The sequence below is a fragment of the Ensifer sp. ENS11 genome, assembly GCF_014851895.1.
GTDB lineage: Bacteria > Pseudomonadota > Alphaproteobacteria > Rhizobiales > Rhizobiaceae > Ensifer > Ensifer canadensis.
Genome location: NZ_JACVAN010000004.1, coordinates 224027 through 338781 on the forward strand (window position 1 = coordinate 224027; position 114755 = coordinate 338781).

Below are 114755 nucleotides of genomic sequence, written 5' to 3' on the forward strand. Positions count from 1 at the left end.
GTCGTCGATCACCGCGTCGATGCGGCCGTTGACGATGTCGAGCTTGTACTCTTCAGCGGTCGGATAGAGCTTGATGTCCGCTTCCTTCATATGCGCTTCGGCATAGTTGGAGTGGGTGGTCGAGCCCTGAGCACCAAGCGACTTGCCGGCAAGTGCTGCCTCGGTTGCTTCGGTGATCGGCGAATCCTTCGGCACCACGATCGCCGGCGGCGTGTTGTAGTACTTGTTGGTGAAGTCGACCTTTTCCTTGCGCTCGGCAGTGATCGACATGGAGGCGATGATTGCATCGAACTTCTTGGCGATTAGTGCCGGAATGATGCCGTCCCAGTCCTGCGTCACGAACGTGCATTCGACCTTCATCTCGACGCAGAGGGCCTTGGCGATGTCGACGTCGAAGCCGGTCAGCGTGCCGTCTGATTCGAGATTGTTGAAGGGCGGGTAGGCGCCTTCCGTGCCGATAACGACCTTTTCGCCATCTGCCATGGCAGAGCCAGCCATGAGCACGAAAACGGCAGCCGATGCGGCGGCTGCCAGCCGTCTGGAAATACGCATGATAGTCCTCTCTGTTGGCCGACATCCGGTTTCTTGTTCTTCACGGATGCCTATCTTGACCGGGGCGCTTGCCACCGGTTGAGGCGATATTCGTACTGTTTTCCCGCAAAAATCAACTGGAAAGCGACAACGCTCGCCGGGAAAAGAATTTCGACCGGAGATTGCACTGGCGATGATCCAAGCGAACATGAACGGTGCGTTCAGGGGCGGTTAATCTTGCTTTGGTTAGCCCTATTACGGGAACCGATCTGAGGTGCGGGCGTTGGGTTGGCGGCTCGTTTGGCCGGCAACACAAAAAAGCCGGAAGCTTGGATCAAGGCCCTTGAGAATTCACGCCTACCCCCTGTTGCCGAACTGGCTGTCCGGTGGGTAACAGTGGCAGGTAAGGGACCTCCCAGGACGAGGAAGGAAGACTATGTCGATTCGATCCAGACTATTCGCAACCGTGGCGCTACCGGTGCTCTCGGTGTCGCTTGCGGTGCAACCAGCCCTTGCCGACAGCCTGATGAAGCCGTTCGAAGTGGCGCAGGAAGGAAGCGGGCAGCCATCGGAAGAAGAGCTTCTGCTGCAGCAGCGCCAGGCGGAAGAGCAGCAGCGCGCAGCGGAAGAACAACAGCGGGCCGCTGAGGAGCAGCAGCGTGCGGCGGAAGCCGAAGCGCAGCGCCAGCAACAGGAACAGCAGGCCGCCGAACAGCAGAAGGCCGCCGAAGAGGAGGCTGCCCGCCAGGCGGCCGAGCAGCAGCGCGCTGCCGAGGAAGAGGCCGCACGCCAGGCCGCCGAGCAGGAGAAGGCTGCCGAAGCGCAGCGAGCTGCGGAAGAGGAAGCCGCGCGGAAACAGCAGGAACAGCAAGCGGCTGAGCAGCAGAAGGCGGCTGAAGAAGAAGCCGCACGCCAGGCCGCCGAGCAGGAAAAGGCTGCCGAAGCCCAGAAGGCTGCCGAAGAGGAGGCGGCCCGTCAGGCGGCAGAACAACAGAAGGCCGCCGAACAGCAGAAGGCGGCCGAAGACGAAGCTGCGCGCCAGGCTGCCGAACAGGAAAAGGCCGCCGAAGCCCAGAAGGCCGCCGACGAGCAGAAGGCTGCCGAAGGCGAAGCCCAGCAGAAGGCCGCGGACGAGCAGAAGGCTGCGGACGAAGCCGCCCGCCAGGCGGCCGAGCAGCAGAAGGCCGCCGAGGAAGAAGCCAAGCGCCAGGCCGATGAAGCCAAGAAGGCCCAGCAGGGCGAGTGCGTCGTGCCGGAAGGCCAGGATGCATCCACCGCTTGCCCGCCGGCTGGTGGCGAAGCGACGACCGGTCAGCCGCCGGCGACCGAAGGCCAGAACGCCGGTGAACAGCCGCCTGCAACCGACGGGCAGAATGCCGGCGAAGCCGTAGCACCCGCCGTCGAGCCTCAAACCGAGCCGCAGACAGGCGAGGGACAGCCGGCTCCGGGCACCGAGCAGCCGGCGACGGCTGAGCAGCAGCCTCAGGTCCAGCCAGTACCGGAGGTGGTCGACACCCGCACCGAGGAAGAAAAGCAGAAGATCGCCGAAGATCCCGCGGCGTCAGACGAAACTGTCGTTCTGCCGGTTGAAAACGGCGCTGCCGTTCTCGACAGCGACAAGGACGCCGACAATGCCGGCGGCAACAAGTCGCGCGAAGACCGACAGAAGCAGCGCGAAGAACTGCGTGCGCAGGAAGAAGCCGCTCCGGCGCCGACCGATGACGCCTCTTCGCAGGCGCAGATACCGGCAGAGATTCAGGCTGACTTGCCTCAGAAGATCGAAGCGAACCTGAACGAGAAGGGCACGCGCGTCGAGGAAGTGCCGGTATTCGCCGTTCCCGAGACGACCAACATCGTCAACAACACCATTGTCAACAACACGGTGATCAACAACAACACGACCGTCAACAACGTGACGAACAACGTCACCAATGTGGAGGTGGTGCAGGAGATTGACAACCGCGTCATCCTCGGCGTTGGCGACCAGATCTTCGTTCGCGGCGACGATCGTCCACGCCTTCGCCGCGATGCGGAAGAGACCTTCTACGACGAGCTGCCGCGTGGCCGCACCCGCGAAACCATCGTTCGTCCCGGCGGCTACCGGATCGTCACGGTCTACAACCGCTATGGCGACATCCTGCAGCGCTCGCGTGTCGACCGTGATGGCAACGAGTACCTGATGATCTACGCGCCTGAGCGCGACGAAGGTCCGCGTCCGGCGATCATCGACGTCGGCTACGAGCTGCCGCCGATGCGCCTGCGCATCCCGGTTCGCGAATACATCGCCGATGTTTCCGAAGATCCGGACCGTGACTACTACGACTTCCTGGCCGAACCGCCGGTGGAGCGCGTAGAGCGCGTCTATACGATCGACGAAGTGCGGCACTCCGCGCGTCTGCGCGACAAGGTTCGCCGCATCGACCTCGACACCATCACCTTCCCGACGGGCAGTGCCGAAGTGTCGATGTCGCAGGCAAAGACCATGCGCAGCGTTGCCGCCGCCATGGAGAAGGTGCTGGCCAAGGATCCGGGTGAAACCTTCTTCATCGAAGGTCATACCGACGCTGTCGGCTCCGACCGCTCGAACCTGGTGCTTTCCGACCAGCGCGCCGAATCGGTCGCCTCGCTTCTGACCGAGGTCTACGGCATTCCTGCCGAAAACCTGGTGACGCAGGGCTATGGCGAGCGCTTCCTCAAGGTTCGCACCGAGGTCGCCGAGCAGCAGAACCGCCGCGTTACCATTCGCCGCGTGACGCCGCTGGTTCGCCCGGTCGCCCAGCGCTGATCAAAGCGCGGGCACAGTCGCCCGCGCAAATCTTCGGAAACCCGCCCGTCACAGGGCGGGTTTCTGCCGTTTCCATTCTTCTTCTTCATTCCGGATTGCCATGAAAACCGCTGCTCTTCTCATTGCCTCCCTTGCCCTGTTTGCCCAGTCCGCCACTGCGGCGCCGGCACTCGTCGAACCGGACCTGCGGCTTCCGAGCAATCCTTTGGGCAGGGACCAACCTCCGCGCGTGGCGTTGACGCTTGACGCCTGCAGCGGCGCAACCGACATGCGCATCCTCGGAACCCTGATCGAGAACCGCATTCCGGCGACGATCTTTGTGACGGCGCGCTGGTTGAAGCGCAACGGGCTGGTGGTCGAGATGATGAAGGCGCACCCGGACCTGTTCGAGATCGAGGATCATGGCGCCATGCATGTGCCGCCGATCGACATCAAGGTCTCTGTCTATGGGTTGGCTGCGGCAGGCTCGAGCGCTGCCGTTGCGGCCGAGGTCGACGGTGGCGCGGCCGCAATCAAGGCGCATGGCCTTGCCGCACCACGCTGGTTCCGCGGCGCGACGGCGAAATACACCCACACCTCGATGAGCCAGATCCGCGAAATGGGCTACCGCATCGCCGGCTATTCCGTAAATGGCGACGGCGGGTCGCTGCTCGGGGCGGCCATGGCAGAGAAGCGCATCCGCAACGCCCGGGACGGCGACGTCATCATCGCCCATATCAACCAGCCGACGCACGCCGCCGGCGCCGGCGTCGCTCGCGGTATTCTCGACTTAAAGGCAAAGGGCTACAGCTTCGTCCGCCTCAACGATATTCCCGATGAAATGACAGTCGGCGCCACCAACTGACTCTGTTCGACCGCGTGTCGTGACTTCGCGCGGGTAAGCCCTGCGTTTCGCTTGCTCAGCAATGACATGACGGCGTTAACGAGCGCCGCTGTTGCTTTGCAAGCCGGTCACGCGCTCGACAAAATCGGCAATCGTATTCGTGTCGTCGAGATCGAACACGGGCAGATCCGTGTCCGTAACCGGGTGATCGGCGGCAATGGCGCAGATATGCGGATCGGTCGGAGCCAGAGGTTCGCGGTTGGCCGATTCCAGCCGACGGGACTCGATCTTCGGGATCGGCTCGCGCTTGTAGCCTTCGACCAGAACCAGATCGCACGGGGCGAGCCGGGCGATGATTTCCTCGAAACTCGGTTCCGGCCCGCCGCGCAGTTCATGCATGATCGCGAAGCGCGTGCCTGACACGATCGTGACTTCGTGGGCGCCTGCCTCCCGGTGGCGGTAGCTGTCGGCGCCCACCTTGTCGATGTCGAAGTCATGATGAGCGTGCTTGACGGTCGAGACGACGAAGCCGCGCCGTGTCAGTTCGCTGACAAGCCGGACCATAAGCCCGGTCTTGCCGGAATTCTTCCAGCCGGCGATGCCGAAGATTTTCGTCGCAGTCATGCGCTGTTCTCCCCGAGAATGCGAAGCCATTCCTCTGCCCGCAGCAGATCGTCTGGTGTGTTGACGTTGAAGAAGGGGTCGAACAATCCACTGGCTGTGGTGGTCATCGGAAAATCGACCGTGACCGATGGATGGCGCTCGATGAAGGCGCGCACGCGGCGTTTTGGGTCGGTTGTGATCCAGTGTTCTAGGTCATCGGCGAGCGCGACCGGCCATAGGGCAAAAAGCGGATGCAGGGCGTCATCGGATAACGCAACGGCAATCTGCTCGCGCTGCGTCATCGCATCGGTCAGGCGTTGGGCGAGGTCGTGCGGGAAGAAGGGCGTATCGGTGGGCACGACGAGGACATGCGTTGCTGCCGGCGTGATGGCGGCCGTGTGGCGCATGGCGGTCAATACACCGGCGAGTGGGCCAAGAAAGCCGGGCACGGTATCGGCGATGACAGGATGCCCCACGATCGTCTTCTGCTCGGCTGCGCCGTTGAGGTTGATGGCGATGCTTGCGACCTGTGGCCGGAGCCTGTCGATAATCCGCGATAGCATCGTCTTTCCGCCGAGGCTCAATCCGGACTTCGGATGACCCATCCGGCGTGAAAGCCCGCCGGCAAGGATCACGGCCGGCCACGGTGGGTGTCTCGCATCTGGTGTCTTGACTGTTGGCATCGGGCTTTCGTTGTTCCTATTCGAGCGGTCCGGTCAGCGAGCTTTGGGCTATCGGCTTCTTGCCGCGCCGGCTCTCGCGATAGAAGGTGTAGAGGCCGGAACCGATGATCACGGCAACACCAAGCAGCATCCATGCATCCGGCTTCTCCGAGAAGAAGAAAATGCCGATCGTGATCGCAAACAGCAGGCTGGTGTAGCGAAAGGGCGCGATAACGGAGATATCGCCACCGCGCATGGCAAGCACGATCGTCTGGTATCCGACCATCAGAAGCAGGCTTGCGGCAGCGATGTGGGTCAGCGTGGTCGAGGACATCGACTGCCATCCGCCAAGCGGTACGATCATTGCGGCACCGACCAGGGTCGTCACGAGCGCCGTCGTCACCGTGATGTAGAGCGAGGGGATGTCGTGGTCGATGCGGCGGGTGCAAAGATCGCGCGTGGCTGTGCAGAAGACACAGGCAACGACCGTGAGTGCGGCCGGTGTAAAACCTTCCGGCCCCGGGCGAAGGACGATCAGCACGCCGATGAAGCCGACGAAGATGGCGGTCCAGCGCCGCCAGCCGACCGGCTCGCCGAGGAATACGGCGGCGCCGAGCGTCACGGCCAGCGGCAGCGCCTGCATGATCGCGGATGCATTGGCGAGCGGAATCTGTCCGAGCGCCGAGATGTAGGTGATGGACGCCAGCGCCTCCATGATGATGCGCAGGATGATGACCGGCTTCATCATGGTGCGAAGCGGACGAAATGCCCGGAAATGCCGGGCGATGACGATCACCATCAAGGTGGTCAGCAGCCCGCGCACGAACAGGATTTGGCCGACATTCATCGCCCCGGTCACCGATTTCACCAAGGCGTCGTTGCAGGAGAAGGCGACCATCGCCAGGCACATGAAGACGATGCCGCGGAAATTGCTGGAGGATTGCATGCGGGCTGTCCTGCGGCGCCGGATCGGGCGGAAACCTGACGGCGGATGGGAAGGCGAATCCGTTGCCGGATCTCGCATACCGTTTAAGCATCGGCCGCCATTTTGTGCAAACACCAACCCGCCGACGGCGGATTTTTCTTCCAGCGCAAGTAGAATTTTCGGGCAATGGCGAGATCAACCCGGACGAAGACTGTCCGCCGTGCAGAAAATGCGTTCTCCCGAACCGGTTTCTATTCGCGGAATCTTAAGTTTCACTGCCTATCGTCATCGATGATTCCGCTTCCAATCGCATGACGCGATCGGTGGATGGCGTGCGCCGGAACCTTGGCGGCGCGTCATTCCAGAGATGTCGGTCGGGGCCTGGGAGGTGCTTCCGCCGATATTTCACCCGTGCTTCCAGCAAGAAGAAGCCACCGCGCGGACATGTCTCACATAAGAATAATCTGGGGTCCGCAATGTCTTTCATCGATCGTCTATTACAGCGACTGCGAATCGTCACGAAGGTTCTGCTCTTCGTGGTTCCTCTGGTGGCTCTGATCGCGGGTATCGGCCTCATCGGCTTCTTCACGGCGCGAACGCTGAACGGCCACATGACCGTGACGCGCGAAACCATCAACAATCTCTCGGATTTCCAGGCGCTGCGCAGCGCGCTCCAGAGTTTTGCCGATGCGCCGAGCGAAGAAACGCGAGGGGCGCTCAGCGCCCAGATCGACGAACAGGAAAGCGGCGTCCGTTCGCTTGACGGCTTACTGACGCGCGAGGCTGACAAGTCAGAGATCGCCTCCGTGCTGTCGCTCGGTGAAGCCATGCGCGCCCAGACCGAAAAGCTCTGGTCGATCAAGGTCGAACAGGATCAGGTGACGGCTTCGCTCGAGGCGGCGCTGACAGACATGACGACGCAGGGCAACAGCGCCTACAAACAGATCGACATCATCCGCAAGGAATCGGGTGAGAAGGAAGCGTTTGCCAAGGCGCTGCTGTTCGATGCCGCCGCCTATCAGGGGATCGCCGAGCGGATCAAGAAATTCCGCCTACCGGTGACGATGGCGGCGAACGCCGACGCCAAGATCGATCAGGCGGGCAAGTTGCTGCCGCACCTCATCAAGCAGATCGAGGACGCCGAGACGATCGCTTCCGAAAAGGTTCAAAAGCCGATTGCCGAGCTGAAGGATTTGGCGCTGAAGGTCCAGGCGATCCTTGCCGGCGCTGAAGACAGCGAGACCAAGAAGAACGCGTTGGTGCCGATCCTCAGCAAGTTCTCGAAATACGAGGCCGACTTCGCCAAGGAAGCGGCCAAGAACTCCGACACAGCCGCCAAGCGTTTCGTCGGCATGGACAGCGAGATCTCGCAGTTGAAGACGCTGATCGCGCTGATGGGCGATACCTTCAAGGGGCTAGACAGCACGCGGCTGCATATCAGCGAGCTACACCGCAAGCTCGACGCGGAAGGCCGCGATCTGGTGCTGGCCGATATTCAGGCCGTTCGTGACAGCGCGGCGAAACTGTCGGAGCTTGGTGGCAAGAATGCCGCGCTGCGTGACCTGCCGGCCAAGCTCAAGCCGTCGCTCGACAACATCGACAAGGGCACGGCCGCGCTGATCGACGTCGGCGGGCGCTGGCAGGAAGCCAAGACCGCGGCCTCGACACTGGTTGCCGGTGCGAGTGCGACGCTGGAAAGCTTCGTCAGCAGCGCCCAGGAAGCCGGCAAGGTCGACAGCCAGCGTTCGGCTGACATGTCGATCGTGGCGATGGTGGCCGGAACGCTGCTTGCAATCGTCGGCGGCCTGATGCTGGTCGAGACCCTGCGCGGCCCGTTGAAGCGCGTGACCGAGACGATGACCCGGCTTGCCAACGGCGATCTCGACGTGGCGATCGAAGGCCGCAACCGCGGCGACGAGATCGGCGACATGGTGCGTTCTGTAGCGGTGTTCCGCGACAACGCGGTCGAAAACGTCCGGTTGGGACGCGAGGCGGAGGCCGCCCGTACGTTATCGGCGGAAGACGAAGCCCGCCGCGCCGAAGAGCGTGCCAGGATCGAGGCCGAACAGATGCAGGCGCTTAACGCGCTTTCTGACGTGCTGGCGGAGCTTGCCGCCGGCAATCTCGAAGAAGGCATGGCGGAAGACCTGCCGGCCGACTACGTGATCATGGCGCGCACCTACAACAACGCTGTCGAGGCACTGCGCGCCACGCTCAGCGATGTGCGTATGGTGACCGGCGAGATCACCGGCGGCACCAGCAATCTCTCGGCCTCGGCCGACGATCTGGCGCGGCGGACGGAGCAGCAGGCGGCCGCGCTCGAGGAAAGCTCGCGCGCCTTGCGCCAGCTGACAGAGATCGTTCGCTCGACGGCCGAAAGCGCCCGCAAGACCACTGTCTCGGTCGACGAGACCAATTCCTACGCCAAGCATTCTGGCCAGGTCGTCGCCAAGGCGATCGACGCCATGGCGGAGATCAACCGCTCGTCCGAGAAGATCAGCACGATCATCAGCGTCATCGACGAGATCGCCTTCCAGACCAACCTTCTGGCGCTCAATGCCGGCGTCGAGGCGGCGCGGGCGGGCGAGGCGGGTCGCGGCTTTGCCGTGGTCGCGCAGGAGGTACGGGAGCTCGCCCAGCGTTGTGCTGGTGCTGCGCGTGAGATTAAGGGGTTGATTTCCGACAGTTCGGCGCAGGTCAGAAGCGGCGTGGCGCTGGTGAAGGAAACCGGCGACGCGCTTGCAGTGATCAACGACCACATCGGCACCATCCATCAGCTCGTCAGCAACATCGAGGCCGCCGCCGCCGACCAATATACGGGGCTCAACGAGGTCAACTCGGCGGTGCACGAGGTCGAGCTGCTCACCCAGCAGAATGCGGCCATGGTGGAGGAAAACACCGCCGAGATCCACGGCCTGCGCCGGCAGGTCGAGGCGCTCAACGAAAAGATCGAGCGTTTCAAGACCGGTACCTCGACGGTCGCGAGCCAGGCCTATGGCCGTGGCTATGGATCGAACTACGCGGCTTGAGCGAGCCGGCGGGCGGCATCTGCCGGCTGCCCCTCACCCTAATCCTCTCCCCGCAGACGGGGAGAGGGCACGTGCCACGCGACAGGTTTTCGACTGCTTCGGCTCGTTTACGGCGCCATTCCCAACATGTCGATCGCGCATCCTTGCCCGACTCACTTCGTAGCGGTTGACCTTTGTCCGGCCCGCCGCGCAGGCTCAAGGCTCAAGGGAGGCGAGAGCGCTGCCACGCGTGCTCTTCTCCCCGCTGGCGGGGAGAAGAGGGCGGATCAGCCGCCGGTGACGCTCATGTGGCGGGCAACGGCCGGGCGGTTGTGCTCACGATCGATGATGAAGTCGTGGCCCTTCGGCTTGCGGCCGATTGCCTCGTCGATCACCTGGCCGAGATACACGTCGTCGTCCGAGGCCCGCAGTGCTGTGCGCAGGTCGGCGGCGTCATTCTGGCCGAGGCACATGTAAAGCGTGCCGGTGCAGGTCAGCCGGACGCGATTGCAGCTTTCGCAGAAATTATGGGTCATCGGCGTGATGAGGCCGAGCCGGCCGCCGGTTTCGGCGACCTCGACATAACGGGCCGGTCCGCCGGTCTTGTAGGCGATGTCGGACAGCGTGAACTGCTGCTCAAGCTGCCGGCGCATTTCCGACAGCGGCATGTAGTGATCGGTGCGATCTTCCTCGATCTCGCCCATCGGCATGGTTTCGATCAATGTCAGGTCCATGTCGCGACCGTGCGCCCAGCGCATCAGGTCGGGGATCTCGGCGTCGTTGAAGCCTTTCAGCGCAACGGCATTGATCTTGACCTTGATGCCGGCGGCTTGGGCCGCGTCGATGCCTTCGATGACCTTGCCGAGATCGCCCCAGCGGGTGATCTGGTGGAATTTCGCGGGATCGAGCGTGTCGAGCGAGACGTTGATGCGGCGCACGCCGCAATCGGCCAGTTCCGCGGCGTGTTTCGCAAGTTGCGAACCGTTGGTCGTCAGCGTCAGCTCATCAAGGCGCCCGGCCTCGATCTCGCGGCCGAGTTCGCGCACCAGAAACATGATGTTCTTGCGTACCAGCGGTTCGCCGCCGGTCAACCGCAGCTTGCGCACACCCTTGGCGATAAAGGCGGAACAGAGCCGGTGAAGTTCTTCCAGCGTCAGAAGATCCTTCTTCGGCAGGAAGGTCATGTGTTCCGCCATGCAATAGGTGCAGCGGAAATCGCAACGATCGGTAACGGACACGCGCAGATAGGTGATCGCCCGGCCGAACGGATCGATCATCGGGGCGGTTCTGTCCTCAAGCGGCCTTGCGCCGGCTTTCACTATCGCTGCTGTGTTCAAATGTCTTTCTCCCAGCCCCTTCAATGTCGCCAGCAAACGTGGTCGCGTCAAGGCGCATCCTGTCGCAAAGTGTTGATTGGAAAAGCCGGGTAATTCTCCACGGGCGATTCTTCAGTTAAGCGTGAGCTTGAAAACAGGAGCAGACATCATGAGCGAAATCTGGCCGACGGAACTGCGTGTATCGAAAGATCGCCACCGCCTCGTCGTCGCCTTCAATGACGGCGCAACCTTCGACCTTTCGGCGGAGATGATGCGGGTGCTTTCGCCGTCTGCCGAGGTGCAGGGGCATGGACCGGGTCAGCGGGTGACCGTGCCGGGCAAGCGCAACGTCCAGATCATCTCGGTGCAGCCGACCGGAAACTACGCCGTGCGGATCGGCTTCGACGATTTTCACGATACCGGCATCTTTACCTGGACCTATCTCCGCGAGCTGGGCGAGAAGGGCGAGGAGCTTTTTGCGGCTTACGAGCAGGAACTCGCCGACAAGGGCATGTCGCGCGACAAGACCGAAAAGCCACGCTGAACCATCTGAAAAGGAGAGGGTCTATTGGCCGAAGCATCTGATGCGAATGACCTGATGCAGGTGGTCGTGCTGTTGACCGCCGGTGTCGTTGCCGTGCCGCTGTTCAAGCGCATCGGGCTCGGGTCGGTGCTCGGCTATCTCATTGCTGGATTGGTGATCGGCCCGTTCGGCCTGCGCTTCTTCACCGAGCCGCAGGCGATCCTCCATGTGGCCGAACTCGGCGTCGTGATGTTCCTGTTCATCATCGGGCTGGAAATGCAGCCGTCGAAGCTCTGGAGCATGCGCAAGGATATCTTTGGCCTTGGCGCGGCACAGGTGCTCGCCTGCATTGCCGGCCTGACCGGTGTCGGGTTAGAGCTCGGCTTTGCGCCCATTCCCTCCTTCATCGCCGGCACCGGCTTCGTGCTGACCTCGACGGCGATCGTCATGCAGATGCTGCAGGAGCGAAACGAGATTTCGACGCTGAAGGGCCAGCGCATGATCGCGATCCTCCTGTTCGAGGATCTGGCAATCGTGCCGCTGCTGGTGCTCGTGACCCTGCTTGGCAGCAGCGGGGCTGCGAGCGAGCCGTCGGAGCGCTGGATGGCGATCGGCATTGCTTTTGCAGCGCTTGTGGCGCTGGTGATCGCCGGTCGTTACCTGTTGAACCCGCTGTTCCGGCTGTTGGCAGCCGCGGGCGCACGCGAGGTGATGACCGCAGCGGCGCTGCTTGTGGTCCTCGGTTCGGCGCTGGCGATGCAGCAGAGCGGCCTGTCGATGGCGATGGGTGCCTTCCTTGCCGGCGTGCTGCTTTCTGAGTCTGCATTCCGCCACCAGCTCGAAGCCGATATCGAGCCGTTTCGCGGCATCCTGCTCGGCCTGTTCTTCCTTGGTGCCGGCATGGCGATCGACCTGTCGGTGATCGCCGCCAACTGGCAGGTCGTTGTGATTTCCGTGCTCGCCTATATGGCGCTGAAGGGCGTGCTGATCTATGCGGTCGCGCGGCTGCTGCGTGCCTGCCACAGCGAAAGTCTGGAGCGGGCGGTGCTGATGGCGCAGGGCGGCGAATTCGCCTTCGTGCTCTATGCCGCCGCCGTCTCGGCCGGCATCATCGATGCCGAAGCCAATGCGACGCTAACGGCGACGATCATCCTGTCGATGATGCTGACCCCGATCGCGATCTTCATCCATGGCCGTCTCGCCAAACCCGAGCCGCCGAAGACTGACGATCTGGAAGTGCCTGAGAATGTCGAAGGCACGGTGCTGATGATCGGCTTCGGCCGTTTCGGCCAGATCGTCAGCCAGCCGTTGCTGGCGCGCGGTTACAAGCTCTCGCTGATCGACAAGGATGCGGACTTCGTGCGCGACGCTTCGAACTTCGGCTTCCGGGTCTTTTACGGCGATGGATCCCGCAGCGATATCCTGCACGCGGCAGGCGCAGCCACCGCAAGGGCAATCCTCATCTGCGTCGACGACAAGGCGGCGGCGATCAAGATCGCCCACACCGCCAAGGAGGAGTTTCCGCTGGTGCCCGTGCTGGCGCGCGCGTTCGACCGCGGTCATGCCATCGACCTCCTGCACGCCGGGGTGGACTTCGAGATCCGCGAGACGTTCGAATCGGCGCTCGCTTTTGGCACTGAAGTGCTGAATGTTCTGGGCGAGGATGCTGAAACAGCTGCGGATGTGATCGAAGAGTTCCGCGACCTCGACAAGGAGCGCTTTGCGCTCGAAACCATCGGCGGCATCTATGCCGGGCGACAGCTGATCCGAGGCAACGCGCAGCCGTCCGACATTATCGCCTCGCGAACCGCGCGCGAGCGGGCGGAAGCGGAAGCCCGCGAGGCACAGGAAGGCTCAGCCAGCTAAAGACTGGCTCGTGCCCGGTCCGGCAGTCAGGCGAGTTCGTTCTCGTCCCTGAGCAGAACGGCGATGAGCCGCTCCATGGATTGTGCCACGACCATGCAGTCCTCGAGCGGTGCGCCCTCCATCGACTTTTCGATGAGGCCGGTCTGAACCTCCATGGCCTCTTCCGTCAGCGTGCGCCCGGTGGGTGTCAGCGACAGCCGAAGCACGCGCTTGTCCTTGTCGTCGCCGCGGCGCTCGATCAGCCCGCGTTTTTCCAGCTGCGGCAGCAGCATGCTCATGTTGGACCGCCCCACCAGCAGCTTGCGGGCAAGCTCCTGCTGCGAGATCCCGTCAAAGCGATAGAGGTTGATCAGGATGTCGAGATGAGGCGGCTTGATGTCGAGATGCGCGAGCGAGCGCGTCATCGTCTGCTGCATCAACTGACAGGCGCGCGCGACTGCAATCCAGCTACGAAAACGCGGGTGGTCCCAGGGGAAATGATGCTGTTCGTTCATCACTTGCTTTTTGTTCATCGTTGTACAATAATGTTCAGCATTGAACATATCAAGAGATTCTCACTATGGCATCCTTTGCGATCAAGGTCATCCGCCATGCGCTTGCCGGCGTGTCGGTCATTTCTCCCGAGGCCGCCGGCCGGCTCGCCTTCAAACTGTTCAGTGTTACGCCCGGCCGCAAGCCGAAGAGCGCCAAGGAACGCGCGGCCCTTGCCGCTGCCGTCCCGGTGATCGCCAAGGGCGAGCCGGTGACGCTTTCCTATGCCGGCGGGTGGGTCCTAGCACGGCATTTCGCGAGCCCGCGCAATGCCGCCAACGCCAAGCGCGTGCTGCTGGTTCACGGCTGGGGATCGCGCAGCGATTATCTCGCCACCATGATCGAAGGGCTGGTTGCCAGCGGAGCCGAGGTGGTAACACTTGACTGGCCCGGGCATGGCGCCTCGCCGGGGCGGACGCTGACGATGCCGGCCGCCGTCAGGGCGATCGATGCCGCCTGGCGGCATTTCGGGGGCTTTGACGTCAGCGTCGGCCATTCCTTCGGAGGCGCCAGCCTTGCCTGTGCGGCCGGTGGTCTCGTTTGCGACGTGCCTAGTCATGTCGCAAAAAAGCTTGTCCTGATCGGTGCACCGAGCGAGATGACCTGGCTTTTCAAGGGCTTCGGAAAAGTTCTTCGCCTTTCACCCAAAACCCAGGGCGCCTTCGAAGGCGTCGTCGAACGCCTGTCCGGCCGCCGGCTGGAGGATTTCGATGCGGCCAGGATCCTTGAGGTGCGGGCCGTTCCGACATTGATCATCCATGCGGAAGATGACAAGGAGGTTTCGGCCGACCATGCGCGCCGCTATGCGGCGGCCGGACCCAATGTCGAGCTTCACTGGGCGAATGGCTACGGCCATCGCCGCATCGTATCGGCAAGCCCGGTGATCGACAGGATCAATGCTTTCGTCCATGCCGAGGATCGAAAGGCTGCTGCCTGACCGAAGGCTGGTCGCGCATCCGCGTTCTCGCGTCCGATACGGCTTCGGAAGATTTCGCTGATGCCGTCATATGCCCGTCATGCTATCCGTCGAAAGGATCACTTCGACCGCGGTGTTACCGTCTTTCGCGAGGCGAGCGCCGCTGCTGATATTGAGTTGGCTGCATGAAGCCGGATAACGGTTTGGGCATCATGCATTTGCGGGAGGACGGCATGTCGATCATCACCTCGGTCGAGGAATTGAACGCGCTTTACGGCGGCGTCAGCGAGGCATCGGTGGCAAAGGTCACCAAAGTGCTGACCGCAGAGTACCGGCAGATGATCGAGGCATCTCCCTTTGCCGCACTTGCGACCGTAGGTCCCGAAGGGCTCGACTGTTCTCCGCGCGGCGACGACGAATGCGTTGTCCGGGTCGCCGACGACAAGACGGTTCTGATGCCCGACTGGCGCGGCAACAACCGCGTCGATTCGCTCGCCAACATCGTGCGCGACCCGCGCGTGGCGCTGATGTTCCTGGTGCCTGGATCCAACACCACCATGCGCATCAACGGCACCGCCGTCGTCAGCATCGATCCGGCGCTGACTGACTCCTTCGAGATCGATGGCAGGAACCCGCGCAGCGTCCTCGTCGTCACCATCGGCGAGGTCTATTTCCAGTGCGCCCGCGCCTTGATGCGATCGCAGATCTGGAATCCTGAGCGCTTCATCGATCCCGCGACGCTTCCGACGCCCGGTGCGTTGCTGAAGGCCGCCAAGGCCGATTTCGATCGGGATACCTATGACCGCGAATGGCCGGAGCGCGCAGCCCAGACCATGTGGTAGGCTGAACGGCCGAGCGGGTTTGCGAACGACCGCGGAGCCGACGCAAGCCAGAGATGGAAACGTGATGCGACGTGGATCTATAAGCGCGTGTCTTGGTGCCGCCGTTCTGCTTGTCTCGGCCTGTGTCAGCAGAGGCTTGGCGGCCGAGCCGACGCTCAGCGAAAAGCTCGAACTGCTCGCCAGGGCCTATCCGGAGGCGGTCGCCGAGGTCGGCCAAGACACGCTGACCCTGCGCGATGGCGGCCCGGCGCTGCCGATCGATGATGGCAGGCAGAAGAGCCACGCCGAAAAGCTCGCATCCGGCGATATCGAGGACAGTCTTTCGCAGATCTATCCGCTTGGTCCCTGTGCCAAGCCGCCGGGTGTGGATTTCGATCCGGGCCGCATCCGCAGCGAAGCCTTGATGAAACGTCTTTATGGGGGCAGTGCTGCGGGCGTCAGGCGCGATCTTGTCGTGGTTGACTGGTTCGGCGAGCGCCTGAGCGTCACCAGCAGGCACGGTGTGGCCAAGGCGTTGCAGGCGGTCGGGCGCGAGCTTGCCTCACGACCAAAGCTGAAGCGGTATCTCGTGCCCAGTGCCGGGACCTTCAACTGGCGCAACATTGCCGGCGCGCACACGCTCTCGGTGCACAGTTTTGGCGCGGCGATCGATCTCAACACCGGCTTTGCCGACTACTGGCGCTGGGCGGGCGGAGGCAAGAGCGGCGCGGCGCCCTACCGCAACCGCTATCCGCTGGAGATCGTCGAGGTCTTCGAGAAGCATGGTTTCATCTGGGGCGGCCGCTGGTATCATTTCGACACCATGCATTTCGAGTACCGGCCGGAACTGATCGCCATTGCAAGACAGGCGGGTGCCTCCGCCTGTCGATAGGCTGAGTGTGGACGCCTTGCCTTGACTGGTCGGTCAGTCGCGAACGACCACAGTCGTGCCGAGCTGGACATTGGCATAAAGGTGCTCGACATCCTCGTTGGCCATGCGGATGCAGCCTGATGACATCGCCTTGCCGATCGACAGCGGCTGGTTGGTCCCGTGAATGCGGTAGATCGTCGAGCCGAGATACATGGCGCGGGCACCGAGCGGATTGTCGATGCCGCCCTCCATGCTGGCGGGCAGCACCTTGCCCTTCTTGGCTTCACGAACGCGCATGTCCTCGGGCGGCACCCAGGTGGGCCATTCGGCCTTGCGGCTCACGGTGTTGGTTCCGGTCCACAGAAACCCCTTCCGCCCAACGCTGACGGCGTATTTGACTGCGATGCCGCGGCCGACGACGTGGTAGAGGCGACGCTCGGAATTGTCGATGATGATGGTGCCGGGAGCGGCGGTCTCAGGGAAGGCGACGAGTTCTCGCGCGATCGGTGACTGGCTGATGTCGCCGCGCTTGGCCTTATAGCTGGCGCCGCCTTGCGACAGGACCTGAAGCCAACCGGTCTTGGCGGCGTTGCTGTCGAGGGAGGCGACGGTGATCTGACCCTGTGCCTTTTCGCCGGCGATTGCGGCTGATCCTGTCATCAAGACGATCGCGGTGACGGCTGCAAAAATGCGCTTCATGTCGGTTCTCCCCCTCGGATTGTGGGAACCGATCGTGCTTTCCGTAGCCGTTGGTCCCTGTTGCAACTGTTCTAGCGATTGCAATCAGGCCTGGCTGTTTCCAAGGGAACGAGAGTGCTGACATGAAAATGGCGCCCGATGGACGCCATTTTCATGAAGGGTATCTCGGACGTTGCTAACGTCGGTAGATCAGCCAGTTGCGGCCGGATTCCTTGCGCATGCCGTCTTCGAACAGCATCGTCTTGTTGCGGCCGGCATTCTTGGCGGAATAGAGCGCGATATCCGCCTTGTTGTAGAGATCGACGGCATCCTCCGCGGCGGTCGCCATGCAGACGCCGACCGACAGGGTGATCGGGCCATAATTGACGCCGGTCTTGGAATTTCTAAAGGGCGTGCCGGCCAGTACGGTGCGAATGCGATCGGCGACCTGCAGGCATTCTTCCTGGCTGCTGTCTTTGAGTATGACCGCGAACTCCTCTCCGCCGGTGCGGGCGACAAAGGCGTCGCGGCGGACATTGGCGCGGATGACGCTGCCGACCGTCGCCAGGATCTTGTCGCCGACCGGATGGCCGAACGTGTCGTTCACCTTCTTGAAGTGGTCGATATCGGCAACCAGCAGGCCGGTGAAGTTCTTCTCATGATCGTTGTTGTAGACGGCGGCGAGATTGTCGTCGAAGGCACGGCGGTTGGCGAGCCGCGTCAGCGAATCCGTATTGGCGATCCGCTTGTATTCGTCGAGTTCCTGGCGGATGACCTCCATCTCGAAGGACTTCTGCACCACGGTCTGCACGCGCTCCTTGCCCTGGCTCATCGTGTCGGCGGTCGCCTCGGTGAGGATACCGATGGCGTGGCGCAGGATGTCGGCGCTGGACGCGCTCTTGCTCGTTATGTTGACATAGGCTTCGTCGAGAACCTTGTTGTAAGTCTCGAGCGCATATTGCTCGTCCTTCAACAGGTTGACCAGTTCGGTCAGCTTGGCCGCAAGGCTGGTGTGGGCGCGCTCGATACCGGTCGAGCGATGGATATGGCTGAAATATTGTGCGCCGATCGCGTCGAGTTCCTCCTGGGTCGCGCGGCTGCCGAGAGCTGCGAGTTCCTTGGACAATTGCGGATTCGAACCGAGGTAGGCTTCGTAATAAAGCTCGTAATTGCGCGGTATCGGCGACACGCCCATCATGCGCATCGCATGAGTTACTTGTGCTGCGATATCCGGAGCTTGCGTTTTTCCAGAGGTGGCCGTTTGCATTCGCAAACCCCCAATATTACTCATTGCTTACAGGTACTGATTTTTAGGGGCAAATGATTTGCGAAGTCTTAATGATTGCTTCTGCGAATGAAGACAATTCGACTTAACGCAGACAATGCAATGTCCCGTCGATCCGGGCGAGGGCCGAGCCGCGACGCGGATTAAGGCGCCGCGGCAGGGGTATACGGATCAGGCCGGGCTGATCATCGTTTCCGGACGCACGATGGCGTCGAACTCTTCGTTGGTGACGTAACCGCCGCCGACGGCTTCTTCGCGCAGTGTCGTGCCGTTCTTGTGGGCGGTCTTAGCGATCTTGGCCGCGTTGTCGTAGCCGATCTTCGGCGCCAGCGCCGTCACCAGCATCAGCGAGCGGTCGAGCGCTGCCTTGATGTTGTCTTCGCGGGCCTCGATGCCGACGACGCAGTTGTCGGTGAAGGAGATCGCGGCATCGGCGAGCAACTGTACCGACTGCAGGAAGTTATAGGCCATCAGCGGGTTGAAGACGTTGAGCTCGAAATGGCCCTGGCTGCCGGCAAAGGTCAGTGCGGCGTTGTTGCCGAACACCTGGACGCAGACCTGTGTGAGCGCTTCGCACTGGGTCGGGTTGACCTTGCCCGGCATGATCGACGAACCCGGTTCGTTTTCCGGCAGCGAGAGCTCGCCGAGGCCCGAGCGCGGGCCGGAGCCGAGGAAGCGAATGTCGTTGGCAATCTTGAAGAGGGCAGCTGCTGCGGCGTTGATAGCGCCGTGGCTGAAGACCATCGAATCGTGGGCGGCAAGCGCTTCGAACTTGTTCGGTGCCGTGGTGAAGGCAATGCCGGTGATCTTGGCGATTTCTTCCGCGACCTTCTCGGCAAAGCCGATGGGTGCATTGAGGCCGGTACCCACGGCGGTACCGCCCTGCGCGAGCTCGCAAAGGCCGGGCAGGGTCAACTCGATGCGCTTGATCGAGGACGCGACCTGGGCGGCATAACCGGAGAATTCCTGGCCGAGCGTCAGCGGGGTTGCGTCCTGGGTGTGGGTGCGGCCGATCTTGATGATGTGATCGAACGCCTTGACCTTGGCTTCGAGCGCCTCGTGCAGGTGCTTTAGCGCCGGCAGCAGATCATGGATCACCCGCTCCGCGCAGGCGATGTGCATCGCCGTCGGATAGGTATCGTTGGACGATTGGCTCATGTTGACGTGGTCGTTCGGATGCACCGGCGTCTTCGAGCCCATGACGCCGCCGAGCATTTCGATTGCGCGGTTCGAGATGACCTCGTTGGCGTTCATGTTCGACTGGGTGCCGGAGCCTGTTTGCCAGACAACCAACGGGAAGTGGTCATTGAGCTTGCCGTCGATGACTTCCTGCGAGGCCTTGACGATGGCATCGGCAATGGTTGCATCCAGGCGACCGAGCGCCATGTTGGTGCGGGCCGCGGCCTGCTTGACGATGCCGAGCGCGCTGACGATTGCGACCGGCTGTTTTTCCCAGCCGATCTTGAAGTTGCCGAGGGAACGCTCGGCCTGGGCGCCCCAATAGCGGTCGTTTGCCACTTGGATGGGGCCGAACGTATCTGTTTCCGTGCGCGTCGATGTCATCGTGATCCCTGCCTTCGTCATGCGGTTCATGAAGTCTGGGCGAGGGGACGCGGTCGCAACCGGCTGTCCCTTCCCCAAGGTGCCGGGCCTCTCTCTGCCCCGGCTGGCAAGGCTTGTAAAGAGGTGGCCCCGGAGCTGGCAATGCTACAATCGTTTGAAAGGCGGGCGTGCGACAAAGAGCGGCCTTTGCAGTCGTGCAGCGGCTGATTCGCGTGCGCGCGGCGAACCCGGATTCCTTGTGGCGTTTCAGTCACATTCGTTGCCTTCCTTTAAGGCTCGCATTGCTCGCCTTGCCGTGCGGGCCGGGTGGCAACGACACTAATGTCGATGCAAATCAAATTTTTACGCCCCCTCGAACGTCCTGGAAATCAAGCGGTTTTTTTACCACGCAGAGGTGTTTTCATGCACGTTCGGGGAGGCGCGTTTCCTTTTCATTCACCATCCTTTTCTATAAGTTTTAGAGCACGAGGGCGTGGCGAGAATCTGGCTAAAGCCGAGTTCGGCGACAACGCGATACGGGGACGTAGTTTCACATGAGAATTTTCAAGACGGCAGCGATCGTAGCGCTCATGAGCAGCTGTTCGATTGCAACCTTCGATGTGCGGCCGGCTGCGGCCATCACGTTGATGGACCTTATCCGCGGCGGCAGACAGAAGACGCCGAAGCAGGAGATGCAGTCCGGCCAGCCGCTGCCCGGTGTCGGTTCCATGGGGCAGCCGCAGCAGAGGACGGTCTCCACGCCGCTGCCGAAGGTGACCGGCCCTCGCTATTATACCTACAAGGCGGAACCTCTGCGCCGGGTCGATACCGGTAGGCTGCTCGATCCGGTCGTCACCGGTTCTGTGCGCAACGAAGCGCTGCCGCCAATGCTGCGTGCGGCGCTCACCGATGCCCGTCAATTCATGCCTGACGTTGAGGTTCGCACGACCTCGAATGTGGCAAAAGCCATCGAGACCCATTACGGCTCGCGTTCTGATTTCGTCTGGATCGACGGCACCGGTGTCAACGCGCGCGCAAAGGGGGCGATTGCCGTTCTTGCCGATGCAGCAAAGGTCGGTCTCGATCCGCAGGATTATGCCGTTCAGGTGCCTGCTGATGAATTCGACCGCGGCGATATGATCGCGCGCGAAAAGGAACTTGTTCAGTTCGAAATCGCGCTGTCGGCGGCAACGCTTTCCTATGTCGAGGACACGGTGCGTGGCCGCATCGATCCCAACAAGATCTCCGGCTATCACGATTTCAAGCGCAAGACCGTCGATCTCTCAGCCTTCCTCGATAGGATGTCGGCAAGCTCCGATGTTGCCACGCTGCTCAACGATCAGAACCCGAAGAGCGAACAATTCGCTGCATTGTCGGTTGAACTCGAGCGCCTTCGTGCAGAGAAGAGCGTGGAACAGCGTGTCGAGATCGCGCCGGGCACGCTCCTGAAGCCGGGCCAAAGCAATCCGGAACTTGCCAACATCGTCGCCGGGATCCGCATCAAGGGTTCCGAGACGCTGAAGTCGGATCACGCCGCAGTGCTCGCGGCCTATCAAGGAACCCCTGAGTACACGCCTGAGCTGGTTCTGCTCGTCGAAGCGTTCCAGAAGGAGAATGGCCTGAAGGCCGATGGCGTCGTCGGTCAGGCGTCGCTGCGACTCCTGACCGGTGGCGACACCGTGGCAAGCAAGATCAACAAGCTCGAAGTCGCGATGGAACAGGCGCGCTGGCTTCCCGATGGGCTCGGCAACCGCTACGTCTTCATCAACCAGCCGGCCTTTACCGCGTCCTATAGCGACAATGGCGCCGAGCAGTTTTCGATGCGCGTCGTCGTCGGTTCAAAGGCGAACCAGACCTATTTCTTCCAGGATGAGATTCAGACCGTCGAGGTCAATCCATACTGGGGCGTGCCGCAGTCGATCATCATCAACGAGATGCTGCCGAAGCTGCGCAACGACCCTGGTTATCTCGATCGGATGGGCTATCAGGTTGAGATAGGCGGGCGCTCAGTGCCGTCGTCTTCCGTCAACTGGACCGGATCGACCGCCTCGGTTGCCGTGCGCCAGCCGCCGAGCAGCGACAACGCGCTTGGCGAACTGAAGATCCTGTTCCCGAATGCGCATGCCATCTACATGCACGACACGCCGTCGAAGAGCTTCTTCAAGCGTGACCAGCGCGCACTCAGCCACGGTTGCGTGCGGCTCGCCGATCCGCGCCGGATGGCAGCGGCCGTGCTTGGCACCAGCGTCGAGGATGTCGGCAAGGAAATCGGCGGCGGCAGCAACAAGGCGTTGCAGGTGCCGCAGAAGGTTCCTGTTTACGTCGCCTATTTTACCGCCTGGCCGAACAAGGACGGTGTCATCGAGTATTTCGACGACGTGTATGAGCGCGACATGTACGTGAACCGCGCCCTCGACGCCACCCGCGACGCTCGCCGGGCCGAGGGGTAAGTCCCAATTAGGCGATGGCGCCACTCGCACTGGCACCGTGTTCGACGACAGAATTTCAGACCCCGTGGAGCTTCTCCATGGGGTTTTTCGTTTAGGTGGTGGTGACGCGAGAGGAACGCAGCGTGTTTTTGCGATGCGAGAAGCGGCGCGACGCAGGAACCTGCTACGTGCGCGCTGCCAATGACGATTGATCTTAGTGGGCTCTATCCTCGATCAGATGCGGATCAAAACCTCAGGCGCAGCGCCCGCGCGCTTACTTGCCGTTGAAAAGCCCTGTCACCAGCGCCGGCGTCAACTCGTCGAAGTGGCGGATGATCACTGTCGGCTCCAGGCTTTCGATCGGCACGTCGGAATAGCCGAACGGCACGGCGATCGACGGGATCGCGGCGTTTCGGGCGACCAGAATATCGTTGAGGCTGTCACCGATCATCACCGAGTGCGCGGCACTGCCGCCGGCATTGGCGATCGTGCGCAGCAGGTGGTCGGCATTCGGCTTGCGGATTTCGAACGTGTCGCCACCGGAAACCGCCGCGAAGCGATCGATGAGGCCTAGGCGCTCGAGCAGCCGGTTTGCCAGCATCTCCGGCTTGTTGGTGCAGACTGCGAGCTTGAAGCCCGCCGCCGACAGCCGGTCGAGTGCGTTGAGCATGCCCGGGTAAGGCAGGGAATCACCCGGCATCGAGCCATGATAGAAGTCGACGAACTCCTTCATCTGCCAGGCCAACGCTTCTTCATCGAGCGGCTTGTTGCGAAGCGCAAAAGTCCGCTCGATCATCGCGCGGGCACCGTGGCCAACGAGATGGGTGAGGTCGCGGTAGGTGACCGGCTCGACGCCGGCCTGGGTCACCGCATGGTTGAGGCTCGCCACCAGATCCGGCGCCGTATCGACAAGGGTTCCGTCGAGATCAAAGACGACAATGGGGGAAGACAAGAGGTGAACCTCGCGTAGCCGGAAAGAGTTGTCGTTCGGGTAGGCGAAGTTGCAAGAGAATGCAATGGCAAGTGTGTGTGGGAAGGGACCAGGAATCCGGGCCGGGCCCCTGATTTTGGCTTTTGTTTGCAGCTTTGGGCGTGTAAGTGTCTCAGCGGAAAACGGATGGAGAAGGTGGGTAACCGCATCCACATCCGGTGGGTAAAAAGGGAGCGACTGGCGTATGGACGCCCGCCAAATGAAAATCAAAGCCGCGGCAGCGGCGCTCGAACATGTCGAAGACGGCATGCGTCTCGGCATTGGGACGGGATCGACTGCCGAGGAGTTCGTTCGGCTCCTGGCCGAGAAGGTCGCTGCGGGCTTCCGCATCGAAGGCGTTCCGACCTCCGAGCGTACTGCGCGGCTGTGCCTGGAGCTTGGCGTGCAGTTGAAGTCGCTGGACGAACTTCCGGAACTGGACCTGACGATCGATGGTGCCGACGAAGTCGATGGTCAGTTGCGACTGATTAAGGGCGGCGGCGGCGCATTGCTGCGCGAGAAGATCGTCGCGGCCGCTTCCAAGCGCATGATTGTCATCGCCGATGAATCGAAAGTCGTCGATGTTCTCGGCGCATTCAAGCTGCCGATCGAGGTCAATCCCTTCGGCCAGGTGGCAACGCGCATCGCCATCGAAAAGGTGGCCTCGCGTCTCGGTCTTTCCGGTGACATCTCCGTGCGCAACTCAGGCGACGGCCCCTTCAAGACGGACGGTGGACACCTCATTCTTGATGCATCTTTTGGCCGTATTCCTGATGCAGATGCGCTCGCGGGAGAGCTGAATGCCATTCCGGGCGTGGTCGAGCATGGACTTTTCATAGGCATCGCGTCGCTGGCAATTATTGCCGGACCGGAAGAGGCACGCATTCTGACCGCATCTTGAGCCGGTTCCCGTCGCTCCCTGGGGAGCAGGGGCCGGTGAAGAAAACAGGTTACCACACATGCGGGCCTGGCGGCGGCAATCGCCCCGGCAGCATGCGACAAACACAGGAGCATGGATAAAAATGAACAAACTCGCAGGTCTTGTCCGCACTTTCGCAGCCACCGCGGTTCTCCTTTCTGCATCCATTCCGGTTCAGGCTCAGGACGTGTCCGACGCCCAGATCAAGGCCGCGCGTGCGACCATCGCTGCACTCGGCGTGACCAACAACTTCGACAACATTCTGCCGAACCTCGCCGAGCGTCTGAAGAATACTCTGATCCAGGCTTCGCCGAACTTCCAGGAGCTGATCACCGCGACCGTCGACGAAAAGGCTTTGACCCTGGCAGCGCGTCGCGCCGATCTCGAAAACGAAGCCGCGACGATCTACGCCAAGACCTTTACGCTTGAAGAGCTGAACGCCATTACCGAGTTCTACAAGTCGACGGCCGGCAAGAAGCTTCTGAACGACGGCCCGATTGCTTCGCGCGAATTGTTGAAGGCGGCAGACATCTGGGCAGCCGGCGTGTCGCGCGACCTCAACACCGAAGCCACGAAGTCGCTCGACGCCAAGGTCGGCACTTCGGCTCCGCCACGTATTGAAGGCACCGTTGAGACACCGCCCGCCCAATAATCCGCGGTCGGTCGGAGAGAGCTCGGGTCAGCTGGGCTAAACATCACGTTTTGGGGAGCCCGGAGCAATCCGGGCTTTTCTTTTTCTGCAGTGCAACACTATATGTGCCTGCGACGGGGGACTGCCCCCCGAGCGGGGCGTGCCGCCGGCGAAAATGCCTGGTCCGCGGTCCCCTAATTGTCCTAATTGCAGCTTGCACGACCTTCAGGAGTTCGCCCATGCCCGCTTTCGACTATGACCTCTTCGTAATCGGTGGCGGTTCGGGTGGCGTCAGAAGCGGCCGGCTGGCGGCAAGTCTCGGCAAGAAGGTCGCGATCGCCGAAGAGTTCCGTTATGGCGGCACCTGTGTCATCCGTGGGTGCGTTCCGAAGAAGCTCTATGTCTACGCGTCGCAATATTCGGAACATTTCGAGGATGCGGCGGGTTTCGGCTGGACCGTCGGCGAAAGTCGCTTTGATTGGCAAAAGCTCGTCGCTGCCAAGGAGCAGGAGATCACGCGGCTCGAAGGCCTCTACCAGAAGGGGCTCGCCAATGCCGGCGCGGAGATCCTGCGTACACGGGCTGAGCTTGTCGGCCCGAATACGGTTCGCCTGCTCGACACTGGCAAGACCGTGACCGCCGAACGTATCGTCATTGCTGTCGGCGGCCACCCGACGCCGCATGACGCGCTGCCGGGCCATGAACTCTGCATTTCCTCCAATGAGGCTTTCGATCTGGCGGAACTGCCGAAGTCGATCCTGATTGCAGGCGGTGGCTATATCGCTGTCGAGTTCGCCAATATCTTTCATGGTCTCGGCGTCGAAACGACACTGATCTATCGCGGCAAGGAAATCCTCTCGCGTTTCGATCAGGATCTCCGCCGCGGCCTGCACACGGCGATGGAAGAGAAGGGCATCCGGATCCTTTGCGAAGACATCATCCAGTCGGTCACGACTGACGCCGACGGCAAGCGCGTGGCGCAGACGATGAAACACGGCCAAATCGCCGTCGATCAGGTGATGCTGGCGCTTGGCCGCGTGCCGAACACCAAGGGCCTCGGGCTCGAAAGCGCCGGGGTGAACACGGATGAGCGCGGCGCGATCGTCGTCGACGCCTTTTCGCGCACGAGCGCGCCCGGCATCTATGCCCTCGGCGACGTGACCGATCGCGTCCAGCTGACACCGGTCGCGATCCACGAGGCAATGTGCTTCATCGAGACCGAATACAAGAACAACCCGGTATCGCCCGACCACGACCTGATCGCCACGGCCGTCTTCTCCCAGCCGGAGATCGGCACCGTCGGCCTCAGCGAGGAGCAGGCTGCGCGTCAGTTCGAAGAACTGGAAGTCTATCGTGCCGAGTTCCGGCCGATGAAGGCGACGCTTTCCGGCCGGAAGGAAAAGATGATCATGAAGCTGATCGTCAACGCTGCCGACCGCAAAGTGCTGGGCGCCCACATCCTCGGGCACGATGCCGGCGAAATGGCGCAATTGCTCGGCATTTCGCTGAAGGCCGGTTGCACCAAGGACGACTTCGATCGGACGATGGCGGTGCATCCGACAGCATCGGAAGAGCTTGTGACGATGTATGCGCCGTCCTATCGCGTGCGTAAGGGCGAGCGGGTCGGCTGAGCAGGGCGGTTGCTTTGCTGACGCCGGAAACCATGAATTCTGGTAGGATGCCTTTCCAAGCCATCGCTTAACGTCTATAAGCCCGCATCCGCGAAGTCACCGGCTTCGAGCGGGCGCGAAGGCTTGGCCACGCGCTGAAGCGGGGCGCGCGGACGCAGTGAAATTTCCGAATACCGGGCGGTGTCGAAACCGTCAGGGCGCGACCCGCGCGGACCGACGTCCGCGGCAGACAACAGGTGATCGAAATGGCACAGACTTGGACTCCGAATAGCTGGCGGCAGAAACCCATCCAGCAGGTTCCGGATTATCCGGACCTTGCGGCTCTTGCGGCAACGGAAGCGAAACTCGCGAAGTATCCGCCGCTGGTGTTTGCCGGCGAGGCGCGGCGTCTGAAGACTGCTCTTGCCAATGTTGCCGAAGGCCGCGGCTTCCTGCTGCAGGGCGGCGATTGCGCCGAGAGCTTTGCCGAGCATGGGGCCGACACGATCCGCGACTTCTTCCGCGCGTTCCTGCAGATGGCCGTCGTTCTGACGTTCGGCGCTCAGCAGCCGGTGGTCAAGGTCGGTCGCATCGCTGGCCAGTTCGCCAAGCCGCGCTCCTCCAACATCGAGAAGCAGGGCGACGTCGAGCTGCCGAGCTACCGTGGCGACATCATCAACGGCATCGAGTTCACCGAAGCGGAACGCGTTCCGGATCCGGAACGGCAGATCATGGCCTACCGCCAGTCCGCCGCGACGCTCAACCTGTTGCGCGCTTTTGCGATGGGTGGCTATGCCAACCTCGACAACGTTCATCAGTGGATGCTCGGCTTCGTCAAGGATAGCCCGCAGGCAGAGCGCTACCGCAAGCTCGCCGACCGGATTTCCGAGACGATGGATTTCATGAAGGCGATCGGCATCACCTCTGAAAATCATCCGAGCCTGCGCGAAACCGATTTCTTCACCAGCCACGAGGCGCTGCTGCTCGGCTACGAGCAGGCGCTGACGCGTGTCGATTCCACCTCCGGCGACTGGTATGCGACTTCGGGCCACATGATCTGGATCGGCGACCGTACCCGCCAGCCGGACCACGCCCATATCGAATATTGCCGTGGCATCAAGAACCCGCTTGGCCTCAAGTGTGGCCCGTCGCTGACGGCTGACGGCCTTCTGGAACTGATCGATCTGCTCAACCCGGCCAACGAAGCCGGCCGCCTGACGCTGATTTGCCGCTTCGGCCATGACAAGGTTGCCGAGCACCTGCCGCGCCTCATCCGCGCGGTTGAACGCGAAGGCAAGAAGGTCGTCTGGTCCTGCGATCCGATGCACGGCAACACGATCACGCTCAACAACTATAAGACCCGCCCGTTCGAGCGGATCCTGTCGGAAGTCGAAAGCTTCTTCCAGATCCACCGTGCGGAAGGCTCGCACCCGGGCGGCATTCATATCGAGATGACCGGCAACGACGTTACCGAATGCACCGGCGGCGCCCGTGCGCTTTCGGGTGACGATCTCGCCGATCGCTACCACACCCATTGCGATCCTCGCCTCAATGCGGACCAGGCGCTGGAATTGGCGTTCCTGCTCGCCGAGCGCATGAAGGGCGGCCGCGACGAGAAGAAGCTGGTCGTCAACGGCTGATACTGAGGCATTGCCGCACGGTTCAGATTTTCTGAACCTCGAGCGGTCGCTATGAAATTGACAATGCCGGGCCGGCTCGCGAAGCTGGCCCGGCATTTCTCGTTTCAGGAGGTCGGGGACCATGTCGGATATTCACAGCGGCAGCTGCCTTTGCGCGGCAGTGCGGTTCAAGACGCGGGGCGAACTGCGCGAGTTGATCTTTTGCCATTGCACGCAATGCCGCAAGCAGACGGGCCTCTATTACGCCGCGACCAATGTGCTGGATCGCGACATGGAACTTGAGGGGGCGGAGGACGTGACCTGGTATCGTTCGAGCGATGGCGCGCAGCGTGGTTTTTGCCGCAACTGCGGCTCGGCTCTGTTCTGGAAATCCGATAGCGCCGAATACGTCTCGATCATGGCCGGCGCCTTTGAGAAGCCGACGGATCTCCTACCCGGCTATCACATATTCTGTGCCGACAAGGGCGATTTCTACGACATTAACGACGATCTGCCGAAGTTTGAAGCGGGCCGGTCGTAGGACCGTTCAAGCCACTTCCGGCCGCCAGGCGATGACGCGATCCGTGCGCGCGAATCTCCGGCGACGCCGGGCCGCACTTAGTGAAGGAAATGACCTATTTCGCCAACCGGACTGCACCGTCCGTGGCTCGCTCATAGGCATTGGCCAGGGCCGCGAGCTTTATAGCCTGCCAGCGACAATACTCGTCGACCAGTCCGGCGCTCATCCAAAAGCGTCCACGGGAGCCGTCGTTCGATCGGCCGATGAAACCTGTGTCCTGCGCTTTGGTGAACAGTCTGCGCACGTGCGTGTTGGAGATGGTGTAGTGGTTGGCAAGCTCGGCGAGATTGAGTTCCAGCCAGACCTTTCCGTCCACGGGCGTCAGGCTTTTCGGACGCGCCATGAGGTCATCGAGCAGCAAGCCCCCGCATTCGGTCCAAACGAAGATGGCAACGCCTTCGGGGGGCTCGCTCCAATTCTTGTCGGACAGGAGCATTCGCGCCGCGATCGGCTGCGTGCGTCCAAGGACAGAGGTGTCGGCCTCGACATGTTCCAGACGTCTGCCGCCATCGAGGCGGTCGAGCGTGCCCATTTGGCTCATGAACCAACGCATCATGGCGCTCTCGCTGACTTCCGTCGGCTCAAGTGGGCGAACCTTCTTGTTCGTCCGCTCACCTCTGACATCGCGCAGCAGCTTGTAGGCGAGCAGCTCGGACAGGAATGCGGCTGCCGTGTTCCTGCTTGCGCCGCCGGTCTCGCGCATGAACTTCAACAACCGCGCGGCAGTCACTCCCGAATCGGGGTGAGACGGGTCGCGCTCAAGATGAAGCGCGTAAGCGGCCTGGGTCAGCGTCCATTTCTGGTGGGAGGCGACGAGACGAGCCACACGTGGAAAAATATCATAGACCGCCATCAGATCGCGAGCGCTGATCTGCAGCGTCTCGCGCAGGAGCGGGTTGCGTAGCAATCCGTCCGCCGTGAAGGCGAGCGGTTTCTCCGGTGCAGCATCCCCCTGTTTTGCAACCAACTGCATCTGTCGCGCACGTCTCCCGACGATCTCTCGCATACGCCTCGGGTTCCGATCCCTCGCCACGTGTGCTTCGATACTACTCAACCCATCTGCATGTAGCAGCTCTACCTTGCCCATAACGTGCGAACCCGTCATTTTGTTCGAAAGCATCGGCAATCGATTTTCCGTTGCCAGTCCCTTTGTGCTGTCGCGAGGCTGTTACTGCACCAGTACCGGTGGCTGACATTTGACGCCGGTGACGCGGACATCGGCTTCTCCCACGCGTACCCCCACTAGGAGCAGCAGATTGTAGAGCAGATCGTCCACCGGTTTCGTGACCGCGGCCAAGGTCTGGGCAAGCGCCTGTTGCAGGATAGTCGGGCTGCCGAGCGTCAGGAACAACACCTGAATGTTCAGGTCCAGATTGTTGAGCAGGGTCTTCGTCGTCGACGACAGGATGTCCTTGGTCGAAACGCTCTTGATCGAGCGTGCGGCCACTTCGGCGGGGCTGAAGGTGAGGCGGGACGCTTGAAGGTTCTGCGCCTCGACGTGAGCGATGGCGTCGATCTTGACCGCCAGCGCATCGACGATGCGGGCGCGCTCGACCCGAGCGTCGAAGGAGAAACTCGAAAGCACCTTCGGATTGACGTCACCGACGGCGATCTCAGCGACGCCCGGCACCGCGTCGACGACGACTGCCGCGTTCTCCGGCTTGCCGCCGTAGCAACGGATGTCGGCAAGTTTGGCTTCTGCGTGGGCAAGCTCGACATAGATCGGCAACCGAATGCGCATACCGGCAAGGGCCGCAAGCCCGTCTATGCCCACCTCGACGGCAAGCCGGGTCTGCGCCGTGCGGACCGCTGCTCCTGGGGTTCCCAGGCGATGGCTCGGCGTTTCGACCGGCGGTTCGCCAATTGCGAGTTTCACCGTGGCCGAAGCTATGCCCGGAAGCCCGGCAACCGCGTTAAGCGCGATCTGATGCTCGCCGTTGGCGATGGCGGCGGCGGCCGAGACGATCTGCAGCGCACTCACCTTCATCGTCCAGTCGGAGCCGGCATCGATCCTCATGTCCTTTTTCGGGTCCAGATTGAGGATCTGCGCCAAGGTGAAGGTTTTCTTGTTGTTGGCCGTTGCCAGCTCGATGCTCTTGAGGGCAGAGGTCACCGTACCGGAGAGCCCCTGGAACAGCCGCATCGAAGACAGGAGCTGCGGCAGGGTCAAATTGGCGTCGAGCACGTCTTCATAGGAGGCGGAGGTCAGGCTGAGCTTGGTCGCGACGATCTTCAGGAAAGGCTGGATATCGATGTCGGCGTCGATCAGGGCGGTGTAGTCCATGACCTTCAGCGAAATGTTGGTGCCAAGCATCTGGCCGAGAATGGCATTGAGCAGGCCGTCATTCAGGCTGGCGAGGCGAGAGCCGACGGAAAAGGCGGCAACCTTCGAACTCGCCGCTGTCCCGACCACGCTCAAGTCCGGCGGTGCGGTGAAGAGGGAGGCAAGGAAGATCTGCCCCTTCTTTTCCAGGAGTACCTGGACCGCATCCGAAGGGGCGGCATCCCTGACGAAGCGCTGGCCGGCTGCGACGCCCGGATCGGGGACATACCGTCCACGCGTGACCGTTGCCACGCCGTCGACCTTTTCCGTCCCGACGTCGCCGGGCGGCAGAACCTTGCCATCGACGGTCAACAGGCCGGAGGGCGTCGCAACAGCGAAATTGACATGGTTGTTGGAGAAGTACTTGAGAACAGCCTGCTCGGCGGAGGAGACGTTCGATGCGGCGGCGATGGCAGCAAGATCGACGGTCGACTGCATTTCCTGCTTCTGGACCGTGAGGTAACCGTAGTCGATGCCAAGTCCCATGGAGGCGATCACGAGCGGCATGACGAGAGCGGCGGATATGCCGACGTTGCCACCTCTTGATCGGGCGAGGTGTGCTATTCCCGGCGCTTTCAAACCCATATCAGATACCTCCCAAACGGATCGTAGCGAAGCGCTCGATATTTTCGCTCGGCATGGCGAAAGTGAACATGTTGAAGATCGGGAGATCGCCGGCGTCGTACTTGATCCTCACGGTAAACTGGTTGGCGTTACCAGCATCGTCCTTGACGGTGACCGTCATACGGGACGGCTTGATGAAGGCTTGGTCCATGGTCGTGCGCTGGATGTAGTCCGTGGCAAGGCGTTCTCGCTCGCCTTCGGAAAGTCCGGCAATGGCGGTGCGCGCTGCGTCGGCGGCTATCTGCTGAATGGAGTGGGCCGCGCTGAGGTAGATGCCGTAGGCGATCAACGTCAACACACATAGAAAGAATAGAGGGGCGATGATTGCAAATTCAATTGCGGCAGCGCCATCGCGGCTGCCGAACAGGCGCGTTATTTTGGACATATCAGCAACTCCGACCGAACCGTGACTGCTTTTTCTCTGTCCCTGCGCCTTGACGGTGCTCCCCAAGTGTTAATTTTTCGATACGCTAATAGGTTGTTTCAATAGTCAGAAATAGCCTATTGTTGCAAAATACAAATTTGTGATTGAATTAGGAATCTTGCAGATTCTTGCGCGCTTTAGTGGCTTGTCCGGTGTCTATTCATTGTCGGGTATGTGCCGATACTGGGAAAGCTGGCGGTTAAGATTGGCGATGTCGGTCCTCAGCTCGGCGATCTCGCGCAGTAGCACATCGTCCACCTTGTGGTGCAGGGCGATCAACTCGACTTCCGACTTCAGATTGACCTCATAGTCCTTTGCCGCAGCGAAGCGATCGCGTTCGGCCTGCCGGTTCTGGGACATCATGATGACCGGCGCCTGCAGCGCCGCCAGCATCGAAAGCAGCAGGTTGAGGAAGATGAAGGGGTAGGGATCGAAGGCCCCGGTCACCAGCAAGACGGTGTTGATGATCACCCAGACGACGAGAAAGCCGCAAAAGCTGAGAATGAACCCCCAGGAGCCGCCAATCCTGGCAATGGCGTCGGCGAGCCGGTCGCCGACGGACAGCTCGGCGCTGAACGCGGCATTGGTGTCGGTTGCAACGGTGCGTCGTTCCTTGGCGCGGGTCAGGATGCGGCGCTCGATTTCGCCGAGCTCGGCCATCGGTTTGCCGAAGATGTGCTGCGAGAGTTCGTTCAAATGCGGCATGGCTATCTCCGGAAATGGATCGGACGATATCGAAAGCGTTTCGCGCAAAAGTGTGCGGCGGATTTGCGATAACGACACGGGCAAAAAACAAGAGCCTAAAGCGCAGTGAGCGAATCGGAAAGATCGCGACGCGCTTAAGCGCACCACTTCGACGAGGAAATCAACGGGATAGATGAGAAAGTGCACAGAGCCGGGCGGTTTACCGTCCGGCTCTGTTCAGAGGCCAGTGATGTCGCACGAACGTGTGCGGGTGTGGTTTAGAAGCCTGCGGCGTAGAGATCCGCGTGCGACTTGAAGAAGCGGTCGGTCGAGTAGCGCTTGCCGAACATCATGTCGTGCTGGAGGAAGCGATAGTCGCGCAGCAGGGCCGGGACCTTCGGCTGACGAGACCATTCGGCGACATCCTTGCCGTTCTTGCGGATCAGCATGTAGCGGTCGACGACGCGGTACTGGTCGTGCACCTTGCCGAGGAAGCCGGTATAGTAGGGATGCTCGTAGCCGGACTGCTTGAGGATCTGGTAGGAAAGGAAGGCCGGGCTGATCGTGCCGACATTCTTCTTCGGACCCGTCTTGTTCGACCAGACGACGAGCGGAGTTTCGTGCTGCGCCTTCATCTGGTCCTTCGAGCCCTTGCGCTCCGCGGTCACGCCCTTCATGAAACCGGTGTTGGTGTAGACCGTGTTCAACGGCGGCAGGTGGTCGCCGAAGAGCACGATGATGGTTTCGCGGTCACGTTGCTTGGCCCAGTCCATCAGCTTCTTCAGGCTCTCGTCGGCTTCCTTGACGCCCTGGGCGTAGGTTTCAAGCACCTGGCGATCGCTCTCCGGCAGGTTGCCTTCGACCTTGATGGTATTCTTGGCATAGCGGTTCGGCTCATAGGGGCCATGGCCCTGCAGCGTTACCGCGAAGAAGAAGAAGGGGTCATCCATGGCGTCCGCCTGGCGGATGATCTCCTTGGTCAGGGATTCGTCCGAGGCGAAAATGCCGCGCTTCTGCATCGGCGGCATATTCTCCTCCGACTTGAAGGTGTCGAAGCCGAAGGCCTTGTAGACGGCGGTGCGGTTCCAGAACCAGCTCTGGAACGGATGGATGGCACGCGAAACGTAACCCTCGCCACGGAAGAAGGTGGCAAGCGAGGGGATCGGATTGCGGATGTACTGTTGGTACGGAATGCTGCCATAGGGCAGGAAGGCATTCGAAAAGCCGGTCAGCGCTTCGAATTCGACATTGGCCGTCATGCCGCCGAACTCTGGCGAGAACACGTTGCCAGATTGCATTTCGCGGATCGTCGGCATCGGGTCGGGCGAAAGCTTGACGTTCGGCAGACGGGTCGGATCCCAGAAGGATTCGCTCATCAGCACGATGACGTCGGGCTTGCTGCGGTGGGAGGTGCCGGCCGGCAGCGGCTTGACCGGGATGCGATCGATCGCATCGGCCATGTAGCCGGCGGGCGCGTTGACGTTGGCCATCGGCAGATTGATCGCAAACGCCAGCGCAAAGCCGTTGTGACGATAGTTTTCGGTCTGGTCCCACATGATCGGGATGACCTTCAGGCGATCACGGATCCAGGAGAACTGGTTGTAATCCATGATGTGCCAGAAGGCGAAGAGCAGCGGCAGCGCAAAAGCTGCGCGAGCGATGCGCTCGCGGCGTGTCAGCTTGGGGAAGTTGCGCCAGGCGTAACGCAGCAACAGGCCGATGGTTGTAACGGCTGCGATGAGGCCGACAACGATGCCGACGGCCGTCCACGGACGATCCTTGACAAGCACAGGCATCAATTCGAGGATCTGGCGGCCAAAGAGGAAGTCGGTCGGATAGAGCGGGTCGGAGAGAAAGACCTGCTTCTGCTGGCAGATGATGGCCGGTATGATCGCCAGCGGCGCGAGCACCACGGCGGACTTGTGTTCGCGGCCGAAAACGCCATCGATGGCGAGAAGGATCAGGAAGAATGCACCGATGGTGGTCCATGCGGGGCGCGTCGGATCGAGGAAGTAGGCGACCGTGTCGGCCATGGACTGGCGCACGATCAACTCGACTGCAAAAACGAGGGCTGCCGCGATCGACAGCGAGAACAATGCACTGCGTGCGGAGGTCAGCGTCTTGGCGTGCCGCGCGGCAAATCCGGGTCTACCAGCGTAGACTCGTGATCTCCTCGCTACGGCTGAATCGATATTGGCCAACGTCTTCTCCAATTTCATCAATGTGTCGTGTAACTGTCATACGACTGTCATTTTGAACAGGGGATGAATGACTTGTTCAGGGTGTTTGGAAACAGGTTTTCGTGACGTGAGGACGCGCGAGCCGGCGCCGATAACAAACCGGAAACGCAGAATTTTTTGGAATTTTTCGCTTCGCGGCGATTGGCTGTGGGCATTTTCGCGCGGATTGCGCTAAAGATCGGGGCGAAAGTCAGACGCATTCGTTCGAGAACAGACCGACAGGCCCGCTCATGACCGCTCACAAAGCCGCTCCCACCCTGCTTCGTATCGCAATCGCCCAGCTCAATCCGACCGTCGGCGATATCGCCGGAAACCTGGCGAAAGCGCGTGAGGCGCGCGCCGATGCGGCGCGCCAGGGCGCCGACCTCCTGCTGCTCACCGAGCTCTTCATTTCCGGCTATCCGCCGGAGGATCTGGTTCTCAAGCCTGCTTTTCTCAAGGCCTGTTTACAGGCGGTGGAAAAGTTGGCCGAGGAGACCGCCGACGGCGGCCCGGGCGTCATTATCGGCTTCCCGCGCCTGGCCAAGACCGGGCGCCACAATGCCGTCGCCGTGCTCGATGGCGGCAAGATCATTGCGGTACGCGACAAGGTCGATCTGCCGAATTACGGCGAGTTCGACGAGAAGCGGGTGTTCGACCAGGGCGAGATGCCAGGGCCGGTCAATTTCCGCGGCATTCGCATTGGTATCCCGATCTGCGAGGACATCTGGGGCGATCTTGGTGTGTGCGAGACACTGGCGGAAAGCGGCGCCGAAATCCTGCTGTCACCGAACGGCTCGCCCTATCATCGCGGCAAGGTGGACGTGCGCCATCAGGTCGTGCTCAAGCAGGTGATAGAGACCGGCCTGCCGATGATCTATGCCAACCAGCTCGGCGGTCAGGATGAACTGGTGTTCGACGGCGCGAGCTTCGCCTTCAACACGGACAAGTCGCTCGCCTTCCAGATGAGCCAGTTCGAGGAGGCGCTGTCGATCGTCGAATGGAAAAAGGGCGACAATGGCTGGCACTGTGCCGGCGGCCTGCAATCGCGCCTGCCGGAGCGGGAGGAGGCAGACTATCGCGCCTGCATGCTCGGCTTCCGCGACTACGTCAACAAGAACGGTTTCAAGAACGTCGTGCTCGGCCTGTCCGGCGGCATCGACTCGGCGATCTGCGCAGCACTTGCCGTTGATGCGCTCGGCGAGGAGCGGGTACGCACGATCATGCTGCCTTACCGCTACACCTCGAAGGACTCGCTGAAGGACGCCAAGGATTGCGCCGAAGCGCTCGGCTGCCGCTACGATATCGTGCCGATCGAAGAGCCGGTCGAAGGATTTCTCGGCGCGCTGGCCGATATGTTCGAGGGCACGGAATCGGGCATCACCGAGGAAAACCTGCAGAGCCGCACGCGCGGCACGATCCTGATGGCCGTCTCCAACAAGTTCGGCTCGATGGTGGTCACCACCGGCAACAAGTCGGAAATGTCGGTCGGCTACGCCACGCTCTATGGCGATATGAACGGCGGCTTCAATCCGATCAAGGACCTCTACAAGATGGAGGTCTATGGCATCTCGCGCTGGCGCAACACCACCGTGCCGCCGGGCGCGCTCGGTCCATCCGGCGTGGTCATCCCGCAAAACATCATCGACAAGGCGCCGTCGGCCGAGCTTCGCCCCAACCAGACGGACCAGGATTCACTGCCGCCCTATCCGGTGCTCGATGACATTCTGGAGTGCCTCGTCGAAAAGGAGATGAGCACGGAGGAGATCGTTGCTCGTGGTCATGACGAGACAACGGTACACCGCATCGAACATCTGCTCTATATCGCCGAATACAAGCGCCGACAGTCGGCGCCCGGCGTGAAGATCACCAAGAAGAATTTTGGCCGCGATCGGCGCTATCCAATCACCAACCGGTTCCGCGATCGGGGATAGACGGTGAGCGCATCCCCGAAGGGCGGGACGGCAAGGAAAGCCAGCCGGAGTTCACCGAGGAGGAAATCCGGCTGATCCGGCTGTGGTCGCTGAGCGACGTTTCTGCCGGTGGGCAGCTTTCGGCGCAGATCGCCTGTTTCGCGACGCCGGCCGTGTTCGGTGTCTATGGTCTTGCGACCGGTAGTCTCGTCACCGTCGGCGTCGCCTTCGTCTGCATTCTTCTGCTGCTGGCCTGGGGCTTGGTCTCGACCTGGCAAGACCAGCGCAGCGTCATCTTGATGCGGTCGATCTGCGCCAAAGTCTTGGCGGTGCTGCCACGGGGCGAAGAAAGCAAATAGCTGCGGTTGCGGCAGGAGAAGCGTATGCGCAGTTCCATCGAAACCTATGACATCGTTACCGCCGAGACTCGCGTCGTCTGGCAGACGGAGCGGCTGGTCGAGGCGCCGAATTGGTCTCCGGACGGGCGATATCTCATCATCAATGGCGACGGCCGGCTTTACCGGCTGGCCTTCGACGGCTCGGAGCCGGTCGAGATCGAAACCGGCTTTGCCCATCTCTGCAACAATGACCACGGCATTTCGCCTGATGGCAGCACGATTGCGATCAGCGACAAGACCGAGTTCGGCAAGTCGGCGATCTACCTGCTGCCGGCTTCTGGCGGCACTCCGCGGCTTGTCACCCCCAACCTCCCGTCCTACTGGCACGGCTGGTCGCCGGATGGCGGCGCACTGACCTATTGCGGTATTCGTGATCAGGTCTTCGATATCTATACGATCTCGGTCGAAGGCGGCGAAGAGCGGCGACTGACGCAGGGCGAAGGCCGCAACGACGGGCCGGACTGGTCGCCGGATGGAGCGTGGATCTACTTCAACTCCAGCCGCACTGGCCGCATGCAGATCTGGCGCGTTCGTCCCGACGGCACCGACGTTGAGCGCGTGACCGACAGCCCCTATGGCGACTGGTTCCCGCATCCGTCGCCCGACGGAAGACACCTTCTGGTTCTCTCCTATGACGGCGATGTCTTCGATCATCCGCGGGACCTGAACGTCCGTCTGCGATTGATGGAGATGGATGGCAGCAACGCGCGCGAGCTGTTCGAGCTCTTCGGCGGGCAGGGCACGATGAATGTTCCCAACTGGTCGCCCAAGGGGGATCGCTTTGCTTTCGTTCGCTACGAACCCGAAAGCTGAGAAGCCTACAGCGCCGCGCGTCTTATCAGACGCGCAAAGGTCGCTGTAGCACTTTGAATTGCTGCATGTTTTATCCTTAAATCGGATAGGATTTAAGGAAACATGCAGTGGACAAGAATATCGGCTGCGTGCTAGCGATCGTGTCGTTCGCAGGGCGCACCCGATCCGCGGGAAGGGCCAGACCCACCTGTTTCACTGGACTTGGTTGCCACACCTCTTTTCAGTCTGTGGGCGCGGATACCGGACGTGAATGAAAGGAGGTCTTTCATGATCACGCGCGATCTTTCCGCGAACGCTACCCTCTATTCCATCCGCAAGCAGGCCAAGGCTTTTCACAAAGCCCTGAAGGCTGGCGATGCCGCGGCACGCCAGCGGGCGCTGTCCTATTTCTCCGAGCCGGCCACAATCGGCCTGCAGGATGCCCAACTGGTCATCGCCCGGGAGTTCGGCTTCTCCAGCTGGACCCGATTGAAAACGCATCTCGAACGCGCTCAGGGCGGCAAGCCCGCCACCGAACAGCTTGCCAATCGCTTCCTCGCATTGGCGACCGTGTCCTATTTCGGCGACATCGCTGCGGACCCGGAGCGATATGCCCAGGCGAAAGCCTTGCTCGACGAGCATCCAGAAATTGCCCGTGAAAGCATCCATGTAGCAGCCGCTCTTGGCGATGGCGACGCCATCGACCGTTGGCTCGACACGGATCCGAAACTCTCCGGCAAGCGTGGTGGGCCTTACGATTGGGAGCCTCTGCTCTACGCGGCCTATGCCCGCGTTCCCGGCAGATCTTCCCTTGCAGCGGCTGAACGGCTCATTGCGTGTGGCGCCGATGCCAATGCCTTCTGGATGGACGACGGGCAATATCGTTTTACCGCGCTGACGGGCGTCTTCGGCCAGGGCGAGGCGGGCAAAGAGCGTCAGCCAGAACATCCGGATTGCGTCGCCTTTGCCGAACTCCTGCTTAAGGCCGGCGCTACGGCCAATGATAGCCAGGCGCTCTATAACCGCATGTTCGAGCCCGATAACACCTGCATCGGTCTTTTGTTGCGGTATGGGCTAAGCGCAAAGGACAGGAACAACTGGCTTGTCCGCGAAGACGGTCAGTTGATCGAGAACAGCGAAAGGGTCTTCGACTATCAACTTGCCTGGGCGCTGGAAAAGAAGATGACGGACCGTGTGCGGCTGCTGGTCGAGCATGGGGCCGACGTAAACCGCGTCGTGAAAGGTCGCACGCCCTACCAATGGGCCGAGCTCGGCGGTGATCCGACCCTTGCCGGCTATCTGGTGGCCCATGGCGCCACGGTCGCGGAACTCACCGATGTCGATCGCCTCGCGCGGGCGATCGGTGAGGGAAATGCGACGGCGGCAAAGGCGCTGGCAGCCGGGGATGCGGCGCTTGTTTCGCGCACGCAGGCGGCCCATCCGGCGATCCTGCATGAGGCTGCGGGTGAAGCCCAGCCGGCCCAGGTGGCGCTGATGCTGTCGCTCGGCTTCGACGTCAACCGCATGACGTCGCGCACACCGCTGCACGAGGCGGCATTGCACGGGCATATCGAGATGGCGAAGCTGCTGATCGCGCATGGTGCCAACACCATGGCGCGCGACCCGTATCATCACGCACCGCCGATCGGCTGGGCCGAATACAACGGCAAGGCCGATATGGTGCGCTTCCTCGAGACACAGCCGCTCGACCTGTTTGCGGCCGCTGCCTTCGACAAGGGAGAGCGGGTGCTCGAGATCGTCAATGAAAAGCCGGAGTTGCTCGACATCCCCTTCGGTCAGTTCCGTGGGCGTGGGCGGCCAAACCCGCAGAGCGACTGGATGACGCCGCTCGCTATCGCTGTCGTCAACAGGAGGCCATCCGTGGTGAAGCTGTTGCTCGAAAAAGGCGCGAACGCCAACCTGCGTGATGGTACTGGTACGAGGTCGATCCGCGACCTGGCGCGCGACGAAGGCGACGACGAAATCGTCTCCTTGTTGCGTCCGGCTGTGCAGTCCAACTAACAGTCGCACGACTGGTGATTGTCGGCTTTACTAGGCGGTTGAAGTCTTTAAGGCTTTCAAATACCAGCTTGCTTAAACTAAATTTCTGCTTTGATCTTTAGGGTGGCGTCTGACCGGTGCCACCCCTCGCCTTTGACGGCTGGTCCGGTGAGGGGGCGCTGGCGTGATCGAGCAAAAGTTTCGGCAACCGAAGCGCAACAGGGCGGTGTGGGCGATCCATGCGGCCTGTACCCTGGTCGCGATCCTGACGATCGCCAGCCTCATCTTCGTTCTCAACCGCTCCGTCGTCGAGGCCGATCGCTTCGGTCTTTCGGCGGAACGCCGGCTGGTGGCAAACGAATTGCGGCACCAGATGGAAGCCGCCGTCCAGTTTCAGGCCCAGGTTTCCTTCTGGAATGCGACCTATGCGGAACTTGCGGCCGGACGGCTGAGCGATACCTTTGTGGCCCCGGAATTGGCGGGTTGGCTGTGGAAGGACTACGGCTTTTCCTGGCTGATCGTCAGCGATGCCGACGGGCATGTCTCGACCGCGGTGAAGGATGGGCTGGTCGTGCCGGCGGAGGCGGCCGATGCCCCGCTTCACGACGTCGAAGATCTGCTCGACGAAGCCCGACGCCGCTACGACAACGCGTTGAGAAACAACAACGGCACCTATACGCTCGATATCCCCCAGCCTGATCGGCAATCGGTCACGCCGATCGTGCCCGGCATTCATGCCGTGGATATGCGCCAGATCGAGGGCCAGATGAGCATAGCCGTCGTTCAGGCCGTCATCCCGGAAACGCTGCAGCTGCCGGCCGAACGCCGCAAGCCGGTGTTCATGGTTTCGGTTCGCCCGCTGACGGCGCGGTCGCTGCGCGAAATCGAGGCAAAGCTTGGCGTAACCGGCCTCGCTTTCGTGCCATTGTCACAGCGGCCGGCCGACGGCGTGCACGTCTCCGCCGGTCGCTGCGCTGATGTCTCATGCCTTGTCGTCGCCTGGACGCCCAAATCGCCCGGCGGCTTCGTCCGCGCGGAAATCCTGCCGAGCGTCATCGTCATCGCGATCGCGGCTACCCTGCTGATGGCGTTTGTGGCCCTCAGGTTCTCCTCCGTCTTTTCCGCCCTGCAGCAGAGCGAGGCGCGAAACCGCCACATGGCGAAACACGATCGTCTCACCGGGCTGCTCAATCGCAGCGGCTTCGACGAAGTGCTCGCTGCGGCCCTGCTCGACGTCAAAAAACGTCCATTCGCGCTGATCTTTGCCGATCTCGACGAGTTCAAGGCCGTCAACGATGAGCACGGCCATGCGGCGGGTGACGCAGTCTTGGTGACGATGGCCGAACGTTACCGCCTGCGGGTTGGTGCGCGCGGAACTGTTGCCCGCCTTGGCGGCGATGAATTTGCCGTCATCCTGCGGTCAACCGGCAAGGATGCGTCCGAACTTGCCACCGGTCTCGTCAACGATGCGCAGACGCCAATCGAGTTCGAGGGGCAGGTGCTGCGTATCGGCGGTAGCATTGGTGTGGCCTTTGCGCCGAGGCATGGCCGTACTGCTCGGTCGTTGCTGGCTGTAGCCGACGAGGCGCTCTATCTGGCCAAGCGACGGGGACGCAACCGCGTCCAGACGGCCGACGACCTTTCGACGGAAAACAACGATGCGCCGGACGATGAGGCTGACAGGCGCCATACCGGCTGAGCTGTCAGGCCGACGCCGTTCCATCGGCATGGTCATCGTCTGAACGGCTGAAGCGCCCGCCAAGCGGAGCGGTCACCCACAACAGCCGGGCATCGTTGTCGCTGGTCGATATGCAGGCGTGGCCAAGGCGCGCATCGAAGTAGACGGCGTCGCCGGATTTCAGCACGGCTGGCGCGTAGTGTTCGGTGTAGAGCGTGATATCGCCTTCGAGAACATACATGAAGTCCTCGTCGTCATGCCGGTCCCAATCCGGGAACTGGTCGAGCGATCGTGCTCTGACCAGAACCTCCACCGCCATGAAGGCGGTGTTGCGGACCTCTTCCATCAACAGCCGCAGACCATAGTTCGGCGTTTCGTGGCGGGTACCATCGTCCTGTCGGGTGATGCTGCGCCGACCGGCAGGCGGGCTTGCCTCGCCGGAGGCGAGAAAACTCAGGAGGTCGAGCGAGAATCCAGCTGCCAACTTCTGCATGGCGTGGAACGTCGGTGACATCTCGTTGCGCTCAATCTTCGACAGGGCCGAACGCGACAGGCCGATATGCTGGCTCGCCTCTTCTAGTGTCCAGTCGCGCGCGATTCTGAGCTCCTTGACCCTTGCACCGAGTTCGGCCGGACGCTCCTCAGTCGTGCGCAATCTCTGTTCGGCGGGGCGGCGGGTGATGGTCAGCTTCGGCATGGCGTCTCCTCGCGCAACAGATAGAGGCAAAATCGACGATTCTCAATTCTGTTGACGAAATCCACTATAGTAGATAATTCCCAATTGTTGAAGTTAACGGGAGGATGGACTGTGATCAACATTGCCGAAAGCAGATATGGAGTAGACGAGCTGCTCGTTGCCGATGCGGAGGCCGACGAGCGGCGATGGCTGCCATTTGGCGACAGTGCCTTTTCCTTGCCCTTGCTGTTTGACGTGCGCGGCGGGAGCTGGGTCAGCCTCTTCAAGGCGAAGGGAGCCGGCACGATCGAGCGGCATCGCCATTCCAATCCGGTTACCGGTTGGACGCTCGAGGGCACTTGGGGGTATCGTGAGCGCGACTGGATAGCACGACGCGGCACCTTCATCTTCGAGCCGGCGGGAGACATTCATACGCTCTACGTGCATCCGGAGGCCGGGCATATGAAGGCGCTGTTCCATGTGTTCGGCCCCCTGGTCTATCTCGACGAGGACGGCAACGCCGAAGGGTATGACGATGTGCTCGTCAGGCTCGATCGGTATGCGGCACACTGTAAGTCCGTCGGGCTCGGCGACGAATTCGTCCGTACGCTCATCCGATAGGGGGAAGTGATCATGCATGCATTGGTGTTCGACTCGTTCGGTGGGCCCGAGGTGCTGAGCTACCGCGAGGTTGCCGACCCGGCCGTGCCGCCCGGCCACATCCAGCTCGCCATGCGGGCGATCGGGCTGAACTTCGCCGATATCTACCGGCGCAAGGGCAATTATGTGCTCGCCGGCAAGGCACCCTTTATTGCCGGCTATGAAGGGGCCGGTGAGGTCATCGCGGTCGGTGAAGGCGTTGAAGGCATCGCCCTCGGCGACAGGATAGGGTTTGCCGACGTGCCGTTTGCCAATGCAACGCGGGTGACCGTGCCTTTGGAGCGGGCGATTCCGCTTCCTGTTGATATCGGCTTCGAGGCGGCGGCAGCGCTCCTGCTGCAGGGGCTGACGGCGCAGTATCTGGTTGAGGACAGCTATAGCGTCCGGGCCGGTGACACGGTTCTTGTCCAGGCGGCAGGCGGTGGCGTTGGGCAATTGCTGATCCGGCTCGCCATCGCGCGGGGCGCAAGCGTCATCGCCATGGCCTCGACGCTGGAAAAGCAGGCCCTTGCCAAGGCCGCCGGTGCTGCCCATGCGCTCGGATATGACGAGGGCTGGCCGGACAAGGTGCGCACCTTGAGCGCCGGTGGGGTCAATGTCGCCTATGATTCGGTCGGCATAACCTTGCTCGACAGTCTCTCGGCGGTGCGCTCGCGCGGCACGCTGGTGACATTCGGCATGGCGGGTGGGCCGGCGCCGCTGGTCGATCCGCGCTATCTCATGGAAAATTCGAAAACCGTCGTTGGCGGCGATCTCTGGGATTTTCTGACAGACCGGCAGCAACGGCTAAGCCGGGCAGAGCGTCTGTTCCAGGCCCTGCGCGCTGGTATCATCGAACGTCCGCGCATCGAGACCTTCGCACTGTCGGACGGTGCGGCAGCCCATGCGCGGCTCGAAGACCGCAGCTTTTCCGGAAAGATCGTGCTTTTGCCGGAGTGAGAGACCGGCCCCGTGTCGTCGCGGGGCCCGCCTTTCAAATGATGGGCACGTTGTAGGGTGTAATCACCTCGACGGCCGACAGTCGGCTTCCGCCCAGCTTTTGCCCGGCGCCGCTCCGTCGTGCGAGAATAGCGCGAAAAGTCATGCGGGCGTCGCTGCGCAAGTCATGATGCAGGACGAAATGGATCCGGCGTTGGCGCAGCAGCGCCAGATTGTCCTGGTCGAGGTCATGAGCGATGAACAGGCTGCAGTCGCGGCCGAGGCGCTCGAAGGCGGCCAGCACGGCGCGGTTGCCGCCGCCGATCGAATAGGCGGCATTGATGTCGGCGTCTGTCGCAAGCGCTCTTGCTGCAAGAACACCGGTTTCGGCGTCCTTGCCGTAGCCTTCGCTGATCTCGACGATGCGGATCGCCGGATAGTGCTCGCGGAGCACCCGGCGAAAGCCGATTTCGCGTTCCTCCTCGCCACGAAAACGGCTGCTCGAAATCGTCACGAGCACGGTTGCTGCCTGCCCGGCGAACCGTTCGCCCACGAGATAGGCCGCCGTCTCGCCGGCCGCGCGGTTGTCGGCCCCGGCATAGGCGGTGCGCGCCGAGTTCGGCAGATCGGTGACAAGCGCGACGACCGCAATTCCCGCCTGTTCGAGGCGGGCGACGGCGCCAACGATTTCGGGCACATCAGGTGCCTTCAACACGACGCCGTCGGTCCCACGCAGGCGGACGCGGTCGAGCAGCTGCGCGATGTCGTGCGGCCGCATGATCTCGGCAAAATGGAACCGGCAGCGAAACGTGGTCGGCATGAAGGTCGGCGCCTCGGTTTCGAACGCCTGCCTGACCGCCTCGGTGAAGCGCTCCGGCGCCTCCATCACGATATCGATCGCGCGCTTCTGGCCTTGCATCTCCGATCCCGATTGCTGCTTCTCCAGCTCGCGGATGGCGGCTCGCACGCGGGCTGCCGTCTGCCGGCGCACGCCGGGACGTTCATTCAGGACGCGGTCGACGGTCGCGGTGCTGAGTCCCGCCTGAAAGGCGATATCCTTGACCAGAAACGGATGTGCCAACGACGAACTCTCCTGATGGTTTTTTGATGGATTCCTGCTCTATATCACGATCTCGCGCCGCCTATAGTCGGGACATCGAAAGTTTCTGAGGAGGAACGAGATGAAGACCGACAACAGGGCGCGCCAGCGCCTCGACCGTGTGTGGCTGAGCGAGGATGCCTGCGACATCGAGGCGTTCCGTGCGGAGGTGGAGCGGCAGACGAACCTTGCTGATTATCCACACGCGCTCGCCTGCGAGAAAAATGTGCTGATCTATGACAGCGCCAGCCTGGTTGCCGCCTGCGCCACGACCGAGGGGCGCCGCGCTGCCCTGGCCGAAATCTGCGAGGTGCTGGCAACCGGGCCCGGGGTGGCGGTGTTCAAGCACTCCTATGCCGACACATCAGTCATCGATGCGGCCAGCGGCATCTTTGACGCCATCATCGACGAGCAACACCGCACCAACAGTGGCGGCGGCGACCACTTTGCCAAGCCCGGCGCTAACGACAGGATCTGGAATTCGCTCGAAAAACACTGCCTGAAAAGCCCTGAGAACTTTGCCGCCTATTACGCCAACGCCATCATCGCGCTCGTCAGCGAAGCCTGGCTTGGTCCGAACTACCAGCTGACGGCGCAGGTCAATCGCGTCAATCCCGGCGGCGCGTCGCAGGCGGCCCATCGCGACTATCATCTGGGATTCCAGACCTCTGATGTCATTGAGCAGTATCCTGTTCATGTGCACAGGCTGTCGCCGGTGCTGACGTTGCAAGGTGCCGTTGCCCATTGCGACATGCCGATCGAGAGCGGTCCAACGCTTTTCCTTCCCTATAGCCAGACCTACGTGCCCGGCTATCTCGCGTTGAAACGTCCGGAGTTCCGGGCCTATTTCGACCAGCATCACGTGCAGCTGCCGTTGGAAAAGGGCGATGTCGTCTTCTTCAACCCGGCTCTCTTCCATGCGGCCGGCAGCAATCATTCGACTGATATCAAGCGCGTCGCCAACCTGCTCCAGGTCTCCTCGGCCTTCGGGAGGGCGATGGAGACCGTCGATCGCGCCAGGATGAGTGCAGCCCTCTACCCGGCGCTGACCGCACTCGTGGCATCCGGCACGCTTTCGGCCGATGAGGCGGCCAATGCGATTGCGTCCTGTGCCGAGGGCTATTCCTTCCCGACCAATCTCGATCGCGATCCGCCGCTGGGCGGTCTCGCGCCGAAGACCCAGGCGCAACTGATGCATGAGGCGCTGGCAGGCAGGTGGAGCGATGCGGATTTCAGAAGCGCGCTTGGCGAGCAGGCACAGCGCAAGCTGAGCTGAACGGCAGAATCGATCTTTCCGGTCCCCGGCGTTCTGCGGCGGGGGCCGGTCGCCCTGTTTTCATCTCACTTTCAATTCTGGGAGGACTTTCATGACCGAGCAATATGGCCGTCTCGACGGCAAGATCGCCATCGTCACCGGCGGGACGCAGGGGCTGGGCGCAACGATCGCCAACCTGTTTGCGGAACGTGGGGCTAAAGGTGTCGTCATCTGTGGACGCAACGTTGCCAAGGGCGAAGCGAAGGCCGAGCAGATCCGCAAGGCAACCGGCGCGCAGGTACTTTATGTCGAGGCAGACCTCGAAAAGGTCGAGGACGCGCGCAAGGTCGTCAGCGCCTGCGACGCCACATTCGGGCGCGTCGATGCGCTGGTCAATGCGGCGGCGATCACCGATCGCGGCACCAGCCTGGACACCAGCCCCGAACTGTTCGACCGGATGTTCGCTGTCAATGTGCGCGCACCGTTCTTCCTGATGCAGGAAGCGGTAAAGCTGATGCGGCGGGAGGGCACGCAGGGCACCATCGTCAATATTGGCTCGATGTCGGCGATGGCCGGTCAGCCGTTTATCGCCGCCTATTGCTCGTCGAAGGGGGCGCTGGAGACGCTGACCAAGAACACCTCCTATGCGCTGCTGCGCAACCGCATTCGCGTCAATGGCCTCAATATCGGCTGGATGGCGTCCGAAGGGGAAGACCGCATCCAGCGCGAATTTCATGGGGCGGCAGACGACTGGCTCGAAAAGGCGGCCGCCAGCCAACCCTTCGGTCGGCTTGTCGACCCCAAGGAAGTCGCGCGTGCCTGCGCCTATCTCTCGTCGGATGAGTCCGGCCTGATGACGGGGTCGGTCATCTGCTTCGACCAGTCGGTGTGGGGCGGCTATGACGGCTCGCCGCATCCGGTCGCGCCGCTCTGACATCTGACGCTGTCGCGAGGCCCTGTGGAGTGACCGGCAAGCGACGCCGGACTTGCTTGTCATTCCCTGTGGGCTGTGCCCTTATGACGCCGTCAGGTGCCCGCAACGCGGGAGAATCGGGAATCCGGTGTTATTCCGGAACGTGCCCAACGCTGTGACGGGGACGACTGCCTCTAGGGATTTTGAGCTTGCTCAAGATCTTGCCACTGGATCTTCATGTGATCTGGGAAGGTGAGGCGGCCGGTTGATCCGAAGTCAGAAGACCGGCCTGGCAAGATAGACCGATATCCGCGCGGACGGCGGAAGGTTGTGCATTGTTGGGGATCGAACGATGCTGACTGACGCTAATGGCGGCCTTGCGGCTGCAGAGGCCTTTTCATCCGACGAGCGCGAAGCCGTCTATCGAGCCATCGAAACGCGCCGGGACGTGCGGGATCAGTTCCTGGCCGAACCCTTGCCTGACGATGTGGTGATGCGCCTGCTCAATGCTGCGCACCGGGCGCCATCGGTGGGTTTCATGCAACCGTGGAATTTCGTCGTGGTCCGGCAGGCCGAAACCCGCGAGCGGGTATGGCAGGCCTTTTCCCGCGCCAACGACGAAGCGGCATTGATGTTCGATGGCGACCGCCAAGCGAAATACCGCTCCCTGAAGCTGGAGGGGATCCGCAAGGCACCCTTGAGCATCTGCGTCACCTGCGACCGCACGCGCGGTGGAGCGGTCGTTCTCGGGCGCACCCATAACCCGCAGATGGATCTCTATTCCACCGTCTGTGCCGTGCAGAACCTCTGGCTTGCGGCGCGCGCCGAAGGCGTTGGTGTCGGCTGGGTCAGTATCTTTCATGAAAATGAGATCAAGGCGATCCTCGGCATTCCCGATCATGTCGTGATCGTCGCCTGGCTTTGCCTCGGATATGTCGATCGCCTTTACCAGGAGCCGGAACTTGCGGTTAAGGGCTGGCGCCAGCGGCTGCCGCTGGAGGAGCTGGTGTTCGAGGAAGGCTGGGGAACCTGCCGAAAGGCAGACGCTGCGATCAGTTGCTCTGAACCGGCTGGTAGCCCGGACCCTTCGGATGGCGAAGGTCGATCGACGTTTCCTCCTGGGGAAGGAACGTCGGCCCGATGACCCGCACCTTGCTCTTGGCGGGATCGTAGGGGCGCTCCTCCGCAGCCGCCTTGGCGGTAGGGGCGGCCGCTTCCTTCTTGCCCTCGATGACGATGATCGACGATTCGCTGTTGCCAGTGTTGCCACTGGAAGCCTTGGGCGTCGTCGCGATCTTTGGAATCTGGCAACCGCAAATGCCCGGCTTGCCGACGCCGCGCGTCCGATAGGCAAAGGCGTTTGGCAGTTCTTTATAGGGGCGTCCCGTCGAGGCGGAGACCATCTGGTCGCTCTCCTCGGTCGCCAGGTCGTGGAAAAATAGTTCTGTTTCGGCACCCGGGCAGCGGGCGCGGCAGGCCTGCTCGTCGCGGGCGAAGTCCACAGGGCTTGCCTCGGACGAGATCGGGAAGAAGGCGCCATCGCAAGTGCGCACGCACATGGTGCGAAGCGTGCCGGAATAGACGCCGCTTTCCGGCGGGTAGGTGCCCATTTCGCCGTCCCGCAGCATTGGTCCGTAGCTTTCGTCCGGCGGCAGATCGCGCAGGATGTTGCGGTACGTTTCCGGCTCGTCCGGGTCGGCGGTCGCAAATTCCTCGCTGCCACCATAGCAACCGTTGATCTCGAGGGCGGCGAGGATGCGCCGGCGCGTATCGTCTCCATCGCCTGACATCAGCTGCTGGCGCTCCGATTTGAGGATGCGCAGATTGTCTTCCATCTCGGCGATCAGACTGTTGATGTCTGTGCAGATATCCGGGTCGCCGCCGTTGAAGACGACGACGCTGCCTGTGCCGCAGCCGGCGCGTCGGCGATCGTTGCGCGCCCGGCGCAATTCGATGTTCTGTCGGGAAATCGCGCTCGCATAATCGCGGGTATCGGCCGTAGTTTCGATGGCGGCGGGCAGTTCGGCGAGCCGAGTGTTCAGGCGGTCGCACACGCTGGAGGCCAGCGCCTGATCGGCAAGAACCAGAAGCAGCGGCAAGGTCGCCGCGGCTAGGGTTTTCATGTTCCGGAACACGGGCGAACGTCCATTCCTGCAACCGCACGGCGCCACCCTTGTTGTCCGGGTTCGGTCGCTGTCGGCACTTCCTGTTTCAGCCCTATCATAAGGCTTGTCGCCGCCGGTGCAACGACAAGCCTCGCATTGCGTTAACAGCTCCGTCCGGTGGGAGGAACGGAAGGAGCGTTAGAGATCAGGCGGCGCGTGCCGTCTCCAGCGACATCGGCCGTTCAAGAACCGTGCCTTCGATCGCCGCTACGGCCTTCATGGCGCTGAGCAGCGACGGCGTCACTTCCCAGGCGACCGCTACGGCATAGACCGAGCCGATCCGGTGCGGGTCAGCGATGCGCTCGCCGGGGCAACCCATGCGGCGGAACATCCGCTCGAGGAAGACATCGGTCACCGTGACGATATGGCTGATGCCGGAGGCCAGCCCGAGTTCGCCGACACCGCACATCAGTTCTGCGGCGGCGACGGTCACCTGGTTGGAGGCGCGGTCCTGAGAAATCTCCGGGTCGATGCAGAAGCGGCTCGATTCCCAGATCGAGGCGCTGCGGATCTCAGGGTTGTCGCCAAGCAGGATCGGGAACGTATCGTCCAGCATGTTGGGGCCGAGCGTCGGCAGCAATCTCAGCGATCCGCGCAGTTTTCCCGTCTCCGGCGAATAGGACAGAATATAGAGCGGATTCGACTTGTCGTAATTGTCGATCTCCCATTCCCCATCGGTCTGCACGTCCCATTTCAGGAAATCGTGGAAGACGCGCTTGCGCAGCTTGAACATCTCGTCGATGGACTGTGGGTGCTGTCCGCGTGTCCTGCCGTTGAGGATCCTGATCATCTTCTTCTCCATCCTTGTTTTGGGGGATGGCGTGATGCTGTCAGTCCTCAGGCAGGGGCGAAACTGTCACTACCGACAGTTCCGGAAACCGTTTTTTCCCACTAAATATAGACGGGTTTTCAGATGAGCGAAGGAGGAGCGTCTTGAGGGTGGGTCAAACCGTCGGGATCAGTGCATGGCGAACGGCCTGGGCCACGGCCTGCGTGTTGGAGACAACATTGAGCTTTCGGCGGGCATTGGTCATGAAGAAACGCACGGTGCGTTCGGAAATGCCGAGAATGGTGGCAATTTCCCAATAGCTCTTGCCGGCCGCCGACCAGGTGAGAACCTCGGTTTCGCGACCTGTGAGGCGCGTATCGCGCGTGTTCAGCCCCCCTGTCATGGCGGCGTTTTCAAGCATGCCGGCATGAAACAGGTTGGCGGCGAGCTGGAAGTCGCGCAAGTGGTTGCGCCGATAGATCGACCACTCCGCGGCCGACATATTGACGTTGATGGCCAGCAAGGCGGTGCGGCCGGCCGGCGAGGGCAGCGGCAGGGCGACGCCTTCACTGGAAAGGCCGATCTCTTCGGCCGTCTTGAACAATGGCTCGCATTCGGGAAAGCGGTGGCGCGCCGTCGTCCATTCGACAGGCCTGACGCCACCGAGCGCCAGCTTGAGGATCGGGTCGATACGGTAGAGCTCCCGCGTCAGATAAAGCTCGGCCGCGTAGGCACCGAACGTGTGGTGCAACCGGCAGATCTTGAGCTCGTCGGCATAGGGCTCAGCTTCAAGATATAGGAGATGAGCGATGCGAAAGGTACGGCGCATCAACGTAAAGAAATGGGCCGGCTCGACACAGCCTCCGCATTCCAGAATTTCCAGCATGTCGAGGACAGCCTGTTGTTCAGTCATGCCACAACACCGATTTTTGCGCTAAACCCCACAATGGTTGGGGGTTCACCTTTTGTCCAGAACCGACAGCCGATTTGCTGTGGATTGTCGACCCTTGCAAACAATGGTTGTTGCCCAGGGTCGCGGCAGCATCACAGGGCCGCCGGGTGCGGCGGCCCTTAAAAACGAGGGCGTCGCTAGCCCGGATGGCTGGCTTCAACGACGGCGAGTGCCGCCATGTTGACGACGCCACGCGAGGTCACGGACGGCGACAGGATGTGCGCCGGCAGTGCTGAGCCGAGCAGGATCGGTCCGACATGCAGGCTGTCCGTCATCGTCTTGACGACGCCAAGCGTGATGTTGGCAGCATCCAGGTTCGGGAAGACCAACAGGTTGGCTTCGCCCGAGAGCGTGCTGTCGGGCATGACGCGCTGACGCAGCACTTCGGAGATGGCCGAATCGCCGTGCATTTCGCCATCGACTTCCAGATCGGGCGCGAGTTCGCGCACAAGCTGAAGCGCCTGGCGCATCTTGGTGGCACTCTCGGAATCGCGCGAGCCGAAGTTCGAATGCGAGACCAGGGCGGCATGTGGCGTGATGCCGAAGCGCCGGATCTCCTGCGCCGCCATGACGGTGGTCTGGGCGATTTCTTCGGCACTCGGGCAGTAGCTGACATAGGTGTCGGTGAAGAACGTGGCGCCACGCTGCGAGATCAGCAGGCTGAGGGCCGAGAAATCGAGCACGCCGTCGCGCTTGCCGATGATCTGCGAGACGTCGCGCAGGTGCTTGCTGTAACGCCCTTCGACACCGCAGATTAGCGCATCGGCTTCGCCGCGCTTGACGGCAAGCGCCCCAATGACGGTGGTGTTGGTGCGGACGATCGTGCGGGCAGCTTCCGGAATGACACCGAGACGGCCGACGAGGGCGAAATAGTCCTCGACGTAGTCGCGGTAGCGCGGGTCGCCCTCGGGGTTGACCACCTCGAAATCGATATCCGGACGAATGCGCAGGCCGTAGCGACGCAGGCGCGTCTCGATGATCTGCGGACGACCGATCAGGATCGGGCGGGCCGTGCCTTCCTCCAGCAGCACCTGGGCGGCGCGCAGCACGCGCTCGTCTTCACCTTCGGCGAAGATCACGCGGTTCTTCTGCGCATTCTTGGCGGCGGCAAAGACCGGCTTCATGATGAAGCCCGAGCGGAAGACGAAGCGGTTCAGCTTGTCGAGATAGGCGTCGTAGTCCTGGATCGGGCGGGTGGCGACGCCGCTTTCCTCGGCAGCCTTGGCAACCGCCGGCGCAATCCGGAGGATCAGGCGTTGGTCGAAGGGCGAGGGGATCAGGTAATCGGGACCGAAGACCGGCGTCTCGCCGGAATAGGCGCGGGCGGCCACGTCGGACGGCTCCTCGCGGGCAAGGCCGGCAATGGCGCGGACCGCCGCCATCTTCATTTCTTCGTTGATCGTGCTTGCGCCGCAGTCGAGCGCACCGCGGAAGATGTGCGGGAAGCAAAGCACGTTGTTGACCTGGTTGGGGAAATCCGAACGGCCGGTGCAGATCATCGCGTCGGGGCGCGCCGCGCGCGCTGCCTCCGGCATGATCTCGGGCGTGGGGTTGGCGAGCGCCATGATCAGTGGCTTTTCGGCCATCTGCACCAGCAGTTCCGGTTTCAGGACTCCAGCGGCGGAAAGACCGAGGAAAACGTCGGCGCCGCCGATACTGTCGGCTAATACCCGGTTGTCGCTTTCCTGCGCGTATACGGACTTCCATTCGTCCATCAGCACTTCGCGGCCCTTGTAGACGAGGCCTTCGAGGTCGTGCACCCAGATGTTTTCGGTCTTGGCGCCAAGCGTGACCAGCAGATTGAGACAGGCGAGCGCTGCGGCACCTGCACCCGAGGTAACGATCTTGGCCTTGGCGATGTCCTTGCCGGCCAGTTCCAGACCGTTGAGGATTGCGGCCGCAACGATGATCGCGGTGCCATGCTGGTCGTCATGGAAGACGGGGATCTGCATCTTTTCGCGCAACTGGCGCTCGACCTCGAAGCATTCCGGCGCCTTGATATCTTCGAGGTTGATGCCGCCGAAGGTCGGCTCGAGCGCCGAGATGACATCGACCATACGCTCGATGCTCGCCGCGTCGATCTCGATGTCGAAGACGTCGATGCCGGCAAATTTCTTGAACAGGACGGCCTTGCCTTCCATGACCGGCTTGGAGGCAAGCGGACCGATATTGCCGAGGCCGAGAACGGCCGTGCCGTTGGAAATGACCGCGACAAGGTTGGCGCGTGCCGTGTAGTCGGCAGCCGTTTCAGGATTGTCGCGGATGGCGATGCAGGGCGCAGCCACACCGGGCGAATAGGCGAGCGCGAGATCGCGCTGGTTGCCGAGCGGCTTGGTGGGCTGAATTTCGAGCTTCCCAGGGCGAGGGTAACGGTGGAAGAAAAGGGCCTGCTGGTCGATGTCGCCGCTGACCGGACCTGTCTGGGATTTCGTTTTGTCGCCCGTGCTCATAGTCTGCATTCCTCTTTTTTGGACGTGGCCTTGTGGCATGAATTGCGAACCGCGTACAGTTTTTGCGCGGTTCTTTTAAGCCGGTGCGACGAAGCGGCCGGCGTCCGTGTCATCTTCCTGAAACACGAGTCTGGTTTTGACGGGCCCCAGAAGGCTCAATCAAGACGAGGCTGGTATGATGGCGGCACCGCAAATCAATTCCGTAAGACACCTCAGGACGTTGTTCATCTCCGACGTCCACCTCGGCTCCAAGGCCGCCAAGACCGACTTTCTTATTGATTTTCTGCGCCATCACGAGGCTGAGACCATCGTTCTCGTCGGCGACATCGTCGATGGCTGGCGGTTGAAGCGTAGCTGGTACTGGCCGCAGAACTGCAACGACGTCGTCCAGAAGCTGCTGCGCAAGGCGCGCAAGGGCACGCGCATCATCTATATCCCCGGCAATCACGACGAGTTCATGCGCGATTTCCCGGGTGTTCACTTCGGCGGCATCGAAGTGGCGCAGCGCCATATGCACAAGGGTGCCGACGGCCGCAACTATCTGGTGCTGCATGGCGACGAATTCGATGTGGTCGTGCGCAATGCGCGCATCCTCGCCTATCTCGGCGACTGGGCCTACGATACGGCGATCGCCATCAATATCGGCCTGGCCGCCGTTCGTCGCCGGCTCGGCATGCCCTATTGGTCGTTCTCTTCCTGGGCGAAGCTGCAGGTGAAGCACGCCGTCAACTTTATCGGTGAGTTCCAGAAGGTGGTTGCCGACGAGGCGCGGCGGCATGATGCGCAGGGCGTGATCTGCGGCCATATCCACCATGCGGTCATCGAGGATATCGGCGACGTGCGCTACATCAACACGGGCGACTGGGTCGAAAGCTGCACGGCGATCGCCGAACACCACGACGGCACCATGGAACTGATCACCTGGCATCAGATGCGCGGCGGCGTCGCAGAGGCCGAGGGAACGGCCGAAGCCGAACGGCTTCTGGCGCACCTGCTGACGCAACGGGCAGCCTGACGGGAACGCCGGCGAGGGCGCAAGCGTCGCTTGTAGTGAAATCTAGGTTATGGCGATCCGGCAGCGGGCTATGCTATTGCTGGCCGATAGCCATCAGGTTCTCCCATGATTCCCTCCCAAGCGCCCGCAACTGTGGGCCCTCCGCCGCGTCATTTTGCGCTTCGCATCGCCTTGCTCTTCTGCGCTCCGTTGATCGTCAACGGTTTCGCAATGCCGTATTTTCCGGTCTGGTTGAGCACGCTTTCCATGAGCGATTTCGAGATCGGCGTCGTGCTGGCGCTGCCGATGTTCGTACGCGTGATCACCGCGCCAATTGCCGGTGTGATCGCCGATCGGCTCGGAGAGCGCACGATCGTTTTGATCTGGTCAGGTTTCCTGTCGCTGGCGACGGCTTTCGTGCTGTTCTACGCCCGGGAGTTCTGGCCGGTTCTGATCATCTATACGCTGCAATCGGCGGTCTATTCGCCCTATGTGCCGATCGTCGAGGCGATCGCGCTTTCCGGCGTCCGGCGCTGGGGTTTCGATTATGCGCAGATGCGGCTTTGGGGTTCCGTCGCCTTCATCGGCGCAACCATGCTCGGCGGCTGGATGATCGGCATCTTCGGTGGCGACATGGTGCTGCCGGCGATGGCGGTCGGTTTCGGCCTGACGATCCTGATGGCCTTTGCGGCGCCAAAGGTCGGCCGACCGCGGCGCCCGTCACCGATCACGGCGCTGACCGAGCCTCCGCCGCAATCGTTGCGCCAGCTCGATCTGCAGCTATTGCTGATCGGCGTGACGCTGGTGAACGCCAGCCACGCCATGCTCTTCGCTTTCTCGGCAATCTACTGGCAGCATATCGGCTATAGCGGCACGGAGATCGGCATCCTCTGGAGTGCCGGCGTTGCTGCTGAAGTGACGATGTTCATCTTCGCCAAGGCGATCATCCGCCGCTTCAGCGTCTGGACGATGATCCTGTCCGGCTGCTCGCTGGCGGTCGTGCGCTGGATCATCTTCCCGATGGATCTCGGCTTTTCCGGCTATTTCGTGCTGCAGTGCTTCCACGCCTTCACCTATGCGATCATGCACACCGGCATGCAGAACAAGCTGGTGGAGCGCGTCGTCGAGGAGCAGGAGGCATCGGCCCAGGGGCTCTATTTCTTCTACACCGGCATTTTCACGGCGATCCTCACCTTCCTGTCCGGCTATCTCTACGCCTGGTACGGGGTGAACGGGTTCTATTCGATGTCGGTCGTCGCCTTTGCCGGCTGCTGCTTTGCCGTTGCCGCCTGGTATCTTCAGCCCCAGAGGCGTGGTTCCGGCGGAAAGACCAGCGAGGCTTCGTAGCGCAGGCCGGGCGTGCGATCGCGTGCCAGAAGCAGGGGCCCGTCGAGATCGACGAAATCCGCGCCCTGCGCCGCCAGGATTGCCGGTGCCATGCCGAGCGAGGTTCCGACCATGCAGCCGACCATCACCTTGAGGCCGAGCGACGTTGCCGCATCGCGCATGCGAAGCGCCTCCGTCAGGCCGCCCGTCTTGTCGAGCTTGATGTTGACGGCGTCATAGCGATCGACCAGGGCCGAGAGGTCGCCGGTCGCGTGCACGCTCTCGTCGGCACACACCGGAACGGGGCGGGCGATCGTGGCCAGGGCCTGATCATGGCCGGCGGCAAGCGGCTGTTCGATCAGGTCGATGCGCTGCTCGGCGCAGATGGCGAAGTGATAGGCGAGGCTGTCGGGCGTCCAGCCTTCATTGGCATCGAGAATGATGCGGCTCTCCGGCGCACCCTCGCGCACGGCGCGGATGCGGGAGGCATCGTCTGATGTGCCGACCTTGATCTTGAGCAGCGCGCGGTGGGCATATTGTGCGGCCTGGTTGCGCATCGCATCGGGCTCGGCAAGCGACAGCGTATAGGCCGTCGTCAATGTGCCAGGTGAGGAGAGACCGGCAAGCTCATGGACAGATTTGCCTTTCTGCTTTGCTTCCAGATCCCACAACGCACAGTCGACCGCATTGCGGGCCGCACCCGGCTTCATCGCCGACTGTAGCTCCGGGCGCGTCAGGCCTTGTTCGATCTGCGGGCATATGGCTTCGATTTCGGCGAGCACCGAGGCAATGGTTTCGTTGTAGCGGCCATAGGGTACGCATTCCCCCCAACCGCTGGTGCCGTCCTTGGTGATTCGGCATGTCACGACGCTTGCCGTGGTCTTCGAACCGCGTGAAATCGTGAATGTGCCCGCAATCGGGAAGTCTTCGGTTGTCGCTTCGAGCACAGTTGACATGAAATCTTCTCCGGCGGGGCCTATCTGGCGCTTAGGTCTTGATGTTACCGGCTTCGTCAGGATGACATCAAGGATGTGAGCCGTTATGACGGAGCAAGCTTTTACGAGCGGTTAGCAAATCGGGATGACAGAGACCAGGTGACGCGTTCCCAGACCAAGATCGTTGCGGATGTCGCGCTCAGTGGAGACGCCGGAGGCTCGGAACGCGCGTATGTCTTTTCAGGCGTCTGGCGGCACGAGACAGCTGAAGCCATGGCCGCCAAGCTCGAACAGCTTGCGCGCAAGGGCAGCAGCGTCAGGCAGTTCGATCTGTCGGGTGTGACGGCTATGGACACGGCCGGCGCCTGGATCATCCGGCGCTTCATGACGCGGCTTGCCGGACCTGAAAAGGACGAGATCCAGTTCGTCGACGGCGGTCAACGCTATGTCGAGCTGATCGGCGCGCTACCGGCGGAACTGCCGGCACCGGAGGACGAAAGCGAACATCTTCCGCTGTTCCAGCGGCTGTTCGCACCGGTCGGCGAGGTGATGATCGCCACTTGGAACGATACCGTCGCGGCGATGTACATTCTCGGCTCGGCGGTTCGCGGTGCCCAGCTCAAGCTCGGGCGGCACAGTGGCGTCTCGCCGGCGGCCATCGTTCACCAGATCGACCGCATGGGCGTCAAGGCCGTGCCGATCATCATGCTGATGTCCTTCCTGATCGGTGCGATCATTGCGCAGCAAGGCGCATTCCAGCTGCGTTATTTCGGCGCCGAAGTCTTCGTCGTCGATCTGGTCGGCATCCTGCAACTGCGCGAAATCGGCGTGCTGCTGACCGCCATCATGATCGCCGGGCGTTCGGGCAGCGCGATCACGGCCGAGATCGGTTCGATGAAGATGCGCGAGGAGGTGGACGCGCTGAAGGTCATGGGCCTCAGCCCCGTCGGCGTCTTGGTGTTTCCGCGCCTCGTGGCGCTGACGATCGCGTTGCCGCTCCTGACCATCATTGCCAACTTCGCAGCACTGACCGGTGCGGCGCTGGTCGCTTGGACCTATTCGGGCATCACCGTTGCGACCTTCCTGTCGCGCCTGCAGGAGGCCGTGGATTTCTCATCGGTTGCGGCAGGCATGATCAAGGCGCCGTTCATGGCGCTGATCATCGGCGTGGTGGCGGCAGTCGAAGGCCTGAAGGTTGGCGGCAGCGCCGAATCGCTTGGCCGCCACGTGACCTCTTCGGTGGTCAAATCGATCTTCGTGGTGATCCTGATCGACGGCCTGTTTGCCATGTTCTACGCAGCGATCGATTTCTGAGGCGGATGGAACGATGAGCACAGCAGCCACGGAAAGACAGCAGGATCCGGCCTACGAACAGGAAGCGGTTCTGTCCGTGCGCGACCTGACGGTCGGCTTCGGCTCCCACATCGTGCTCGACAAGCTCAACCTCGAGATTTTTCGCGGCGAAATCCTCGGCTTCGTCGGTGCCTCGGGTACCGGAAAGTCGGTGTTGATGCGCACGGTGCTGCGGCTTCTGGCCAAGCGCTCCGGCACGATCAAGATCCTTGGCGCGGAATACGACAGGATGTCCGAGGTTGACCGGATCGCGCTCGACATGCGTCTCGGCGTGCTTTTTCAGCACGGCGCACTCTTTTCGGCCCTCACGGTGCGTGAAAACATCCAGGTGCCGATGCGCGAATATCTCGACCTGCCGCAGAGCCTGATGGACGAACTGGCGCGCGTGAAGATCGAGCTGGTAGGTCTGGCGCCGGAGGCGGCCGACAAATACCCATCCGAGCTTTCGGGCGGCATGATCAAGCGAGCCGCACTTGCCCGCGCGCTCGCGCTCGACCCCGATCTCGTCTTTCTCGACGAGCCGACATCAGGCCTCGACCCGATCGGCGCGGCCGAGTTCGATGAGTTGATCGCCAAGCTGCGCGACACGCTCGGATTGACCGTGTATATGGTGACTCACGACCTCGACAGCCTGTTTTCGGTTTGCGATCGCATTGCGGTGCTCGGAAACAAGAAGGTTCTGGTCGAGGGGACCGTCGAGGACATGTTGGCCTGTGACGATCCTTGGGTGCAGTCCTATTTCCGGGGCAAACGGGCGCGGTCGATCGTGCGGCACGACGAATAGCGTCAGGAAGCCGGCGGGCGATCCCGGGTGTCTTGGACATCTTCCGGGGTGTCTGAAGCAGAAGAACGGCCGATAGGATGGCCACTGAGGTAGTCGGGACGAATGGAAACTAAAGCGAACTACGCCATTGTCGGCTTCTTCACGGTGTTCGTGATCGCGGCTGCCTTCGGCTTCGTCTACTGGATGTCGCAATACGGCCGCAGCGGCGAGATGGTCGAGCTGGTCGTCAACATTCCGGGTTCCGCCAACGGGCTCTCCGTCGGCTCGCCTGTTCGCTTCAACGGCATTCCCGTCGGCTCGGTGCGCAATCTGGCGATCGACGCCAACGATCCGCGTTACTCGATTGCTGTCACGGAAGTCTCCATCGATGCGCCCGTGCTGAAATCGACCAAGGCGACGCTCGAAGTGCAAGGTTTGACGGGTTCTGCCTATATCGAGCTGAGCGGTGGCAACAAGGGCGATGAGAACATCCTGCGCAGCGCCGTTGAAAATGGTACGCAGGCGCGCATTCTTGCCGACCAGTCGAGCGTCACCAGCTTGCTCGCGACAGCGGACAAGATCATGGACCGCGCCGACGATGCGATCAGCGACATCCAGGGCTTCGTCAAGGACGTGCGCGGCCCCCTGACCAGCACGATCGGCAATGCCGAGAAATTCTCCAAGGCGCTTGCCGACAATTCCGGCGCAATCGACGACTTCCTGAAAAGCGTGACCGAGCTTTCGGCATCGATCAATGCCGCGTCGAAGAAGCTTGATTCGACCCTTGCCTCGGCCGACGTGCTGGTGAAGTCGGTCGATCCGAAAAAGATCGATCATATCGTCAGCAACGTTGAGCAGCTTAGCAATGACCTGAAGGCCGCCTCAGGCGGCGTTTCCGAAACCATTGCAGCGTTCAAGCGCACGGTCGAGACCTATGACCAGTTCGGCAAGAATGCGCAGAAGACGCTCGAGCGCGTCGATACGCTGGTGGCTGCCGTCGACAAGCAGAAGGTCGAACTTGTTGTCAACGACATTTCGGCAGCAAGTGCCGACGCCCGCAGGACGGTCGCCAACATCACGCAGTTTGCCGAGAAGATCACGGCGCGCCAGCAGGACATCGATCGCACGATCACCGACGTGACCCAGATGGCCAGCAAGCTGAATGCTGCCTCCAGCCGCGTCGACAGCATCCTCGTCAAGGTCGATGGGTTCCTCGGCGATGCCGACGCACCGTCGCTTTCGGCCGAGGCGCGCACCACGCTCGAATCGTTCCGCAAGATGGCCGACAACCTCAACGCCCAGATCGGCCCGATTGCAGACAATCTGAAGCGGTTCTCCGGCTCCGGCCTTCGCGATGTCGAGGCACTGGTGACCGATACACGTCGCACCGTGCAGAGCCTCGAGAATACGATTTCGACATTCGACAAGAATCCGCAACGCCTGCTGTTCGGCGGCGAAACAGTCAAGCAATACGATGGTCGCACCCGACGCTGAATCAGGTAAGACAAAGCCGGGTGGGGCCGGCGGGTTGCTTTCATTAAAGAGCGCTCTAAGGTGCTGCGAATTGGACAAGGGTTTGGGCAGTATGAATTTTCCGGGGCTGGTGTGTATGCGTGAGACGGGAGCGAAACGCTCTGCCCTGGTTTTCACGCTGGCTGTCTTGTTGGCCGGGTGCGGTGCCGGTGCTGCCGTCAACGATACATTCAGCCTTTCCGCGTCGCCGGTCGTCGAAGGACGGGCTGCGACCAGCAAGCAGATACTCGTGCCGGAACCGACGGCGCTGAAAGCGCTCGACAGCGACCAGGTCGTCATCCGTCTTTCCGGTTCGGAGCTGCAGTATCTGTCCAAGGCACAATGGAGCGACCGCCTGCCGCGCATGGTGCAGGCAAAGCTGGTTCAGGCGTTCGAGAATACCGGCAAGGTGGCGGGCGTCGGCAAGCCCGGCGAGGGGCTGGCGATCGACTATCAGGTGATCAGCGAGATCCGCTCCTTCGAGATCTCGACCGAAGGCGCCGATACGGCGGTCGTCGAGATCTTTGCAAAGATCGTCAATGACCGGAACGGCACTGTGCGGGCGCAGAAGGCATTCCGCGCCACGGCCGGCGTCAAGGGCACCGGCAACCCGGCCTTCGTCAGGGCCCTCGATCAGGCGTTCGCGACGGTCGCATCCGAGATCGTCGGCTGGACGCTCGGTTCTATCTGAGCCAGTCCTATCTTCCCTCTGCCGCCTCGATGCGGTTGACCACTTCTGCCACCCCCTTCGTCAGTCTTGCGGCTTCTTCGGCGCGGGCGGATTCGGCCTTCGTGGCGACATGCCCCGCAAGCACGATCGTATTTCCCTGGCAGACAACCGTGACGTCGGATGCATCGAGCCCGGGCGTCACCGCAAGGCCATGCGCCACGCGACGTTCCAGCTCGGCGGGGTGATCCCCGGTGCTGCGATCCGGTTCGCTGCCGTGAAATGTGCGCTTCTTGAAGATCATGGTCCGGCCCCCTTCCTCGATGGAAGGACAACGCGGCGCTCGACGATTTGTTCAGCTGTTCCAATCGAAACAGCGCAATCCAGGCTTTCGTGCGATGGCTCGGACATGCGGATCGCACGTCATTCCTGGCCGCAGAATTCGAACGGGGAACCATTCATGCGCCATTCTCTCTTCGCCGTCGCGCTCGCGATGACGACTGTCATTGCTCTCGCTATTCCGGCAAAAGCCGGCAACTACAGCTACGGTTATCGACAGACCTGCGTGGTCAAGACGGTGCAGACCTATGGCGCCTATGGCCGGGTGGTGATCAAGAAGGTGCGCATCTGCAAATGACGTCCGCGCACCTTCGGTTTCGTTCAAAAGGAGCCTCAGAAACGCTCTATCTCTTCATTTCCAAGTATTTCCTGACGGAAACCGCTTCGCACTTTTCCTACAGCGCCGCGCGTCTTATGAGACGCGCAAAGGTCGCTGTAGCACCTTGAGTTGCTGCGTGTTTTTATCCTTAAATCGAATAGGATTTAAGGAAACATGCAGTAGCAATTTTTTAGGGCCAGCGCACGACCGGGGGCAGGGACGAGAGGATCGACTCGACATTGCCGCCGGTCTTCAGGCCGAAGATGGTGCCGCGGTCGTAGAGCAGGTTAAACTCGACATAGCGGCCGCGACGCACGAGCTGCTCGTCGCGATCTTCCTCGGTCCAGGGCGTATTGAAATTGGTGCGCACGATCTTGGGGTAGACAAGCGCGAACGCCTTGCCGACATCACGCGTGAAGGCGAAGTCCGCGTCCCAACCGCCTTGCTCGGCCGGAGACTGAAGCCAATCGTAGAAGATGCCACCGGTCCCGCGCGGCTCGTTGCGGTGCTTCAGGAAGAAGTACTCGTCGCACCACTGCTTGTACCTGGCGTGATCAGCCACCGAGTGACGGTTGCAGGTGATCTCCATCGCGCGGTGGAACAGCTGCGTGTCAGGGTCGGTCATGACGCGGCGGCGGTCGAGCACCGGCGTCAGGTCTGCGCCACCGCCGAACCAGTTGCTGGTGGTGACGACCATGCGGGTGTTCATGTGAACGGCCGGCACATTGGGGTTCACGGGATGCGCGATCAGCGAGATACCCGATGCCCAGAAGCGTGGGTCTTCGCTGGCGCCGGGGATCTGCTCACGGAATTCCGGTGAGAATTCGCCGAAGACGGTCGAGGTGTGTACGCCGACCTTCTCGAAGACGCGACCTTCCATCATCGACATGCGACCGCCGCCGCCTTCGCCGCCGTCCCGGCTCCATTCCTTGCCGACAAAGCGGCCCGGTTCACGGTCGGACAGCGGGCCGGTCAGGTCGTCTTCGACAGCCTCGAAAGCGGCGCAGATCGTATCGCGCAGGCTTTCGAACCAGGCTCTGGCTGCTGCCTTCTTGTCTTCGATATCGGCAGGCAGCCCCTGGGGTAGTTGCGGTCGTTCCATGAAAATTTGTCCTGTTCGCGGCTTTGCGCGCCGGAAAGCCGCCGATTCGTTGATGTGGGCCACAGTTCATATTTCCGCCGGATTGGCAACGGCGGAGGGGCCATCGGGCTACTGCATAATTCCTTAAATCAGATTCGATTTAAGGAGAAAATTATGCAGCAAGTCTAAAGCGCTGCAGCGTCCTTTGCGCGTCATATTTGGCGCGCCGCGCTGCAGTCTGCCGCATCGTATGGGCGGTGTAAAACGGACTCGCAATGGCCCGATACTCACACTATCTTTACCTCCAGAGGTATGGCCCATGGCAAGAATACCCGCAGGTCCGCCGCTCGATGGTTTGCGGCGCCAGATCGCCCGGCATCGCCGGGACAATCCGACACGAGGCGATGGCCTTTTCGTGCGTGAAACCTTTCGGCTCGATCGAAGTGCGGCCCGCGCCAAGGCGCGCGAATGGTTCGATACCTGGCCAAAAGCCGCCTATTGGACCGAAGTGGAAAGCTGGCGCCAGCTCGACGGCGACGAGATCGAGTTCACCATGCGCCGCCTGCCGACTGCAGACTGAGGCCTCCTAGGGCTGGCCGTCCTCTTCCGTCGCATCCATCAGCCGAGGGCCGGCGCCTTCCATCGAGAGCACATCGTAGGGGTTGCGCAGCGGACATTCCCTGAGCGACAGACATCCGCAGCCGATACAGCTCGTCAGGTGGTCGCGTAGCGCCATCAGGCTGGCGATGCGCGCATTCAGTTGCTCGTGCCAGCTTTCCGACAGCCGAGCCCAATCCTGCACCGTCAGGGGCCGGTCGTCGGGCAGCACCGTCAGCGCCGCCTGGATTTCCGAAAGCGGAATTCCGGTCCGTTGCGCCACCTTGATCACCGCCACGCGCCTCAGCACGCTTCGGGGATAGCGGCGCTGGTTGCCGCGGCTGCGGTTGCTGCGGATCAGACCCTTGGCCTCATAGAAATGCAAGGTGGAAACGGCGACGCCGCTGCGTTCGGCGACTTCGCCGACGGTCAGTTCGCGTCGCATTTCGCTGTTTCTTACAATCGTCATGGCGGGCTATTGACCTCAACTAATGTTGAGGTTTTATAGCATGAGCTCCATGGAATTCACAACAAGGAGCTGATCCCCATGACAGAGAAAATGACGCTTGCGGTGATCTACGGCAGCGCCCGGCAGGGGCGCTTCTGCGACACGGTCGCCAACTGGCTGATCCGTGAGATCTCGGATTCGAACGTCTTCAATCTCACGGTCATCGATCCGGCACGGCTGAGGGCATCGCGCGGCGTCGGCGCCACGGTCAATCCCGGCGAGTGGCTGGAGCGCAAGGTGGCCGAAGCGGATGCCTTCCTGGTGGTGACGCCGGAATACAATCACGGCTACCCGGCCGCGCTGAAGGAACTGATCGATTCGGTCTACGAGCCGTGGCATGCCAAGCCCGTCGCCTTCGTCTCCTATGGCGGCGCTTCCGGCGGCATCCGCGCCGTCGAGCAGTTGCGCCAAGTCTTTGCCGAGCTGCATGCGGTGACGCTGCGCGACGGCGTCCAGTTTGCCAAAGCCTGGTCGAAGTTCGATGCGGCCGGCAACCTCTACAAGCCCGAGGAGCTGCGTGCGCCGCTGTTCCTGATGATGGATCGGCTCATCTGGTGGGCGCGGACATTGAAGCAGGCCCGCAAGGCGACGCCCTACAACGAGGTTGCCGCCTGAATTTTGGGGCGCTGCCGTTGGCCGCGCCCATCGTCACCCCCCATCGGGAAAGGCAGGGCATTACCATGCGATGTTTTTCAGAGCAGTTGCACTTGCCGGATCGCCTCGCCGGCGATCATCGCAGCAGACATGGCGACGTTGAGCGACCGTTGCCCCTCGGCCATCGGGATGAGGATGCGGCCTTCCGCGCGATCATGCACATGGTCTGGCACACCGGCGCTTTCCCGACCGAACAGCAGGATATCGTCGGGCCTGAATTCAAAGCGGGTATAGGGCTCGGCGGCCTTGGTGGTGGAGGCGAGCACAAGCCTTCGGCCGGTCGGCACCCGCCACGCCTCGAACCGTTCCCAGTTGATGTGGCGGGTGAGGGTGACCGAGGCGATATAGTCCATACCGGCGCGCTTGAGATTGCGGTCGGAAAGGTCGAAGCCCGCCGGCTCGATGACATCGACGGCAAGGCCGAGGCAGGCAGCAAGGCGCAGGATCGTGCCGGTATTGCCGGGAATGTCGGGCTGGTAGAGGGCAATGCGGAGGTCACTCACGTCTGTTCACTTTTCTTGCGACTTGTCTTTTGCGGCGGAGAATTCATGCGCCAGAATCCCCATCATGATGTCGTCGTGCCAGGCGTCGTCGATCAGCGCCGTCTCTCGCTCTCGTCCCTCGACCGAGAAGCCGCATTTGCGGTAGCTGGCGATGGCGCGCTCGTTGAAGGCAAGCACGCGCAGCGAAACACGGTGCAGGCCGAGCGCGCCGAACGCATGCGCCAATACAAGCTTGGTGACGGCAGTGCCAAGCCCTTGGCCGAGCAATTTCGGATTGAAGATGCCGATGGCAAAGGAGGCGCGCCGGTCGACCCGGTTGATATTGTCGAGCCTGACTTCGCCAATTGGCCCGTTGCGATCGATGATCCAGGCAGCTGGATGCTCGACGAGGTGTTGCACCCACGCTTCTGCATCCGCTTGTCCGAAAGCGCGGGCGAAGGTGGCGCTGCCACCGAACATGCGGTGGATCTCGGGATCCCGCCCGAGCGCCAGTCGCGCCTCGACGTCGCCCCCTTGCGGCCGCCTCAGATGGAAACCTTGTCCTTTCAATTCGGGAGGGGGCGTCGATGATGCGTTCATATGCGTCTCCTACCAATGCCGGACGCGCCTGCCATGTGTCGTTTCCGTTTGATTTCGCGGTGTCTAATCTGTGCCGAATGAGCAACATCCGACCGAACGATGAAAAAACAGGCAGGAAAGTGCCTGCGACAATCTGGCATGTCGACGCGATTAGGGGTAGAGAGAACCTCTCTTCAACGCGAACCGACGGAGGCAATGATGACTGTATTGATGTTGACACGCCTTCCAGGAGTGATGGGCCACCGTTTGGCCTGACCGGTTCCGCGACTTATCTTTCAAGAGATCGATGCGCGCTTCCGGAACTCCGGAAGACAAACCGCTATGGCGGGCAGCATTTCCGGACTGAAATTTTCACGATAAAGAATGCGGGGCAAATTCCCGCCTTCCTTCAAAATACTCTGAAGGAGCAAGTCTATGTTTGGCTGGTTTGAATCCCGCCTCAATCCCTATCCGACGGAAGAGCCCGTGCTTCCGCCGAAGAGCCTTTTCGGCTTCTGCTGGCACTATTCCAAGCCCGCAGTTCCGTGGTTGCTCATCATGTCGGTCTGCACCATGCTCATCGCCATCGGCGAAGTGGCGCTGTTCCAGTTTCTCGGAAACATGGTCGACTGGCTGTCGAGTGCCAATCGCGACACCTTCCTGCAGGCGGAAGGTCACCGGCTGATCTGGATGGGCGGCCTGGTTCTGATCGGCCTGCCGCTGCTGGTGGCGATCGATTCGTTCATCATGCACCAGGTGCTGCTCGGCAATTACCCGATGATCGCCCGCTGGCAGATGCACCGCTATCTGCTGCGCCAGAGCATGACGTTCTTCGCCAACGAGTTCGCCGGCCGCGTGGCGACCAAGGTCATGCAGACCTCGCTTGCGGTTCGCGAAACGGTGATGAAGATCCTCGACGTCTTCGTCTATGTCGTCAGCTATTTCGTCACGATGCTGATCGTCGTTGCCGCTGCCGACTGGCGGCTGGTGACGCCGCTCGCCGTCTGGCTGGTGATCTACATCTGCATCGTTACCTATTTCGTGCCGCGGTTGCAGAAGATTTCCAAGGAGCAGGCGGACGCGCGATCGATGATGACGGGCCGTATCGTCGACAGCTACACCAACATCGGCACGGTCAAGCTGTTCTCGCATGCAGGCCGCGAGGAAACGTATGCGCGCGCCGGCATGGACGGCTTCCTCGACACGGTGCATCGCCAGATGCGCAAGGTGACGCTGTTCCACGTGCTGGTCTACGCCAACAACAGCATCGCGCTGTTTGCAATCAGCGCGCTCGGCATTCACCTGTGGCTGACAAGTGCCATCTCGGTCGGCGCGATCGCGATCGCCGTTGGTCTGGCCATGCGCATCAACGGCATGTCGCAATGGATCATGTGGGAAGTCTCGGCGCTGTTCGAGAACATTGGCACTGTCTATGACGGTATCGGCATGATGACCAAGGCGCACGACATCGTCGACGAACCGGATGCCAAGGCGCTGAAGGCGGAAAAGGGTGCGATCACCTACGACAACGTCCGCTTCCACTACGGCAAGGCAAAGGGCGTCATCGATCACCTGTCGCTCGACATCAAGCCGGGCGAGAAGATCGGCCTGGTCGGACGCTCGGGTGCCGGCAAGACGACGCTGATGAACCTGCTATTGCGGTTCTACGACGTGGAGTCAGGCGCAATCCGGATCGACGGCAAGGATATCGCCACCGTCACCCAGGATAGCCTGCGCGCCCAGATTGGCGTCGTCACGCAGGATACCTCGCTGCTGCACCGCTCCATTCGCGACAACATCGCCTATGGACACCCGGAAGCCGACGACGAGGCGATCACCGCGGCTGCGAAGCGGGCGAATGCCTGGGAGTTCATCCAGGCGCTCGAGGACAACCAGGGGCGCAAGGGGCTCGACGCCCAGGTCGGCGAACGGGGCGTCAAGCTCTCCGGCGGCCAGCGCCAGCGTATCGCGATCGCCCGCGTCTTCCTCAAGGACGCGCCGATCCTCGTCCTCGACGAAGCGACATCAGCGCTCGATTCCGAAGTCGAGCAGGCGATCCAGGAGAACCTGTTCGCGCTGATGGCTGGCAAGACGGTGATCGCGATCGCCCACCGCCTGTCGACGCTGACGGAAATGGACCGCCTGGTCATCCTCGAGGCCGGGCGGATCGTCGAAACCGGTTCGCATGCCGAACTCGTGGCCAAGGGCGGCCTTTACGCCGACCTCTGGTCACGCCAGTCGGGCGGCTTCATCGCCGACGATACCGAGAAGGAAGAAGCGGCGGAGTGATCCGCTGTGACCCTGCCGCCCATGCGGGCGGCGGGGTTTTGCCACGTCACCTAACGCATTTGTAATGCGCCCGATGGTGGAAACCGATTGCTGTTGCCGCCGAACCGCCTATATCGGAAACATGCTCAGCGCCATCGTCAGCATCTTTGAGAACTGGATCAAGCCGTTTGCGCCGCGCGAGCGATTGCAGCCGCCGAAATCGCTGTGGGGTTTTGCCTGGTTCTACGCCCGCCAGGCCAAAGGGCCGTTTCTGGCGATGGCCATCCTCGGGGGCCTTGTCGCCATGCTGGAGGCGGGGCTCTTCTACTTCGTCGGACGGCTGGTCGATCTGCTCGACACTGTGAAGCCCGAAGCGGGCTGGAGCGGGCTAATTTCCGCCAACGGGCCAGAGCTTCTGTTCATGTTGCTGACGGTGCTGGTGTTCCGCTTCGTCGCGGTGTCGCTGGCAGCGCTCGTCGAGGAGCAGTCGATCATCACCGGCTTCCTCAATCTCGTGCGCTGGCAAACCTACACCCACGTCGCTCGGCAATCGCTTTCCTTCTTCCAGAACGATTTTTCCGGCCGGATCGTGACGAAAGTCTGGTCCGGCGCGCAGGCGACCAGCGATCTGATCGTCTCGCTGCTGCAGGTCGTCTGGTTCATCGTCATCTATACCGCCTCGACCATGGCGCTCATCGCCCAGCTCGACTGGCGGCTGGCGGCAATGGTCGCGTTCTGGATCGTCCTCTTCCTGGCGCTGGCGCGCTACTTCGTTCCGCGCATCCGCAAGCACGCGCGCGATACGGCTGAAATGGCCTCGATGCTGAACGGGCGGATGGTTGATGCCTATTCGAACATCCAGACATTGAAACTGTTCGGTCGCGACGACGAGAACGACCGCTATATCCGCGCCGGCTTCGATCGCTTCCAGCGGGCGGTGATCCCCTTCACGCGGCTACTGACGGCCGTGCGTGCCTCGCTTGCGCTGCTTTCGGGCATGATGATCGCGGCCATCGCCGTCTATGCCATCCACCTCTGGCTTGGCGGTGCGATCAGTTCGGGTGCGGTTGCCTTCACGCTGGCGCTGGTGCTGCGACTCAACATGCTGCTCGGCCGGATGATGACGCAGTTCAACTCGATCATGCGCAACATCGGCACGATCCAGAATTCGGCCGAGCTCGTCTCCCAGGCGATCGGTCTTGTGGACAAACCGGATGCCAAGGAGTTGTCGGTCAGCGAGCCGGAAATCCGTTTCGAGCATGTGAAGTTCCATTACGGCAAGAGTGCCGGCGTCATCGACGACTTCTCGCTCGTGATCCGTCCAGGCGAAAAGGTCGGGATCGTCGGCCGTTCGGGCGCCGGTAAGTCAACGCTCGTTAACCTGCTGTTGCGCTTCTACGACCTCGAGGGCGGGCGCATCCTGATCGATGGGCAGGACATTTCGACGGTGAAGCAGGAATCGCTGCGCGCACAGGTCGGCATGGTCAGCCAGGACACCTCGCTGCTGCACCGCTCCATCCGGGACAACATCCTTTTCGGCCACCCGGATGCAACCGACAAGCAATTGATCATCGCAGCCGAGAGGGCCGAGGCCTACGAGTTCATTCTCGATCTCCAGGACCAGCGCGGCCGCAGGAGTTTCGATGCCCATGTCGGTGAACGCGGCGTCAAGCTTTCTGGCGGGCAGAGGCAGCGTATCGCGATTGCCCGCGTCATGCTCAAGGATGCGCCGATCCTCGTTCTCGACGAGGCGACGTCGGCGCTCGATTCCGAAGTCGAGGCGGCAATCCAGTCCAATCTCGACCGGCTGATGCAAGGAAAAACGGTGCTTGCTATCGCACACCGATTGTCGACGATCGCCGCTCTCGATCGGCTCGTCGTCATGGATAAGGGCCGGATCGTCGAGGACGGAACCCACGCCGAACTGATCGCTCGGGGCGGTCTTTACGCTGACCTCTGGTCGCGGCAATCCGGCGGCTTTCTGGCACGCGAAGAAGCGGCAGAGTAGGGCGGCCTCGTCGCCTTTTCTCCACCCTTCGAACGGCCGCCGGCCAACTGCAATGACGACCGTCAAGTCCTTGTGCCAATTGGCCGCGCTTTTCCCCGCGACAATCTGCCCACCCACCCTTGTCAAGGCTGGACATAATTTGCGATCAAGCATAGAACGCGCCGGATTGACGGGGAATCTGCGAGCCGTGTGCGCGCAGCACTTTTCGGATTCTGACGCCCGATAACGTGTTTGCAACAGCAAACCGGCTAAGGTGTCAGCACATTGATTGGGCGTGCTTCCTTGACCTAGGTGAAACCGCAAGGGCAGGGATCTCGCTGGGCGGATGCGGTTTCCGCAACATTGCGTGAGAGGATGGTTTAGCCGTGAGCGAACACGACATTTCAAGCGAGACCTCGGGCGAGCCCACTCGCCGCGATTTCCTTTACCTGGCCACCGGCATGGCGGGCGTCGTCGGCGCCGGCGCGGTCGCTTGGCCATTCATCGACCAGATGCGTCCGGATGCTTCGACGCTTGCTCTCGCCTCGATCGAGGTCGATGTGTCGAGCCTGCAGGCCGGCATGTCGCTGACGGCCAAATGGCGCGGCAAGCCGATCTTCATCCGCAACCGCACTGAGAAGGAAGTGGAAGAGGCCAAGGCGGTCGCTCTTGCCGACCTCAAGGATCCGGTTGCGCGCAACGCCAACCTTCCGACCGACGCCGAGGCGAACGATCTCGATCGCTCCGCCGGCGAAGGCAAGGAAAACTGGATCGTGATGATCGGCTCCTGTACCCATCTCGGCTGCGTGCCGCTTGGTCAGGCCGGTGATTTCGGTGGCTGGTTCTGTCCCTGCCATGGTTCCCACTACGATACGGCCGGCCGAATCCGTAAAGGTCCGGCGCCGGAGAACCTCGCCGTGCCGACCTTCTCGTTCGTTTCCGACACAGTTATCAAGATCGGTTGAGGGGACTACTGATAATGAGTGCTGAACATTCAACCTACACGCCAACGACTGGCATTGAGAAATGGGTTGATTCCCGTCTTCCGCTGCCGCGTATGATTCACGACAGCTTCATCAGCTATCCGGTTCCCCGGAACCTGAACTACGCATATACCTTTGGCGCCATGCTTTCCGTGATGCTGATCGTGCAGATCCTGACCGGTATTGTGCTGGCCATGCACTATGCCTCCGACACGACCGTTGCGTTCAACTCGGTCGAAAAGATCATGCGCGACGTCAACCACGGTTGGCTGCTGCGCTACATGCACGCCAACGGCGCATCATTCTTCTTCATCGCCGTCTACCTACACATCGCCCGTGGCCTCTATTACGGCTCGTACAAGGCACCGCGCGAAATCCTCTGGATCCTCGGCGTGGTCATCTACCTCCTGATGATGGCTGCCGGCTTCATGGGCTACGTTCTGCCCTGGGGTCAGATGTCCTTCTGGGGCGCGACCGTTATCACCGGCTTCTTCTCGGCCTTCCCCTTGGTGGGTGAGTGGATCCAGCAGTTCCTGCTTGGCGGCTTTGCCGTTGACCAGCCGACCCTGAACCGCTTCTTCTCGCTGCACTACCTGCTGCCCTTCATGATCGCCGGCGTTGTCGTGCTTCACGTCTGGGCCCTGCACGTCACCGGCCAGACCAACCCGACCGGCGTCGAAGTGAAGTCGAAGACCGATACCGTTCCCTTCACGCCCTACGCGACCTTGAAGGACGCACTCGGCGTCTCCGTGTTCCTGCTGGTCTATGCATGGTTCGTATTCTACCAGCCAAACTTCCTCGGCCATCCGGACAACTACATTCCGGCTGACGCTCTGAAGACGCCTGCCCACATCGTTCCTGAATGGTACTACTTGCCGTTCTACGCGATGCTGCGCGCCATCACCTTCAATGTCGGCCCGATCGACTCCAAGCTCGGTGGCGTTCTGGTGATGTTCGGCTCGATCATCATCCTGTTCTTCCTGCCATGGCTGGATACCTCGAAGGTGCGTTCGGCTGTCTACCGTCCCTGGTACAAGCTGTTCTTCTGGATCTTCGTGGTCAACGCCATCCTGCTCGGCTGGCTGGGTTCGCGCCCTGCGGAAGGCCTGTACGTTGTCATGTCGCAGATCGGCACTCTGTACTACTTCGGTTTCTTCCTCGTCATCATGCCGGTCCTCGGCCTGATCGAAACGCCGAAGCGCATTCCGAATTCCATCACCGAGGCGGTGCTTGAGAAGAAGAATGCGAAGGCACAGCCGGCCACCGCACGTGCCTGATCAGAACAGCGATTGATAAGGAACCCACAACAATGAAAAAGCTTGTAACAGGCATTCTGTCACTTGCTGTCGTCGCTGGCCTCGGTCTCGGAGCTGCTGTCGCTGAAGAGGCGGCAGGTGGCGCGGAGCATGGCGGCGGCACGCCCCACTATCCGATCCACAAGCCTGAGCAGCAGGACTGGTCGTTTGCCGGCCCGTTCGGCAACTACGACAAGGGTCAGCTGCAGCGTGGCCTGAAGATCTACACCGAAGTCTGTTCGGCCTGCCACTCGATGAATCTGGTGGCATTCCGTACGCTCGAAGGCCTCGGCTATTCCGACGCACAGGTGAAGGCCTTCGCCGCGAACTACGAAGTTCAGGACGGCCCGAACGCTGACGGCGAAATGTACACCCGCAAGGCCGTGCCTGCGGATCACTTCCCGTCGCCGTACCCGAACAAGGAAGCAGCTGCTGCTTCCAACAACGGGGCTGCACCGCCGGACTTCTCGCTGATCGCCAAGGCGCGCGGCATCGAACGCGGCTTCCCGCAGTTCGTCTTCGATATGTTCTGGCCTTACCAGGAAGGTGGCCCGGATTATATCCACGCGCTGCTGACCGGTTACCATGAGCCGCCGGAAGGCGTTCAGGTCGCCGAAGGCACGCACTACAACCCTTACTTCGCCAACGCTTCTGCGCTGGCGATGGCCCAGCCGATCTCCAACGATCAGGTTACCTACGAGGATGGCACGCCGCAGACGGTGGACCAGTATGCCAAGGACGTTTCGGCCTTCCTGATGTGGGCAGCCGAGCCGCACCTGGAAGACCGCAAGCGCACCGGCTTCATGGTCATGGTGTTCCTGCTGATCTTCACCGGTCTCGTCTACCTGACCAAGAAGTCGGTTTACGCCAACAAGGAACATTGATCGCAGACTGGCTTCGCCAGCTTGATCGAAACCTTAGAAAGGCCCCGGTTTGTCCGGGGCCTTTTGTTTTGCGCGGTGTTGTTTTCGTTCGACGGTGCGAAATGCGCATGAGGTGGCTCTGCCTGGACGGGAAAGAGCAACCTGGTGTCAATGCGGTGATGGGGTATCCGAGCCTTGTCTCGTGTTGTCGAACCGTGGCGCGATTGGTTGCGTCGGACCAGTGGGTCGGATCGCTGCTACTTCCCGAAATAAGCGCCTTTGGGGGTATGTGCCGGCTGCCGCCGGAATGCACTCAAACGCGCTGATGCAACGCAATGCCGCGTAGCTACTATGGTGGTGGCCGCCAGGTCGTTCTCGTCATGAGGAGTGAACCGCGACATCTGTCGCGTCGGGCTAATGCCAGATGCATGAGATGCTCGCGGCAGCTTCCGCAGGAGATAGTTAAGGTGTGGATACATACCACTGCGGAACCTGGCAGGGCGTCCGCCTGGGCCTGGGCAGAATTTTAGAATGCTAGGCATGTCTGCTGTCTTCTGGTCAGCGTTTGCTGATCATGCGACGAACATGCCCGGGCTTTTCCAAGCTCGAACCGCGCCTTTCTCGATTGTGGTCGACGGTGCGGCAAACGCCGTTCTCCTGCACTCCGGCCCACACCGCCAAGATTGGCTGCGGGATACTCTTGTGGACAATGGCGTCGGCCAGCCGACGCTATGAAAGGGTCATCCGTTGGGTGCTTGGTACTCCGCCACCTCGGCAGCATCGGCGGTGATGTAGTACGGCAGTTTGCCGTAGGTAGCCGCCGGTAAGCTGCCCACGTTGGCGCGCAACGCGCGTGGAGTAACTCTGCCATTCAAATGGGACTAGTGAAGCGGCTTCCGCTCCTGGGGCGTGCTTGCGCCGTAACATTGGCGATGCCGCGCATCCTTGAACTTAGGGCACTGTGCCGCCGCCAACGGCACTGTGCTGGCACCGACGCGCCACTTTTCAATGTCGATCCTCGGCGCCCGACGGCACCGGGTGGTTGGGGAAGATCGGCGGTGATGATGCGGCAGGGATTTTGGGTTCGACAGTGTGGTATCCGGATACAATGCGGTATCTGGGTAAGGCACACAACGACCGTCATCGCGCCGTGGGTCACACTGGGTCGATGCAGAACATCTCGAAGCCCTCGATGCGGACGCGAACCTGTTGCGCGCTTCCGCTGTGGACGACACATGTGAAAACGGCCCCACCTTGCGATGGGGCCGTCAAATCTTGCCGGTCGGGCTGCCTCTTAGTTGAAGCGGCCGGCGGCGTGGGCGAGCATCGTGTAGACCTTGCCCGTGTCGGATGTAAGGTAGGTCTGGGTGATGCGCTTGTCCGGATCGTTGCGTGCGACATCGGCGAGCAGCTTTTCGAAGTCGGCGATGTAGCGATCGACGGCGGTGCGGAATTCCGGCTCGCGGTCGTACTTGCGCTTGATCTCGTCGAAGGTCTGCTGGCCCTTCAGCGTATAGAGCCGGCGGGTGAAGACGTCGCGCTCGCCGCGCTGGTAGCGGCGCCACAGGTCGACCGATGCGTCGTGGTCGATGGCCCGGGCGATATCGACCGAAAGCGAGTTCAGCGATTCCACCACGTGGCGCGGGTTGCGGTTATCGCCGCTGCGGGCAACCGGCTGGCTTTCTGCCGGGCGCTGCGGTGCGGCTGCCGGCGCTTCTTCCCGCGACGCGGCACGCAGCAGGTCTCGCATCCAGCCACCGCCTTCTGCGACTTCGCTGGTGACGGCCTGCGTTTCCGGCTGGGCCGGGGCAGGCTGCTGGACGGTCGCCTGTTCGATGCCGAGGCTGCCGCGCAGGGCAGGCGCCGGATCCTGGCGACGCGGCTCTGCGACCGGCTGCTGGACCGGACGGGCGACAGGCGCTGCAGCCACAGCAGCGGCAGCAACCGGCTGCTGGCGCAGCGGCTGGGCGACTTCGAGCTGCGTCGAGGACTTGCCGATGATTTCCGACAGCTCCTGCAGGGCCTTGATCTGCTCGGCCACGGCACGACGCATGACGGCGGCGTTTTCCTTGGCTTCCTCGGGCAGGTCGAAGGCGCTGCGCTTCAGCTCTTCGCGGGTCATATCGAGTTCCTTGCGGATCTCGCCGGCCGAGCGGCGGATATCGTCGGTCGCACCGCTGAAGCGGCCGATGGCGTCGTCGATCGCCACGCGAACGGCGTCGCGCAGCTGGATTGCGACGCCGTCGGACTTCTTGCCACTTTCGCTAAGCATGCGCTCGACGTCGGAGACAGACGACGCGACGCTGCCGCGCAGGCGGGACGCCACTTCCTTGGAGCGTTCCTCGGCGGTTGCGAATGCACCCTCGATTGAGGAACCCGCATCTTCGCCCACCTTGGCGATCGCCTGGCGGAGCGCCTCGGAGGCGCCGAGCGCGCGGCCCTCGACCGCCGAGAGCGTCTTGTTGACGTCGGCGAACGAGGTCTCGACGCCGGAGCGCAGCGTATCGGCAATCTGGCGCGACCGTTCTTCGGCGCGGGAGAAGACTGCCTCGACCGAGGCACCAGCCTCGTCGCCGGCCTGGGCCAGCGCATTGCGCATGGATTCGGCGGCTTCGGCTGCACGCTGTTCGGTGCTCGACAGCAGGCGGCCGACATCCGAGAAGGATTGCTGGATGCCGCTACGCAGATTACCAGCAACCAGACCTGAGCGCTCTTCGGCACGCTGGAAGGCACCATCGACGAAGCCTTCGAGTGCACGCATGGTGCGTTCGATTTCTTCCGAGCGCTGGACGAGGCCGACCGACAGGGTGCGCAAGGCATCCTGGCGTTCCTCGAGTGTGCTGACGAGGTTCGACTGGGCGGCGCCCAACAGGTCCGAGGCCTGGCCGAGCACCTTGGAGTGATCCTCGAAGCGGCCGACGATGCCGCCGATCTGCGACAGGGTAGAGGCCGAGATGTCCGAGAGCTTGTCGACCTTGCCTTCGATGAGGCGCGTAGAGGTCGACAGCATGTCGGAAGCCTGGCGCGTGGTTTCGGAGAATCGGGTGGCCGTAGCCTCCAGCCGCTGGTCCATGTCGCCGAGATTGTCGCTTGCCTGGTCGATGACAGTTGCGATCGCCGTGTTGTTGGCGGCGAGCTGGTCGATCAGGCCGAGGGCCGTCGACTGCAGACGGTTCTCGACCATCTTCATCGCCTTTGCCGTTTCCTCGGCGCGCAGCGAGATGGCGTTGAGCGTCTCGCCGGTGCGTTCGGTAATGGCATTGACCAATGCGGCATTTTCCGCGCGCAGGCGATCGGTGCTGTCCTTCGTCAGGCTGGCGATGCGCTCGGCAGCCTCACGGCCGGTTGCGGCATATTGATCGATGACCGGGCGTGCCTGCTCGTCGATGATGCGCGACAGTTCCATAGAGCGGCCGGCGAGCATCGAGTTGAGTTCGCGGGTCCGATCGTCGAGCGTGCTGCGGATCGCCTCACCACGGGCTTCCAGTGCCTTTTCGGCATCTGCCAAGCCCTGCTGGATGTTCTGGGCGTGGCTGGCAACCTGGCCATGCGTGGCGGCAAGGCGTGCAGTGGCGGTGTCAGAGGCATCGGCGACCGAGCGGGCGAGTTCGGCATGGCGTGCGGCCGTTGTCGAGGCGGTCTGCTCAATGGCATTTGCGAAGTCGGCGTTGCGGGCCGCCAGCACATTGGCGAAGTCCTGACCAGCCTTGGAAAGAAGGCCGGCGGAACGGGCCGCTTCCGCGTCGAGGTCCTGCGCTGCTTCGCTAACCGCGCTGCGAAGGCTGGTGACGAGACCGGCAGCCTTGCCCTCGATGCGGGCGGCTTCGGTGTCGAGTTCCTGGGCAACATCGCCGACTGCGCCGCGAAGGCTGGTGACGAGACCGGCAGCCTTGCCCTCGATGCGGGCGGCTTCAGTGTCAAGTTCCTGGGCAACATCGCCGACTGCACCGCGAAGGCTGGTGACGAGACCGGCAGCCTTGCCTTCGATGCGGGCGGCTTCGGTGTCGAGTTCCTGGGCAACATCGCCGACTGCACCGCGAAGGCTGGTGACGAGACCGGCAGCCTTGCCTCCGATGCGGGCGGCTTCGGTGTCGAGTTCCTGGACCACATCGCCGACTGCGCCGCGAAGGTTGCTGATGAGGTCCGCGGTCTTGCCTTCGATCCGGCCGGCCTCGGCGTCGATCTCCTGCGTCGCTTCGCTGACGGCGCCGCGCAGGCTGGTGACAAGCACCGCAGCCTTGCCTTCGATCGTGCGGTTGACGTTTTCGAGGCCGATGTTGAGGGCGCGGTCCATGGTGCCGAGGCGCTCTTCAATGCGGTCCGTACCGGCATTGATGGCGCTGGAGATGCGGCTTGCGGCTTCCTCGCTGACGCGGTCGATCTCGCCGGAACGCTCACCGAGGCTGTCGGCGATGCGCTGGCCGGCGTTGTCAACGATAGCGTTGACACTGTCGACGCTGTCGCGGACGCGATCCTCCAGCGAGCCGAGGCTCGTTTCCAGGCGCAGACCGGTGTCATCGACCAAGGCATTGACGCTGCCGACACTGCCTCGAATACGGCTTTCCAGAGAACCGAGACTTGTCTCGATCTTGGCGCCGGTATCGTCGACGATGGCATTGACGCTTCCGACGCTGTCGCGGATACGATCCTCCAGGGTGCCAATGCTGGCCTCGATGCGGATACCGGTGTCGTCGACGATTGCGTTGACATTGCCGACGCTGCCGCGGATGCGGTCTTCCAAAGTTCCGAGGCGAGATTCGATGAGGCTGCTGGTTTCATCGACGATGACGCTGACCTTATCGACGCTCCCGTGCATCCGCCCCTCGAGCGAACCCAGACGGGTCTCGATGCGGGCGGCCGTGTCATCGACGATCGTGCTGACATTATCGACGCTGCCGCGCATACGGTCTTCGAGCGAGCCAAGACGGGTCTCGACACGAACACCCGCCGCATCGGCAATCGAACCGACATTTTCGGCACTGTCGCGCATGCGCTCTTCAAGCGCGCCAAGGCTTGTCTCGATGCGCAGACCGGTGTCGTCAAGGCGGTCGTTGAGGCCGTTGATCGACATGTCGACGCGGTTGGTCAGCGTGTCGGCGGCGAGGCTGATCTGGCCGGCCGTTTCCGCCAGGCGCTCGGCAATGTTGCCGGTCGTCGAGCGCATGCGGGCTTCCAGCGTTTCGCCGCTGCGGTCGATGATGCCGGCAAGTGCCGCTTGGCGCTCTTCGAGCGACATTTCGAGCATGCTGGCGCTGGTGGCAAGGCTGGTGGCGATCGACACGGACTGGTCGGACAACATGCCTTCCAGCTGGTCGCGGCCCTGGTCGACGGCGAGGTTGATTGCGTTGATCCGGTCGTCGAGCGTGGCTCGAATCTGCTCGTGGGTCGAGGAGAGTGTTTCGCGCAGGTGCTCGGCGCGGCCGGTCAGCGTCTGTTCGATTTCCGTCGCCTTGCCGGCGAGCGAGGCTGTCGCCTCGGTGGTGCGCGCGGTCAGCGCCTCGGCGATCTGGGCGCTGGTGGCCGTCAGGACGTCCGAGATCTTGCCCACGCGGCCGCTGAGGTCTTCGGCAATGCGAGCGCTGGTGTTGGTAAGAGTGTCGGAGATCTGGCTGACGCGGCCACCGAGGTTTTCGGCAACGAGGGATACGCTGTCCGAAAGCTTCTGTTCGATTTCACCGACACGGTCGGTCATCGTCTCGGCAACGGCCGTGGCGCGGAAGGTGAGGTTGTCGGCGACGTCTTCGGCATGACGGCTCAGGGAATCTGCCATTTCGTTGGCGCGGGCCGTCATCGTCGAGGTGATGTGGGCGGAGCGATCGGCGAGAACGCCGTCGAGTGCCGATGTCTGGGTCGAAAGGGTTTCTGCAATCGCCTGGCTGCGTTCCGAAAGAACACGCTCCAGCCGGTCGGCCGTTTCGCCGACGGCACCTTCGATCGCGTCCGTTCCGGTCGAAAGCACGGTCGAAAGGGCAAGGGTGCGCTCGGACAGGGTGTTGTCGAGGCGGTGCTGGCTTGCCGCGATGGCGCTGGTGATCTCGTCGGTCGAGCCGGTCAGCGTCTGCTCGATGCGGGCATGGGCCGCGTGCAGGCCATCGACGAACTGTGCCGTGCGGGTGTCGAGGCCCTCGGTCAGGCGCTGTTCGCTTGATGTCAGTGCATTTGCAAGCGCATCTGCGCGCTGGCCAAAGCCGTTCTCGATGCGATCCTGAGCCTCGGACAAGGCGCCCATCAGGCTGCTGGTCTTTTCGGAAAGAACGCTGTCGATGCGGCTATGGGCTCCGCCGATCAGGTTGCTGAGATCGGACGTGCGGCTGCCGATCGTCTCCTCGATGAAGTCGTGGGTGGCGCCGAGTGCTGTCGCGAGTGTGAGCGACTGATCCGAAAGCGCCGAGCCGATCTTCTCGATGCTGCTGTCGAGCGCGCCACCGATGGCATCCGAACCGCCACTGACGGTCTCGTTGATGCGGTGCAGGCTTTCCATCAGCTTGGTGTCGAGCAAGCTGGCGCGCTTGTCGAAGGCCGATGCGAACTCGTGGAAGCGTTCGTCGAAGGCGGTGGCAAGGTGGCCGACTGTCGTCTGCAGCTTTTCTTCGAAGAATCCGCCGCGCAGATCGAGATCCATGATGGCATCGTCGGCGCTGGAGCGCAGGCTCTGGCGGAAATGCGCACCCTTTTCGTCGAGGGTGGCGTTGAGCGTCGCGAGCACGTCTTCGAGGCCGCCGGCAATTGCCTGCTGACCGACGCTCAGGCTTTCGTTGAGGTCGCGGGTGCGGGCAATCAGCGTTTCATTGAGCTGGCGGGCGCGCTCGTTCAGCGCGGCATTCAGCTTTTCAGTGTTAGCATCGAGCGAGGAGGCGCGGGTCTCGAACTGGCCGAGCAGCTGCTCGCCGCGCTTTGTCAGCGTATCGCTCAGCTGGTCGAGGCGGGTGTCGAATTCGCTGCTGAGGCCGAGGCCGGCTGCCGTCAGGCCGGAAAGGAGCGAGTCCGTGCGGTTCGACAGCATGGTGCTGATGTTCTGCAGCGCCGTGTCGGACTTTTCGCTGAGTGCCGCTGCCCGCGTGTCGATCAGCGAGGCAAAAGCCTCGCCGGAGATGGCGATGCGCGAGGCGATGTCTTCGCCGGCCTGGTCGAGATCGTCCTTCAGCTTGCCATGCGCACCGGCGATGGTCGAGCGGATGCGCTCGGAGTGGCCGATGATGGCTTCGCGCTCAAGGCCCAGCTCCTGAACCAGCGTACGCACGCGCAGTTCGTTTTCGCTGTAGCTGCGCTCGAGCGCATTCACCTCGGAGTGAACCAGCGTTTCGAGTTCGGTGGCGCGCGCAATCGTGCGCTCGATGCCTTCGTTCATCGCCGAGACTTCGCGGCGAACGGCCTGACCGACGGTCATGACCCGGTCGGCGGCCGCAGTTTCCGGTTCGGCCAGGCGCAATGCCACTTCGGCCATGGAGCGCGCGGCGTTGCGCAGTTCCTGCGCGCGGGCGATCATGATGGCGAAGGAGAAGAAGAGCATGATCGGCAGCGCGATGCCAATGGCGACGCCGACGGCACCCGGGGTGGCAGCGAGATCGCTCAGCGAGCGGATCTGCCAGATCTGTGGGCCATAGAGCAGGTTGGCGACACCGATGCCGGCCACGGCCCAGATCACCGAAACGAGGGCTGCGACACGGATGGCGGCGCGGTTCGAGCGAACGTCGAGGGCGCGCAACATGGCAGCCGGAGAGCGGCGCCCATCGTCGTTTGCCGGAGAAAGGGGAGGCGACTTTGGCGCAGGTTCAGGAGCGAGCCCGCGTGCGGCGTCATTTGCTCGCGCGGCGCGGGGGGCTTCCTGCTGAGGCTTGGCATTTCGGCTGTGATCGGGCTGAGCAGCCTGATTAGTGGAGTCAGACACATTTTCCTCCGGATTATCCAAGGAAGTCTTGTCGTTAGGGCTCGACTTAAGCTCGTCAAAATCGATCTTAAGGGCCGCTTCCAGAGCCTGGAAGGCCTTTTCATCAATTGACTCGTTGCTCTTCTTCGTCGCCATAGGGATACGCCTCATTACCTTTTGCCTGCGATGAAGCGTGTCCATTTGATCCGCGATTGCGGCCAGGCACTGACTTCACCGGGGCGGTGACGGCAAGATACGCGCATCACATCTACGCAATACCCTACTGAACACCACTGCATTTCCTCGATGGATAGTCGGAATTGACCCTCGAGGGCACCACTCGCACAGCTTATCCACCGGAACGGTTGCCATTTTCGTACGCAAGCCCGTTCCTAACCGTATCGTAGTGACACATTAGCCCGGTTGTTACAATTAAGAGCACTCCAGCTTCATTAAAATCCTAATGAATTCTTAATGTGGCAAAGGGGTTTAGGTCGGAAAAGGCAAGGAAATCAGGAGGTTTAACGAGCGTTAACCATTTTCCCAGATTCCTGCCTATATTGCGCCCCGTTTTAAGCCGATAGCAGCGCCCGCCCGTGGAGGATGATAGCTCGCAAACCGTAGCGATCGTCCGGCGACGAAGCTTGGTGAACAGGCGTCGTCGGTCACGGTGTCCGTGCCGCCCATGGCAATTGGACCGCGAATGTCGCGGGACGGCGTCGGATAAAGACCAACAGCATACAAACAATAGGGAAATTGGCTCATGGCGGCCCTCAGAATTGCCTTCGAAGCTCCCGACACTCCGGGTAGCTCTTCTCTTTCCGGCAAGAAGCCCATCGATTTTGCCCACCTTGCCGCGCAGACAATGGGAGACAAGGCGCTCGAAATCGAAGTGCTGCAATTGTTCGCCCGTCAGGCACGCAAGGTGATGAAGGAAATCACCGATGGCGACGTGAATGGACGTGCCCAGGCGGCCCATCAGTTGAAGGGGGCCGCACTCGCTGTCGGCGCCGTCGACGTCGCTGCTGCGGCCGGCGCGATCGAACAGCGTCCGACCGATGCGGCTTTGCCCGACGTTCTTGCAGAGAGCGTGCTTGAGGCTGAACTGTTTATCCTGAAGCTCTGCCGCTGATTGCAGCGAGCCACAAAGGTGCATCGCGGCCCGCGCTGAAACGCCGCGTCCGCGATGCAACTGCCGGCTGTTGTTGACTGGATGGCCGAATTGTTGGAAGAACTTTCCCTGAATTCGCGCCCGCCGCCCCGCGCGGCTTTGCGCAATCGGCCAGTCCCATCAGCTTATTCCGGAAAGTGACATGACAAAACTTACGATCGTTGCCTTTGATGGCACGCGCCACGAACTCGATGTCGAGAACGGCTCGACCGTCATGGAGAACGCCGTTCGCAATTCGGTTCCGGGTGTCGAAGCGGAGTGTGGCGGGGCCTGTGCCTGTGCCACCTGTCATGTCTATGTCGACGATGCCTGGACGGCTGTCGTCGGCGCTCCGGAAGCGATGGAAGAGGACATGCTGGATTTCGCCTATGATGTCCGTCCGACCTCGCGGCTTTCCTGTCAGATCAAGGTCAGCGATGCGCTGGACGGGCTCGTCGTGCACGTGCCCGAACGCCAGGCCTGATCGCTGGCCGTTGGCGCCCATCTTCAGTCTATCGATCTATTGATGTCATGTTTGCCAAAAAAGCGCCTCGCTGGTCGTGTGACGAGCGAGGCTAGGAGGGCGCATCGCACGCAGATGAGGGAGGGAACATCTGCTGCATGAAGACACGCCAGGAGAACCTGTATTTGCTGCGTCGTCGAGCTTTGCGCTTAAAGAAACGAAACGACACTGCTGAACTCAAGTAACGGCAATATTTATACGTCGTGCAAGACCATGATGGTCCGCCAAATTCCTTTCGACAACGGAGGGTTGGATTTCAATTCGCCCCCACGTTCCATATTCTGAATATAAGCGAGTCGCTCAGCTGTAGCTATCGCTAGATTTCACCAATAAAATACTGTGGGTGCGCACTCGTTGAACAGGTCGCCTCAAAGTATATTCCGGCTATGCTTATGTCGGTCGTGACCGTTGAACAGCGACCTGTCTAGCGCTGCGTTTTCTTCAGCGCATCCAGCCGGTATTGCAGCAATCGGATTATGCGCTTGTCGAAATTGGCCGCCTCCGTCCGGTCGAACCGGGCCTGGTCCTTGTCGTGAGCGGCGATCGCTTCGGTACTGGCGCGTGTGACGCTTTCTTGCATCTGTTCGCAGTCCGCCTGCGGCCTCAGGGCCAGAAACATCTTCTCCATCTCGCGGGCGTGGTTGCGGGCGATCTCGGCGTGGCGTTCCTCGTGCCGCTTGATATCGCTCGACAACGTATCCCAGACCAGAGCGAGGTCGCGGCTGGCCTGCTTGCGATATTTCCAGCGCGGCAGGATGATGCGCGTGCTGAGCGTGACGCGGGCGACGCCGACCGCGCAGCGTCCGCCGCGATTGACGTAGGTGATCGTGCCGCCAAACTTGATCCGCGTCGCGCCCGGATGGCGCGCGCCCGTCGATTTCATCATCGGCCCGGCTTTGGACAGAGCTTTGTCGAGGTCCGCCGCCGTGCGGCCGCCGATCGAGAAATAGGAAAAGCTCTTGTTTATCACCGTTTCGCCGGACGCAGAGCCCAAGGGCATGGCAACCAGAAGGGCAAGAAGGGCGGCTTTGAACGGAACGCGTACTCGAGACATCAATGCGTAGTTCTCTTTAGTTGAACTTCAATCAAGCTTGGGGCATAGCCAGCGTGGGTGCAACAGCAAATCGAAATGGTTGTCTGCGGCGCATCGTGAGGGGAAATGACTTACAATCCATTTCAAAATTTTCATTGGAAGCTGGCGCATGGCCGTAGTCTCGAACTGGGGCCGCGTGGCGTTTTGATGGCGATCATCAATGTTACCCCCGACTCTTTCTCCGATGGCGGTCGTTTCACGGATACGGCAGCAGCCGTTGTCCAGGGCAAGCGCTGCATCGACGACGGCGCCCTGATCCTCGATGTTGGCGGTGAATCGACCAGACCGGACGCAGCGCCCGTGAGTGCCAAAGAGGAACAGAACCGGATCTTTCCGGTCATCGCGGCATTGGCGCGCGACACCGATGCGCTCATTTCAGTCGATACCTATAGGGCAGAGACCGCACGGCTTGCCGTCGACGCTGGCGCCCACATCATCAACGACGTGCACGGCCTTCAGCGCGAACCGGATATCGCGCGGGTTGCTGCGCAGACGGGCGCCGGGCTCTGCATCATGCACACAGGCCGCGATCGCCAGAAGCTTGCCGATGTGGTGGACGACCAGTTCCATTTCCTAGACCGCTCGCTGCAGATCGCGGCAGAAGCCGGCATCGAACGCGAACGGATCGTGCTTGATCCGGGCTTCGGCTTTGCCAAGGACACGGAAGAGAACCTCGAACTGATGGCGCGGTTTACCGAATTGCACCGTTTCGAGCTGCCTTTTCTGGTCGGCACGTCACGCAAGCGGTTCCTTGGTGCTGTCACCGAACGAGAGCCGGCGGACCGCGATGCCGCCACCGCGGCGACCACGGCCCTGCTACGCATGGCGGGTGCGGCCATTTTCCGCGTACATGATGTCGCAAACAGCAGGGATGCGCTGATGGTGGCGGATGCTATGCTGGGTGCAAAGAAGAGCTGACGGGACGGAAAACCATGAGCGCGACCTATACGATCACCCTGAAAAACTGTGCCTTCTTTGCGCGCCATGGCGTTCTCGACGAGGAAGAATTCCTCGGGCAACGGTTTTTCGTCGATGCGGAGCTTGAAGTGGAGCAAGGCTCGGCGCTGGTCGATGATTCGATCGACGACACCGTGCATTACGGCATCGCCTTTACCGAAATCGAGCGCATCGTCACCGGTCGGCGGCGCTATCTGATCGAGGCGCTGGCGCTCGAGGTCGCAAAGACCCTGTGCGTGCGTTTTCCGCAGGTCCGGCGTGCCAAGGTCTCCGTCCGCAAGCCGAATGCACCGGTTCCCGGAATTCTCGATTATGTCGAAGTCACGGTCGAGCACGTCGCCTGAGATGAGCGGGCATATCGCAACTTTGGGACTTGGCGGAAACCTGGGCGAGCCGAGAAGGGCCATGGCAGATGCATTGCAGATGCTCGATGCCAGGCCGGATTGCGCGGTTCGGGCCGTTTCGCGTCTGTATCGGACACCACCCTGGGGCAAGACCGATCAGGACTGGTTCTTCAACGCCTGCGCCGAAGTCGAAACGTTGCTCGGCCCGGAGGCATTGCTGGACGCCTGCCTTGATATCGAGCGGCAGATGAAGCGGGTGCGCGACGAACGCTGGGGCCCGCGCACGATCGACATCGATGTCCTCACCTTCGGCGACCTGTCCCAGACCGAGACCAAGCTGGAGCTACCACATCCGCGCATGACTGCGCGCGGTTTCGTCCTGATGCCGCTTGCGGACTTTGCCTCCGGCATGCGTGTGAACGGACGGCGGGTCGAAGACTGGCTGGCGGATGCCGACGTCACCGGCATCGAGGTGGTGGACGAAGACAGGGGCTGGTGGCGGGCAGGGGCCTGAGTTCGAGTAGCACAAAAAGAAAAGCCCCAGCGTTTGGCCGGGGCTTTTCTCCGCAATCTGGACTGTCGTCTACTTGATCGAGCCGACGGCGATGTTGTCGAGCTGGCGGTTGAGACTGACGCCGATCACCGGCACCATTGTATCCTCGACCTTCACCGAGATGGTGATGTTCATGGTCGAGTCGTTCTGGAGCCGGGCGATCATCGCGCCGTTCAGCTTCTTGCGGTTGATGCCGACGACGACCTTGTCCTTGGCGACGTTGCCGGAGACTACGTCGAGACCCTTGCCATCAGCGCCGTCGAGAAATTTTCCGGTGTAGCTGCCGCCCTTCTGGGTGATCAGCGCCGACATCGGTTGCTTGAACACGCCGACGCGGCAGAAGCCGTCGAGCTTGATGCCGGCATCATTGCCGGCAACCGGTTCGCCGGCGAGATCGCAGGTGAACTTGGTGCCCTTGTATTTCCCGGCGACGATCTCGCCGGGGCCCTTCCACTGGCCGGAGACTTTCTCGAAGAAAGCCTTGTCCTTGCCACCGGAAATGGCTGGCGTAGCAACGCCGACGGTTGCTGCGAGCGCGAAGGCGGCAGCGCCGCGAGCGATCAAAGAAGGGCGCGAGAACATAAACGATCCTTGATGGGTCAACGTCCGAAACTAGGAGCCACATTTGCGCGCAAATGGTTAATGGACGGTTTCTTTCGGGCTGATATCAAGGCTTCTTTGTGTCGGTGATGCGCTCTGTGCGCCGCAGATCGGATGGCTGCAAGGCAGTCACGGCGGCCTCACCGTCATGTGCTACGATGCGCGCAGACGTGTTTATGAAACTCTATCGCAACGGCGTACGTATCCACTTGAAACGCGGAGGTTTCATGATGGCAGCGGCGATCAACAGCACCACCCCGGAAACGGACATCTCGCAGGCACTCATAATCCGCCGCCACGGACTTGCCACGCGGCTGACCCATTGGCTGTGGGCACTGGCATTGTTCTTCCTGCTCCTGAGTGGCCTGCAGATCTTCAACGCCCACCCGACGCTTTATCTTGGGCAGCAATCGGGCTTTGCCTTCGACAACGGCGTGCTGTCCATCAGCGCCGCCCGGACGCAAGATGGAGAGGTCAGGGGCGTGACGACGCTGCTCGGCCGGGGGGTCGACACGACGGGTGTTCTCCGGGTCAGCGGCGCCGCAGACCGGCGTGACTACAGGGCATTTCCAGCCTGGCTAACGGTGCCTTCTTATCAAGACCTGGCGACGGGCCGGGTGATACATTTCTTCTTCGCGTGGCTTTTTGCGACCGTCTTTCTTGTCTGGTTGGTTGCGAGCCTGATCAACGGGCACCTGTGGCGCGACATCCTGCCATCGGCCTCCGATATCAGCGGCCTGCCACGAAGTTTCGTCAACCACGTGCGGTTCCGATTCGATCACGGCCGCAGCTACAATGGCTTGCAGAAACTCTCCTATGCCGCTGTTTTGCTCGTCTTTTTTCCGTTGATGATCCTGACGGGGCTGACGATGTCGCCGGGCATGGACGCGGCCTGGCCATGGTTGATCGACGTCTTTGCCGGTCGACAGACGGCACGCACGATCCACTTCGTCGTCATGCTTTTGCTCGTGGGCTTCTTCGCCATACACATCTTCATGGTTTTTGCCGCCGGGCCGATCAACGAATTGCGCTCGATGATAACAGGGCGTTACCGCATCGATAGCGAGGCGCAGCGCAAGGAGGCAGGGCAATGACGCGGCTTCTGATCAATCGCAGGCGCTTTTTGACCGCCGCCGGCATTGCCGCCTCGACGTTGCCTCTTGCAGGTTGTGATGCATTCGATGGAATCCTGCAAAACAGAAGCCCGGTCCGTGATGTCCTGGCATCGGCGAACAGCCTGACTTATCGGGTACAGCGGCTATTGATGGACGCGGACCGGCTGGCGCCTGAGTTCGCCGAAAGCGAAATCCGCCAGGGACAACGGCCGAACGGCTCGACCGATCCGACCGACCCGGAGTATATCGCCCTCCAGCAGGATTTTTCCGGATACCGCCTCGGCGTCACCGGTTTGGTCGAAAAGCCGCTCAGCCTGACATTGGCCGAATTGCGCAACATGCCGTCGCGGACACAGATCACCCGCCACGACTGTGTCGAGGGCTGGAGTTGCATCGCCAAATGGTCGGGCGTTCCGCTTGCCAAGGTACTTGATGAAGCCAAGATCAGACCGGAAGCGCGTTATGTCGTCTTCCATTGCTTCGATCGCATGGGTCTCGGGCTTTCCGGACCGACGGCCTACTACGAATCGATCGACCTCATCGATGCGCGCCATCCGCAGACGATCCTTGCCTATGGATTGAACGGACGGTCACTTCCGGTCGCCAATGGCGCGCCGCTTCGAGTGCGCATCGAGCGGCAGCTCGGCTACAAGATGGCGAAGTACATCAGTGCCATCGAGGTCGTTGCGGATCTTTCGACGTTCGGTCGTGGACGCGGCGGCTTCTGGGAAGACTTGGGCTATGAGTGGTATGCGGGCATCTAGTTCTACAGGCCGCGCGTCTTTTCAGACGCGCAAAGGTCGCTGAAGCACTTTGAATTTCTGCATGTTTTCATCCTTAAGTCGGGTAGGTTTTAGGAAACATGCAGTCGTTTCTAGACGTCGCCGTTCTGACTAGCCGCGCGACCGGCACCGGGCGCGAGGTCCGAAAGAAAGTCGCCGATCCCGGGACGTTTCAGTGCTCTGAAAGGCATCGGTCGGCAAAGGTCCATGGCAGCGATGCCGATGCGGGCGGTCATCAGTCCATTGATTACGCCTTCGCCGAGCCGGGCCGAGAGTTTTGACGCCAAGCCGTGGCCAAGCACCTGCTGGATGAGGCTGTCACCGGCGGCGATCGAGCCGGTGACAGCGAGATGGGCGATAACGTCGCGCATCAGCCTGATCATGCCGAGCGTACCGGGGCGGCCGCCATAAAGCTCGGCCATCGCGCGGATCATGCGAGCGGATTCATAAAGCACATAGCCGAGATCGACGAGCGCGCGGGGGCTGACGGCGGTGACGATCGACACGCGCTTGGAAGCGGCGAGAATGATGCGCCGGGCCTCGCGATCGAGCGGCGTCAACAATTCGCGCTCCGTCAGGTCAAGCAGATGCGGGCCATCGATGATTTCGCCTTCGGTTTCCTTAAGGCGCGTACGACCGCGTGCCGTGCGCGGATTGGTGGCGAGAAGATGGACGAGTTTTTCCGAAGCGGACCGTGCCAGCTTGGTATTGCCGGAAGCGGCGGCATTCTCCGTTTCCGTCTTCAAGCTCTGGACGGCAGTCAGTTGCATCATGCCTGAAAGCTCGCGGCCAATGACTACCAGCAGTGCCAGGAGCCCGATGGCAACGATACCCATTGCGGCATAGCCGAGCCAGTCGGCGCGGGAAAACAGGTCGCGGATGAGGCGGTCGACCCAAAGACCCGTCGCCAGCGAGAGGAGAATGCCGAATGCCCCCATGGCGATCTTGCCGACGGACAGGCGACGCCTGCGCGGGTTTGCCTCCGGCAAAGCGAGGCTTTCGACGCCAAGCGTCGTTTCCCGGAAGGGATCCTCCGTGTCGGGGGTCATCACCACCTTGTCGTCGAAGCTCGCCGGGGCGCGGCGGGGGCGGTCGCTTTCCGCCGGCTTCTGCTCCGGATCCGGGTTCACCGAAAAAGCACCGGGCTTTCGGCCACGGCTGTTGAAATCGTCACTCATGCCAACCGGTCTCCGAACAGGAACTGCATCGCCCGATCGAGCCGGATATGCGGCACCGACAGCTTCAATCCGCCGCCCGTCTCTTCAAGATGCGGCGGCCGGAAGCGCACGAAACTGAGCTCGGGCATCGGGTGCACGTCGCCGAATTTTTTCGCCGACGCATCGGCATCAAGCGCCCTAAAAAAAACTTCAGGATCATCCGGCAAGTCACCGGGAAATATCGCTGTTTTCCCTTCACCGTCGAAGGTCTCGCCGTTGATCTTCTCGCCAGCGATCGGTGTTCCGACGATAACCGGAAGCGTATGCCCTCCATGGTCGACCGTGGCCTCGCGTGTCGCCCGGACCGAGGCGATCGCCATGACCTCGAGCCCCGCACCGCTCATGCCGATGCGGGCGGCTGCCCGGCTGACGAGACGCGCCGTGATGCGCTCCAACCGATCGTGGCTTTCGTGGTGCAGATGGTCCGCCTTCGTCGCGGCGATCAGCACCTTGTCGATCCGTCGGGTCAGGAAAGACGAGAGCCAGCTGTTCGTGCCGGGACGGAAGCAGGCGAGCACGTCGGCCAGCGCCTGCTCCAGATCGAGCAGCGCTTCCGGCCCGCCATTGATCGCCTGTAGCGCATCCACCAACACGATCTGACGGTCGAGCCGAGCAAAATGCTCGCGGAAGAACGGGCCGACGACGTGCTTCTTGTAGGCTTCGTAGCGGCGCTCCATCATCGCCCAGAGCGAACCTTTCGGCGCACGGCCCTCGGGCAGGTCGGGCAGTGGCGAGAAGGTCAGGGCAGGTGAGCCCTCGAGATCGCCCGGCATCAGGAAGCGACCGGGCGGCAGGGTCGAGGGCGAGCTCGCGTCCGCCTTGCAGGCTTTGAGGTAGGCGGTGAAGCTTTCGGCGAGCCGGCGCGCGCTGCTTTCATCGGCGATCGCCGTTGGTCCCGCAGATGAGGCAAGCGTCAGCCAATCCGCCGACCGGTTGGCGCGGCCCGGAGCACGGGCGCGGGCAACCGAATTGTCGCTGAACTGCTTGAAATCCTGTGCGAGTAGCGGCAGATCAAGTAACCATTCACCGGGATAATCGACGATATCGAGCGACAGCCGGCCGGCCGAGAACAGCCTGTTCCAGCCGCTGGCGCTCTCGAAATCGAGGGTAATGCGAAGCTGCGAGATCGCGCGGGTCGAATCCGGCCAGATACGATCGCGCACCAGGGCGGCAATGTGATCCTCGTACTGAAAGCGCGGCACGGCGTCGTCCGGCTGGGGTTCAAGCCTTATCTTCGAGACGCGGCCGGAGCGCACCGGCTCGAACACCGGCAGCCGTCCGCCGTTGAGGAGATTGTGGACCAGCGACGAGATGAAGACGGTCTTTCCGGCTCTCGAAAGCCCGGTGACGCCCAGCCGGATAGAGGGATTGACGAGGCCCGATGCACGATCGGTGAGATTGTCGAATGCAATCAGGGCGTCGTCTTTGAAGCTGGTCAGATTTGGCGCCAAGTCGTGCTATCCCTCGCGGACCTTGCCGCTTTCGTTCATGCGAATGTCTGCCAGACGTGCGGCAGGTCCTGTTTGCCTTGGCGATATAGGAAATATTTCCCGCACCGCAACAATGGCATGTCATTTCGGTTCCCTGGTTGGCAGGATCAGCGACACCAGCGTGGCCGTTGCGGCGCCGCCTGGGCCTCCCTGTAAGTCAAGGATCGCAAGGGCTGCCGGCGGATAACCATGCGGAAGGGCGTCGGTCGCCGCCTCGTTCCCGGCAAAGCGGCTGAAGAGTTCGTCAATCATCGGATTGTGTCCGACGATCATCAACGAATTCAGATGCCTGTTTGCATCGATGATATCGGTATAGACGCTTGCCGGGCCGGTATAGAGCGCATCGACATAGCGGATCTGGATGTCTTCGCTGACGGATCGGAAGAAGGGTTCCGCGGTCTGGCGACAGCGGACCGCCGTCGAGCACAAGATCAGCTCCGGCCGGATGCCGCGATCGGCAGCCATCTGCGCGATCAGTTCCGCCTCGGCATATCCTACGTCGTCGAGCGCGCGATCGAAATCACGTTGACCGGGCAAGGCCCAACCGGAGCGGGCATGACGCAGAAGGAAGAGACGGAAGGGCCTGGCGGCACTGTCTTGCATATATTGAATTCCGGTAGCTGCCGGCCGCGGGTCGCGACGGGATAAAGTATCGCCGGATCGGGGTCTTGCGCGTCTCGCGGCGGATCACCACCTTTTCCCGTCGATGATGCAAAGATCAAGCTGTGAACCGCTTTTTTCAGGGGATTGCCCGGTTGCCGCCGGGCGCACCAATCCCGGCAAAAGGGCGGCGTCGCGCTGGCGGCAGAACATCCAAGTTACGACCGGTCTTCTTGGCGCCGGGTAGGTGATCATCTCTACGACTAAGATCTCATCTGTAATTTTGATGAAATATTCGCCAGTTAGCCTGAATTGCAAGCATTGTTAAAATACGGTTGAGTGTCTAATCCGAGGCTTGAATCGCGGCTTCCATGGGGCTATACACCGCCGCAATGAGATGTTCTTCAGGAGAATCGCGTTGAGTGAGAAGATCGATCTTAGTACCTTTGTCCTCTCGGAGGACGAGGAATTCATGAATGCCACCCACCGGGCCTATTTCCGGGCCAAGCTGAATGCTTGGAGAAACGACATCCTTCGCGAGGCACGCGAGACACTGGATCACTTGGCCGAGGAGAGCGCCAATCATCCCGATCTCGCCGACAGGGCCTCTTCCGAAACAGACCGGGCGATTGAACTGAGAGCCCGCGACCGTCAGCGGAAGTTGATCTCGAAAATCGATGCGGCGCTACAGCGGCTCGATGAAGGGACCTACGGCTATTGCGAGGAAACGGGAGAGCCGATCGGCTTGAAGCGTCTGGACGCCCGACCGATCGCAACGCTCTCGATCGAGGCGCAGGAGCGCCACGAGCGTCGGGAAAAGGTCTATAGGGACGAATAAGGGTCCGATTTCCGGATCAGTCTTGAGAAAAAGGCGCGGGTTGACCGCGCCTTTTTCTTTTTGCTGAATGTTTGTTCCGTGGTGAAATGACGCCGAATGTGTCAAGGCTTACGGCCGGCGGAGATGTCGGCGAGCATGCGGTTCATCTCTTCCTCGATCGTCGGCTCCTTGCGGACATCGTCGATCGGTGCGCCGAGCATCGGCTCATGGCGGGCGGCAGCGGCCACAGGCGCGCGATTTTCCGGACGTGCGGCCGCCGCAGCCGGCGTCAGCCGCTGCAGGTCACCGCTGATTTCGGCGTCGAGGATACGTTCGAAGTCCGAAAGCGCGCTTTGGGCAACGGGCTGCGATTGGGCAACGGCTGCAGGACGCTGTTCCTGCACTGGCGGCTGGGTCGGCAGCACGCGGCTGCGGGCGGCATCGAAGATGCCCTCGACCTTCTCGGCCGTATTGACAGGGGCAACGATCTCGGGCGCCTGTGGCGCAACCCTTTCGACCGGACGCGGCTCAATGGCCATCACGGGGGCCATCACAGGAGCCGGGCGCTGTTCGACAATCGGGCGAACCGCCGGGGCCGGCTCGACACGCGCAACCGGCTGCTCCTGCGGTATCGCCGCCGGACGCACTGGCGCGGCGACGGCCATCTCCGGCTGTACGACAGGGCGCAACTGCACCGGCGCTGCTGCCCTTGTCTCTGTTCCATTGCCGCTGGCAACCGGCTGCTCGATCGGCTTGCGCTCGATGACTGCCGGACCGTCGTTCGCTGAGGCGCTCTCATCGATCGGTGCAATCCGGCTTTCGATGACGATATCCGTAGGTCCGCCGATCATGATCAGGTGTTCGACGTCGTCGCGACGCACGAGCACCAGGCGACGGCGTGTGTCGACAGCGGCCGCATCGAGCACAGCGAGGCGAGGCTGCCTGTTCTTGCCGCCGCGAATGAAGGGCGACGACGGCCTGTTGCGCATGATCCAGAGCACGGCCACGAGGCACAGAAGCCCGATCGCAACGGCGCCGGCGGCGATAATGAATCGGCTACCGTTGTCTCCGACGATCGTTTCCATCATAGGCTGAACTCCTTAAAGCCTTTCGAGTGGCAGTATTTGACGGCTTTTTTCGGGCTTGGACAAGCACTTCGCCGACATTCCCTGTGAATTGACCGCTGCGCTTCCGCACAGGTGCTTTTTGCTGTTATCTCTGATCGTTAAAGATGATTCCTATCCGAATGATCGAGGGCGTGTCGGGATTGGCCGATTTCACCTGGCGGATTGCGCGGATGCCGGCCGGAGCGCCGGACCGTATCGGCTATGTGCCGGGCGGTATTGGCGGCAGATGAGGACCCGATGACGAAAATGCGGCAGTCAGGTGACTACCAGATGCCGGTTGTTGACCGTGGCGTCAGGCCGGGAACCGTCATGCGGATCGTCCTGCTTGCGATCGTTCTGACCGTCTCTGCGATCGCCTTCGTGATCTTCAAGAACGAGTTGGACAACGAGATCGTGCTCGGCATCCTTGGCGTTCTTGCCATGGTCGGCATCTTCTTCCTCGTCTCGTCGGTCATCGGCTTCATCGAGGTGATGCCGCAATCGCGGCCGGACGAACTGGCGCGCGCCTTTCTCGACGCCCATGAAGACGGCACGATCGTCACCGACCGCAAGGGCCGCATCATTTACGCCAACGCCGCCTACGGCGCGCTGACCGGCGCGAAGAATTCTGCCGGCATCCAGTCGCTCGAAACGATCCTGTCGCGAAACCGCGAGGCGACCGAAGCGATCTACCGCCTCACCAACGGTCTGCACGAAGGCAAGCAGGGGCACGAGGAGTTTCGGCTGTTGAAGCCGCTGGCGACCGGTGCTGCGTCCAGCGGCTCTGGTGCCCACTGGTTTCGCTTGAAGGCCCGGGTGTTGCCGCTCGAAGATAGTGACCGCAACCCGCTCTATCTCTGGCAGATTGCCGACATCACCGCCGAACGTGACGACCAGGAGCGGTTCTTCAAGGAACTGCAGAACGCCATCGATTATCTCGACCATGCTCCGGCCGGCTTCTTCTCCGCCGGGCGCAAGGGCGAGATCTTCTACATCAACGCTACCCTTGCGGATTGGCTGGGCATCGACCTGACAAAATTCCAGCCGGGCTCCATGAGCATCGGCGATCTTGTCGCCGGCGAGGGGTTGACGCTGGTGCAATCGGTGCAGGCGGAGCCAGGCCTGAAGAAGACCAAGGTGCTGGATCTCGATCTGCGCAAGTCCAACGGCCAGAGCCTGCCGGTGCGCATGGTGCACCGCGTGTCGTCGGCACGCGATGGCGCGCCCGGCGAAAGCCGGACCATCGTCATGTCGCGCGACGGCGGCGAGGACGAGGATCAGTCGGCGTCGAGCGCTGCGATGCGCTTCACCCGCTTCTTCAACAATACGCCGATGGCCATCGCCTCGGTCGACGGCAACGGTCGCATCCTTCGCACCAATGCGCCGTTCCTCAAGCTGTTTTCCGGCCTTGTCTCCCAGGACGATGTCGAGCGTGGCGCGCTGATCGAAACGGTGGTGCATCCGACGGAAAAGGGCCGTCTGCATGAGGCGCTTGCCGCCGCCAAGGATCGCCAGGGCGATATCGCGCCGATCGACGCCTTGCACCCGGCCGATGGCGAGCGGCATTTCCGCTTCTATATCAATGCCGTCATCGACCAGAGCGATCAGGCTCCGGAAGAGGCAGCGATCATCTACGCGCTGGAGATTACCGAGCAGAAGGCGCTCGAAAACCAGATGGCGCAGACGCAGAAGATGAATGCGGTCGGCACGCTTGCGGGCGGCATCGCGCACGATTTCAACAACGTGCTGACGGCGATCCTGCTGTCCTCCGACCACCTGCTTTTGTCGGCGCGACCGGCCGATGCGAGCTTTGCCGATCTGATGGAGATCAAGCGCAACGCCAATCGTGCGGCGGTGCTCGTCAGGCAGTTGCTCGCCTTCTCGCGCAAGCAGACCATGCGGCCGACAGTGCTGAGCATGACCGACGTGATCGGCGACCTGCGCATGCTCGTCGATCGCATGACCGGGACCAACGTCAAGGTCGAAGTCGACTACGGGCGCGATCTCTGGCCGGTGCGCACGGATCTCGGCCAGTTCGAGCAGGTGCTGCTCAACCTTGCCGTCAATGCGCGCGATGCCATGCCGTCAGGCGGCATCATCACGCTTCGCACGCGCAATCTGCCGGCAACGGAAATCGCGGCCATTGGCCGGCGCGAACTGCCGGAGGAAGATTTCGTCATGGTGGAGGTTTCCGACCAGGGAACCGGTATTCCGCCAGAAATTCTCGACAAGATCTTCGAGCCCTTCTTCACCACCAAGGAAGTCGGCAAGGGCACGGGCCTTGGTCTTTCGATGGTCTACGGCATCGTCAAGCAATCCGGCGGCTACATCTATCCGGAATCCGAAGTCGGCAAGGGAACCACCTTCCGCATCCTGCTGCCGCGCCATATCGACATTCCGGAAGCCGCGGGTGAACCGACGCAGGGCGCATCCAATGGGGCGGTGACGCTGCCGCCGGCTGAAGCTGTCGCCAAGCCAGTCGCCAAGACCGAGGAACCGACCGATCTCACCGGTGATTCAGCCGTCGTCCTCCTGGTAGAGGACGAAGAAGCGGTCCGCCGCGGCGGCAAGCGCATGCTCGAGACCCGCGGCTATACCGTGCACGAGGCAGGCTCTGGCGTCGAAGCACTCGAGATCATGGAGGAGCTCGATGGCGCCGTCGATATCGTCGTTTCGGACGTGGTGATGCCGGAAATGGACGGGCCGACACTCTTGACGGAGCTGCGCAAGAAGTACCCGGACCTGAAGTTCATCTTCGTCTCGGGTTACGCGGAAGATGCCTTCGCCCGCAATCTTCCTGCCGACGCCAAATTCGGCTTCCTTCCGAAACCGTTCTCGCTGAAGCAACTGGCCGTGGCCGTGCGCGAGATGCTGGACTCCTGAGGCGTGCGCGAAACTGCGCAGTGCATTGAGCGAATCTGAGAAATCGCGGCGCGCATTTCGGCGCTCGCCAAGAATTGCAGTCCAACAAAAAGCCCGACGCTTTCGCGCCGGGCTTTTCTCTTATGATCTTAATGTCAGTCGACTACTTCGCGGTCAGCGCCACAGCGATTTCGCCGGCGAGGCGGGCATTGTTCTCGACCAGCGCTATGTTGGTTTCGAGGCTGCGGCCCTCGGTCATGTGGAAGAGGTTGTCGAGCAGGTACGGGGTGACCTCCTTGCCGGAAATCTCATCGCGTTCGGCGTTGTCGAGCGCGCGGCCGATGTAGATTTCCATCTCCTCGCGCGCGATCTCGCTTTCGGCCGGAACCGGGTTCGCGATCAGCATGCCGCCATCGACGCCGAGCAGTTCGCGCATGTTCTGGAAGTTGGCGATTGCCGCTGGGCTGTTGAGCATCAGCGGGCTCTTGAGGCCCGAATCGCGCGACCAGAAGGCCGGGAACACGTCGCTGTCATAGGTCACAACAGGCACGCCGCGGGTTTCGAGGACCTCGAGCGTCTTCGGAATGTCGAGGATGGCTTTCGCGCCGGCGCAAACGACGATGACGGCCGTGCGTGCCAGTTCGTCGAGGTCGGCGGAGATGTCGAAGCTCAGCTCGGCGCCGCGGTGCACGCCGCCGATGCCGCCGGTCGCAAAGACGCGGATGCCGGCGCGGGCAGCGGCGATCATGGTGGCGGCAACGGTCGTCGCGCCGGTGCGGCGCTCGGCGATGGCAAAGGCGAGATCGGCGCGCGATACCTTCATCGCGCCTTCGGTCTTGGCCAGCTCTTCCAGCTTCGCATCGTCAAGGCCGATATGCAGAACGCCGTGAATGACGGCGATCGTCGCCGGAACGGCACCCTGGTCGCGGATGATCGCTTCGACGCTGCGGGCCATGTTGAGGTTGCCCGGATAGGGCATGCCATGGGTGATGATCGTCGATTCCAGTGCCACGATCGGCGCGCCGCGTGCCTTGGCGGCTGCAACCTCGTCGGAATATTCCATCGGCAGGAAGGGGGAAGCGGGTTTGGTCATGGTTTTTCCTTGGGAGTTCGGCTGGCGGCGTTCATGCCAGCATTTGAGGTGCCGGCACAAGGGCCAGTGCCTGTTCGAGGTTGGCCTGCGACATTTGTTCCGAGGCGGCCAAGGGAGAGCGAAGCGTAATGCCGGCGGCGGCAATGCCGCGCCGCAGGCATTCCGACAGATCATGGCCGGCAAGACGGGCGGTGAGGAAGCCTGATGCCAGGGCATCGCCGGCGCCGGTAACATCGGCGAGCTCCGGCAGGGCCGGCGGCGTCGCGACGCAGACGGTTTCGCGATCGAAGGCGACGACCGCTCTGCCGCCTCGGGTAACGACGCCGCCATTGAGCCCGGCGGCGCGCAAAAGCGGCGGCCAACCCTCAGCATCCGCCGCATCCTTGCCGGTGAGCGCCCGCGCCTCGGCCTCGTTCATGAACAGGAAGCTGAGCCTGACCAGGCTCGGCTGGAATCGGATCACCTTTGCCGGCGATACGGCGATACCGGCGACAATGCGCCCATCCGTCGACGCCGCCGCTACGAGGGCGGCGATGGTTTCTTCGGGCAGGTTCGCATCGGTCAGCACCAGCCGGCTGTCGGCGATGGCATCGCGCAATGCGCGCCGCTGCAACTGGCGCGGCGAGAACATCCGGTAGAGATCCATGTCGGCAAGGGCGATCACCAGGTTGCCGTCATTTTCAATGATCGCAGTGTAGCTCGGCGTCTGGCGGTCGAGAAAGGTGAGGGGATTGTCGATGACGCCGGCAGCCGCTGCGGCCGCCGTCACGATGTCGCCAGCAGCGTCACCACCGCGCGTGCTGATCATCCGGACGCTATGACCCAGTCGTGCCAGGTTGCGCGCAGCGTTGAAGCCGCCGCCACCTGCCTCTTCGAACCAGGTGCCGGGGTTGCTCGAACCGGGTGCGGTCGTGCCCGAGATGCGGCCGCGCCGATCGATATGAGCGCCGCCGAAGACGGCGATTTCGCCTTCCTTCATGAATGTTCCTCTGCTGTCTATCGGCCGAATCGGATCGGGAGGGTTCATCGTCTCAGGGTGCGCCTGGCGCTGCCAAAAAAATTACGCAGCAAAGCGTGAACATGAATCGAACACAATCCGAATAATTCCTATTTTTCAATGTCTTGTCCTGCTCTTGCAAAAACGGAACAAAACATGTACAAAAACTCGTGCGGCGGCTTCATTGCCTCGGTAGCTTCAATAACCTAAAGGTGGACCAAATGGCACAAAACTCTTTGCGGCTCGTAGAGGACAAATCGGTGGATAAAAGCAAGGCACTTGAAGCGGCACTTTCCCAGATCGAACGGTCGTTCGGCAAGGGATCGATCATGAAGCTCGGTGGGAAGGACAGCATCATCGAGATCGAGACGGTTTCGACCGGCTCTCTCAGCCTGGACATCGCACTCGGCATTGGTGGCTTGCCGAAGGGCCGCATCGTCGAAATCTATGGTCCGGAAAGCTCGGGCAAGACGACGCTGGCGCTGCAGACCATCGCAGAAGCACAGAAGAAGGGCGGCATCTGCGCCTTCGTCGACGCCGAACACGCACTCGACCCGGTTTATGCGCGCAAGCTGGGCGTCGATCTCGAAAACCTGCTGATCTCGCAGCCCGATACCGGCGAACAGGCGCTCGAAATCACCGATACGCTGGTACGCTCCGGGGCGATCGACGTTCTCGTCATCGACTCCGTCGCAGCGCTCGTGCCGCGCGCCGAAATCGAAGGCGAAATGGGCGACAGCCTGCCGGGCATGCAGGCCCGTCTGATGAGCCAGGCGCTGCGCAAGTTGACCGCCTCGATCTCGAAGTCGAACTGCATGGTGGTCTTCATCAACCAGATCCGCATGAAGATCGGCGTCATGTTCGGTTCGCCGGAAACGACGACGGGCGGCAATGCGCTGAAGTTCTACGCCTCCGTTCGCCTCGACATCCGCCGTATCGGTTCCGTCAAGGAGCGCGAAGAAGTCGTCGGCAACCAGACGCGCGTCAAGGTCGTCAAGAACAAGATGGCGCCTCCCTTCAAGCAGGTCGAATTCGACATCATGTATGGCGAAGGCGTCTCGAAGACCGGCGAACTCGTCGATCTCGGCGTCAAGGCTGGTATCGTCGAGAAGTCCGGTGCCTGGTTCTCCTATAACAGCCAGCGCCTCGGCCAGGGTCGCGAGAACGCCAAGTCGTTCCTCAGGGACAATCCGGACCTGTCGCGCGAGATCGAGACGGCTCTGCGTCAGAACGCCGGCCTGATCGCCGACCGGTTCCTCGAGAATGGTGGTCCGGAACCCGACGACGGCGACGACGCTGCCGAAGCATAAGCAGCGAGCCGAGCTTCAAGCTTTCAAAACCGGTCGCCTTCATCGGCGGCCGGTTTTTTGCTGCCGTCTGGACAGCATGATACGCGAACGATAAAAGCCTGTGGTTCCGGCGACCGAGGGCGTTGGAGGGCGCAGCCGTCAGCGATGGCCGCGGGGTCGAAGGATAACGGCGAGTGGCGCGGCAGATGCCGGGGCCTGGGCCTGAATTGGTGCACAGATAGGACGCAAGATGAGCGGCGTGAATGAAATCCGGTCGACGTTTCTCGACTATTTCCGCAGGAATGGTCATGAGGTGGTGTCGTCGAGCCCGTTGGTACCGCGCAACGACCCGACGCTGATGTTCACCAATGCCGGCATGGTCCAGTTCAAGAACGTCTTCACCGGGCTTGAGCAGCGTCCCTATTCGACGGCCGTGACGGCGCAGAAATGCGTGCGCGCCGGCGGCAAGCACAACGACCTCGACAATGTCGGCTACACCGCGCGCCACCACACCTTCTTCGAGATGCTCGGCAATTTCTCCTTTGGCGATTACTTCAAGGAAAACGCTATCGAGCTTGCCTGGAACCTGATCACCAGGGAATATGGCCTCGACGCCAAGCGCCTGCTGGTCACGGTCTATCACACCGACGACGAAGCCTTTGGCCTTTGGAAAAAGATCGCCGGCCTTTCCGACGACCGCATCATCCGCATCCCGACCAGCGACAATTTCTGGGCCATGGGCGATACCGGCCCTTGCGGTCCTTGCTCGGAAATCTTTTACGACCACGGCGACAAGATCTGGGGCGGGCCTCCTGGTTCTGCCGATGAGGACGGCGACCGCTTCATCGAGATCTGGAACCTCGTCTTCATGCAGTACGAGCAGATCACCAAGGAAGAGCGCGTCAACCTGCCGCGTCCGTCGATCGACACCGGCATGGGCCTCGAGCGCCTGGCAGCCGTGCTGCAGGGCCAGCACGACAACTACGAAATCGATCTCTTCCGCGCATTGATTGCCGCGTCTGAAGAAGCAACCGGCGTCAAGGCCGAAGGCGACCAGCGCGCCAGCCATCGCGTCATTGCCGACCACCTGCGTTCGTCCGCCTTCCTGATCGCCGATGGCGTGCTGCCGTCGAACGAGGGCCGTGGTTATGTGCTGCGCCGTATCATGCGCCGCGCCATGCGCCACGCGCAGCTGCTCGGTGCCCGCGATCCCTTGATGTGGAAGCTGCTGCCGGCGCTCGTCGGCCAGATGGGCCGCGCCTATCCGGAACTGATGCGCGCCGAGGCGCTGATCTCGGAGACGCTGAAGCTCGAGGAAACCCGCTTCCGCAAGACGCTGGAGCGTGGCTTGAACCTCTTGTCCGAAGCCTCGGCCGACCTTTCCGAAGGCGATCAGTTCAATGGCGAAACCGCCTTCAAGCTCTACGATACCTACGGCTTCCCCCTCGACCTGACCCAGGATGCGCTGCGCGCCAAGGGCATCAGCGTCGACACCGACGCCTTTACGACCGCCATGGAGCGGCAGAAGGCCGAAGCCCGCGCCAATTGGGCAGGCTCCGGCGAAGCGGCAACCGAAACCATCTGGTTCGAGCTGCGCGAAAAGCACGGCGCGACCGAGTTCCTCGGTTACGATACGGAAGTTGCCGAAGGCGTCGTCCAGGCGATCTTGCGCGATGGCGCTGTCGCTCAGTCGGCCACCAAGGGTGAAACCGTCCAGATCGTCCTCAACCAGACGCCGTTCTACGGCGAATCGGGTGGACAGATGGGCGATACGGGGACGATCACCACCGACGGCGGCAAGCTTGTTGTGACCGACACGCAGAAGCGCGGCGAGGGCCTGTTCGTTCATTTCGGCGTCGTTGCCGAAGGCACGATCAAGACCGGCGACGCGGCCCAGCTCGAAGTCGATCATGCCCGCCGTTCGCGCCTTCGCGCCAACCATTCGGCCACCCATCTGCTGCATGAGGCGCTTCGCGAGGTGCTCGGCACCCATGTGGCGCAGAAGGGCTCGCTGGTTGCGCCCGAGCGCCTGCGCTTCGACGTATCGCATCCGAAGCCGATGACGGCCGAGGAGCTGAAGATCGTCGAGGAGATGGCAAACGAGATCATCGTTCAGAATACGCCGGTCACCACGCGCCTGATGAGCGTCGACGATGCGATTGCCGAAGGCGCCATGGCGCTCTTTGGCGAGAAATACGGTGACGAAGTGCGGGTCGTGTCCATGGGGCAGGGCATTCACGGCTCCAAGGCCAACCGTGCCTATTCGGTCGAACTCTGCGGCGGCACCCACGTTTCGGCAACCGGCGACATCGGTCTGGTGCGCGTCGTTTCCGAAAGTGCCGTTGGCGCCGGCGTGCGCCGCGTCGAGGCGCTGACGGGCGAGGCAGCCCGTGCCTATCTCAACGAGCAGGACGAGCGGGTGAAGACGCTTGCCAACACGCTCAAGGTTCAGCCGGGCGACGTGCTCGGCCGCGTCGAGGCACTGCTCGACGAGCGCCGCAAGCTGGAGCGCGAACTGACGGAAGCCAAGAAGAAGCTGGCGCTCGGTGGCGGCGGTCAGGCCGGATCGACCGATGCCGCGCGCGACATCGCCGGCATGCGTTTCCTCGGCAAGGTCGTTTCCGGTGTCGAACCAAAGGATCTGAAGAGCCTGGCCGATGACGGCAAGAAGAGCCTCGGCTCCGGCGTCGTCGCCTTCGTCGGCGTTTCCGGCGATGGCAAGGCAAGCGCAGTCGTGGCTGTCACCGACGATCTGACTTCCAAGGTCAGCGCAGTCGATCTCGTGCGTATCGCCTCGGCCGCCCTTGGCGGCAAGGGCGGCGGCGGCCGCCCTGATATGGCGCAGGCCGGCGGCCCTGACGGCGAGAAGGCAGCCGACGCGATCGAGGCCGTTGCCGTTGCATTGGCCGGCTAAGGACACTGCATAATTCCTCAAATCGGATGCGATTGGAGGATAAAATTATGCAGCAAGTTTAAGGTGTTACAGTGCCATTTGCGCGTCATACTTGATGCGCGGCGCTGTAGGCGCAGAAACGTGAAATTGAAAAGGGCGCCGGTTTCGGGCGTCCTTTTTTGTGATTGCGATTGCCCCCTCTGCATGCTCGCCGCAAAACTCCGCAGGATTTGTCAAAGTCGTCTATGGTCTACCGATCCGTGAGCAAAGCGCGAAGGGCTAGACATGGACGAGCGGGCGACCTGGGCAAGCTACGAAAGACGGCTGCACAGGGTGAGCGACTACATTTACGGCCATCTCAACGAGGAGCTCGATCTCGACCGTCTCGCTGAAATCGCCTGCCTGTCGCCACACCACTGGCACCGAATCTACAGGGCCGTCCACGGCGAGACGTTGGCGGCAACGGTCAAGCGGCTACGACTGCAGAAGGCCGCCGCCGATCTCGTGCAGTCCGATCTTCCTGTCGAAGCGATCGCGCAGCGCTCTGGCTACCCCAATATTCAATCCTTCAACCGCACCTTCAAGGCCGTCTATGGTCTGCCGCCGGCGCGGTATCGGAGGGAGGGCAGCCACAAAACCTTCGAAACCGCTTCATCGGAAGGAATTGCGGATATGTATGAAGTCACCCTCAAGGAGATCGACGGCTTCGATCTCGTCGGCGTCGCCCACTCCGGCTCTTATATGGGCATCGGCAAGGCATTCGAGACGCTCTACGGCACACTGATTTCGCGCAATCTTTATCGTCCGGACATGGAGATGATCGGCATCTATCTGGATGATCCGGAACTGGTGCCGGCGGACAGGCTGCGCTCCTTTGCCTGCGTCACCGCCAAGGAGACCCTGCCTGCCGATGCACCGCTGACACCCCAGACGCTCGAGGGCGGACGCTATGCCGTTCTGCGCCACAAGGGCCCCTATGCGGACATGCCCTTGGCCTATCAATGGCTTTACGGCACGTGGCTGCCGCAATCCGGCCGCGAGGTGCGCGACAGCCTGATGTTCGAGAAGTATCTCAACAATCCGCGCGACGTGCCGCCGACCGAGCTCTTGAGCGAGATCTATCTGCCGCTGAAATGACCCGCTCGACTTCTCTCGTCATCCTCGGGCTTGCTCCGAGGATCCACCTGAGCCGTCGCCAACGCACAGATGTCCTTGGGCTCAAGAGGCTTGGCCTGGATGCTCGGGTCAAGCCCGAGCATGACAGAGGGAATGGGTCGCCAGAGGTTCTTGGAACTGCGGCTATCCAACCAAAAAGAAACCCGGCACAAGGCCGGGTTTCGCATTCGGGTCGATGGCGTGTGCCGATCAGGCAGCCATTGCCTTCTTCAGGTTCTCGTCGATCTTGTCGAGGAAGCCGGTGGTCGAGAGCCACGGCTGGTCGGGGCCGATCAGGAGCGCCAGGTCCTTGGTCATGAAGCCGGCTTCGACGGTATCGACGCAGACCTTTTCCAGTGTTTCGGAGAAGCGGGCGAGTTCGGCATTGCCGTCGAGCTTGGCACGATGGGCAAGGCCACGGGTCCAGGCGAAGATCGAAGCGATCGAGTTGGTCGAGGTCTCTTCGCCCTTCTCGTGCTGGCGGTAGTGACGGGTCACGGTGCCGTGGGCCGCTTCTGCTTCGACCGTCTTGCCGTCCGGCGTCATCAGAACCGAGGTCATCAGGCCGAGCGAGCCGAAGCCCTGAGCCACGATGTCGGACTGGACGTCGCCGTCGTAGTTCTTGCACGCCCAGACGTAGCCGCCGGACCACTTCAGCGCCGAAGCGACCATGTCGTCGATCAGGCGGTGTTCGTACCAGATCTTCAGTTCCTTGAACTTCTCGGCGAATTCTTCCTCGAAGACCTTCTGGAAGATGTCCTTGAAGCGGCCGTCATAGACCTTGAGGATGGTGTTCTTGGTCGAGAGGTAGACCGGAACCTTACGCTGGATGCCGTAGTTGAACGAAGCGCGGGCGAATTCGGTGATCGAATCGTCGAGGTTGTACATGCCCATGGCAACACCGGCCGACGGTGCGTCGAAGACGTCGTATTCGATTTCCTTGCCGTCTTCGCCGACGAACTTCATCGTCAGCTTGCCCTTGCCGGGGAACTTGAAGTCGGTGGCGCGGTACTGGTCGCCGAAGGCGTGACGGCCGACGATGATCGGCTTGGTCCAGCCCGGAACCAGACGAGGCACGTTCTTGCAGATGATCGGCTCGCGGAAGATGACTCCGCCGAGGATGTTGCGGATGGTGCCGTTCGGCGACTTCCACATCTTCTTGAGCTTGAATTCTTCGACGCGGGCTTCGTCCGGGGTGATCGTGGCGCACTTGACGCCGACGCCGTGCTTCTTGATGGCGTTGGCTGCATCGATCGTCACCTGGTCGTCGGTGGCGTCGCGGTTTTCCATGCCGAGGTCATAATACTCAAGATCGACGTCGAGGTAGGGATGGATCAGCTTGTCCTTGATGAACTGCCAGATGATGCGGGTCATCTCATCGCCGTCGAGTTCGACGACCGGATTGGCGACCTTGATCTTTGCCATGAATATGCCTCGTAGCTTAGCGGGACAACGGGAGCGATGTCCCTTCCTCTTTAGAAAAATCCAGAGCCCTATAGCATTGTGAAACGGCAAGGCAAAGCATGCTTGGCTGAAACTTTGGGTGGAGACTCGATCGACCGGCGGGCAGGGGCCGAGGATGGGTTTTGGACTGGTTTAAGCCGGCCTGCGCCTTGAAAAGATCGGAGGCAGCGTTAATCAAGAAGAAGCGGTGACGCGTCGATGGTCACCGTAGCAGGCAAAAGGCATCCGATGGAAATTCGCTCCCGCGTGCGCGACTGGCTTCTCGCCAATGATCCTGCCTTTTCCCGGCTGCGCCAGGCGACGCGCATCACCGCGACGATCGTTTCGTCGGTTTGCCTGCTGATGGCCTTCCACTATCTCGTGGCGCCATTGCCGCCGGCAGCCTACGGCCTTGCCGTTTCGCTCTCGATCGAAGGCGGCCTTGCCGTCCGCGACCGCACGCACGGCGAACAGCTCGTGACCCGTATAATCGCCGTCATCGTTGGCGTCTCGATGGTCGCGCTGGCCTCGGTGCTGGAGAGCCACCGCTACGTCTCCGATGTCGTTTTCCTGTCGATCATCTTCCTGGCGGTCTATTGTCGCTCCTTCGGGCCGAGATGGTTTGCCGTCGGCATGTTCGCCTTCATGTCCTATTTCATCGGAGCTTATCTGCGTCCGACGATTGACCAGTTGCCCGCACTGGTCTTCGGTGCAGCGGTTTCGGCCATGGTCGCCCACCTGGTCCGCACCGTGCTTCTGCCCGACCACCGCTATCGCGACCTCATGCGCGCTGCGGCCAGCGTCCAGCAGCGCGTCGACCAGATGCTGGAGGAGCTGGTCGATGTCGCACGCAAACCGACCCTGATCGAGACGGATCGCACCCGGCTGCACCGGAGGGAAGAGCGCCTCAAGGAGGCGGTGCTGATGGCGGAAAGTTTCATTCCGACCGAGAACCGACGCCCGGAACCCGAGCCCGGCCTTGCCTCGTCGGATGTGGTGATCAACCTTTTCGACCTGCATCTGGCGGCAGAAAGCGTCATCGTGCTGAGCCTTCAGGCCATGCCTCCGGTCGCATTGGTCGAAGCGATGCTTACGCGCAACTCCGCCGAGATCGAAGCGGAGACGGCGCGCATCGACCGCACGAACGAGCGGCTTGTCGAGACCGTCAAGGCGCTCTCGTGGCTGCGCAATGTTCGCCAGCGCCTCGCCCATAGCCTGGAAAAACTCGACGCGCATGATCTCGAGGATCCGGTGGAGCGAGCCGTTGCCCCGGCGTCCACGCGTCCAAAGCTGACAGTGTCTAATCCGGCGCTCAAAACGGCCATCCAGATCACGCTCGCCGCCGGCATCGCCATGGTGTTCGGGCTGATGCTGTCGCGCGACCGATGGTTCTGGGCGGTGCTGGCTGCCTTTCTCGTTTTTACCAACACCCGCTCGCGCGGCGATACGGCGGTCAAGGCGCTACAGCGCTCGGCCGGTACGCTATTTGGCATCGTGGTCGGCATCGTCGCCGGCACGCTGGTTGCCGGAAACATCTATTTGGTGCTGCCGCTGAGTGCGCTCTGCATCTTTCTCGCGTTCTATTTCCTCGCAGTTTCCTATGCGTCGATGACCTTCTTCGTCTCTATCGTGCTGTCGCTGCTCTACAGCCTGATGGGCGTGCTGACCCCACAGCTGCTGCAGCTGCGGCTGGAGGAAACCCTGATCGGCTCCATCGCCGGTACTGTGGTTGCCTTCGTGGTTTTCCCGACCCGTACGCGAACATCGCTTGATCTCGCGATCAAGGCCTGGTGTGGCGAACTGACAGGACTGCTGCAAGCGGCGAAGGAGGGCGCCTCCGGCATGGCGCTGATTGCGCGGTCGCAGTCCGTCGACCGCGCCTACCGCGAGCTTGCCGCGGCGGCCAAGCCCCTTGGCGTTTCCTGGCAGCTTGTCACGCGCCCCGGCCACGTCAGGCAGACGCTGGCGATCTTCATGGGGTGCACCTATTGGGCGCGCGTGTTTGCCCGTCGCGTTGCCGACGAGGCCGACGCCGTCGGCTCCACGTTCCACACCGACATCGACGAAAATCTGACATTGATTCGCTCGATCGCGGAGAAAGGGGCCGGCTATTTCTACGACGGCGGCCGCGTCGCCGGGCCAGTCAGCCGACATCTGCCGATATCGAAGGACGATGCGGAACTGGGGCTGGAGATGATCGGCATCTCCCTCAGCCGTCTGCATCCGGCAACACCGTGATGCCCGCAGTCCTCAGCATGTCGGCCGGACTTTAATTTTCCGGTCTTTTGTGCGAGGGAAGCGCCGAACAGAAGGCGAAGGCGAAAGACATGGCAGGCACCAACAGCGAACGAGAACTCCTGACCGAAGGACCGGCGATCATTCTCGCCTATCCGCAGCTCGGCGAGAATATCGGCATGGTTGCCCGCGCCATGGCCAATTTCGGCCTGTCTGAACTGCGCCTCGTCAACCCGCGCGATGGCTGGCCGAACGAAAAGGCGCAGTCTGCCGCCAGCCGCGCCGACCACGTCATCGAAGGCGCCAAGCTCTACGACACGCTGGAAGAGGCGATCGCCGACCTCAACTTCGTCTATGCGACAACGGCGCGCGACCGTTACGGCTACAAGCCGGTTCGCTCGCCGATAGTGGCGGCGCGCACGCTGAGACAGCGCTTCGTAGCCGGCGAGGCGACCGGCATCATCTTCGGCCGCGAGCGCACCGGATTGACGAACGAGGAAGTGGCGCTTGCCGACGAGATTGTGACGTTCCCCGTCAATCCGGCTTTCGCTTCGCTCAATCTCGCCCAGGCGGTGCTGCTAATGTCCTACGAGTGGCTGAAGACGGGCATGGAAAGCGAAGACCAGACGTCGTTCCAGGCACTGGAGCAGCGTCCGGCGAAGAAAGACGATCTGCAGGGCCTGTTCGATCACCTCGAGGATGCGCTGGAAGCGCGCAACTATTTCCGCTCCGCCGACAAAAAGCCGAAATTGGTCGAAAATCTGCGCACAGTTCTGACCAGACCAGCCTTTACCGAAACGGAAATCCGGGTGCTGCGCGGCGTGATTTCGTCGCTCGATCGGTTTTCGCGTGAACATCCCCGAGGTTCCGGCGCTCCCGTTGATCACAGCAGGGCCGAGCACAACAAGAAAGTATCAGACAGCGGTGACAGCGACTGAACTGAAACCCATTCTCGTCTTCGACAGCGGCATCGGCGGGCTCACGGTGCTGCGCGAGGCGAGGGTGCTGATGCCGGAGCGGCATTTCATCTATATCGCCGACGATGCCGGCTTCCCCTATGGCGGCTGGGAGGAAGAGGCCTTGCGCGCCCATGTCATCGCGCTCTTTGGCCGGCTGCTGGCCGAGCACGATCCCGAAATCTGCGTGATTGCCTGCAACACCGCATTCACCCTCGTCGGTGCCGATCTGCGCGCCGCCTTTCCGCAGATGACCTTCGTTGGCACCGTGCCGGCGATCAAGCCGGCGGCCGAGCGCACGCGCTCGGGGCTGGTTTCCGTGCTTGCGACACCAGGCACGGTCAAGCGCGCCTATACGCGCGACCTCATCCAGTCCTTCGCCAGCCAATGCCATGTCCGCCTGGTCGGATCGGAGAACCTCGCCAAGATGGCCGAGGCCTATATTCGCGGCGAAAAGCTCGATGATGCGGAGGTATTGGCCGAGATCACCCCGTGCTTCATCGAGATGGATGGCCGCAAGACCGATATCGTCGTTCTCGCCTGCACGCATTATCCCTTTCTGGCCAATCTGTTCCGCAAGCTGGCGCCCTGGCCGGTCGACTGGTTGGATCCAGCCGAGGCCATCGCCCGGCGGGCCCGCTCGCTCGTGCCGCTGCCCGACGGCTTTGAGCCGTTGAACGGCGAGGACCCGGCGATCTTCACTTCGGGAAATCCCGATTTTTCCACACGCCGGCTGATGCAGGGCTTCGGCCTGACCGTCATGTCGAACGTCACTACCCCCGAACAGACGGCCGCCAGCGAAACGATCGGCTAGAAGAAGATCGCCAGCAGGACGCCAATCGACGCGGCGAGCGCAATCGCAATCAGGAAGTTCGCGCGGCCTGATTGCGCGGATTCCTTTTTCGAGACGATGCGTTGACCATCCTCGTAGTTCATCTGGAAGTGGTTTTCGGTCTCGTTCTGATCCATTCGTGGCCCGGAAATCCCGGTCGCTCAAAGACGTATGGGCCGGGGCAGGCGCTTGTTAAAGATGTATCAATAGGTTTATTCAACGTTTCCGCGCAAACAACCGGGTGAACTGGCCGATCTTTCCATGGTCCACAACGCGGTATTCCCTGTGGGTTTTCTGCAGCGGTTGCATGACCGCCGGCAAAACCGTGCTAGGTGTCGCTCGTTTGGCGAACTCAGCATGGTCGCGAATCAATCCAAAATGAAGAGGTGGAAATGAAGGTCGGCATCGACATGGGAGCGACGTCCGAAGGGACCTCGGCCTCGCTCGATATCGAAGAGCTTCTGGCCACCCGTCTTCTGGTGCAGGGCAATTCCGGTTCGGGAAAATCGCACCTTCTAAGAAGGTTGCTGGAGCAGTCTGCGCCATGGGTGCAGCAATGCATCATCGACCCCGAGGGCGATTTCGTCACACTTGCCGACAAGTTCGGCCATGTGGTCGTCGAGGGTGAGCGCACGGACGCTGAGCTGATCGGCATTGCCACGCGCATTCGTCAGCACCGAGTTTCCTGCGTGCTTTCGCTCGAAGGTCTCGACATCGAACAGCAGATGCGCAGCGCCGGCGTCTTCTTGAACGCCATGTTCGATGCGGATCGGGAATACTGGTATCCCGTACTCGTGGTGGTCGACGAAGCGCAGATGTTTGCGCCGTCGGTCGCTGGTGACGTCACCGAAGAAGTCCGCAAGATCTCGCTCGGCGCGATGACCAACCTCATGTGCCGTGGCCGAAAGCGTGGACTTGCCGGCGTCATCGCCACGCAGCGCCTGGCAAAACTTGCCAAGAACGTGGCGGCGGAGGCGTCCAACTTCCTGATGGGCCGCACATTCCTTGATATCGACATGCTGCGCGCTGCCGACCTGCTCGGCATGGATCGCCGCACGGCCGAAATGTTCCGCGATCTGAAGCGCGGCTCCTTCGTCGCCCTTGGCCCGGCGCTGTCGCGCCGGCCGCTGAAGGTGACGATCGGTGCCGTCGAGACTTCAGCACGCTCGACGAGCCCGAAGCTGATGCCGCTGCCGGAAGCGCCGCAGGACGTGGAAGACCTGATCTTCACGCCTGACGCCGACGAACTGACGCGGCCGATCATGCGCCGTGCCGTACCGCCGCCGCGCCCGGCAACCGATATTCTCGCGGAGCTTTCCCGGCCGCGCCCCGAACCGGTCGCCCCGGTGGAAACCAGGCCAGCCCAGCCGGAAATGTCGGCGGAGGAGCGCGGTGCGCTGCTGGACGGTCTGTTTACCGAGATTCTCGCCAATCCCGATGCCGCGTTCCGGCCGGATGCCGAACTGTTCCAGGATTTCCTCGTGCGCTGCCGGATTCGCCGCGTGCCGGGAGCAGCCCTGTCCTTGAGCGCATTTCGGCGCAAGATGGCAATTGCCCGCTCCGGCGTCGACACTGAGACTGCGGCGACAGAGGCCTGGGCGTCGGCGCTCCGGCTTGCCGATCGCGTCACCGAGGACCTGCAGGGCGTGTTCCTGATGATGGCGCAGGCGGCCGTGCGCGGCCTTGCCTGTCCGTCGGACGCGATGATCGCGCGCGCCTACGGCACCCATTCCGCACGACGCGCCAGACGCCTGCTCGGCTATTTCGAGGAGAATGGGCTCGTTGTCGTCCATGCCGATTTCACCGGCAAGCGTATAGTCGCCTTTCCGGACCTCGGCCACGAAACGGCGCCGGGCGACGCCAACGGGCCGGATGCAATGGATCCGTCCGCCGCTGCAGCTGAATAGGCACGTCCTCCGCCCGAGGCTTCAATTCCAAGTATTTGAAGACGAGACGGTACCGATGCACAACGCCACCCGTCGCTTGCGGGGCGTCAAACCCACTCCTGAATCACGCGGTCGGACGCGTGGATGCAGGTCATCTCAAGCCGGGTGTTGCCGCTGTTGACGAAACGGTGCGGCGTGCTGGGATCGACGATGATGATGTCGCCGGCCTTGCCGATGAGCGTCTGCTCACCGACCGTGAACTCCGCCTCGCCCGAATGAATGAGCCAGGTCTCCGGATAGGGGTGAACGTGAAGCGCCGGCCCTTGGCCAGGCTCCGCATCCATCAGGAAAAGCGAAACCGGCGTGCCGTACTGCCCCCCTTCAAAGAGGATCGTCCGGTTGGGGCTCTGTTTCTGCTCTGCACGGGGAATGACATGAAACATGGTGGCCTCCATCGGGGTTGGTTTACCGGTTCGAATGAATTATCTTGACGAGAAGATATTATGTAAAAATATCTTCTCGTCAAGATATATTGCCAAACACCGCGGAGTTGATAATGCAGCATGAGCAAGAGGAGAGGGACCACGTCGACCGGTTGCGCGCGCAATGGGATCGCGAATTGCCGGATCTCGATACGGAGCCAATGACCATCCTCGGGCGGGCCTATCGGCTTTCTAATCTCGTGCGTCCGTCGATCGAGGAAACCTTTGCCTCCTTCGGTCTCGACCGCGGCGAATTCGACGTGATCTCAACACTCCGGCGCTCCGGCCCACCGTATCGCCTCACGCCGACCGACCTTTATACATTGCTGATGATTTCGTCAGGCGGACTGACACATCGACTCGATCGATTACAAAAGGCGGGGCTGATCCTGCGCGAGCGCTCGGTATCGGATGGACGCAGCAGCGTGGTTGGGTTGACGGAGAAGGGCATAGCGCTTGCCGAAGCCGCGTTTCGGGCTGACATGGCGAGCGAGGCGCGCTATATCGCAGGTCTGAAGCCGGAGGAACGCGCAGCACTGGCAGCGCTATTGAAAACGCTGCTTGTTTCCTTGGAAAACCAACAGGCTGGCGACCCTGCCTGAAATGGTGCCGAATACGGTGATTTCGTTTGACAATGGCGGCTGGAAGCCCTAAAGCCGCCCCAACGCCGGGCAGAAATGTCCGGTGTTTCATTTGACATGTCCCGTGGTTTCTCCGGCAGCGTGATCGTGAGAATCCTGTCAGAACTCTCAAAATGGGTTCAGAGGAGGGCGTGTTTCCTTGATCCGGTTTGGCAACAGACCGGTGTAACCGACTGAAAGGAAATGCGATGAGCAAGCGCGAATCGTCCAAGTACAAAATTGACCGCCGTATGGGCGAAAACATCTGGGGCCGTCCGAAGTCGCCGGTTAACCGCCGCGAATACGGCCCGGGCCAGCACGGCCAGCGTCGCAAGTCCAAGCTTTCGGACTTCGGTGTGCAGCTGCGCGCCAAGCAGAAGCTCAAGGGCTACTACGGCGACATCCGCGAAAAGCAGTTCCGTGCGATCTTCGCCGAAGCTGACCGCCGCAAGGGCGACACCCCGGAGAACCTGATCGGCCTGCTCGAATCGCGTCTCGACGCGATCGTCTACCGCGCAAAGTTCGTTCCGACCGTTTTCGCCGCACGTCAGTTCGTCAACCATGGCCACGTCAAGGTTAACGGCGTTCGCGTCAACATCGGTTCCTACCGTTGCAAGCCGGGCGACGTCATCGAAGTCAAGGAAAAGTCCAAGCAGCTCGTTACGGTTCTCGAAGCCGTTCAGCTCGCTGAGCGCGACGTTCCGGATTACATCGAAGTCGACCACAACAAGATGGTTGCAACCTTCGTCCGCGTTCCGGTTCTCTCCGACGTGCCTTACGCCGTCGTCATGGAACCGCACCTCGTCGTCGAATTCTATTCGCGTTAATCCGAGGCTCTGGCCTTGTGAACGATCGAAACCGCCCGGAAACGGGCGGTTTTTTTGTCTCTTCAGATACGTGGCTGTTTGATCTGCCGCGCGTCTTGTTCCGCGACGGGGACTTGGTCGCCTCGGCGGGACAATGGCTCGCGCGACGAAGGGGAAATCGCATGCCGGAGCAGAAGACGCCGCAGGACCTGCAGGCGATCATCGAGGACATTTACCGCGAGCTGACGCCACGGCTCGGCGAGGGCAAGGTCGCCGACTACATCCCACAGCTTGCGCGCGTTTCTCCGAAACACTTCGGAATGGCAATCGTCACCACCGACGGGCAGGTGCACCGGGTCGGCGACGCCGAGGTGCCGTTCTCCATCCAGAGCGTCTCCAAGGTATTCACCCTGACGCTGGCGCTCGGCAAGCACGGTGAGACCATCTGGCACCGCGTCGGCCGCGAACCTTCAGGCTCGGCCTTCAACTCGATCGTCCAGCTCGAGCAGGAAGGCGGCAAGCCGCGCAACCCGTTCATCAATGCCGGCGCGATCACCATCAGCGACCTGATCCTTGCCGGCCACACGCCGCGCGAACTGATCGGCGAGATCGTCCAGTTCGTTCGTTATCTCGCAGATGACGATGCCATCGTCATAGACCACGAGGTCGCGCGCTCCGAGACGGCGACCGGCTTCCGTAATTTCGCGCTTGCCAACTTCATGCGCTCCTTCGGCCGGCTCGATCACCCGGTCGAGCATGTGCTCGGCGTCTATTTCCACCATTGCGCTCTGGCAATGACCTGCAGCCAGCTCGCCAAGGCGGGCCTGTTTCTGGCAGCCGGCGGCACCAACCCGCTGACCGGCCATTCCGTCGTATCGCGCCAGCGGGCCCGACGTATCAACGCGCTGATGCTGACCTGCGGCCACTATGACGGCTCGGGCGATTTCGCCTATCGCGTCGGTCTGCCCGGCAAGAGCGGTGTTGGCGGCGGCATTCTCGCGGTCGCACCCGGCAAGGCCTCCGTCGCCGTCTGGTCGCCGGGCCTGAACGAGAACGGCAATTCGCTGTTGGGATCGCTGGCGCTGGAGATGTTGGCCGCCCGCACCGGTTGGTCGGTGTTTGGCTCCTGATTTCGGACGAAGGGCCGTTTTCCCTTGATCTTGCGGATGGAACGGGGCAAGTGCTGGCCGTGACGTGCCGTGCGCTCTCCTTCCCGAGCCGGCCATTCCAGGATCGTTGCCATGGATCATTCGCCAGCCCTTTCGCCTGACGCAATCGACAATGCCGTTGAAGACGGCGATATCGAGACGGGTCTTCATCCGATCTTCGAACGCATGCCGTCGTCGGTCTCCTTCAACAAGCTGCGCAAGCGGCTCTTGCGGCAGACGCGCCAGGCGCTCGACGATTTCGGCATGCTGAAGGGCGCCAAGCGCTGGCTGGTCGGGATTTCAGGCGGCAAGGACAGCTATAGCCTGCTGGCACTGCTGATGGACCTGCAATGGCGCGGGCTGCTGCCCGTCGAGCTTGTCGCCTGCAACCTCGATCAGGGGCAGCCGAATTTTCCGAAGCATATCCTGCCGGAATACCTGGCCTCGATCGGCGTTAAGCACCGTATCGAGTATCGCGACACCTATTCGATCGTGAAGGAAAAGGTGCCGACAGGCGCCACCTATTGCTCGCTCTGTTCGCGGCTGCGCCGCGGCAATCTTTACCGGATCGCGCGCGAAGAGGGCTGCGATGCGCTGGTGCTCGGCCATCACCGCGAGGATATTCTGGAGACGTTCTTCATGAATTTCTTCCACGGCGGCAGGCTCGCCTCGATGCCGGCGAAGCTTCTGAACGACGAAGGCGACCTGATGCTGCTGCGGCCGCTGGCCTATGCGGCAGAGGACGACTTGGCGAAATTTGCCACTGCCATGGAATTTCCGATCATTCCCTGCGACCTCTGCGGCTCGCAGGACGGCCTTGAGCGCAATGCCATGAAGGCAATGCTTGCCGACCTCGAACGACGCATGCCGGGCCGCAAGGACACGATGCTGCGGGCGCTCGGCCATGTGAACCCCTCGCATCTGCTCGACCCCAAGCTTTTCGACTTCCAGTCCCTCTCACCGGAGCCCAAAGAATGAGCCA

Annotated in this window: 100 protein-coding genes and 1 riboswitch (2 of these 101 running past the window's edge); of the genes, 61 read left to right on the top strand and 39 right to left on the bottom strand. The window is 61.8% G+C overall.

Annotated elements, in window-relative coordinates:
- Positions 1–552: the 5' portion of an ABC transporter substrate-binding protein gene (locus tag IB264_RS10345; protein WP_057208703.1), read on the bottom strand. 231 nt of this gene lie to the left of the window's left edge; 552 of the gene's 783 nt are visible here — the first part of the coding sequence; it begins with the start codon at positions 550–552; its stop codon lies beyond the left edge, outside the window.
- A 415-nt stretch (positions 553–967) separates the two neighbouring features.
- Here IB264_RS10345 and IB264_RS10350 point away from each other — a divergent pair, with 415 nt between their 5' ends.
- The gene (locus tag IB264_RS10350; RefSeq protein ID WP_025427258.1) at positions 968–3316 is read left to right on the top strand and encodes an OmpA family protein; all 2349 of its coding nucleotides are present in this window, start codon (positions 968–970) and stop codon (positions 3314–3316) included.
- Between the two features lie 100 nt (positions 3317–3416).
- Positions 3417–4160 (top strand): polysaccharide deacetylase family protein, encoded by a 744-nt coding sequence (locus IB264_RS10355; protein WP_025427257.1) that lies wholly within the window; start codon positions 3417–3419, stop codon positions 4158–4160.
- Positions 4161–4235: 75 nt separating this feature from the next.
- On the opposite strand, the gene mobB is transcribed toward IB264_RS10355, so the two are convergent.
- From mobB to IB264_RS10370, 3 genes are read right to left on the bottom strand one after another with little or no spacing between them, the layout of a single operon-like run.
- Positions 4236–4763, bottom strand: a complete 528-nt coding sequence (mobB, locus tag IB264_RS10360; RefSeq protein ID WP_025427256.1) for a molybdopterin-guanine dinucleotide biosynthesis protein B — start codon at positions 4761–4763, stop codon at positions 4236–4238.
- Positions 4760–5425 carry a molybdenum cofactor guanylyltransferase MobA gene (gene mobA / locus IB264_RS10365; RefSeq protein ID WP_051509168.1) on the bottom strand — a complete coding sequence of 222 codons (666 nt, stop codon included), beginning with the start codon at positions 5423–5425 and terminating at the stop codon, positions 4760–4762. Before mobA ends, mobB begins: the two co-directional genes overlap by 4 nt.
- Positions 5426–5441: 16 nt before the next feature.
- The gene (locus IB264_RS10370) at positions 5442–6350 is read right to left on the bottom strand and encodes a DMT family transporter (protein WP_025427254.1); all 909 of its coding nucleotides are present in this window, start codon (positions 6348–6350) and stop codon (positions 5442–5444) included.
- A gap of 455 nt (positions 6351–6805) precedes the next feature.
- Here IB264_RS10370 and IB264_RS10375 point away from each other — a divergent pair, with 455 nt between their 5' ends.
- The gene (locus tag IB264_RS10375; protein WP_025427253.1) at positions 6806–9358 is read left to right on the top strand and encodes a methyl-accepting chemotaxis protein; all 2553 of its coding nucleotides are present in this window, start codon (positions 6806–6808) and stop codon (positions 9356–9358) included.
- Positions 9359–9624: 266 nt separating this feature from the next.
- On the opposite strand, the gene moaA is transcribed toward IB264_RS10375, so the two are convergent.
- The gene (gene moaA / locus IB264_RS10380) at positions 9625–10674 is read right to left on the bottom strand and encodes a GTP 3',8-cyclase MoaA (RefSeq protein WP_025427252.1); all 1050 of its coding nucleotides are present in this window, start codon (positions 10672–10674) and stop codon (positions 9625–9627) included.
- A 148-nt stretch (positions 10675–10822) separates the two neighbouring features.
- Here moaA and IB264_RS10385 point away from each other — a divergent pair, with 148 nt between their 5' ends.
- Positions 10823–11197: a gamma-butyrobetaine hydroxylase-like domain-containing protein gene (locus IB264_RS10385; protein ID WP_025427251.1), complete on the top strand. Its 375-nt coding sequence runs from the start codon at positions 10823–10825 to the stop codon at positions 11195–11197.
- A gap of 54 nt (positions 11198–11251) precedes the next feature.
- Complete coding sequence (locus IB264_RS10390; RefSeq protein ID WP_375154961.1) at positions 11252–13042, top strand: monovalent cation:proton antiporter-2 (CPA2) family protein; 1791 nt, start codon at positions 11252–11254, stop codon at positions 13040–13042.
- A 26-nt stretch (positions 13043–13068) separates the two neighbouring features.
- Here the strand turns inward: IB264_RS10390 and IB264_RS10395 are convergent, their stop codons facing one another.
- Positions 13069–13554: a MarR family winged helix-turn-helix transcriptional regulator gene (locus IB264_RS10395; protein WP_025427249.1), complete on the bottom strand. Its 486-nt coding sequence runs from the start codon at positions 13552–13554 to the stop codon at positions 13069–13071.
- A gap of 47 nt (positions 13555–13601) precedes the next feature.
- On the opposite strand from IB264_RS10395, the gene IB264_RS10400 reads away from it, so the two are divergent.
- The 3 genes from IB264_RS10400 to IB264_RS10410 all read left to right on the top strand — a co-directional run bounded on the left by IB264_RS10400 (position 13602) and on the right by IB264_RS10410 (position 16202).
- Entirely contained in the window at positions 13602–14510 is a 909-nt protein-coding gene (locus IB264_RS10400) for an alpha/beta fold hydrolase (RefSeq protein ID WP_025427248.1), read from the top strand.
- 212 nt (positions 14511–14722) lie between these two features.
- Complete coding sequence (locus tag IB264_RS10405) at positions 14723–15331, top strand: pyridoxamine 5'-phosphate oxidase family protein (RefSeq protein ID WP_025427247.1); 609 nt, start codon at positions 14723–14725, stop codon at positions 15329–15331.
- A 64-nt stretch (positions 15332–15395) separates the two neighbouring features.
- Entirely contained in the window at positions 15396–16202 is an 807-nt protein-coding gene (locus IB264_RS10410) for a M15 family metallopeptidase (RefSeq protein ID WP_038576151.1), read from the top strand.
- 33 nt (positions 16203–16235) lie between these two features.
- Here the strand turns inward: IB264_RS10410 and IB264_RS10415 are convergent, their stop codons facing one another.
- The 3 genes from IB264_RS10415 to fumC form a co-directional block, all read right to left on the bottom strand.
- Positions 16236–16880 carry a L,D-transpeptidase gene (locus IB264_RS10415; protein WP_025427245.1) on the bottom strand — a complete coding sequence of 215 codons (645 nt, stop codon included), beginning with the start codon at positions 16878–16880 and terminating at the stop codon, positions 16236–16238.
- Positions 16881–17055: 175 nt separating this feature from the next.
- A complete protein-coding gene (locus IB264_RS10420; RefSeq protein ID WP_025427244.1) occupies positions 17056–18126 on the bottom strand; it encodes a GGDEF domain-containing protein in 1071 nt (356 codons plus the stop codon).
- 189 nt (positions 18127–18315) lie between these two features.
- The gene (fumC, locus tag IB264_RS10425) at positions 18316–19707 is read right to left on the bottom strand and encodes a class II fumarate hydratase (RefSeq protein ID WP_025427243.1); all 1392 of its coding nucleotides are present in this window, start codon (positions 19705–19707) and stop codon (positions 18316–18318) included.
- 533 nt (positions 19708–20240) lie between these two features.
- Here fumC and IB264_RS10430 point away from each other — a divergent pair.
- Positions 20241–22136, top strand: a complete 1896-nt coding sequence (locus IB264_RS10430) for a murein L,D-transpeptidase (protein WP_025427242.1) — start codon at positions 20241–20243, stop codon at positions 22134–22136.
- Positions 22137–22389: 253 nt separating this feature from the next.
- Here IB264_RS10430 and IB264_RS10435 read toward each other — a convergent pair whose 3' ends face one another.
- The gene (locus tag IB264_RS10435; protein ID WP_025427241.1) at positions 22390–23067 is read right to left on the bottom strand and encodes an HAD family hydrolase; all 678 of its coding nucleotides are present in this window, start codon (positions 23065–23067) and stop codon (positions 22390–22392) included.
- Positions 23068–23290: 223 nt separating this feature from the next.
- On the opposite strand from IB264_RS10435, the gene rpiA reads away from it, so the two are divergent.
- The 5 genes from rpiA (at position 23291) to IB264_RS10460 (ending at position 28405) form a co-directional block, all read left to right on the top strand.
- Positions 23291–23986, top strand: coding sequence for a ribose-5-phosphate isomerase RpiA (gene rpiA / locus IB264_RS10440; protein WP_025427240.1), 696 nt, complete (start codon positions 23291–23293; stop codon positions 23984–23986).
- A gap of 121 nt (positions 23987–24107) precedes the next feature.
- On the top strand, positions 24108–24656 hold the full coding sequence (locus tag IB264_RS10445; RefSeq protein ID WP_025427239.1) for a DUF2059 domain-containing protein: 549 nt from the start codon (positions 24108–24110) through the stop codon (positions 24654–24656).
- A 218-nt stretch (positions 24657–24874) separates the two neighbouring features.
- The gene (gene gor, locus IB264_RS10450) at positions 24875–26266 is read left to right on the top strand and encodes a glutathione-disulfide reductase (RefSeq protein ID WP_025427238.1); all 1392 of its coding nucleotides are present in this window, start codon (positions 24875–24877) and stop codon (positions 26264–26266) included.
- Between the two features lie 245 nt (positions 26267–26511).
- Positions 26512–27885: a class II 3-deoxy-7-phosphoheptulonate synthase gene (locus tag IB264_RS10455; RefSeq protein WP_025427237.1), complete on the top strand. Its 1374-nt coding sequence runs from the start codon at positions 26512–26514 to the stop codon at positions 27883–27885.
- A gap of 121 nt (positions 27886–28006) precedes the next feature.
- On the top strand, positions 28007–28405 hold the full coding sequence (locus IB264_RS10460; protein WP_025427236.1) for a GFA family protein: 399 nt from the start codon (positions 28007–28009) through the stop codon (positions 28403–28405).
- A 94-nt stretch (positions 28406–28499) separates the two neighbouring features.
- Here IB264_RS10460 and IB264_RS10465 read toward each other — a convergent pair whose 3' ends face one another.
- The 5 genes from IB264_RS10465 to IB264_RS10485 form a co-directional block, all read right to left on the bottom strand.
- Complete coding sequence (locus tag IB264_RS10465) at positions 28500–29450, bottom strand: hypothetical protein (RefSeq protein WP_038576148.1); 951 nt, start codon at positions 29448–29450, stop codon at positions 28500–28502.
- A gap of 162 nt (positions 29451–29612) precedes the next feature.
- Positions 29613–31352 (bottom strand): TadG family pilus assembly protein, encoded by a 1740-nt coding sequence (locus IB264_RS10470; RefSeq protein ID WP_025427234.1) that lies wholly within the window; start codon positions 31350–31352, stop codon positions 29613–29615.
- Between the two features lies 1 nt (position 31353).
- Positions 31354–31776 (bottom strand): TadE/TadG family type IV pilus assembly protein, encoded by a 423-nt coding sequence (locus IB264_RS10475; RefSeq protein ID WP_025427233.1) that lies wholly within the window; start codon positions 31774–31776, stop codon positions 31354–31356.
- A 195-nt stretch (positions 31777–31971) separates the two neighbouring features.
- The gene (locus IB264_RS10480; protein ID WP_025427232.1) at positions 31972–32520 is read right to left on the bottom strand and encodes a DUF1003 domain-containing protein; all 549 of its coding nucleotides are present in this window, start codon (positions 32518–32520) and stop codon (positions 31972–31974) included.
- A gap of 257 nt (positions 32521–32777) precedes the next feature.
- Positions 32778–34700, bottom strand: coding sequence for an LTA synthase family protein (locus IB264_RS10485; RefSeq protein WP_025427231.1), 1923 nt, complete (start codon positions 34698–34700; stop codon positions 32778–32780).
- A 269-nt stretch (positions 34701–34969) separates the two neighbouring features.
- Here IB264_RS10485 and IB264_RS10490 point away from each other — a divergent pair, with 269 nt between their 5' ends.
- The 5 genes from IB264_RS10490 (at position 34970) to IB264_RS10510 (ending at position 41521) form a co-directional block, all read left to right on the top strand.
- Positions 34970–36652, top strand: coding sequence for an NAD+ synthase (locus tag IB264_RS10490; RefSeq protein WP_025427230.1), 1683 nt, complete (start codon positions 34970–34972; stop codon positions 36650–36652).
- A 152-nt stretch (positions 36653–36804) separates the two neighbouring features.
- Positions 36805–36990, top strand: a complete 186-nt coding sequence (locus IB264_RS10495; RefSeq protein ID WP_025427229.1) for a hypothetical protein — start codon at positions 36805–36807, stop codon at positions 36988–36990.
- Between the two features lie 24 nt (positions 36991–37014).
- Positions 37015–37842: a TolB family protein gene (locus tag IB264_RS10500; RefSeq protein ID WP_025427228.1), complete on the top strand. Its 828-nt coding sequence runs from the start codon at positions 37015–37017 to the stop codon at positions 37840–37842.
- A gap of 267 nt (positions 37843–38109) precedes the next feature.
- Positions 38110–39843, top strand: a complete 1734-nt coding sequence (locus IB264_RS10505; protein WP_025427227.1) for an ankyrin repeat domain-containing protein — start codon at positions 38110–38112, stop codon at positions 39841–39843.
- A 163-nt stretch (positions 39844–40006) separates the two neighbouring features.
- Positions 40007–41521, top strand: a complete 1515-nt coding sequence (locus tag IB264_RS10510) for a diguanylate cyclase domain-containing protein (protein ID WP_025427226.1) — start codon at positions 40007–40009, stop codon at positions 41519–41521.
- 4 nt (positions 41522–41525) lie between these two features.
- Here IB264_RS10510 and IB264_RS10515 read toward each other — a convergent pair whose 3' ends face one another.
- On the bottom strand, positions 41526–42197 hold the full coding sequence (locus IB264_RS10515; RefSeq protein ID WP_025427225.1) for a helix-turn-helix domain-containing protein: 672 nt from the start codon (positions 42195–42197) through the stop codon (positions 41526–41528).
- A 111-nt stretch (positions 42198–42308) separates the two neighbouring features.
- Here IB264_RS10515 and IB264_RS10520 point away from each other — a divergent pair, with 111 nt between their 5' ends.
- Both IB264_RS10520 and IB264_RS10525 read left to right on the top strand, forming a co-directional pair.
- Positions 42309–42797 carry a 2,4'-dihydroxyacetophenone dioxygenase family protein gene (locus IB264_RS10520; protein WP_025427224.1) on the top strand — a complete coding sequence of 163 codons (489 nt, stop codon included), beginning with the start codon at positions 42309–42311 and terminating at the stop codon, positions 42795–42797.
- A 12-nt stretch (positions 42798–42809) separates the two neighbouring features.
- Positions 42810–43775, top strand: a complete 966-nt coding sequence (locus tag IB264_RS10525; RefSeq protein ID WP_025427223.1) for a quinone oxidoreductase — start codon at positions 42810–42812, stop codon at positions 43773–43775.
- Between the two features lie 34 nt (positions 43776–43809).
- Here IB264_RS10525 and IB264_RS10530 read toward each other — a convergent pair whose 3' ends face one another.
- The gene (locus IB264_RS10530; protein WP_025427222.1) at positions 43810–44835 is read right to left on the bottom strand and encodes a LacI family DNA-binding transcriptional regulator; all 1026 of its coding nucleotides are present in this window, start codon (positions 44833–44835) and stop codon (positions 43810–43812) included.
- A gap of 100 nt (positions 44836–44935) precedes the next feature.
- Between IB264_RS10530 and IB264_RS10535 the strand changes: the two genes are divergently transcribed.
- From IB264_RS10535 to bluB, 3 genes are all read left to right on the top strand, one after another.
- Positions 44936–46129, top strand: coding sequence for a phytanoyl-CoA dioxygenase family protein (locus tag IB264_RS10535; protein ID WP_025427221.1), 1194 nt, complete (start codon positions 44936–44938; stop codon positions 46127–46129).
- A gap of 91 nt (positions 46130–46220) precedes the next feature.
- Entirely contained in the window at positions 46221–47042 is an 822-nt protein-coding gene (locus tag IB264_RS10540) for an SDR family oxidoreductase (RefSeq protein ID WP_192433328.1), read from the top strand.
- A gap of 77 nt (positions 47043–47119) precedes the next feature.
- Positions 47120–47329: riboswitch (cobalamin riboswitch) on the top strand.
- Between the two features lie 44 nt (positions 47330–47373).
- Positions 47374–48165, top strand: a complete 792-nt coding sequence (bluB, locus tag IB264_RS10545; protein ID WP_057214315.1) for a 5,6-dimethylbenzimidazole synthase — start codon at positions 47374–47376, stop codon at positions 48163–48165.
- Here the strand turns inward: bluB and IB264_RS10550 are convergent.
- From IB264_RS10550 to IB264_RS10565, 4 genes are all read right to left on the bottom strand, one after another.
- Positions 48074–49144 carry a DUF2865 domain-containing protein gene (locus IB264_RS10550; RefSeq protein ID WP_025427218.1) on the bottom strand — a complete coding sequence of 357 codons (1071 nt, stop codon included), beginning with the start codon at positions 49142–49144 and terminating at the stop codon, positions 48074–48076. The genes bluB and IB264_RS10550 overlap by 92 nt on opposite strands.
- A gap of 187 nt (positions 49145–49331) precedes the next feature.
- Positions 49332–49976 (bottom strand): acyl-homoserine-lactone synthase, encoded by a 645-nt coding sequence (locus IB264_RS10555; RefSeq protein WP_025427217.1) that lies wholly within the window; start codon positions 49974–49976, stop codon positions 49332–49334.
- A 154-nt stretch (positions 49977–50130) separates the two neighbouring features.
- Positions 50131–50868 (bottom strand): LuxR family transcriptional regulator, encoded by a 738-nt coding sequence (locus IB264_RS10560; RefSeq protein ID WP_025427216.1) that lies wholly within the window; start codon positions 50866–50868, stop codon positions 50131–50133.
- A 176-nt stretch (positions 50869–51044) separates the two neighbouring features.
- A complete protein-coding gene (locus IB264_RS10565) occupies positions 51045–53357 on the bottom strand; it encodes an NADP-dependent malic enzyme (protein ID WP_025427215.1) in 2313 nt (770 codons plus the stop codon).
- 175 nt (positions 53358–53532) lie between these two features.
- On the opposite strand from IB264_RS10565, the gene IB264_RS10570 reads away from it, so the two are divergent.
- Both IB264_RS10570 and IB264_RS10575 read left to right on the top strand, forming a co-directional pair.
- Complete coding sequence (locus IB264_RS10570; RefSeq protein WP_025427214.1) at positions 53533–54372, top strand: UDP-2,3-diacylglucosamine diphosphatase; 840 nt, start codon at positions 53533–53535, stop codon at positions 54370–54372.
- Between the two features lie 105 nt (positions 54373–54477).
- Positions 54478–55698 (top strand): MFS transporter, encoded by a 1221-nt coding sequence (locus tag IB264_RS10575; RefSeq protein ID WP_025427213.1) that lies wholly within the window; start codon positions 54478–54480, stop codon positions 55696–55698.
- On the opposite strand, the gene dgcA is transcribed toward IB264_RS10575, so the two are convergent.
- Positions 55650–56633 (bottom strand): N-acetyl-D-Glu racemase DgcA, encoded by a 984-nt coding sequence (dgcA, locus tag IB264_RS10580; protein ID WP_025427212.1) that lies wholly within the window; start codon positions 56631–56633, stop codon positions 55650–55652. The two genes, IB264_RS10575 and dgcA, sit on opposite strands and share 49 nt — an antisense overlap.
- Positions 56634–56771: 138 nt before the next feature.
- Here dgcA and IB264_RS10585 point away from each other — a divergent pair, with 138 nt between their 5' ends.
- From IB264_RS10585 to IB264_RS10600, 4 genes are all read left to right on the top strand, one after another.
- Complete coding sequence (locus IB264_RS10585) at positions 56772–57926, top strand: MlaE family lipid ABC transporter permease subunit (protein WP_025427211.1); 1155 nt, start codon at positions 56772–56774, stop codon at positions 57924–57926.
- Positions 57927–57939: 13 nt separating this feature from the next.
- Complete coding sequence (locus IB264_RS10590; RefSeq protein WP_025427210.1) at positions 57940–58749, top strand: ABC transporter ATP-binding protein; 810 nt, start codon at positions 57940–57942, stop codon at positions 58747–58749.
- A gap of 102 nt (positions 58750–58851) precedes the next feature.
- Complete coding sequence (locus IB264_RS10595) at positions 58852–60222, top strand: MlaD family protein (protein ID WP_025427209.1); 1371 nt, start codon at positions 58852–58854, stop codon at positions 60220–60222.
- A gap of 91 nt (positions 60223–60313) precedes the next feature.
- A complete protein-coding gene (locus IB264_RS10600; protein ID WP_025427208.1) occupies positions 60314–60931 on the top strand; it encodes an ABC-type transport auxiliary lipoprotein family protein in 618 nt (205 codons plus the stop codon).
- Positions 60932–60938: 7 nt separating this feature from the next.
- Here the strand turns inward: IB264_RS10600 and IB264_RS10605 are convergent, their stop codons facing one another.
- Positions 60939–61211 (bottom strand): BON domain-containing protein, encoded by a 273-nt coding sequence (locus IB264_RS10605; protein WP_025427207.1) that lies wholly within the window; start codon positions 61209–61211, stop codon positions 60939–60941.
- Between the two features lie 156 nt (positions 61212–61367).
- Here IB264_RS10605 and IB264_RS10610 point away from each other — a divergent pair, with 156 nt between their 5' ends.
- Positions 61368–61544, top strand: a complete 177-nt coding sequence (locus IB264_RS10610; RefSeq protein WP_156407975.1) for a hypothetical protein — start codon at positions 61368–61370, stop codon at positions 61542–61544.
- A 211-nt stretch (positions 61545–61755) separates the two neighbouring features.
- Here the strand turns inward: IB264_RS10610 and hemF are convergent, their stop codons facing one another.
- Complete coding sequence (gene hemF, locus IB264_RS10615) at positions 61756–62667, bottom strand: oxygen-dependent coproporphyrinogen oxidase (protein ID WP_025427205.1); 912 nt, start codon at positions 62665–62667, stop codon at positions 61756–61758.
- Between the two features lie 298 nt (positions 62668–62965).
- Between hemF and IB264_RS10620 the strand changes: the two genes are divergently transcribed.
- The gene (locus tag IB264_RS10620; RefSeq protein ID WP_025427204.1) at positions 62966–63226 is read left to right on the top strand and encodes a hypothetical protein; all 261 of its coding nucleotides are present in this window, start codon (positions 62966–62968) and stop codon (positions 63224–63226) included.
- Between the two features lie 6 nt (positions 63227–63232).
- On the opposite strand, the gene soxR is transcribed toward IB264_RS10620, so the two are convergent.
- Positions 63233–63712, bottom strand: a complete 480-nt coding sequence (gene soxR, locus IB264_RS10625) for a redox-sensitive transcriptional activator SoxR (RefSeq protein ID WP_025427203.1) — start codon at positions 63710–63712, stop codon at positions 63233–63235.
- A 78-nt stretch (positions 63713–63790) separates the two neighbouring features.
- Between soxR and IB264_RS10630 the strand changes: the two genes are divergently transcribed.
- Entirely contained in the window at positions 63791–64366 is a 576-nt protein-coding gene (locus tag IB264_RS10630) for an NADPH-dependent FMN reductase (RefSeq protein WP_025427202.1), read from the top strand.
- A gap of 77 nt (positions 64367–64443) precedes the next feature.
- On the opposite strand, the gene IB264_RS10635 is transcribed toward IB264_RS10630, so the two are convergent.
- Complete coding sequence (locus tag IB264_RS10635; RefSeq protein WP_025427201.1) at positions 64444–64908, bottom strand: tRNA (cytidine(34)-2'-O)-methyltransferase; 465 nt, start codon at positions 64906–64908, stop codon at positions 64444–64446.
- A 6-nt stretch (positions 64909–64914) separates the two neighbouring features.
- Positions 64915–65487, bottom strand: coding sequence for a GNAT family N-acetyltransferase (locus tag IB264_RS10640; protein WP_025427200.1), 573 nt, complete (start codon positions 65485–65487; stop codon positions 64915–64917).
- Between IB264_RS10640 and IB264_RS10645 the strand changes: the two genes are divergently transcribed.
- From IB264_RS10645 to IB264_RS10670, 6 genes are all read left to right on the top strand, one after another.
- Positions 65475–65918, top strand: coding sequence for a hypothetical protein (locus tag IB264_RS10645; protein ID WP_144239149.1), 444 nt, complete (start codon positions 65475–65477; stop codon positions 65916–65918). The genes IB264_RS10640 and IB264_RS10645 overlap by 13 nt on opposite strands.
- Positions 65902–67755 carry an ABC transporter ATP-binding protein gene (locus tag IB264_RS10650; RefSeq protein ID WP_025427199.1) on the top strand — a complete coding sequence of 618 codons (1854 nt, stop codon included), beginning with the start codon at positions 65902–65904 and terminating at the stop codon, positions 67753–67755. Before IB264_RS10645 ends, IB264_RS10650 begins: the two co-directional genes overlap by 17 nt.
- Before the next feature lie 121 nt (positions 67756–67876).
- Positions 67877–69742 carry an ABC transporter ATP-binding protein gene (locus IB264_RS10655; protein ID WP_038576142.1) on the top strand — a complete coding sequence of 622 codons (1866 nt, stop codon included), beginning with the start codon at positions 67877–67879 and terminating at the stop codon, positions 69740–69742.
- 365 nt (positions 69743–70107) lie between these two features.
- On the top strand, positions 70108–70686 hold the full coding sequence (petA, locus tag IB264_RS10660) for a ubiquinol-cytochrome c reductase iron-sulfur subunit (RefSeq protein ID WP_025427197.1): 579 nt from the start codon (positions 70108–70110) through the stop codon (positions 70684–70686).
- 14 nt (positions 70687–70700) lie between these two features.
- Positions 70701–71981 carry a cytochrome b/b6 gene (locus IB264_RS10665; protein ID WP_025427196.1) on the top strand — a complete coding sequence of 427 codons (1281 nt, stop codon included), beginning with the start codon at positions 70701–70703 and terminating at the stop codon, positions 71979–71981.
- Between the two features lie 32 nt (positions 71982–72013).
- Positions 72014–72883, top strand: coding sequence for a cytochrome c1 (locus tag IB264_RS10670; protein ID WP_025427195.1), 870 nt, complete (start codon positions 72014–72016; stop codon positions 72881–72883).
- A 1273-nt stretch (positions 72884–74156) separates the two neighbouring features.
- Here IB264_RS10670 and IB264_RS10675 read toward each other — a convergent pair.
- Positions 74157–80885, bottom strand: coding sequence for a kinesin (locus tag IB264_RS10675; RefSeq protein ID WP_057214317.1), 6729 nt, complete (start codon positions 80883–80885; stop codon positions 74157–74159).
- A gap of 607 nt (positions 80886–81492) precedes the next feature.
- Here IB264_RS10675 and IB264_RS10680 point away from each other — a divergent pair.
- Positions 81493–81861: an Hpt domain-containing protein gene (locus tag IB264_RS10680; RefSeq protein WP_025427193.1), complete on the top strand. Its 369-nt coding sequence runs from the start codon at positions 81493–81495 to the stop codon at positions 81859–81861.
- A 181-nt stretch (positions 81862–82042) separates the two neighbouring features.
- Positions 82043–82363: a 2Fe-2S iron-sulfur cluster-binding protein gene (locus IB264_RS10685; RefSeq protein WP_025427192.1), complete on the top strand. Its 321-nt coding sequence runs from the start codon at positions 82043–82045 to the stop codon at positions 82361–82363.
- A gap of 463 nt (positions 82364–82826) precedes the next feature.
- On the opposite strand, the gene IB264_RS10690 is transcribed toward IB264_RS10685, so the two are convergent.
- Positions 82827–83456: a DUF922 domain-containing Zn-dependent protease gene (locus IB264_RS10690; RefSeq protein ID WP_025427191.1), complete on the bottom strand. Its 630-nt coding sequence runs from the start codon at positions 83454–83456 to the stop codon at positions 82827–82829.
- A gap of 105 nt (positions 83457–83561) precedes the next feature.
- Between IB264_RS10690 and folP the strand changes: the two genes are divergently transcribed.
- Genes folP through folK form a run of 3 tightly spaced genes read left to right on the top strand, consistent with a single transcriptional unit; the run spans position 83562 to position 85310 of the window.
- Positions 83562–84413, top strand: coding sequence for a dihydropteroate synthase (gene folP, locus IB264_RS10695; RefSeq protein WP_025427190.1), 852 nt, complete (start codon positions 83562–83564; stop codon positions 84411–84413).
- 14 nt (positions 84414–84427) lie between these two features.
- On the top strand, positions 84428–84796 hold the full coding sequence (gene folB / locus IB264_RS10700) for a dihydroneopterin aldolase (RefSeq protein ID WP_025427189.1): 369 nt from the start codon (positions 84428–84430) through the stop codon (positions 84794–84796).
- On the top strand, positions 84765–85310 hold the full coding sequence (gene folK, locus IB264_RS10705; protein WP_371412279.1) for a 2-amino-4-hydroxy-6-hydroxymethyldihydropteridine diphosphokinase: 546 nt from the start codon (positions 84765–84767) through the stop codon (positions 85308–85310). Before folB ends, folK begins: the two co-directional genes overlap by 32 nt.
- A 69-nt stretch (positions 85311–85379) precedes the next feature.
- On the opposite strand, the gene IB264_RS10710 is transcribed toward folK, so the two are convergent.
- Positions 85380–85931: a hypothetical protein gene (locus tag IB264_RS10710; RefSeq protein WP_025427187.1), complete on the bottom strand. Its 552-nt coding sequence runs from the start codon at positions 85929–85931 to the stop codon at positions 85380–85382.
- A 245-nt stretch (positions 85932–86176) separates the two neighbouring features.
- On the opposite strand from IB264_RS10710, the gene IB264_RS10715 reads away from it, so the two are divergent.
- Entirely contained in the window at positions 86177–87043 is an 867-nt protein-coding gene (locus IB264_RS10715) for a cytochrome b/b6 domain-containing protein (protein ID WP_025427186.1), read from the top strand.
- Positions 87040–87828, top strand: a complete 789-nt coding sequence (locus tag IB264_RS10720) for a molybdopterin-binding protein (protein WP_025427185.1) — start codon at positions 87040–87042, stop codon at positions 87826–87828. Before IB264_RS10715 ends, IB264_RS10720 begins: the two co-directional genes overlap by 4 nt.
- Before the next feature lie 110 nt (positions 87829–87938).
- On the opposite strand, the gene IB264_RS10725 is transcribed toward IB264_RS10720, so the two are convergent.
- The 3 genes from IB264_RS10725 to IB264_RS10735 form a co-directional block, all read right to left on the bottom strand.
- A complete protein-coding gene (locus IB264_RS10725; protein ID WP_025427184.1) occupies positions 87939–89024 on the bottom strand; it encodes a YcjF family protein in 1086 nt (361 codons plus the stop codon).
- Entirely contained in the window at positions 89021–90514 is a 1494-nt protein-coding gene (locus tag IB264_RS10730) for a YcjX family protein (protein WP_025427183.1), read from the bottom strand. The genes IB264_RS10725 and IB264_RS10730 overlap by 4 nt, the downstream gene beginning before the upstream one ends.
- Before the next feature lie 120 nt (positions 90515–90634).
- The gene (locus IB264_RS10735; protein ID WP_025427182.1) at positions 90635–91156 is read right to left on the bottom strand and encodes a histidine phosphatase family protein; all 522 of its coding nucleotides are present in this window, start codon (positions 91154–91156) and stop codon (positions 90635–90637) included.
- 415 nt (positions 91157–91571) lie between these two features.
- On the opposite strand from IB264_RS10735, the gene dksA reads away from it, so the two are divergent.
- Entirely contained in the window at positions 91572–91991 is a 420-nt protein-coding gene (gene dksA / locus IB264_RS10740; RefSeq protein ID WP_025427181.1) for an RNA polymerase-binding protein DksA, read from the top strand.
- Positions 91992–92092: 101 nt separating this feature from the next.
- On the opposite strand, the gene IB264_RS10745 is transcribed toward dksA, so the two are convergent.
- Positions 92093–93058: a flagellar biosynthetic protein FliO gene (locus IB264_RS10745; protein WP_057208683.1), complete on the bottom strand. Its 966-nt coding sequence runs from the start codon at positions 93056–93058 to the stop codon at positions 92093–92095.
- Positions 93059–93201: 143 nt separating this feature from the next.
- On the opposite strand from IB264_RS10745, the gene IB264_RS35125 reads away from it, so the two are divergent.
- Both IB264_RS35125 and cckA read left to right on the top strand, forming a co-directional pair.
- Positions 93202–93327, top strand: coding sequence for a hypothetical protein (locus IB264_RS35125; RefSeq protein WP_256435849.1), 126 nt, complete (start codon positions 93202–93204; stop codon positions 93325–93327).
- A 7-nt stretch (positions 93328–93334) separates the two neighbouring features.
- The gene (gene cckA / locus IB264_RS10750) at positions 93335–95959 is read left to right on the top strand and encodes a cell cycle histidine kinase CckA (RefSeq protein WP_025427179.1); all 2625 of its coding nucleotides are present in this window, start codon (positions 93335–93337) and stop codon (positions 95957–95959) included.
- Positions 95960–96101: 142 nt separating this feature from the next.
- On the opposite strand, the gene IB264_RS10755 is transcribed toward cckA, so the two are convergent.
- Positions 96102–97031, bottom strand: a complete 930-nt coding sequence (locus IB264_RS10755; protein ID WP_025427178.1) for a pseudouridine-5'-phosphate glycosidase — start codon at positions 97029–97031, stop codon at positions 96102–96104.
- 31 nt (positions 97032–97062) lie between these two features.
- Entirely contained in the window at positions 97063–98010 is a 948-nt protein-coding gene (locus tag IB264_RS10760) for a carbohydrate kinase family protein (RefSeq protein ID WP_057208681.1), read from the bottom strand.
- Between the two features lie 239 nt (positions 98011–98249).
- Between IB264_RS10760 and recA the strand changes: the two genes are divergently transcribed.
- The 3 genes from recA to IB264_RS10775 all read left to right on the top strand — a co-directional run bounded on the left by recA (position 98250) and on the right by IB264_RS10775 (position 103347).
- Positions 98250–99338 carry a recombinase RecA gene (gene recA / locus IB264_RS10765; RefSeq protein ID WP_025427176.1) on the top strand — a complete coding sequence of 363 codons (1089 nt, stop codon included), beginning with the start codon at positions 98250–98252 and terminating at the stop codon, positions 99336–99338.
- 229 nt (positions 99339–99567) lie between these two features.
- Positions 99568–102231 (top strand): alanine--tRNA ligase, encoded by a 2664-nt coding sequence (gene alaS / locus IB264_RS10770; RefSeq protein ID WP_025427175.1) that lies wholly within the window; start codon positions 99568–99570, stop codon positions 102229–102231.
- 264 nt (positions 102232–102495) lie between these two features.
- Positions 102496–103347 (top strand): GyrI-like domain-containing protein, encoded by an 852-nt coding sequence (locus IB264_RS10775; protein WP_025427174.1) that lies wholly within the window; start codon positions 102496–102498, stop codon positions 103345–103347.
- Positions 103348–103575: 228 nt separating this feature from the next.
- Here the strand turns inward: IB264_RS10775 and IB264_RS10780 are convergent, their stop codons facing one another.
- Positions 103576–104790, bottom strand: coding sequence for an NADP-dependent isocitrate dehydrogenase (locus IB264_RS10780; RefSeq protein WP_025427173.1), 1215 nt, complete (start codon positions 104788–104790; stop codon positions 103576–103578).
- A gap of 267 nt (positions 104791–105057) precedes the next feature.
- Between IB264_RS10780 and IB264_RS10785 the strand changes: the two genes are divergently transcribed.
- From IB264_RS10785 to murI, 3 genes are all read left to right on the top strand, one after another.
- Positions 105058–107046, top strand: a complete 1989-nt coding sequence (locus IB264_RS10785; protein ID WP_025427172.1) for an FUSC family protein — start codon at positions 105058–105060, stop codon at positions 107044–107046.
- A gap of 89 nt (positions 107047–107135) precedes the next feature.
- Positions 107136–107981 carry an RNA methyltransferase gene (locus IB264_RS10790; RefSeq protein ID WP_025427171.1) on the top strand — a complete coding sequence of 282 codons (846 nt, stop codon included), beginning with the start codon at positions 107136–107138 and terminating at the stop codon, positions 107979–107981.
- Positions 107968–108813 (top strand): glutamate racemase, encoded by an 846-nt coding sequence (gene murI, locus IB264_RS10795; protein WP_025427170.1) that lies wholly within the window; start codon positions 107968–107970, stop codon positions 108811–108813. The genes IB264_RS10790 and murI overlap by 14 nt, the downstream gene beginning before the upstream one ends.
- On the opposite strand, the gene IB264_RS10800 is transcribed toward murI, so the two are convergent.
- Positions 108810–108968: a hypothetical protein gene (locus IB264_RS10800; protein WP_156407977.1), complete on the bottom strand. Its 159-nt coding sequence runs from the start codon at positions 108966–108968 to the stop codon at positions 108810–108812. The two genes, murI and IB264_RS10800, sit on opposite strands and share 4 nt — an antisense overlap.
- 255 nt (positions 108969–109223) lie before the next feature.
- Between IB264_RS10800 and IB264_RS10805 the strand changes: the two genes are divergently transcribed.
- Positions 109224–110738: an ATP-binding protein gene (locus IB264_RS10805; RefSeq protein WP_025427169.1), complete on the top strand. Its 1515-nt coding sequence runs from the start codon at positions 109224–109226 to the stop codon at positions 110736–110738.
- 86 nt (positions 110739–110824) lie between these two features.
- Here IB264_RS10805 and IB264_RS10810 read toward each other — a convergent pair whose 3' ends face one another.
- Positions 110825–111160 carry a cupin domain-containing protein gene (locus tag IB264_RS10810; RefSeq protein ID WP_025427168.1) on the bottom strand — a complete coding sequence of 112 codons (336 nt, stop codon included), beginning with the start codon at positions 111158–111160 and terminating at the stop codon, positions 110825–110827.
- A 113-nt stretch (positions 111161–111273) separates the two neighbouring features.
- On the opposite strand from IB264_RS10810, the gene IB264_RS10815 reads away from it, so the two are divergent.
- From IB264_RS10815 to IB264_RS10835, 5 genes are all read left to right on the top strand, one after another.
- Positions 111274–111801: a MarR family winged helix-turn-helix transcriptional regulator gene (locus IB264_RS10815; protein ID WP_025427167.1), complete on the top strand. Its 528-nt coding sequence runs from the start codon at positions 111274–111276 to the stop codon at positions 111799–111801.
- Between the two features lie 227 nt (positions 111802–112028).
- Entirely contained in the window at positions 112029–112646 is a 618-nt protein-coding gene (gene rpsD, locus IB264_RS10820; protein ID WP_025427166.1) for a 30S ribosomal protein S4, read from the top strand.
- Positions 112647–112807: 161 nt separating this feature from the next.
- Entirely contained in the window at positions 112808–113755 is a 948-nt protein-coding gene (locus IB264_RS10825) for a glutaminase (protein WP_025427165.1), read from the top strand.
- Positions 113756–113866: 111 nt separating this feature from the next.
- On the top strand, positions 113867–114751 hold the full coding sequence (gene ttcA / locus IB264_RS10830; RefSeq protein WP_025427164.1) for a tRNA 2-thiocytidine(32) synthetase TtcA: 885 nt from the start codon (positions 113867–113869) through the stop codon (positions 114749–114751).
- A protein-coding gene (locus tag IB264_RS10835; protein WP_192433330.1) for an inositol monophosphatase family protein crosses the window boundary here: on the top strand, positions 114748–114755 show its beginning. It continues 817 nt past the right edge of the window; the window shows 8 of its 825 coding nt (coding positions 1–8); the start codon lies at positions 114748–114750; its stop codon lies beyond the right edge, outside the window. Before ttcA ends, IB264_RS10835 begins: the two co-directional genes overlap by 4 nt.

What these genes read in the sequence shown, in the direction of transcription:
- IB264_RS10350 (WP_025427258.1), top strand. Translation starts at nt 968, where the DNA reads ATGTCGATTCGATCCAGACTATTCGCAACCGTGGCGCTACCGGTGCTC.
- IB264_RS10355 (WP_025427257.1), top strand. Translation starts at nt 3,417, where the DNA reads ATGAAAACCGCTGCTCTTCTCATTGCCTCCCTTGCCCTGTTTGCCCAG.
- mobB (WP_025427256.1), bottom strand. Translation starts at nt 4,763, where the DNA reads ATGACTGCGACGAAAATCTTCGGCATCGCCGGCTGGAAGAATTCCGGC.
- mobA (WP_051509168.1), bottom strand. Translation starts at nt 5,425, where the DNA reads ATGCCAACAGTCAAGACACCAGATGCGAGACACCCACCGTGGCCGGCC.
- IB264_RS10370 (WP_025427254.1), bottom strand. Translation starts at nt 6,350, where the DNA reads ATGCAATCCTCCAGCAATTTCCGCGGCATCGTCTTCATGTGCCTGGCG.
- IB264_RS10375 (WP_025427253.1), top strand. Translation starts at nt 6,806, where the DNA reads ATGTCTTTCATCGATCGTCTATTACAGCGACTGCGAATCGTCACGAAG.
- IB264_RS10385 (WP_025427251.1), top strand. Translation starts at nt 10,823, where the DNA reads ATGAGCGAAATCTGGCCGACGGAACTGCGTGTATCGAAAGATCGCCAC.
- IB264_RS10390 (WP_375154961.1), top strand. Translation starts at nt 11,252, where the DNA reads ATGCAGGTGGTCGTGCTGTTGACCGCCGGTGTCGTTGCCGTGCCGCTG.
- IB264_RS10395 (WP_025427249.1), bottom strand. Translation starts at nt 13,554, where the DNA reads ATGAACAAAAAGCAAGTGATGAACGAACAGCATCATTTCCCCTGGGAC.
- IB264_RS10400 (WP_025427248.1), top strand. Translation starts at nt 13,602, where the DNA reads ATGGCATCCTTTGCGATCAAGGTCATCCGCCATGCGCTTGCCGGCGTG.
- IB264_RS10405 (WP_025427247.1), top strand. Translation starts at nt 14,723, where the DNA reads ATGTCGATCATCACCTCGGTCGAGGAATTGAACGCGCTTTACGGCGGC.
- IB264_RS10410 (WP_038576151.1), top strand. Translation starts at nt 15,396, where the DNA reads ATGCGACGTGGATCTATAAGCGCGTGTCTTGGTGCCGCCGTTCTGCTT.
- IB264_RS10415 (WP_025427245.1), bottom strand. Translation starts at nt 16,880, where the DNA reads ATGAAGCGCATTTTTGCAGCCGTCACCGCGATCGTCTTGATGACAGGA.
- IB264_RS10420 (WP_025427244.1), bottom strand. Translation starts at nt 18,126, where the DNA reads ATGCAAACGGCCACCTCTGGAAAAACGCAAGCTCCGGATATCGCAGCA.
- fumC (WP_025427243.1), bottom strand. Translation starts at nt 19,707, where the DNA reads ATGACATCGACGCGCACGGAAACAGATACGTTCGGCCCCATCCAAGTG.
- IB264_RS10430 (WP_025427242.1), top strand. Translation starts at nt 20,241, where the DNA reads ATGAGAATTTTCAAGACGGCAGCGATCGTAGCGCTCATGAGCAGCTGT.
- rpiA (WP_025427240.1), top strand. Translation starts at nt 23,291, where the DNA reads ATGGACGCCCGCCAAATGAAAATCAAAGCCGCGGCAGCGGCGCTCGAA.
- IB264_RS10445 (WP_025427239.1), top strand. Translation starts at nt 24,108, where the DNA reads ATGAACAAACTCGCAGGTCTTGTCCGCACTTTCGCAGCCACCGCGGTT.
- gor (WP_025427238.1), top strand. Translation starts at nt 24,875, where the DNA reads ATGCCCGCTTTCGACTATGACCTCTTCGTAATCGGTGGCGGTTCGGGT.
- IB264_RS10455 (WP_025427237.1), top strand. Translation starts at nt 26,512, where the DNA reads ATGGCACAGACTTGGACTCCGAATAGCTGGCGGCAGAAACCCATCCAG.
- IB264_RS10460 (WP_025427236.1), top strand. Translation starts at nt 28,007, where the DNA reads ATGTCGGATATTCACAGCGGCAGCTGCCTTTGCGCGGCAGTGCGGTTC.
- IB264_RS10465 (WP_038576148.1), bottom strand. Translation starts at nt 29,450, where the DNA reads ATGCGAGAGATCGTCGGGAGACGTGCGCGACAGATGCAGTTGGTTGCA.
- IB264_RS10470 (WP_025427234.1), bottom strand. Translation starts at nt 31,352, where the DNA reads ATGGGTTTGAAAGCGCCGGGAATAGCACACCTCGCCCGATCAAGAGGT.
- IB264_RS10475 (WP_025427233.1), bottom strand. Translation starts at nt 31,776, where the DNA reads ATGTCCAAAATAACGCGCCTGTTCGGCAGCCGCGATGGCGCTGCCGCA.
- IB264_RS10480 (WP_025427232.1), bottom strand. Translation starts at nt 32,520, where the DNA reads ATGCCGCATTTGAACGAACTCTCGCAGCACATCTTCGGCAAACCGATG.
- IB264_RS10490 (WP_025427230.1), top strand. Translation starts at nt 34,970, where the DNA reads ATGACCGCTCACAAAGCCGCTCCCACCCTGCTTCGTATCGCAATCGCC.
- IB264_RS10500 (WP_025427228.1), top strand. Translation starts at nt 37,015, where the DNA reads ATGCGCAGTTCCATCGAAACCTATGACATCGTTACCGCCGAGACTCGC.
- IB264_RS10505 (WP_025427227.1), top strand. Translation starts at nt 38,110, where the DNA reads ATGATCACGCGCGATCTTTCCGCGAACGCTACCCTCTATTCCATCCGC.
- IB264_RS10515 (WP_025427225.1), bottom strand. Translation starts at nt 42,197, where the DNA reads ATGCCGAAGCTGACCATCACCCGCCGCCCCGCCGAACAGAGATTGCGC.
- IB264_RS10525 (WP_025427223.1), top strand. Translation starts at nt 42,810, where the DNA reads ATGCATGCATTGGTGTTCGACTCGTTCGGTGGGCCCGAGGTGCTGAGC.
- IB264_RS10535 (WP_025427221.1), top strand. Translation starts at nt 44,936, where the DNA reads ATGAAGACCGACAACAGGGCGCGCCAGCGCCTCGACCGTGTGTGGCTG.
- IB264_RS10540 (WP_192433328.1), top strand. Translation starts at nt 46,221, where the DNA reads ATGACCGAGCAATATGGCCGTCTCGACGGCAAGATCGCCATCGTCACC.
- bluB (WP_057214315.1), top strand. Translation starts at nt 47,374, where the DNA reads ATGCTGACTGACGCTAATGGCGGCCTTGCGGCTGCAGAGGCCTTTTCA.
- IB264_RS10550 (WP_025427218.1), bottom strand. Translation starts at nt 49,144, where the DNA reads ATGAAAACCCTAGCCGCGGCGACCTTGCCGCTGCTTCTGGTTCTTGCC.
- IB264_RS10555 (WP_025427217.1), bottom strand. Translation starts at nt 49,976, where the DNA reads ATGATCAGGATCCTCAACGGCAGGACACGCGGACAGCACCCACAGTCC.
- IB264_RS10560 (WP_025427216.1), bottom strand. Translation starts at nt 50,868, where the DNA reads ATGACTGAACAACAGGCTGTCCTCGACATGCTGGAAATTCTGGAATGC.
- IB264_RS10565 (WP_025427215.1), bottom strand. Translation starts at nt 53,357, where the DNA reads ATGAGCACGGGCGACAAAACGAAATCCCAGACAGGTCCGGTCAGCGGC.
- IB264_RS10570 (WP_025427214.1), top strand. Translation starts at nt 53,533, where the DNA reads ATGATGGCGGCACCGCAAATCAATTCCGTAAGACACCTCAGGACGTTG.
- IB264_RS10575 (WP_025427213.1), top strand. Translation starts at nt 54,478, where the DNA reads ATGATTCCCTCCCAAGCGCCCGCAACTGTGGGCCCTCCGCCGCGTCAT.
- dgcA (WP_025427212.1), bottom strand. Translation starts at nt 56,633, where the DNA reads ATGTCAACTGTGCTCGAAGCGACAACCGAAGACTTCCCGATTGCGGGC.
- IB264_RS10590 (WP_025427210.1), top strand. Translation starts at nt 57,940, where the DNA reads ATGAGCACAGCAGCCACGGAAAGACAGCAGGATCCGGCCTACGAACAG.
- IB264_RS10595 (WP_025427209.1), top strand. Translation starts at nt 58,852, where the DNA reads ATGGAAACTAAAGCGAACTACGCCATTGTCGGCTTCTTCACGGTGTTC.
- IB264_RS10600 (WP_025427208.1), top strand. Translation starts at nt 60,314, where the DNA reads ATGAATTTTCCGGGGCTGGTGTGTATGCGTGAGACGGGAGCGAAACGC.
- IB264_RS10605 (WP_025427207.1), bottom strand. Translation starts at nt 61,211, where the DNA reads ATGATCTTCAAGAAGCGCACATTTCACGGCAGCGAACCGGATCGCAGC.
- IB264_RS10610 (WP_156407975.1), top strand. Translation starts at nt 61,368, where the DNA reads ATGCGCCATTCTCTCTTCGCCGTCGCGCTCGCGATGACGACTGTCATT.
- hemF (WP_025427205.1), bottom strand. Translation starts at nt 62,667, where the DNA reads ATGGAACGACCGCAACTACCCCAGGGGCTGCCTGCCGATATCGAAGAC.
- IB264_RS10620 (WP_025427204.1), top strand. Translation starts at nt 62,966, where the DNA reads ATGGCAAGAATACCCGCAGGTCCGCCGCTCGATGGTTTGCGGCGCCAG.
- soxR (WP_025427203.1), bottom strand. Translation starts at nt 63,712, where the DNA reads ATGACGATTGTAAGAAACAGCGAAATGCGACGCGAACTGACCGTCGGC.
- IB264_RS10630 (WP_025427202.1), top strand. Translation starts at nt 63,791, where the DNA reads ATGACAGAGAAAATGACGCTTGCGGTGATCTACGGCAGCGCCCGGCAG.
- IB264_RS10645 (WP_144239149.1), top strand. Translation starts at nt 65,475, where the DNA reads ATGATGCGTTCATATGCGTCTCCTACCAATGCCGGACGCGCCTGCCAT.
- IB264_RS10640 (WP_025427200.1), bottom strand. Translation starts at nt 65,487, where the DNA reads ATGAACGCATCATCGACGCCCCCTCCCGAATTGAAAGGACAAGGTTTC.
- IB264_RS10650 (WP_025427199.1), top strand. Translation starts at nt 65,902, where the DNA reads ATGTTTGGCTGGTTTGAATCCCGCCTCAATCCCTATCCGACGGAAGAG.
- IB264_RS10655 (WP_038576142.1), top strand. Translation starts at nt 67,877, where the DNA reads ATGCTCAGCGCCATCGTCAGCATCTTTGAGAACTGGATCAAGCCGTTT.
- IB264_RS10665 (WP_025427196.1), top strand. Translation starts at nt 70,701, where the DNA reads ATGAGTGCTGAACATTCAACCTACACGCCAACGACTGGCATTGAGAAA.
- IB264_RS10670 (WP_025427195.1), top strand. Translation starts at nt 72,014, where the DNA reads ATGAAAAAGCTTGTAACAGGCATTCTGTCACTTGCTGTCGTCGCTGGC.
- IB264_RS10675 (WP_057214317.1), bottom strand. Translation starts at nt 80,885, where the DNA reads ATGGCGACGAAGAAGAGCAACGAGTCAATTGATGAAAAGGCCTTCCAG.
- IB264_RS10680 (WP_025427193.1), top strand. Translation starts at nt 81,493, where the DNA reads ATGGCGGCCCTCAGAATTGCCTTCGAAGCTCCCGACACTCCGGGTAGC.
- IB264_RS10685 (WP_025427192.1), top strand. Translation starts at nt 82,043, where the DNA reads ATGACAAAACTTACGATCGTTGCCTTTGATGGCACGCGCCACGAACTC.
- IB264_RS10690 (WP_025427191.1), bottom strand. Translation starts at nt 83,456, where the DNA reads ATGTCTCGAGTACGCGTTCCGTTCAAAGCCGCCCTTCTTGCCCTTCTG.
- folP (WP_025427190.1), top strand. Translation starts at nt 83,562, where the DNA reads ATGACTTACAATCCATTTCAAAATTTTCATTGGAAGCTGGCGCATGGC.
- folB (WP_025427189.1), top strand. Translation starts at nt 84,428, where the DNA reads ATGAGCGCGACCTATACGATCACCCTGAAAAACTGTGCCTTCTTTGCG.
- folK (WP_371412279.1), top strand. Translation starts at nt 84,765, where the DNA reads ATGTCGAAGTCACGGTCGAGCACGTCGCCTGAGATGAGCGGGCATATC.
- IB264_RS10710 (WP_025427187.1), bottom strand. Translation starts at nt 85,931, where the DNA reads ATGTTCTCGCGCCCTTCTTTGATCGCTCGCGGCGCTGCCGCCTTCGCG.
- IB264_RS10715 (WP_025427186.1), top strand. Translation starts at nt 86,177, where the DNA reads ATGATGGCAGCGGCGATCAACAGCACCACCCCGGAAACGGACATCTCG.
- IB264_RS10720 (WP_025427185.1), top strand. Translation starts at nt 87,040, where the DNA reads ATGACGCGGCTTCTGATCAATCGCAGGCGCTTTTTGACCGCCGCCGGC.
- IB264_RS10725 (WP_025427184.1), bottom strand. Translation starts at nt 89,024, where the DNA reads ATGAGTGACGATTTCAACAGCCGTGGCCGAAAGCCCGGTGCTTTTTCG.
- IB264_RS10735 (WP_025427182.1), bottom strand. Translation starts at nt 91,156, where the DNA reads ATGCAAGACAGTGCCGCCAGGCCCTTCCGTCTCTTCCTTCTGCGTCAT.
- IB264_RS10745 (WP_057208683.1), bottom strand. Translation starts at nt 93,058, where the DNA reads ATGATGGAAACGATCGTCGGAGACAACGGTAGCCGATTCATTATCGCC.
- IB264_RS35125 (WP_256435849.1), top strand. Translation starts at nt 93,202, where the DNA reads ATGATTCCTATCCGAATGATCGAGGGCGTGTCGGGATTGGCCGATTTC.
- cckA (WP_025427179.1), top strand. Translation starts at nt 93,335, where the DNA reads ATGACGAAAATGCGGCAGTCAGGTGACTACCAGATGCCGGTTGTTGAC.
- IB264_RS10755 (WP_025427178.1), bottom strand. Translation starts at nt 97,031, where the DNA reads ATGACCAAACCCGCTTCCCCCTTCCTGCCGATGGAATATTCCGACGAG.
- IB264_RS10760 (WP_057208681.1), bottom strand. Translation starts at nt 98,010, where the DNA reads ATGAAGGAAGGCGAAATCGCCGTCTTCGGCGGCGCTCATATCGATCGG.
- recA (WP_025427176.1), top strand. Translation starts at nt 98,250, where the DNA reads ATGGCACAAAACTCTTTGCGGCTCGTAGAGGACAAATCGGTGGATAAA.
- alaS (WP_025427175.1), top strand. Translation starts at nt 99,568, where the DNA reads ATGAGCGGCGTGAATGAAATCCGGTCGACGTTTCTCGACTATTTCCGC.
- IB264_RS10775 (WP_025427174.1), top strand. Translation starts at nt 102,496, where the DNA reads ATGGACGAGCGGGCGACCTGGGCAAGCTACGAAAGACGGCTGCACAGG.
- IB264_RS10780 (WP_025427173.1), bottom strand. Translation starts at nt 104,790, where the DNA reads ATGGCAAAGATCAAGGTCGCCAATCCGGTCGTCGAACTCGACGGCGAT.
- IB264_RS10785 (WP_025427172.1), top strand. Translation starts at nt 105,058, where the DNA reads ATGGAAATTCGCTCCCGCGTGCGCGACTGGCTTCTCGCCAATGATCCT.
- IB264_RS10790 (WP_025427171.1), top strand. Translation starts at nt 107,136, where the DNA reads ATGGCAGGCACCAACAGCGAACGAGAACTCCTGACCGAAGGACCGGCG.
- IB264_RS10800 (WP_156407977.1), bottom strand. Translation starts at nt 108,968, where the DNA reads ATGGATCAGAACGAGACCGAAAACCACTTCCAGATGAACTACGAGGAT.
- IB264_RS10805 (WP_025427169.1), top strand. Translation starts at nt 109,224, where the DNA reads ATGAAGGTCGGCATCGACATGGGAGCGACGTCCGAAGGGACCTCGGCC.
- IB264_RS10810 (WP_025427168.1), bottom strand. Translation starts at nt 111,160, where the DNA reads ATGTTTCATGTCATTCCCCGTGCAGAGCAGAAACAGAGCCCCAACCGG.
- IB264_RS10815 (WP_025427167.1), top strand. Translation starts at nt 111,274, where the DNA reads ATGCAGCATGAGCAAGAGGAGAGGGACCACGTCGACCGGTTGCGCGCG.
- rpsD (WP_025427166.1), top strand. Translation starts at nt 112,029, where the DNA reads ATGAGCAAGCGCGAATCGTCCAAGTACAAAATTGACCGCCGTATGGGC.
- IB264_RS10825 (WP_025427165.1), top strand. Translation starts at nt 112,808, where the DNA reads ATGCCGGAGCAGAAGACGCCGCAGGACCTGCAGGCGATCATCGAGGAC.
- ttcA (WP_025427164.1), top strand. Translation starts at nt 113,867, where the DNA reads ATGGATCATTCGCCAGCCCTTTCGCCTGACGCAATCGACAATGCCGTT.